Origin of the sequence: Thiomonas arsenitoxydans (assembly GCF_000253115.1) — a bacterium.
GTDB classification, from domain to species: domain Bacteria; phylum Pseudomonadota; class Gammaproteobacteria; order Burkholderiales; family Burkholderiaceae_C; genus Thiomonas; species Thiomonas arsenitoxydans.
The window spans coordinates 3243285-3347500 of sequence record NC_014145.1; the positions used below are offsets into that span (position 1 = coordinate 3243285).

105 protein-coding genes, 1 pseudogene and 1 riboswitch (1 of these 107 only partly in view) are annotated in these 104216 nt (G+C 64.4%); of the genes and pseudogenes, 50 read left to right on the forward strand and 56 right to left on the reverse strand.

The genetic code is table 11. The features are described from left to right. The 3 genes in view from aspS to THI_RS15375 are tightly spaced (at most 6 nt apart) and all read left to right on the forward strand, a layout consistent with a single transcriptional unit that may run on beyond the window. Positions 1 to 414, forward strand: partial view of an aspartate--tRNA ligase gene (gene aspS / locus THI_RS15365; RefSeq protein ID WP_013107179.1) — the end only. 1386 nt of this gene lie to the left of the window's left edge; the window shows 414 of its 1800 coding nt (coding positions 1387–1800); its start codon lies beyond the left edge, outside the window; the stop codon is at positions 412 to 414. A 6-nt stretch (positions 415 to 420) separates the two neighbouring features. Continuing rightward, positions 421 to 1344, forward strand: a complete 924-nt coding sequence (locus THI_RS15370) for a restriction endonuclease (protein ID WP_013107180.1) — start codon at positions 421 to 423, stop codon at positions 1342 to 1344. A 3-nt stretch (positions 1345 to 1347) separates the two neighbouring features. Further along, positions 1348 to 2463 carry a 3-deoxy-7-phosphoheptulonate synthase gene (locus THI_RS15375; RefSeq protein WP_013107181.1) on the forward strand — a complete coding sequence of 372 codons (1116 nt, stop codon included), beginning with the start codon at positions 1348 to 1350 and terminating at the stop codon, positions 2461 to 2463. A 3-nt stretch (positions 2464 to 2466) separates the two neighbouring features. On the opposite strand, the gene THI_RS15380 is transcribed toward THI_RS15375, so the two are convergent. From THI_RS15380 to THI_RS15395, 4 genes are all read right to left on the reverse strand, one after another. After that, the gene (locus tag THI_RS15380) at positions 2467 to 3309 is read right to left on the reverse strand and encodes an ABC transporter substrate-binding protein (RefSeq protein WP_013107182.1); all 843 of its coding nucleotides are present in this window, start codon (positions 3307 to 3309) and stop codon (positions 2467 to 2469) included. Further along, positions 3273 to 4031, reverse strand: coding sequence for an ATP-binding cassette domain-containing protein (locus THI_RS15385; protein WP_013107183.1), 759 nt, complete (start codon positions 4029 to 4031; stop codon positions 3273 to 3275). Before THI_RS15385 ends, THI_RS15380 begins: the two co-directional genes overlap by 37 nt. Beyond that, positions 4028 to 4723 (reverse strand): ABC transporter permease, encoded by a 696-nt coding sequence (locus THI_RS15390; RefSeq protein ID WP_013107184.1) that lies wholly within the window; start codon positions 4721 to 4723, stop codon positions 4028 to 4030. The genes THI_RS15385 and THI_RS15390 overlap by 4 nt, the downstream gene beginning before the upstream one ends. Before the next feature lie 102 nt (positions 4724 to 4825). Next, a complete protein-coding gene (locus THI_RS15395; RefSeq protein ID WP_013107185.1) occupies positions 4826 to 6295 on the reverse strand; it encodes an aminotransferase-like domain-containing protein in 1470 nt (489 codons plus the stop codon). Between the two features lie 67 nt (positions 6296 to 6362). Between THI_RS15395 and THI_RS15400 the strand changes: the two genes are divergently transcribed. Next, positions 6363 to 7349, forward strand: coding sequence for a DMT family transporter (locus tag THI_RS15400; protein WP_013107186.1), 987 nt, complete (start codon positions 6363 to 6365; stop codon positions 7347 to 7349). Positions 7350 to 7352: 3 nt separating this feature from the next. Then, positions 7353 to 8564, forward strand: a complete 1212-nt coding sequence (locus THI_RS15405; RefSeq protein WP_013107187.1) for an aminotransferase-like domain-containing protein — start codon at positions 7353 to 7355, stop codon at positions 8562 to 8564. A gap of 129 nt (positions 8565 to 8693) precedes the next feature. On the opposite strand, the gene THI_RS15410 is transcribed toward THI_RS15405, so the two are convergent. Further along, on the reverse strand, positions 8694 to 9167 hold the full coding sequence (locus tag THI_RS15410) for a c-type cytochrome (protein ID WP_013107188.1): 474 nt from the start codon (positions 9165 to 9167) through the stop codon (positions 8694 to 8696). Positions 9168 to 9756: 589 nt separating this feature from the next. Between THI_RS15410 and THI_RS15415 the strand changes: the two genes are divergently transcribed. The 3 genes from THI_RS15415 to THI_RS15425 all read left to right on the forward strand — a co-directional run bounded on the left by THI_RS15415 (position 9757) and on the right by THI_RS15425 (position 11365). Beyond that, entirely contained in the window at positions 9757 to 10056 is a 300-nt protein-coding gene (locus THI_RS15415; RefSeq protein WP_013107189.1) for an SWIB/MDM2 domain-containing protein, read from the forward strand. A 74-nt stretch (positions 10057 to 10130) separates the two neighbouring features. After that, entirely contained in the window at positions 10131 to 10727 is a 597-nt protein-coding gene (locus tag THI_RS15420) for a phospholipase D family nuclease (protein ID WP_013107190.1), read from the forward strand. Between the two features lie 122 nt (positions 10728 to 10849). Next, on the forward strand, positions 10850 to 11365 hold the full coding sequence (locus THI_RS15425) for a peroxiredoxin family protein (RefSeq protein ID WP_013107191.1): 516 nt from the start codon (positions 10850 to 10852) through the stop codon (positions 11363 to 11365). A gap of 9 nt (positions 11366 to 11374) precedes the next feature. Here the strand turns inward: THI_RS15425 and THI_RS15430 are convergent, their stop codons facing one another. Beyond that, positions 11375 to 12280 (reverse strand): LysR family transcriptional regulator, encoded by a 906-nt coding sequence (locus THI_RS15430; RefSeq protein WP_013107192.1) that lies wholly within the window; start codon positions 12278 to 12280, stop codon positions 11375 to 11377. Positions 12281 to 12468: 188 nt separating this feature from the next. Between THI_RS15430 and aceB the strand changes: the two genes are divergently transcribed. The 5 genes from aceB (at position 12469) to THI_RS15455 (ending at position 17539) form a co-directional block, all read left to right on the forward strand. Beyond that, a complete protein-coding gene (aceB, locus tag THI_RS15435) occupies positions 12469 to 14055 on the forward strand; it encodes a malate synthase A (RefSeq protein ID WP_013107193.1) in 1587 nt (528 codons plus the stop codon). Positions 14056 to 14281: 226 nt separating this feature from the next. Next, a complete protein-coding gene (locus tag THI_RS15440; protein ID WP_050986059.1) occupies positions 14282 to 15484 on the forward strand; it encodes a GGDEF domain-containing protein in 1203 nt (400 codons plus the stop codon). Between the two features lie 128 nt (positions 15485 to 15612). Further along, positions 15613 to 16347, forward strand: a complete 735-nt coding sequence (locus tag THI_RS15445) for an SDR family oxidoreductase (RefSeq protein ID WP_013107195.1) — start codon at positions 15613 to 15615, stop codon at positions 16345 to 16347. Continuing rightward, complete coding sequence (locus tag THI_RS15450) at positions 16344 to 17036, forward strand: cupin domain-containing protein (protein WP_013107196.1); 693 nt, start codon at positions 16344 to 16346, stop codon at positions 17034 to 17036. The genes THI_RS15445 and THI_RS15450 overlap by 4 nt, the downstream gene beginning before the upstream one ends. A 38-nt stretch (positions 17037 to 17074) precedes the next feature. Continuing rightward, complete coding sequence (locus tag THI_RS15455; RefSeq protein ID WP_013107197.1) at positions 17075 to 17539, forward strand: transcriptional repressor; 465 nt, start codon at positions 17075 to 17077, stop codon at positions 17537 to 17539. Between the two features lie 7 nt (positions 17540 to 17546). Here THI_RS15455 and THI_RS15460 read toward each other — a convergent pair whose 3' ends face one another. From THI_RS15460 to lipB, 3 genes are all read right to left on the reverse strand, one after another. Beyond that, positions 17547 to 18002: a DUF3429 domain-containing protein gene (locus THI_RS15460; protein ID WP_013107198.1), complete on the reverse strand. Its 456-nt coding sequence runs from the start codon at positions 18000 to 18002 to the stop codon at positions 17547 to 17549. 87 nt (positions 18003 to 18089) lie between these two features. Next, positions 18090 to 19055, reverse strand: a complete 966-nt coding sequence (lipA, locus tag THI_RS15465) for a lipoyl synthase (protein ID WP_013107199.1) — start codon at positions 19053 to 19055, stop codon at positions 18090 to 18092. Between the two features lie 28 nt (positions 19056 to 19083). Then, positions 19084 to 19755, reverse strand: coding sequence for a lipoyl(octanoyl) transferase LipB (lipB, locus tag THI_RS15470; RefSeq protein WP_041609040.1), 672 nt, complete (start codon positions 19753 to 19755; stop codon positions 19084 to 19086). A 181-nt stretch (positions 19756 to 19936) separates the two neighbouring features. Between lipB and THI_RS15475 the strand changes: the two genes are divergently transcribed. Both THI_RS15475 and THI_RS19165 read left to right on the forward strand, forming a co-directional pair. Next, entirely contained in the window at positions 19937 to 20611 is a 675-nt protein-coding gene (locus THI_RS15475; protein WP_013107201.1) for a class I SAM-dependent methyltransferase, read from the forward strand. A 27-nt stretch (positions 20612 to 20638) separates the two neighbouring features. Then, complete coding sequence (locus THI_RS19165) at positions 20639 to 20803, forward strand: hypothetical protein (protein WP_013107202.1); 165 nt, start codon at positions 20639 to 20641, stop codon at positions 20801 to 20803. 1 nt (position 20804) lies between these two features. Here the strand turns inward: THI_RS19165 and THI_RS15480 are convergent, their stop codons facing one another. Further along, entirely contained in the window at positions 20805 to 21404 is a 600-nt protein-coding gene (locus THI_RS15480) for a Crp/Fnr family transcriptional regulator (protein WP_013107203.1), read from the reverse strand. A gap of 70 nt (positions 21405 to 21474) precedes the next feature. Next, positions 21475 to 21554, forward strand: a riboswitch (S-adenosyl-L-homocysteine riboswitch). A gap of 44 nt (positions 21555 to 21598) precedes the next feature. Here THI_RS15480 and metH point away from each other — a divergent pair. Beyond that, positions 21599 to 24337, forward strand: coding sequence for a methionine synthase (metH, locus tag THI_RS15485; protein WP_013107204.1), 2739 nt, complete (start codon positions 21599 to 21601; stop codon positions 24335 to 24337). A 272-nt stretch (positions 24338 to 24609) separates the two neighbouring features. On the opposite strand, the gene THI_RS15490 is transcribed toward metH, so the two are convergent. From THI_RS15490 to THI_RS15500, 3 genes are all read right to left on the reverse strand, one after another. Further along, on the reverse strand, positions 24610 to 27738 hold the full coding sequence (locus THI_RS15490) for an efflux RND transporter permease subunit (RefSeq protein WP_013107205.1): 3129 nt from the start codon (positions 27736 to 27738) through the stop codon (positions 24610 to 24612). 15 nt (positions 27739 to 27753) lie between these two features. Beyond that, on the reverse strand, positions 27754 to 28938 hold the full coding sequence (locus THI_RS15495; protein ID WP_013107206.1) for an efflux RND transporter periplasmic adaptor subunit: 1185 nt from the start codon (positions 28936 to 28938) through the stop codon (positions 27754 to 27756). Between the two features lie 66 nt (positions 28939 to 29004). Further along, complete coding sequence (locus tag THI_RS15500; RefSeq protein ID WP_013107207.1) at positions 29005 to 30507, reverse strand: efflux transporter outer membrane subunit; 1503 nt, start codon at positions 30505 to 30507, stop codon at positions 29005 to 29007. Positions 30508 to 30744: 237 nt separating this feature from the next. Between THI_RS15500 and THI_RS15505 the strand changes: the two genes are divergently transcribed. The 3 genes from THI_RS15505 (at position 30745) to THI_RS15515 (ending at position 33862) form a co-directional block, all read left to right on the forward strand. Further along, positions 30745 to 31629 carry a helix-turn-helix domain-containing protein gene (locus THI_RS15505; protein WP_013107208.1) on the forward strand — a complete coding sequence of 295 codons (885 nt, stop codon included), beginning with the start codon at positions 30745 to 30747 and terminating at the stop codon, positions 31627 to 31629. Between the two features lie 93 nt (positions 31630 to 31722). After that, entirely contained in the window at positions 31723 to 33000 is a 1278-nt protein-coding gene (locus THI_RS15510) for an O-acetylhomoserine aminocarboxypropyltransferase/cysteine synthase family protein (RefSeq protein ID WP_013107209.1), read from the forward strand. A gap of 100 nt (positions 33001 to 33100) precedes the next feature. Further along, positions 33101 to 33862, forward strand: a complete 762-nt coding sequence (locus THI_RS15515) for a glycine zipper 2TM domain-containing protein (RefSeq protein ID WP_013107210.1) — start codon at positions 33101 to 33103, stop codon at positions 33860 to 33862. Between the two features lie 274 nt (positions 33863 to 34136). Here the strand turns inward: THI_RS15515 and THI_RS15520 are convergent, their stop codons facing one another. Continuing rightward, positions 34137 to 35663: a YifB family Mg chelatase-like AAA ATPase gene (locus THI_RS15520; RefSeq protein WP_013107211.1), complete on the reverse strand. Its 1527-nt coding sequence runs from the start codon at positions 35661 to 35663 to the stop codon at positions 34137 to 34139. Between the two features lie 9 nt (positions 35664 to 35672). Then, a complete protein-coding gene (locus THI_RS15525; protein WP_013107212.1) occupies positions 35673 to 35960 on the reverse strand; it encodes an accessory factor UbiK family protein in 288 nt (95 codons plus the stop codon). A 295-nt stretch (positions 35961 to 36255) separates the two neighbouring features. On the opposite strand from THI_RS15525, the gene THI_RS15530 reads away from it, so the two are divergent. The 14 genes from THI_RS15530 to clsB all read left to right on the forward strand — a co-directional run bounded on the left by THI_RS15530 (position 36256) and on the right by clsB (position 50559). Beyond that, positions 36256 to 37371, forward strand: coding sequence for an outer membrane beta-barrel protein (locus tag THI_RS15530; protein WP_013107213.1), 1116 nt, complete (start codon positions 36256 to 36258; stop codon positions 37369 to 37371). A 36-nt stretch (positions 37372 to 37407) separates the two neighbouring features. Next, the gene (locus THI_RS15535; RefSeq protein ID WP_013107214.1) at positions 37408 to 37746 is read left to right on the forward strand and encodes a P-II family nitrogen regulator; all 339 of its coding nucleotides are present in this window, start codon (positions 37408 to 37410) and stop codon (positions 37744 to 37746) included. After that, positions 37670 to 39100 carry an ammonium transporter gene (locus tag THI_RS15540; protein ID WP_407830061.1) on the forward strand — a complete coding sequence of 477 codons (1431 nt, stop codon included), beginning with the start codon at positions 37670 to 37672 and terminating at the stop codon, positions 39098 to 39100. The genes THI_RS15535 and THI_RS15540 overlap by 77 nt, the downstream gene beginning before the upstream one ends. Before the next feature lie 178 nt (positions 39101 to 39278). Next, entirely contained in the window at positions 39279 to 39737 is a 459-nt protein-coding gene (locus THI_RS15545; protein ID WP_041609342.1) for a nuclear transport factor 2 family protein, read from the forward strand. A 39-nt stretch (positions 39738 to 39776) separates the two neighbouring features. Then, on the forward strand, positions 39777 to 40316 hold the full coding sequence (locus THI_RS15550) for an RNA polymerase sigma factor (protein ID WP_013107217.1): 540 nt from the start codon (positions 39777 to 39779) through the stop codon (positions 40314 to 40316). After that, entirely contained in the window at positions 40313 to 41179 is an 867-nt protein-coding gene (locus THI_RS15555; protein WP_013107218.1) for an anti-sigma factor family protein, read from the forward strand. Before THI_RS15550 ends, THI_RS15555 begins: the two co-directional genes overlap by 4 nt. A gap of 157 nt (positions 41180 to 41336) precedes the next feature. Further along, positions 41337 to 42107 (forward strand): extracellular solute-binding protein, encoded by a 771-nt coding sequence (locus THI_RS15560; RefSeq protein ID WP_013107219.1) that lies wholly within the window; start codon positions 41337 to 41339, stop codon positions 42105 to 42107. A gap of 81 nt (positions 42108 to 42188) precedes the next feature. After that, positions 42189 to 43481 (forward strand): glutamate--cysteine ligase, encoded by a 1293-nt coding sequence (gene gshA / locus THI_RS15565; protein WP_013107220.1) that lies wholly within the window; start codon positions 42189 to 42191, stop codon positions 43479 to 43481. Between the two features lie 19 nt (positions 43482 to 43500). After that, complete coding sequence (gene gshB, locus THI_RS15570; RefSeq protein WP_013107221.1) at positions 43501 to 44529, forward strand: glutathione synthase; 1029 nt, start codon at positions 43501 to 43503, stop codon at positions 44527 to 44529. A gap of 36 nt (positions 44530 to 44565) precedes the next feature. Beyond that, positions 44566 to 46821, forward strand: coding sequence for a sensor histidine kinase (locus THI_RS15575; RefSeq protein ID WP_050986062.1), 2256 nt, complete (start codon positions 44566 to 44568; stop codon positions 46819 to 46821). A 196-nt stretch (positions 46822 to 47017) separates the two neighbouring features. Further along, the gene (locus tag THI_RS15580; RefSeq protein WP_013107223.1) at positions 47018 to 47677 is read left to right on the forward strand and encodes a peroxiredoxin; all 660 of its coding nucleotides are present in this window, start codon (positions 47018 to 47020) and stop codon (positions 47675 to 47677) included. A gap of 141 nt (positions 47678 to 47818) precedes the next feature. Continuing rightward, positions 47819 to 48322 carry a dihydroneopterin triphosphate diphosphatase gene (gene nudB, locus THI_RS15585; protein ID WP_050985981.1) on the forward strand — a complete coding sequence of 168 codons (504 nt, stop codon included), beginning with the start codon at positions 47819 to 47821 and terminating at the stop codon, positions 48320 to 48322. Positions 48323 to 48334: 12 nt separating this feature from the next. Then, positions 48335 to 49171, forward strand: coding sequence for an endonuclease/exonuclease/phosphatase family protein (locus THI_RS15590; RefSeq protein WP_013107225.1), 837 nt, complete (start codon positions 48335 to 48337; stop codon positions 49169 to 49171). Between the two features lie 23 nt (positions 49172 to 49194). Continuing rightward, the gene (clsB, locus tag THI_RS15595) at positions 49195 to 50559 is read left to right on the forward strand and encodes a cardiolipin synthase ClsB (protein ID WP_013107226.1); all 1365 of its coding nucleotides are present in this window, start codon (positions 49195 to 49197) and stop codon (positions 50557 to 50559) included. 78 nt (positions 50560 to 50637) lie between these two features. On the opposite strand, the gene THI_RS15600 is transcribed toward clsB, so the two are convergent. Then, entirely contained in the window at positions 50638 to 51900 is a 1263-nt protein-coding gene (locus tag THI_RS15600; RefSeq protein WP_013107227.1) for a sensor domain-containing diguanylate cyclase, read from the reverse strand. A 206-nt stretch (positions 51901 to 52106) separates the two neighbouring features. Between THI_RS15600 and THI_RS15605 the strand changes: the two genes are divergently transcribed. The 3 genes from THI_RS15605 to THI_RS15615 are packed head-to-tail and all read left to right on the forward strand — an operon-like array spanning position 52107 to position 54477. After that, a complete protein-coding gene (locus THI_RS15605; protein WP_013107228.1) occupies positions 52107 to 53138 on the forward strand; it encodes a sulfurtransferase in 1032 nt (343 codons plus the stop codon). After that, on the forward strand, positions 53123 to 54277 hold the full coding sequence (locus THI_RS15610; RefSeq protein WP_013107229.1) for a YeeE/YedE family protein: 1155 nt from the start codon (positions 53123 to 53125) through the stop codon (positions 54275 to 54277). Before THI_RS15605 ends, THI_RS15610 begins: the two co-directional genes overlap by 16 nt. A gap of 2 nt (positions 54278 to 54279) precedes the next feature. Continuing rightward, positions 54280 to 54477, forward strand: a complete 198-nt coding sequence (locus tag THI_RS15615; RefSeq protein WP_231836237.1) for a hypothetical protein — start codon at positions 54280 to 54282, stop codon at positions 54475 to 54477. Here THI_RS15615 and rapZ read toward each other — a convergent pair. From rapZ to THI_RS15630, 3 genes are read right to left on the reverse strand one after another with little or no spacing between them, the layout of a single operon-like run. Then, positions 54438 to 55397, reverse strand: coding sequence for an RNase adapter RapZ (gene rapZ / locus THI_RS15620; RefSeq protein ID WP_050985985.1), 960 nt, complete (start codon positions 55395 to 55397; stop codon positions 54438 to 54440). The genes THI_RS15615 and rapZ overlap by 40 nt on opposite strands. Continuing rightward, entirely contained in the window at positions 55394 to 57070 is a 1677-nt protein-coding gene (gene recN / locus THI_RS15625; RefSeq protein WP_013107232.1) for a DNA repair protein RecN, read from the reverse strand. Before recN ends, rapZ begins: the two co-directional genes overlap by 4 nt. A 13-nt stretch (positions 57071 to 57083) precedes the next feature. Beyond that, a complete protein-coding gene (locus tag THI_RS15630) occupies positions 57084 to 57974 on the reverse strand; it encodes an NAD kinase (protein WP_013107233.1) in 891 nt (296 codons plus the stop codon). 116 nt (positions 57975 to 58090) lie between these two features. On the opposite strand from THI_RS15630, the gene hrcA reads away from it, so the two are divergent. Further along, positions 58091 to 59110 carry a heat-inducible transcriptional repressor HrcA gene (gene hrcA, locus THI_RS15635; RefSeq protein ID WP_013107234.1) on the forward strand — a complete coding sequence of 340 codons (1020 nt, stop codon included), beginning with the start codon at positions 58091 to 58093 and terminating at the stop codon, positions 59108 to 59110. 27 nt (positions 59111 to 59137) lie between these two features. On the opposite strand, the gene THI_RS15640 is transcribed toward hrcA, so the two are convergent. The 5 genes from THI_RS15640 to THI_RS15660 form a co-directional block, all read right to left on the reverse strand. After that, positions 59138 to 59563: a universal stress protein gene (locus tag THI_RS15640; protein ID WP_013107235.1), complete on the reverse strand. Its 426-nt coding sequence runs from the start codon at positions 59561 to 59563 to the stop codon at positions 59138 to 59140. Between the two features lie 133 nt (positions 59564 to 59696). After that, on the reverse strand, positions 59697 to 60863 hold the full coding sequence (locus THI_RS15645; protein ID WP_013107236.1) for a porin: 1167 nt from the start codon (positions 60861 to 60863) through the stop codon (positions 59697 to 59699). 270 nt (positions 60864 to 61133) lie between these two features. After that, positions 61134 to 62315, reverse strand: a complete 1182-nt coding sequence (locus THI_RS15650; RefSeq protein WP_013107237.1) for a porin — start codon at positions 62313 to 62315, stop codon at positions 61134 to 61136. A gap of 209 nt (positions 62316 to 62524) precedes the next feature. Continuing rightward, on the reverse strand, positions 62525 to 63844 hold the full coding sequence (locus tag THI_RS15655) for an IS1182-like element ISThsp1 family transposase (protein WP_013104216.1): 1320 nt from the start codon (positions 63842 to 63844) through the stop codon (positions 62525 to 62527). Between the two features lie 202 nt (positions 63845 to 64046). After that, positions 64047 to 64493 (reverse strand): OsmC family protein, encoded by a 447-nt coding sequence (locus tag THI_RS15660; protein ID WP_013107238.1) that lies wholly within the window; start codon positions 64491 to 64493, stop codon positions 64047 to 64049. Positions 64494 to 64567: 74 nt separating this feature from the next. On the opposite strand from THI_RS15660, the gene THI_RS15665 reads away from it, so the two are divergent. Then, positions 64568 to 64798: a CCDC90 family protein gene (locus THI_RS15665; RefSeq protein WP_013107239.1), complete on the forward strand. Its 231-nt coding sequence runs from the start codon at positions 64568 to 64570 to the stop codon at positions 64796 to 64798. A 300-nt stretch (positions 64799 to 65098) separates the two neighbouring features. Here THI_RS15665 and THI_RS15670 read toward each other — a convergent pair whose 3' ends face one another. Continuing rightward, positions 65099 to 65578, reverse strand: coding sequence for a YqaA family protein (locus tag THI_RS15670; RefSeq protein ID WP_013107240.1), 480 nt, complete (start codon positions 65576 to 65578; stop codon positions 65099 to 65101). A 61-nt stretch (positions 65579 to 65639) separates the two neighbouring features. Between THI_RS15670 and ilvA the strand changes: the two genes are divergently transcribed. Beyond that, the gene (gene ilvA, locus THI_RS15675) at positions 65640 to 67190 is read left to right on the forward strand and encodes a threonine ammonia-lyase, biosynthetic (protein WP_013107241.1); all 1551 of its coding nucleotides are present in this window, start codon (positions 65640 to 65642) and stop codon (positions 67188 to 67190) included. 54 nt (positions 67191 to 67244) lie between these two features. Here ilvA and THI_RS15680 read toward each other — a convergent pair whose 3' ends face one another. From THI_RS15680 to THI_RS15700, 5 genes are all read right to left on the reverse strand, one after another. Continuing rightward, a complete protein-coding gene (locus THI_RS15680) occupies positions 67245 to 69287 on the reverse strand; it encodes an esterase-like activity of phytase family protein (RefSeq protein ID WP_013107242.1) in 2043 nt (680 codons plus the stop codon). 81 nt (positions 69288 to 69368) lie between these two features. After that, positions 69369 to 69995: a DUF4136 domain-containing protein gene (locus THI_RS15685; protein ID WP_013107243.1), complete on the reverse strand. Its 627-nt coding sequence runs from the start codon at positions 69993 to 69995 to the stop codon at positions 69369 to 69371. Between the two features lie 18 nt (positions 69996 to 70013). Next, positions 70014 to 71018, reverse strand: a complete 1005-nt coding sequence (gene ttcA / locus THI_RS15690) for a tRNA 2-thiocytidine(32) synthetase TtcA (RefSeq protein WP_013107244.1) — start codon at positions 71016 to 71018, stop codon at positions 70014 to 70016. Beyond that, positions 71015 to 71416, reverse strand: a complete 402-nt coding sequence (locus tag THI_RS15695) for a dihydroneopterin aldolase (protein ID WP_013107245.1) — start codon at positions 71414 to 71416, stop codon at positions 71015 to 71017. Before THI_RS15695 ends, ttcA begins: the two co-directional genes overlap by 4 nt. Positions 71417 to 71432: 16 nt before the next feature. Beyond that, positions 71433 to 72236: an SDR family oxidoreductase gene (locus THI_RS15700; protein ID WP_013107246.1), complete on the reverse strand. Its 804-nt coding sequence runs from the start codon at positions 72234 to 72236 to the stop codon at positions 71433 to 71435. 18 nt (positions 72237 to 72254) lie between these two features. Between THI_RS15700 and THI_RS15705 the strand changes: the two genes are divergently transcribed. The 4 genes from THI_RS15705 (at position 72255) to THI_RS15720 (ending at position 74656) form a co-directional block, all read left to right on the forward strand. Continuing rightward, positions 72255 to 73487 carry a class I SAM-dependent methyltransferase gene (locus THI_RS15705; protein WP_041609042.1) on the forward strand — a complete coding sequence of 411 codons (1233 nt, stop codon included), beginning with the start codon at positions 72255 to 72257 and terminating at the stop codon, positions 73485 to 73487. Between the two features lie 8 nt (positions 73488 to 73495). After that, positions 73496 to 73687 carry a DUF2905 domain-containing protein gene (locus tag THI_RS15710; protein WP_013107248.1) on the forward strand — a complete coding sequence of 64 codons (192 nt, stop codon included), beginning with the start codon at positions 73496 to 73498 and terminating at the stop codon, positions 73685 to 73687. A 123-nt stretch (positions 73688 to 73810) separates the two neighbouring features. Further along, positions 73811 to 74206, forward strand: coding sequence for a DUF2000 domain-containing protein (locus THI_RS15715; protein WP_050985987.1), 396 nt, complete (start codon positions 73811 to 73813; stop codon positions 74204 to 74206). A gap of 3 nt (positions 74207 to 74209) precedes the next feature. Next, a complete protein-coding gene (locus tag THI_RS15720; RefSeq protein ID WP_013107251.1) occupies positions 74210 to 74656 on the forward strand; it encodes a LysE family translocator in 447 nt (148 codons plus the stop codon). Between the two features lie 102 nt (positions 74657 to 74758). Here the strand turns inward: THI_RS15720 and THI_RS18185 are convergent, their stop codons facing one another. Together THI_RS18185 and THI_RS15725 are read right to left on the reverse strand one after the other, a co-directional pair. Beyond that, complete coding sequence (locus tag THI_RS18185; RefSeq protein ID WP_013107252.1) at positions 74759 to 75628, reverse strand: AraC family transcriptional regulator; 870 nt, start codon at positions 75626 to 75628, stop codon at positions 74759 to 74761. Positions 75629 to 75713: 85 nt separating this feature from the next. Beyond that, positions 75714 to 76931 carry an MFS transporter gene (locus tag THI_RS15725; protein WP_013107253.1) on the reverse strand — a complete coding sequence of 406 codons (1218 nt, stop codon included), beginning with the start codon at positions 76929 to 76931 and terminating at the stop codon, positions 75714 to 75716. Positions 76932 to 77048: 117 nt separating this feature from the next. Between THI_RS15725 and THI_RS15730 the strand changes: the two genes are divergently transcribed. Beyond that, positions 77049 to 77990, forward strand: coding sequence for a LysR substrate-binding domain-containing protein (locus tag THI_RS15730; protein WP_013107254.1), 942 nt, complete (start codon positions 77049 to 77051; stop codon positions 77988 to 77990). On the opposite strand, the gene THI_RS15735 is transcribed toward THI_RS15730, so the two are convergent. The 8 genes and pseudogenes from THI_RS15735 to THI_RS15770 all read right to left on the reverse strand — a co-directional run bounded on the left by THI_RS15735 (position 77908) and on the right by THI_RS15770 (position 85738). After that, a complete protein-coding gene (locus THI_RS15735; RefSeq protein WP_013107255.1) occupies positions 77908 to 78822 on the reverse strand; it encodes a DUF3014 domain-containing protein in 915 nt (304 codons plus the stop codon). The genes THI_RS15730 and THI_RS15735 overlap by 83 nt on opposite strands. A gap of 82 nt (positions 78823 to 78904) precedes the next feature. Next, positions 78905 to 80290, reverse strand: coding sequence for a glycerate kinase type-2 family protein (locus THI_RS15740; RefSeq protein WP_013107256.1), 1386 nt, complete (start codon positions 80288 to 80290; stop codon positions 78905 to 78907). A gap of 21 nt (positions 80291 to 80311) precedes the next feature. After that, positions 80312 to 81211: pseudogene (locus THI_RS15745) on the reverse strand (2-hydroxy-3-oxopropionate reductase); the annotation flags it as partial. 27 nt (positions 81212 to 81238) lie between these two features. After that, a complete protein-coding gene (hyi, locus tag THI_RS15750) occupies positions 81239 to 82012 on the reverse strand; it encodes a hydroxypyruvate isomerase (protein ID WP_013107258.1) in 774 nt (257 codons plus the stop codon). A 10-nt stretch (positions 82013 to 82022) separates the two neighbouring features. Further along, complete coding sequence (gcl, locus tag THI_RS15755; protein ID WP_013107259.1) at positions 82023 to 83777, reverse strand: glyoxylate carboligase; 1755 nt, start codon at positions 83775 to 83777, stop codon at positions 82023 to 82025. Between the two features lie 127 nt (positions 83778 to 83904). Beyond that, complete coding sequence (locus tag THI_RS15760) at positions 83905 to 84354, reverse strand: phosphate-starvation-inducible PsiE family protein (protein WP_013107260.1); 450 nt, start codon at positions 84352 to 84354, stop codon at positions 83905 to 83907. Between the two features lie 27 nt (positions 84355 to 84381). After that, positions 84382 to 84573: a 4-oxalocrotonate tautomerase gene (locus THI_RS15765; protein WP_013107261.1), complete on the reverse strand. Its 192-nt coding sequence runs from the start codon at positions 84571 to 84573 to the stop codon at positions 84382 to 84384. A gap of 34 nt (positions 84574 to 84607) precedes the next feature. Further along, the gene (locus THI_RS15770) at positions 84608 to 85738 is read right to left on the reverse strand and encodes a 3-deoxy-7-phosphoheptulonate synthase (RefSeq protein WP_041609044.1); all 1131 of its coding nucleotides are present in this window, start codon (positions 85736 to 85738) and stop codon (positions 84608 to 84610) included. A 485-nt stretch (positions 85739 to 86223) separates the two neighbouring features. On the opposite strand from THI_RS15770, the gene THI_RS15775 reads away from it, so the two are divergent. From THI_RS15775 to rarD, 6 genes are all read left to right on the forward strand, one after another. Further along, the gene (locus THI_RS15775; RefSeq protein WP_013107263.1) at positions 86224 to 87462 is read left to right on the forward strand and encodes an efflux RND transporter periplasmic adaptor subunit; all 1239 of its coding nucleotides are present in this window, start codon (positions 86224 to 86226) and stop codon (positions 87460 to 87462) included. 20 nt (positions 87463 to 87482) lie between these two features. Beyond that, complete coding sequence (locus tag THI_RS15780; protein WP_013107264.1) at positions 87483 to 88685, forward strand: ABC transporter permease; 1203 nt, start codon at positions 87483 to 87485, stop codon at positions 88683 to 88685. A gap of 8 nt (positions 88686 to 88693) precedes the next feature. Then, a complete protein-coding gene (locus THI_RS15785; protein ID WP_013107265.1) occupies positions 88694 to 89422 on the forward strand; it encodes an ABC transporter ATP-binding protein in 729 nt (242 codons plus the stop codon). 38 nt (positions 89423 to 89460) lie between these two features. Beyond that, a complete protein-coding gene (locus THI_RS15790; RefSeq protein WP_013107266.1) occupies positions 89461 to 90600 on the forward strand; it encodes a carbohydrate porin in 1140 nt (379 codons plus the stop codon). A gap of 59 nt (positions 90601 to 90659) precedes the next feature. Beyond that, on the forward strand, positions 90660 to 91751 hold the full coding sequence (ychF, locus tag THI_RS15795; RefSeq protein ID WP_013107267.1) for a redox-regulated ATPase YchF: 1092 nt from the start codon (positions 90660 to 90662) through the stop codon (positions 91749 to 91751). A 116-nt stretch (positions 91752 to 91867) separates the two neighbouring features. Then, positions 91868 to 92791: an EamA family transporter RarD gene (gene rarD / locus THI_RS15800; RefSeq protein ID WP_013107268.1), complete on the forward strand. Its 924-nt coding sequence runs from the start codon at positions 91868 to 91870 to the stop codon at positions 92789 to 92791. Positions 92792 to 92821: 30 nt separating this feature from the next. Here rarD and THI_RS15805 read toward each other — a convergent pair whose 3' ends face one another. From THI_RS15805 to rpsL, 16 genes are all read right to left on the reverse strand, one after another. Beyond that, on the reverse strand, positions 92822 to 94135 hold the full coding sequence (locus THI_RS15805; protein ID WP_013107269.1) for a Glu/Leu/Phe/Val family dehydrogenase: 1314 nt from the start codon (positions 94133 to 94135) through the stop codon (positions 92822 to 92824). A gap of 333 nt (positions 94136 to 94468) precedes the next feature. Then, positions 94469 to 94735: a 30S ribosomal protein S17 gene (gene rpsQ / locus THI_RS15810; RefSeq protein WP_013107270.1), complete on the reverse strand. Its 267-nt coding sequence runs from the start codon at positions 94733 to 94735 to the stop codon at positions 94469 to 94471. A gap of 3 nt (positions 94736 to 94738) precedes the next feature. Then, positions 94739 to 94945 carry a 50S ribosomal protein L29 gene (gene rpmC, locus THI_RS15815; protein WP_013107271.1) on the reverse strand — a complete coding sequence of 69 codons (207 nt, stop codon included), beginning with the start codon at positions 94943 to 94945 and terminating at the stop codon, positions 94739 to 94741. A 10-nt stretch (positions 94946 to 94955) separates the two neighbouring features. Next, on the reverse strand, positions 94956 to 95372 hold the full coding sequence (rplP, locus tag THI_RS15820) for a 50S ribosomal protein L16 (RefSeq protein ID WP_013107272.1): 417 nt from the start codon (positions 95370 to 95372) through the stop codon (positions 94956 to 94958). Between the two features lie 24 nt (positions 95373 to 95396). Further along, positions 95397 to 96221 (reverse strand): 30S ribosomal protein S3, encoded by an 825-nt coding sequence (rpsC, locus tag THI_RS15825; RefSeq protein ID WP_013107273.1) that lies wholly within the window; start codon positions 96219 to 96221, stop codon positions 95397 to 95399. A gap of 9 nt (positions 96222 to 96230) precedes the next feature. After that, positions 96231 to 96560 carry a 50S ribosomal protein L22 gene (gene rplV, locus THI_RS15830; RefSeq protein ID WP_013107274.1) on the reverse strand — a complete coding sequence of 110 codons (330 nt, stop codon included), beginning with the start codon at positions 96558 to 96560 and terminating at the stop codon, positions 96231 to 96233. Positions 96561 to 96569: 9 nt separating this feature from the next. After that, positions 96570 to 96845: a 30S ribosomal protein S19 gene (gene rpsS / locus THI_RS15835; protein ID WP_013107275.1), complete on the reverse strand. Its 276-nt coding sequence runs from the start codon at positions 96843 to 96845 to the stop codon at positions 96570 to 96572. Between the two features lie 10 nt (positions 96846 to 96855). After that, a complete protein-coding gene (rplB, locus tag THI_RS15840) occupies positions 96856 to 97680 on the reverse strand; it encodes a 50S ribosomal protein L2 (protein WP_013107276.1) in 825 nt (274 codons plus the stop codon). Continuing rightward, positions 97681 to 97995, reverse strand: a complete 315-nt coding sequence (gene rplW / locus THI_RS15845; protein WP_013107277.1) for a 50S ribosomal protein L23 — start codon at positions 97993 to 97995, stop codon at positions 97681 to 97683. It lies immediately after the preceding gene. Then, on the reverse strand, positions 97992 to 98612 hold the full coding sequence (gene rplD / locus THI_RS15850) for a 50S ribosomal protein L4 (RefSeq protein ID WP_013107278.1): 621 nt from the start codon (positions 98610 to 98612) through the stop codon (positions 97992 to 97994). Before rplD ends, rplW begins: the two co-directional genes overlap by 4 nt. Then, on the reverse strand, positions 98612 to 99274 hold the full coding sequence (rplC, locus tag THI_RS15855) for a 50S ribosomal protein L3 (protein WP_041609045.1): 663 nt from the start codon (positions 99272 to 99274) through the stop codon (positions 98612 to 98614). Before rplC ends, rplD begins: the two co-directional genes overlap by 1 nt. Positions 99275 to 99435: 161 nt before the next feature. Continuing rightward, positions 99436 to 99747 carry a 30S ribosomal protein S10 gene (gene rpsJ, locus THI_RS15860; protein WP_013107280.1) on the reverse strand — a complete coding sequence of 104 codons (312 nt, stop codon included), beginning with the start codon at positions 99745 to 99747 and terminating at the stop codon, positions 99436 to 99438. A gap of 68 nt (positions 99748 to 99815) precedes the next feature. Continuing rightward, complete coding sequence (gene tuf, locus THI_RS15865) at positions 99816 to 101006, reverse strand: elongation factor Tu (RefSeq protein WP_013107281.1); 1191 nt, start codon at positions 101004 to 101006, stop codon at positions 99816 to 99818. A 52-nt stretch (positions 101007 to 101058) separates the two neighbouring features. After that, complete coding sequence (gene fusA / locus THI_RS15870; protein ID WP_013107282.1) at positions 101059 to 103164, reverse strand: elongation factor G; 2106 nt, start codon at positions 103162 to 103164, stop codon at positions 101059 to 101061. Positions 103165 to 103184: 20 nt separating this feature from the next. Continuing rightward, entirely contained in the window at positions 103185 to 103655 is a 471-nt protein-coding gene (rpsG, locus tag THI_RS15875; RefSeq protein WP_013107283.1) for a 30S ribosomal protein S7, read from the reverse strand. A gap of 96 nt (positions 103656 to 103751) precedes the next feature. Then, positions 103752 to 104126, reverse strand: a complete 375-nt coding sequence (gene rpsL / locus THI_RS15880) for a 30S ribosomal protein S12 (RefSeq protein ID WP_013107284.1) — start codon at positions 104124 to 104126, stop codon at positions 103752 to 103754. Positions 104127 to 104216 lie beyond the last annotated feature (90 nt).

The following is a 104216-nucleotide window of genomic DNA, read 5'->3' on the forward strand; positions in this document are numbered from 1 at the left end:
CCGAAGGACGGCCATGAAGAACTGATGGACACGGCCCCCGAGAAGTGCATCGCCAAGGCCTACGACATGGTGCTCAACGGCTGGGAAATCGGCGGCGGCTCGGTGCGCATCCACCGCGCCGAAGTGCAGAGCAAGGTGTTCTCCGCGCTCAAGATCGGCCCCGACGAGGCCCGCGCCAAGTTCGGCTTCCTGCTCGACGCGCTGCAATACGGCGCCCCGCCGCACGGCGGCATCGCCTTCGGCCTGGACCGCATCGTCACCATGATGACCGGCGCCCAGAGCATCCGCGACGTCATCGCCTTCCCCAAAACCCAGCGCGCCCAGTGCCTGCTGACCAACGCGCCCAGCCCGGTGGATGAGAAGCAGTTGAAGGAGTTGCACATCCGCCTGCGCAATCCGCAGCCGGTAGCGTAAGGCTGCATGAGCAAGCTCTTTTCCCGCTCTGAAGCGCTTGGCTCGCGGGTCATGTTCGCCGCCATGCAGGCGCTGCAGCAAGCTGATGGAAAGCTGCGTAGCCGGGACGTGGCCGCCCGAGTTGCTCAACAGCTTGAGTTTGACGACTGGGCGCAAGAGATTATCGAGAGCAACGGCCTGCCGCGCTGGCGCATGTATCTCCATTTCTTTTCGGTGGATTCGGTCAAGGCGGGATTCCTCTTGAAAGAAAAAGGCGTCTGGCAGATCACAGAACCTGGAGCCGCTGCCTTGCGCGGTGGCGCCGAGGCTTATTTCCGCGCGGCGCAAACAGGCTATCGAGCATGGCGCAAAGAGCAAGTGCCCGCTAGCGCTGAATCGGCAGTGGATTTTGTCGAAACAGAGCCCACACTTCCGCCCGAAGAACGCTTTAAGCTCATCTCAAACGAAACCAATGCAGCGCTGAGCGCCGAGTTGCTGGAACGATTGAAAAGTTGCGATCCCGGCTTCTTCGAGGGCGTGGTGATTAAGCTGTTATTGAAGATGGGTTACGGCGGCAGCCATGCCGAAGCGGGTCAGGCGGTCGGACGCTCGGGCGATGGCGGCATCGATGGCGTGATCGCCGAAGACCGGCTTGGCCTTGATTCCATCTACGTTCAGGCCAAACGCTGGCAGGGCTCAGTGGGTGAGCCGCCACTGCGCGACTTTCTGGGCGCCCTGGTCAGCCGTGGCGCCAACAAGGGCGTGTTCATCACCACGGGGCTGTTCACCGACAACGCGCAACAGTTCGCCCGCCGCAGCCCGCAGCACAAAGTCGTGCTGATCGATGGCCCACGGCTGGCCGAGCTGATGATCGAACATGATCTCGGCGTCTCGGTGGCGGCGACCTATCAACTCAAACGTATCGACTCCGACTTTTTCGCGGAAGATTGACCCATGCCCCGAATCGACGATCCCACCCATGACCACGAGGCCGGCGCGCTGGACGGCACGCTCGACACTACTCGCATCGACGACACCCGCATCAAGGCGGTGCGGGCTTTGATCTCGCCGGCGGTGCTGCTGGAAGAAATGCCGGTCACGCCGCAGATCGAGGCCGTGGTCGAGCAAGGCCGCGCCGCAGTCGCGAATGTGCTGCACGGCCGCGATGACCGGCTGGTGGTTGTGGTCGGGCCATGCTCCATACACGATCACGATCAGGCCCTCGACTATGCGCGCCGCCTGCAAGCCACGGCGGCCGAGCTGAGCGACGCGCTCATTGTGGTGATGCGGGTGTATTTCGAGAAGCCGCGCACCACCGTAGGCTGGAAGGGTTATATCAACGACCCGCGGCTGGATGGCAGCTTCCGCATCAACGAGGGTCTGCAGCGCGCGCGCCAGTTGCTGCTGGAGATCAATTCGCTGGGTTTACCGGCGGGCACCGAGTTTCTCGATCTGCTGTCGCCGCAGTATTTCAGCGACCTGATCGCCTGGGGCGCCATCGGCGCGCGCACCACCGAAAGCCAGAGCCACCGCCAGCTTGCTTCGGGGCTGAGTTGTCCCGTGGGCTTCAAGAACGGCACCGACGGCGGGGTGCAGGTGGCGGCCGATGCCATGGTGTCGGCCGCCAGCGGCCATGCCTTCATGGGCATGACCAAGATGGGCGTGGCGGCGATTTTCGAAACCCGCGGAAATGCGGATTGCCACGTCATCCTGCGCGGCGGCAAGGCGCCGAACTTCGACGCCGCATCAGTCAACGCCGCCTGCGCCGTGCTGGCCAAAGCCGGGCAGCGCGAACAGGTGATGATCGACTGCTCGCACGCCAATTCGGCCAAGCAGCCGCGCAAGCAGATGGAGGTGGCCGCCAGCATCGCCGAGCGCATCGCCTCGGGCGAGCGACGCATCCTGGGCGTGATGGTCGAGAGCCACCTGCGCGAAGGCCGGCAGGATCTCAAGCCGGGTCAGCCGCTGACGCCGGGCATATCCATCACCGACGCCTGCCTGGGCTGGGACGACACCGTGCCGTTGTTGCGCGGCCTGGCCGATGCGGTGCGCAAGCGGCGCGAACTCTGAGATTTACTGGCTTTTTGCGTCGGGAAAGAACAGCGGCTCGCCGCCGATTTTGTAGCCGGCGATCGCCTGCTGGCCTGCCGGGCCGGTGATCCAGTCGATGAAGGCGCGGCCCTGCGCCGCCTTGACTTGCGGATGCTTGGCCGGATTGACCAGCATCACGCCGTAAGGATTGAACAGTGCCTTGTCGCCTTGCAACACGATGGTCAGGTCACCGCGGTTCTTGAACGCCAGCCAGGTGCCGCGGTCGCTCAGGGTGTAGGCGTTCAGCGCCGCTGCGGTGTTGAGCGCCTGTCCCATTCCCGCGCCGATTTCGCGGTACCACTTGCCGCGGCCTGCAGCGACCGGGTCGATTCCGGCCTGCTTCCACGCGCGCAGCTCCGCGGCATGCGTGCCGCTCTTGTCCCCGCGCGAAATGAACAGGGCTTGGCTCGAAGCGATCCGGCGCAAGGCCTCCGACAAGGTCTTGACTTGCATGACCCCGGCCGGATCGGACTTGGGCCCGACGAGCACGAAATCGTTGTACATCACGTCACGCCGGTCCACGCCCCAGCCTTCGGCGACGAAGCGGTCTTCCGCGGCGCGATCGTGCACGAACACCACGTCGGCATCGCCGCGCCGGCCGATGTCCAGCGCCTGTCCCGTCCCCACCGCCACCACCTTCACCGCGATGCCCGTGTCGCGGGTGAATAGCGGCAGGATGTGGCCGAACAGACCCGATTGCTCGGTGGAGGTCGTCGAGGCGACGACGATGCTGGGCGGCATCTGCGCCCCGGCGGCGAGCGACGCGAGTCCGAGCGCCGCAGCGGCGATCAGACGGATGAATGGCAAATGCAATCGCGTGAACATGCGTAGTCTCCTGGGGGAATGGCGCCGAGGCGCTGTGGGTTGAGTGATTGCGGTGCGCAAAAGGTCTGCAACTGGCCGTGATCCAGCCGCAGCACGCGCTGCGCCAGCGCGATTTCCTCTGGGCGGTGGGTGCTGAGCACCACGGTGATGCCTAGCGCGGCGAGTTCCTGCACGTCTTGCAGGATGGCTACGCTGGCTTGCGGGTCGAGATGGCTGCACGGCTCGTCGAGCAGCAGCAGCGCGGGTTGCATCATCCAGGCGCGTGCCAGCGCCAGCCGCTGACGCTGGCCGGAAGACAGGCTGGCGGCGCTTTGCCGCCCCCGGCTGTGCAGCCCGGCGCGGATCAGCGCGGCCTCGATCAAACCGGGGTCTGATCCGCGCCCGGTCAAGGCCAGGCGCAGGTTGTCCGTCACCGTGCCGCGCAGCATGGGCGTGTGTGCAAACACCATGGCCTGCCCCGGATAGGCCATGCCCTCCAACGGCGGCTCCTGTCCGGCAAAGAGCAAGCGACCGCAGGTGGGCCGCTCCAGGCCGTGGATGAGGCGCAACAGGCTGGTCTTGCCCGATCCATTGGGCCCGACCACCGCGGTGATGCCGCCGCGCGCGATTTGCAGATCGAGACCCCGCAGCACCCAGTTCGTCCCGCGGCGCAAACCCACGCCCTGCAGGCTGATGGGAAACAGCGCCGCGCAAGCCACGTCAGCGCCGCAAGAGCCGTTCATGCGCCCTCCCCATAGCGCGCCGCCGCATACTGGCGCAACAGGGCCGCAGCCGCATTGACCCCCAGCACCAGCGTCATCAGCACCGCGCCCAGCGCCAGCGCCAACGGCAGGTCGCCCTTGCTGGTTTCCAGCGCGATGGCCGTGGTCATGGTGCGGGTGTAGCCCTCGATATTGCCGCCTGCAATCATCACTGCGCCCACCTCGGACACGGCGCGGCCAAACCCGGCCAGGGCGGCCACCACTAAGGCATGGCGACAGTCCCACAGCAACCAACGCACGCGCTGCAGCGCTCCCAGGCGCAAGGAACGCAGCGTGTCGCCGTGCAGGCGCCAGGATTCAGCAACGATCTGCCGCGTGACGGCGGCGATCAGCGGCGTGGTGAGTATGGTCTGCGCCAGCACCATGGCCGGCACGGAAAACAACAGCCCCAGTTCACCCAGCGGCCCGCTGCGCGACAACAGCAGATACACCAGCAGACCGACGATGACCGAAGGCAGCCCGAGCAGGCTGTTGAGCAGCGCCACCACCACGCCGCGCCCGGTAAACGCATGCACCGCCAGCCACGCACCCAGCGGCAAGCCCAGCAGCAGACCGAGCAGCACGCTGGCGCCGCTGACGCGCAGCGACACGCCGACGATGTGCCAAGTGGCCGCATCGCCCGCGGCCAGCAAGTGCCAGACCTGGGAGAACATGGGTGGAAGGAATGAGCGAAAGAGCGATGTACATTTGGATACTATCGCAACGCGCCGTTTCTTTCATCGCGCTGTCCGCCGTGTCGGCCACCGCATACGGCTTTAGCGCCGCGCGGCGGCAAAGGCACGCCAGAACGCCTCGTCCTGCGTCTGGGTGAAGTTGATGCGCATGCGGGTGGAAGGCTGCTGCTGCGGGTCGAACAGGTGGCCGGGCGCGAGCAGATAACCGGCGTCGAGCAGGCGCTGCGACAGCGTGGCCGTGTCCACACCGGTGTCCACCCAACCCAGCAGGCCGCGTGGCGGGGTGACGAAGCGACAGCCCGCTTTCTCGGCCAGCCGCACCGCGCGTGCACGCGCCGCGTCCAGCCGGTCGCGTACCTGTTGCGTGGTGCGCCGTAACTGTCCCTGCCCCAGCACATGGGCGAGCACCCGTTCGGTGAGCGTGGGCGTGGTGAGCACGGCGAGCAACTTCTGATCGATCAGACGGTCGATGACGGCGGGCGCCGCGGCCACAAAGCCCACACGCCAGCCGGGCGCGAGGATTTTCGAGAACCCGCTGAGATAAATGGTGTGCTCCAGTTGATCGAGCACGCTCATGCGCGGGCTGCTGGGCTCGGCGAGCGCGGCATAGACATCGTCTTCGACCACCTGAAAGCCGTGGCGCCGCGCGAGCTGCAGCACGCGGTGCGCGCTGGCCGCGCTGAGGCTCTGCCCGGTGGGGTTGTGCAGCACGCTCACGCAGATGAACAGGCGCGGCGCATGGGCGCGGGCCAATTGATCGAGGAGGTCGAGATCGGGGCCATCGGCCCCGCGGGGGACGGGCAGCAGCTTGAGCCCGTGGTGCGCCATCTGCGCGAACTGCATCGCCCAGCCGGGGCTCTCGACCAGCACCGCGTCGCCGGGGCGGGTGAGGGCGCGCAACACGAGATCAAGCGCCTGCGATGCGCCATTGGTGGTCAGAATCTGCTGCGGCGGCACTTGCAGAGACAAGCCGGCCAATTGCCGCGACAAGGCTTCGCGCAAGGCCAGATCGCCCAGCGGATGCCCGTAGTGCAGCGAAGCCTGCTCCAGTTCGTTCGCGCGGGCGATGCGCCGCAAGGCCGCGCCCAGCGCCGCACTCTCCAGCCACGGCGCGGGCAACACGCCGGAACCGGGCGCGCCGCGCAGCGCCACCGCAGCGCCCGCCCCCATCTGATGAAACATGCCGCGCACCAGCGCGGTAGCGTGCGTCGGCGCCAACATGGGCGCAGCGGCATCGGTCTGCGTGGCGCTACGCCGCGCCAGCGCGGGCGTGTCACCGGGTACCCGCACGAAATACCCACGCTGCGCGCGCGCCTCCACCAGCCCGAGGGCCTGCAGCCGGTCATACGCCGCGACCACGGTTTGCGTGCTCAGCCCGTACCGCTTGGCGCATTCGCGCACCGACGGCAGGCGGCTGCCCGGGGGCAGCAAGCGGTTGCGGATGCGGGCGGAAAACTGGGCGCTGAGCTGCTCTGCCAAGGTGGTCGCCGCATGGCGCTGCAGCGTCCCCGCCTCGGGACCCAAGTTCACTGTATTGGCGATCTCATCCATACAGATGCTGTTTTGTACTCATCAAGTGTATTGGTGGTGTATCGCATTGAACCCTAAGCTGCGTTCCATGTCCACACCACCCACTCCCGCCGCCCGAAAGCAGCCACCGATCTCCGCGCAGGGCGAAGCGCTGGCTCTGGGTCTGCTGGGCGTGGGTCTGTTTGCGCTCTCGCTGCCGATGACGCGCCTGGCCGTCGGCTCGACGCAGGCGCCGCAACTCTCGCCCGAGTTCGTGGCGCTCGGTCGCGCCGCCGTTGCGGGCGTGCTCGCAGCCGTCTGGCTGTTGTGGCAGCGTGCGCCCTTGCCCGGCCGCCGCGACTGGGCTCTGCTGGCCGCGATGGCTGGCGGCGTGGTGTTCGGTTTTCCGCTGCTGACTTCCATCGCCCTGCGCGAAGTCGATGCGGTGCATGCCTCGCTCATTCTGGCGCTGCTGCCCTTGTTTACCGCAGCGCTCGGCGCGCTGCTGGCGGGTCAGCGGCCGTCTGCCGGGTTCTGGCTCTGCGCCTTTCTGGGCGCGGCCCTGGTGATGGCCTACACCCTGCTGCACGGCACCGGACGCTTCGCCTTGAATCTGCACTGGGCCGATGGCCTGCTGGTGGGTGCCATGCTGTCGGCTGCGGTGGGCTATGCCCTGGGCGGCCACCTCACGCGGTCTCGCCCTGCTGGGCAGGTCATCGGCTGGGCGCTGGTGCTCAGCCTTCCCATCACCGTGCCTGCGGCGTGGTGGCTGCGGCCCGCAGCCCCGGTGCAGCTCTCGGCCTGGGGCGGCTTCGCCTATGTGGCCGTGGTGTCGATGTGGCTGGGTTTTCTGGCGTGGTATCGGGCTCTTGCGCTGGGTGGCACCGTGCGCATCTCGCAGTTGCAACTGCTGCAGCCTTTCTTGTCGATGCTGGCCGCGGCAGCCTTGCTGCATGAAGTGCTCGATGCCACCACCCTGTTGTTCGCCGGCGCGGTGCTGGCCGTCGTTTTTGTCGCGCGGCGCATGCCAGTGCATGATGCGTCGCGTCCTGTTCCTCGTCCCGTTCCTAGTCCTATCCCTGACTCCCGGAGTTGACGCATGACCCTCACCTTGTCGCAGCGCAGCGCGCACTACACCCCTTCGCCTATCCGCGAGCTGCTCAATCTCACCGAGCAGCCCGGCATGATCTCGCTGGCCGGCGGTCTGCCCGCCCCGGAGAGCTTTCCGGTGCAGGCCTTGCGCGCGGCCTGTGTGGACGTCCTCGACACGCAGGCCCAGGGGGCACTGCAGTATGGCCCGAGCGAAGGCATTGCTCCTTTGCGCGAGTGGGTGGCCGCGCACTTGCGCGCACAGGGCATCGAGGCCCAGGCCGACGAAGTGCTCATCACCAGCGGTTCGCAGCAAGGCCTCGATCTGGTGGGACGTGTGCTCATCGATCCGGGCAGCACCGTGCTGGTGGAACGCCCGACTTACCTCGGCGCGCTGCAGGCCTTCGCGCCTTACGGCCCACGCTTTGTCGATCTCGACGAAGACGCCGAGGGCGCGCTGCCGACGCTGGACGACCCGGCGCATGGCAGCGCGCGCATGGTCTATCTGCAGCCCAACTTCCGCAACCCCACCGGACAGACCATGACGGCTGCGCGGCGCACACAATGGGCGCGGGCCTTGCGGGGCCGCCCCATCGCCCTGGTGGAAGACAACCCCTACAGCGAACTGTGGTTCGACGGCCCGCCGCCCGCGCCAGTGGCGGCGCAGCTTCCCGGCCAGAGCCTTGTGCTGGGCACCTTCTCCAAAGTGCTGTCTCCCGGGCTGCGTCTGGGTTATGTGCATGGGCCGCACGAGGTGATTGCCAAGATGGCACTGGCGCGCCAGGCCGCCGATCTGCAGACCTCCAGTCTGACGCAGCGCCTGGTACTCAAGGTGCTCGAAGGCGGGCTGCTGGATGTGCAACTGCCGCACATCCGCGCTCTGTACCGCGCGCAGCGCGACGCCATGCTCGCCGCCCTGTCCCGCCACATGCCCGGCAGCGTGCATTGGGAAACGCCGCAAGGCGGCATGTTCATCTGGCTGTCTCTGCCGCAAGGCGCCGACGCCACCGCGCTGCTGCCGCTGGCGCTGCAACGCAAAGTGGCCTATGTGCCCGGCACGGCGTTCTACGCCGCGGGCGCCGCGCCGCGCCATACGCTGCGGCTGTCTTACGCCACCGCCACGCCCCCGCAGATCGAGACCGCCATTGCCCGCCTGGGTGAAGTCTTCTACGCGGCACACCCGCCAGAACCCCGCCATGCCCCATCCGTTCTTGCAGCTTGATGTCTTCGCCTCCGGGCAGGTCTGGGTCGGTAGCGCGGTTCAGCCACTCTTCACGGGCACGCTCACGCGCTGAAAAAACAAACCCGCCAGCGGCGGGTTTGTGCGGGACTGGACAACCCCAGAAAACGCTCAGAGTTCTTCGCGGAACGCGTCGTGGCAAGCCTTGCAGGTCTTGGCGGTTTCGCCGAACACCACCTTGATCTCGTCGAGCTTGCCGGTCTTGGCGGCGGCCACCAGCTTGGGCGTCATTTCCTGCAGCTTGTTGGCATCGGCCTTGAACTTGTCCATCTCTTTCCAGATTTCAGGCTTGGCGTGCGAATCAGGCAAGTCGGTGCCGGGGCCGAAAGCCTGCCACGGCAGATGCGACATGAAGGCCACGACTTCGGCGTTTTGCAGCGCGGCCTTGGCATCGAACGGTGCCTTGCCCTGCACCATGGCGCCGATGCGGCCAAAACTCGCCGCCATCACGATGAAGGCGGACTGACGGTACTTCACCGCGTCTTGCGGTTTGGCGAACTGCGCCTGCGCCGGCACACTGGCCAACAGACCACAGGCAAGCACGGCGGCGAACAGCTTTTTGGGATGCAACGAGGCTGGGTTCATGAAACAGACTCCTGGCTGAGTAAAACGGATGGGCGGAAAAACGGAGGGCCAATTGGCGCAGCGAGTGTAAGCAAAAGTGACCCTCGCTGCAGAGCACAGTCGCGGTTCCCCGGTGCGCTCTGAACAAACTCGCCGGGCCGCCCCAAGAGCGCCCCCAGACCTGCCGCGTTCGCGTCAGGCCCCCCGAGGGGGATGAGAAAACTTGGGGCGGCCCTGCGTTTTCTCATGAGTTTCTTGCCCCTCGAGGGGAGAGCCCAGCGAAGCGACGGGTTTCGGGGGGGGGGTCGCTTCAGGCGCCAACAAGACAACAAAACAACGCGCAAAACGCTAAAAACGCACATGCTGCGTCGGACGCCTGCGCGCTCGGCTTAATATGCGGCTGGTTGAGCACGATCCTCCGGCACGTTGGCGCCGATCGGGGCGCAGTCATGCAGATCCGGAAGGCATGGATCGGCTCAACTTTTTAGCGGGCCGGACTGTCCAGCCCGCAATCCATGACAACGGTGAATCTGCACGGCGCGCAGCGATCCCCAACGGGCCGCTGACACGCCAGTGGATAACAAGCTCAACTTCTCGGAGTGCACTCAATATGACCACTGCAAAACCCGCGGCAAAAAAGGCGGCCGCCGCTAAAACAACCCGTCAGCCCAGCGCGGCGTTCATGAAACCGCTCACCCCTTCGGCGCATCTGGCCGCCGTCGTGGGCACCACGCCGCTGCCGCGCACCGAAGTGGTGAAAAAACTGTGGGAATACATCAAGAAGCACAATCTGCAAGACGCAGCGAACAAGCGCATGATCAACGCAGATGCCAAGCTCAAGCCGATTTTCGGCAAGGATCAGGTCAGCATGTTCGAAATGACCAAACTGGTCAGCGCGCATCTGAAATGAGTTGACCACACCACGGGCCGAAAACGCCCGCGGTCCAGGCCCGGCGCAGCCGGGCTTTTTCATGCGCATTCATCATGTCGTTCAAAGCTCTTGCCACCCGTTCTCTCTGTGCCCGCTTGCTGGTCTGCGCCCTGCTCGCTGCCGCCTGCGCGCTGCCAGCGCAGGCCCGCTCGCCTCAAGCCCTCGCCCTGCCGACACAGGCCGCTGTCTCCAGCGCCTTCTCGCCCTCGGGCGGCGCGCTGGCGCTGGTGCTGCAGGCCATCGATCAGGCGCATAGCAGCATTCAGATGGCCGCTTATCTGTTCACCTCGTCCGACGTGGCCCGCGCGCTGGTCCAGGCGAAAAAACGCGGCGTACAAGTGCAGGTGCTGGTGGACTGGAAAGGCAATTTCGATGAAGACGCCCGCTACGCGCGGCACGCGCTGGGCATTCTGCGCAACGCGGGCATTGCCGTGCGCTCGGTCGACGTCTATCCCATCTTTCACGACAAATACATGGTGATCGACCGGCGCACCGTGCAGACCGGCAGTTTCAACTACACCTACTCCGCGGCGCATCGCAATGCCGAGAACGTCTTGGTGGTGTGGAATGCGCCCGAGCTGGCTGCGCAGTATCTGGCCGACTGGCAACGCAACTGGGCGCTGAGCCAGCCGGTTGTGTTGCCATATTGAACCCGGATTGTTTGCGAATACCCGGAATTGCCGTGAGGCGCGCGGGGTTGCATGCCGCAGGGCTTGAGCGGCCTAAAATCGATTTTCTGTATTTGTTTTGAATTTCTTTTGTAGGCGCCTTCATGAAACCCCTGTCCAAATCGCTTATCGCCGTCATCGTGCTGGCCGTTCTGGCCGTGGGCGGCTATCTCGGCTGGTCGGCGCTGGATCAAAAACCCGAGGCGCCCAACGCGAGCTTCAGCCTGCTCGACGGCAAAACGGTCGATCTTTCGGCTTATCGCGGCAAGGTGGTGCTGGTGAATTTCTGGGCAACGAGCTGCACCACTTGCGTGGGGGAAATGCCCGAGCTGGTGAAGACCTACGACCAGCTCAACCCCAAAGGCTTCGACCTCGTGGCCGTGGCCATGAGCTACGACAACCCTGAGTTTGTGCGCAACTTTGTGCAGCAGCGCCAGCTGCCGTTCACCGTGGCCTTCGATGCCAGCGGGCAGGCGGCCAAGGCCTTCAAGGATGTGCGCTTGACGCCGACGAGCTTTCTGATCGACAAATCGGGCCACATCGTCAAGCAGTACGTCGGCACGCCCAACTTCGCCGAGCTGCACCAACTCATCGACAACCTGCTGGCGCGGCAGGCTTGATCCTCGGTTTCACACCGGCGCCCGCTGCGGCTGGGTGAAATGGTGTTTTAAATAGTCCAGCCAAAGGCGCAGCCGCAGGGGCTGATGCTTGCGCTGGGTGAAGACCGCGAAGATGCCGTTGGGCGGCGCGGCAAAGTCTTCTAGAAGCGCCACGAGCTTGCCTTGCTCCAGACTGGCGCCCACTTCCCACAGCGAACGCCAGGCGATGCCCCGGCCTTCGAGACACCACTGGTGCAGCACGGCGCCATCGGTGCAGTCCATGCGACCCGCCACGCGCACATGCAGGATCTCGCCCTCGGCCTGGAACATCCAGCCGCGCGGCTGGCTGCTCACGGATGAATACGCCAGACATTGGTGACGGGCGAGATCGGACGGTGTGGCCGGAGTGCCGTGACGTTGCAGATAGCTGGGCGCGGCCACGCACACGCGCCGGTTGTCGGCCAGCCGCAGGCTGACCAGCGAAGAATCGGCCAGATCGCCCACGCGCACGGCGCAGTCGTAGCCCTCGTTGACCAGATCGACCAGACGATCGGTCAGGTCGAGCGACAGACTCACCTCGGGATGCTGGTCGAGAAACCCGGGAATCAGCGGCGCGATGTGGCGGCGGCCAAAACCCGCCGGCGCGGTGATGCGCAGATGGCCGCTGGCCTTCACTCCGCCCGCGCTCACGCTGGCCTCGGCGTTCTGCAGCTCGGCCAGCAGGCGCTGGCAATCTTCGAGAAAGGCGCTGCCCTCGTCGGTCAGGCTGATGCGCCGGGTGGTGCGCAACAGCAGCTTGACGCCCAAGCGCGCTTCCAGCGCATCGATGCGACGGCCAATGATGGCTGGCGCCACGCCTTCGGCATGCGCCGCAGCGGTCAGACTTCCTTTGGTCGCCACCGCGACAAAGGTCTCCAACTGTTTGAGTTTGTCCATGCTCGCCGGAAATTGGGTCGGTAAAAGTCATCAATCTAGCGCATGTTCGGCGCCAGCCGGATAGATTTATGCCGCGGTGCAGCATAAACTCTGAGCATCCCAAAAAGATGGGCGGCTGCCGACGCGCTGCGCAATCCGTTGCGACGCGGCAGCCGCAAACCTTCACCCAAACTCACGGAGATCGCCAAATGACAACCCCTTCCGCCCCTCAGGGCGTCACCTTGAACGCCCCGCTGCAGCCGGGCTTCGACCGCATCCTCACTCCCGACGCGCTGGCCTTCGTCGCCCAGTTGCACCGCGCTTTCGAGCCGCGTCGTCAGGCCCTGCTGGCGGCCCGTGCGGCCCGCACTGCCCGCCTCGACGCCGGTGAAAAACCCGATTTCCTCGCCGAGACTCGGGCGGTGCGCGAGGGCGACTGGAAAATCGCCCCGCTGCCCCAGGCGCTGCAGCGTCGCCGCGTGGAGATCACCGGCCCGGTGGATCGCAAGATGATCATCAACGCCTTCAATTCGGGCGCCGACAGCTATATGGCCGACTTCGAGGATGCCAACACGCCAAACTGGGCCAACCAGATCGAAGGGCAGATCAATCTGTTCGACGCCATTCGCCGCACCATCCATCTGGCGCAGAACGGCAAGACTTACGCGCTGGGCGACACCATCGCCACCCTGCAGGTTCGCCCGCGCGGCTGGCATCTGGACGAAAAACATCTGCTGGTGGACGGCCAGCGGGTGAGCGGCAGCCTGTTCGATTTCGGGCTGTTCTTTTTCCACAACGCCCGCGAGCTGATCGCGCGCGGCGCTGGCCCCTACTTTTACCTGCCCAAGATGGAAAGCCATCTGGAAGCGCGGTTGTGGAACGAGGTTTTCGTGCTGGCGCAAAACACCCTGGGCCTGCCGCAGGGCTCCATCAAAGCCACCGTGCTGGTGGAAACCATCCTCGCCGCGTTCGAGATGGACGAGATTCTGTTTGAGTTGCGCGAGCACAGCGCCGGGCTGAACGCGGGCCGGTGGGATTACATTTTCAGCGCCATCAAGAAGTTCAAAGTGGATCACGACTTCTGCCTGGCCGACCGTTCGCAGATCACCATGACGGTGCCGTTCATGCGCGCCTACGCCCTGCTGCTGCTCAAGACCTGCCACAAGCGCGGCGCGCCGGCCATTGGCGGCATGAGCGCGCTCATCCCCATCAAGAACGACGCGGAGAAAAACGCCAAGGCCATGGAGGGCATCCGCATGGACAAGCGTCGTGACGCCACCGACGGCTACGACGGTGGCTGGGTGGCGCATCCGGGACTGGTGTCGGTGGCGATGGAAGAGTTCGTCGCCGTGCTCGGCGACGCGCCCAACCAGATCGGCAAAACCCGCGACGATGTCAATGTGGGCGCTGCCGACTTGCTGGACTTCCGCCCGGAAGCCCCCATCACCGAAGCCGGGCTACGCAACAACATCAACGTCGGCGTCCACTACCTCGGCGCGTGGCTGGCGGGCAGCGGCGCCGTGCCCATCCACAATCTGATGGAAGACGCGGCCACCGCCGAAATCTCGCGCAGCCAGGTGTGGCAATGGATTCAGAGCCCCAAGGGCGTGCTGAGCGACGGCCGCAAAGTCACTGCCGATCTGGTGCGCGCGATCATCCCGGAGGAACTCGCCAAGGTCAAAGCCACCGGCGCGACGGGCCAGTTCGACAAGGCCGCGCAGATCTTCGAGCAGATGGCCACTAGCGCGCAGTTCACCGACTTCCTCACCCTGCCGCTGTATGAGGAACTGAGCTGAACGCGCGACCAGGCCAGCAATAGCCCCCTGCACAGCCGCCCACCCTGGCGGCTGTTTTACATTTTGGCCTGTACGGCGCAGACGATCCTGCGGAAAGTAGCGTTGGAAAAATACATCGCTAGGAAATCCGGGGGATCTCCGACACCAAGGCAGCGCAAAATGCGATCTCACGTTCGATGCTGAAGAAGGGTTGACCCTCCGCAGCGCGTTCACTCACGGCCCCTTCATGCCCCACACCCTCACCATCGTCCAGTGGCTGCTGCTGGCAGTGGCTGTGCAGCAGGTCGTGTTCTCCACGGCCTGGCTGGCGGTGGCCCGGCTGGCGGGGCTGGCGCGCCAGAGCGCCTACTACTGGGCCGCGTTCTGCGGGCTCGGCGCGCTGTCCATCTTGCTGCTGGCTTTGCGCGGCAATGTGCCGCAAGTGCTGGGCTATCAGCTGGCGGATGTGCTGCTCGTCATCTCGGCCACGGCGGCGCGACGGGCCAGCGAACTGTTTTTCGACCGGCCGGGCCGGTTGCGGGAGCACGCGCTGATCATCGGTCTGGCGATTCTGGGCATCGGGCTGACGGGCACGTCCGTGGCGATGGAAGAGTGGCGCATTGCCATCGTCTGTCTGCTCATCGCCTGGATCGCGGCCCGCGGCGTCTGGGGCGTGCACGCCAGCATGGCGCAGGAATTCGGCCGCCCCGTCACCTTGCTGCTGCATGGCCCCACCCTGTTCATTGCGGCCACGCTGCTGTGGCGCGCCTTTGCCGTGTTCACTGGCAACGGCCAGGCGCTGGACTACCGCGAGGATGGCCTGCTCAACGAATTGCTCACTCTCACGCTGCTGCTCGTCGCCTCGTTTCTCAGCCTGATCTACGGCGGTATGCTGATGGCCCGGTTGGTACGCAGACTGCACGATCTGGCGCTGAAAGACCCGCTCACCGGGCTGCTCAACCGGCGGGCCGCGCAACAGTTGCTGGAGCGCGAATGGGCGTCCTACCGCCACAAAGACCTGCCGTTTTGCGTGCTGATGATCGACATTGATCATTTCAAGCGCATCAACGACGAATACGGCCACGCCGTGGGCGACCGGGTGCTGACCGGCCTGGCCACGCTGCTGCGCGAAGGCACGCGGCCAACCGATCATGTGGCGCGCATGGGCGGCGAGGAGTTTCTGGTGTTTCTGCCGCAAACCGAACTGCCCTCGGCGCAAGCCGCCGCCGAGCGGCTGCGCCAGCACACGGCGGCGTGGGTTCTGCAGCCTGAAGAGCTGTCGATCACCATCAGCATCGGCGTGGCGCAAGCCGCGGCAGAAGACAGCGCTTTCGACGATCTGCTGATTCGCGCCGACCGCGCGCTGTACGCAGCCAAGTCGGCCGGGCGCAACCGGGTGCATCTGGCCGACCCCTTCGTGGACGAAGTCACCAGCCTCGCGACGGCTTAAAACCCGATCACGCCATTTGTGCACGACCCAGCGGACATGCCCGCACAGCGCGCGCGTGGATTTGGCGCCGCGCTGCAATGCGCCAGTGCGCAGATCTAGCATCTGGCTTCGACAAAAAAGAGATCCCCATGCATATCCGTTCCCTGAAAGATCAAGTCGCCGTCATCACCGGCGCCTCTAGCGGTATTGGCGCAGCCGCCGCGCGCGCTTTGGTGGCCGAAGGAATGTCCGTCGTGCTCGCGGCGCGCTCTGCCGACAAGCTCGAGGCCCTCGCCGATGAACTGGGCAGCCGCGCCCTGGTCGTCGCCACCGATGTGGGCGACGAAAGTCAGGTGCAGCAGTTGTTCGAAACGGTCAAAACCCGGTTCGGCGGCCTGGACCTGTTGTTCAACAACGCGGGCGTGGGTTATCACGGCGCCTTCGAGCACGGCCGCACCGAGGAGTGGAAGGCCACCATCGACGCCAATCTCTGGGGGGTGCTGTTTTGCACGCGCGCCGCCATACCGCTGTTGCGTGGCCGCCCCGGCGCGATGATCAACACGGTTTCCAGCGTGGGCGGGCGGCGCGGCATTGAAGGTTGGGCCGTCTACAACGCAACCAAGTTCGCCGTCGTGGGCCTACACGACGCGCTGCGCAAGGAGCTGGGGCCAGAGGGCATCCGGGTTTCACTGATCGAGCCCGGGGCGGTGTACACCGACTGGGGCCACAACGTTCCGGAAGATCAAATGAAGGCCCGGCGTGATGCCATCGAAGCCCTGCATGCCGACGATATTGCCCGAGCGCTGCTTTACGCCTTCGCCCAACCGCCGCATGTCAACCCGCAGGAACTGCTGATCCTGCCGACCAAACAGGTTTCGCCATGAGTGCCGTGCTCGACCCCGCTGCCCCCGCATTGCTGCGCGCCGACTTTTCCCGTGCTGAAGTGGTCGACACGACCGCCCTGCCCTGGGTGGATTCGCCCGCAGTCGGCGTGCAACGCAAGCTGATCGAGCGTGACGGCGGCGAAGCCGCGCGTGCCACCTCGCTGGTGCGCTACGCGCCGGGCGCGCGTTTTGCCGCACACCTGCACCCGCTGGGCGAAGAAATTCTGGTGCTGCAAGGCACATTCGCCGATGAGCACGGCGTCTACCCGGTGGGCACTTATCTGAAAAACCCTCCCGGCTCGCGCCACGCGCCGTTCACCGAACAGGGCTGCACCCTGCTGGTGAAATTGCGTCACATGCAGCCCGACGATGGTGAGCGTGTGGTGATCGATACGCATCGCGCGCCGTGGCTGCCCGGCCTGGTGCAAGGGCTGAGCGTCAAACCGCTGTCCGACTTTGCGGGCGAGCATGCCGCGCTGGTGCGGTGGGCACCCGGCACCGTGTTCACCGCGCATCGGCACTGGGGCGGGGAAGAAATCTATGTGATCGAAGGCGTGTTCGAAGACGAGCACGGCCGGTATCCGGCAGGCACCTGGATGCGCAGTCCGCACCTGAGCCAGCATGCCCCGTTCAGCCGGTCAGGCTGCACCATTTTCGTGAAAGTGGGCCATCTGCCGGAACAGGGCTGATACCGCCCGGTCGCGCGGCTTGTTGCATACTTGCAGGCATGACCGCTCATCACCATCACCATCAGGAAGCCTTGTTGCATGCCGAAGCCCTGTGCACCGCCCGGGGCGTGCGTCTCACCCCGCTGCGGCGTCGGGTGCTGGAGCTGGTGCAATCGCGCACCGAGGCGGTCAAGGCCTATGACCTGCTCGCGCAGTTGTCCACCGAGGATCACGCGGCCAAGCCGCCCACGGTGTATCGCGCCCTCGATTTCCTGCTGGAGCAGGGGCTGATTCACCGCGTCGATAGTCTGAACGCCTTTGTCGGCTGCAACCACCCTGACACGCCGCACGCCGCGCACCTGCTGCTGTGCGCCCGCTGCGGCCGGGTGGAAGAACTGCAAAGCGACGCGGTGGATGCCACCATTGCCAAGGCCGTAGCGGCCACCGGTTTTGTCGCCCGGCACGCGCGGCTGGAAGTGCAAGGGCTGTGCGCGGCCTGCGCCGCCGCAATCCAGGACGATTAGCGCTTGTTCAGCCCGCAGGCTTGAGGGTATATAGCCGGGCCAGCGTCAAACCGAGACCGAGCAGCGCGCCCAGCGTGAGCCACAGGCGCAGTTGCAAAAACCACGACGGCCACGGAAGCTGCTTGCGCAACATCACATCGGCCGCATAAGCAATGGCCAGGCCGATGAACAGCCCGGTCATGCCGTACACCCAGTTCGACGCCCAGGTCATGCGCCAGGCCCACAGCGGCAGCACCACGCCCCAGCCCAGCAGCAGCCAAGGACGTTGCACCTGACCTTCGGGCAGCACCAGCGCTGCGCCCCAATACAGCGCGCCGAGAAACGCCAGAATGGCCGCAGCGTATTGCGCCTGAATCACCACCACAGCGGTCAGCGAGGTCTCGGGTGCAATCCACGCGGCAAGGCCCAGAGCGATAAAGGGAATGAGCCCGGCCAGGCCCAGCGCATAGGCGGGAAACTTCATCAGGCGATCTCCAGAACGAATGAATTTTGAACCCGGATTGTCGCTGCCGCGAACTCGCAGCGCGGTGCGCTGGCGCAAGAAATCGGTTCAGATACCAGCCGCATGCGCCTGCTGATCGGCGTGATAGCTGCTGCGCACCAACGCGCCGACGGCGGCGTGGGTGAACCCCATCGCCAGCGCTTCGCGCTCGAACATCGCGAAGGTGTCGGGGTGCACATAGCGCGCCACCGGCAGATGGTGCCCGGTGGGCGCGAGGTACTGGCCGATGGTGAGCATGTCGATGCCATGCGCGCGCATGTCGCGCATCACGTCGAGAATTTCATCGTCGGTTTCGCCCAGACCCACCATCAGCCCGCTCTTGGTGGGAATGCCGGGATAGCGCGCCTTGAAATCGGCCAGCAGCTTGAGCGAGTGGGCGTAATCGGCGCCGGGACGGGCCTGTTTGTAGAGGCGCGGCACGGTCTCGAGGTTGTGATTCATCACATCGGGAAGCCCGGCGGCGAACAGATCGAGCGCCTTGTCGAGACGGCCGCGGAAATCGGGCACGAGCACTTCGATCTGCGTGGTGGGCGATAGCGCGCGGGTCGTCTGGATGCAGTCCACGAAGTGTTGCGCGCCGCCGTCGCGCAGATCGTCGCGGTCCACGCTGGTGATGACCACATAGCGCAGCCGCATGGCCGCGATGGCCCGCGCCAGATTGCCGGGCTCTTCAGGGTCGAGCGGATCGGGGCGGCCGTGGCCGACGTCGCAGAAGGGGCAGCGGCGGGTGCATTTGTCACCCATGATCATGAAGGTGGCCGTGCCCTTGCCGAAACATTCGCCGATGTTGGGGCAACTGGCCTCTTCGCACACGGTCACCAGCTTGTGCTCGCGCAGCAGCCCTTTGATGGCGTAGAACTGCGACGAAGGCGCCGCCGCTTTGACGCGAATCCAGTCGGGCTTGCGCAGCGGTGCATCGCCAGCGGGCACGATTTTGATGGGAATACGGGCGGTCTTGGCCTGCCCTTTTTGTTTGATCGTGGGATCGGCAAGCGGTGGGGTCGGCGAGGTCATGTAAAAGGGCGCGGTAGGCGAAAAACGCTCAAGGCTTCATGGTAGGCCCGCCGCCTTGCGTCTGCCAGAGCGCGGCGAATTCCTCGGCAAAGGTTGCAGCGACTTGCTCCACGGCAGCATTCGCGCCCTGACTGGCCATGTCGAGGGTGCGCAGCCCGGCGTAGCCGCAGGGGTTGATCCAGGTGAACGGTTGCAGGTCCATCGCCACATTGATGGCCACGCCGTGGTAAGTGCAGCCGTTGCGCACCTTGAGCCCGAGGGCCGAGATCTTCTCGCTAGATGCGAGGTAGATGCCCGGCGCACCGGGGTGGCGCACCCCTTCGATGCTCCAATGCGCCAGGGTGCGGATCACCGCCTCCTCGATGCGCTGCACGGTTTCGCGCACCATCCAGCGGCGGCGACGAAGGTCGAGCAGCAGATAGATCACCGCCTGACCGGGGCCGTGATAGGTGATCTGCCCGCCGCGGTCGGTCTGCACCACGGGAACGCCGTGCGCATCGAGCAGATGCTCGGGCCGACCGGCCTGGCCCTGAGTGAACACCGGCGGATGCTCCACGCCCCAGATCTGGTCGGGCGTCGCCGCGTCGCGCGCATCGGTCAGCGCACGCATGGCTTGCCAGGTCGGCAGATAGTCCTGTCGGCCCAGCCATTGCCAATTCAAAACGTGCACGGCGGTGGGTTCTGCGTGGTTGGAGTTCATGCTAAGGTTGCGCTCAGTTGCGGCATTCACACTATAAAAACAACAGGGAGACAGCCCCCAAGACCGGCACTGAACCGGCATCAAATCCTTCGTTCGTCTTGGCTATTTGCTCGGCGCCGCGTGCGTCGGGGTTCTGGACGGCACGATTTGGATCCACTCTCAGGAATTGTCCTGCATCCGCATGAGTATCACTCCCCCCAGCCCTGTAAGCCCTGTGCGCGCCGGGCAGCAAATTCGTACTTTCCTGCGCGCCTGGGCACGCGACCCCATGGGTGTGGCCGCCGTGCTGCCCTCAGGGCGGCAGCTCAGCCAGAAAATGCTCAAGCCGCTTTCGCTGCTGCCCGAAAGTGATCCGGCCCAGCAGCGGGTGATCGAGCTCGGCGCGGGCACGGGCGCCTTCACCCGCGCGCTCATCGAGCACGGTTTGCACTGCGCCAATCTGCTGGTCGTCGAGCGCGACGCCTCGCTGCACGGTCTGCTGCGGCAGCGATTTCCTGATCTGCAGCTGATCCAGGCCGATGCCTGCGCGCTGCGAACCGCGGCACAGGCTTCGGGCTACCTGCTGGGCGGCCCGGCGGATGCGGTGATCAGCGGGCTGGGCCTGCTTTCCATGCCGCGCGCCACACAACGCTCCATTCTGAACGAGGCGTTTTCCGTACTCCGGCCCGGTGGTTGCTTCGTGCAGTTCACCTACGGTCATGCCAGCCCGGTTTCGCGCGCCTTGCGCGAAGAACTCGGTCTGCAGGTGCGACGCGCCGGGCTGGCCTGGCGCAACGCGCCGCCGGCCTCGGTTTTCGTTTATCAACGCGCTTTTACAGCCGCACACACCTTCAGCCCGCCGGACGCGACACAATAAATTCCCCGCGATTTCAGGACGTTTGCCGTGGCCGGATTTTTTGTCTCCGTCATCATTTATCCCTTTGCCGTTTATGGCCTGCGCCGGTTTTTCACCGAGCGCCTGGGGATGGAAAACAACATCGGATTTCTGGTGTTTTTGCTCGCCAGCGTGGTGAGCTGGCTGGCTGCGGAAGCCGTGGGGCGGCTTTGATTCAGTCCGGCGCCGCAGGGTCGTCGAGCTGGCTGGGCGAAAAACCCGACTTCGGCCCCAGCATCTGCGCGCGGATGGCCGGGTGCATGGCGCTGACCAGGCGCGACATCGAAGTGAGTTTGTTCGAGGTGTCGCGCAGATGCTCGGCCAGACGGCTGGCGATGCCCAGAGCGAGTCGCGCCGCCGTTGCGGGATGCTCGACCAGCAGCCGCTCCAGCGCATCGCGGCTGAGTTCGGCCAGGGCCACATCGGAATAGGCCACGCAACTCGCGCTGCGCGGCGCATCGAGCAAGACGCCCATTTCCCCGAACATCTGCCCGGCCTTGGCGATGGAAACCACCAGACTGTCGCCTTGGTGCTGCGGCGCTTTCTCCACACTCACCTCGCCATACAGCAGCATCAGAATGGTGCCGTCGTGCGTGTCGTCATCCTGCTGAATGAAGCGCGTGCCCGCCTGCATCCAGCGCACCTGCATCTGGTTGGCGATGAGTACGGCATCTTCCGCGGTCAGCCGGTGGCCGGGCTGACGCAGCAGCAACTGCGCAATGCGCGGCGCCCAGGTGGCGTGTACGGACTGCTGGGAAGGTCGGCGATCGGGCATGGCGATGGATGGGGTTACGAATGCATGGTAGGCCCGGTGCACCTCATTCCTATTGATATTTACAATAGGTCACTCCAAGGAGCGTTGCAGCGCCTGCCGCGAAGTGTGCGGCAGGGGTCAGGCTTGGGGTCTCAACGGCGCTCATCCCTTCTTCCCCTGCGCGGTGACGAAGGCTGACAACTGATCGAGATCCCATGTCCCAAGACGCAACCGCCCCCGCTCTGCCCCCGCTGCAACTCTCCGGCCTCGAGCCGCTCATCGTCGGCCCCGGCTCGCTGTTCGTCAACATCGGCGAGCGCACCAATGTGACGGGTTCCAAAGCCTTCGCCCGCATGATCCTCGCCGGGGAGTACGACAAGGCGCTGGCCGTGGCACGGCAGCAGGTGGAAAACGGCGCGCAGATCATCGATGTCAATATGGACGAAGCCATGCTCGACAGCAAGGCGGCGATGGTGCGCTTTCTCAACCTCATGGCCTCCGAGCCCGACATCGCCCGTGTGCCGGTGATGATCGACAGTTCCAAGTGGAGCGTGATCGAGGCGGGGCTGCGCTGCGTGCAGGGCAAGGCGGTGGTGAACTCCATCTCCATGAAAGAGGGCGAGGCCGAGTTCATTCGCCAGGCGCGGCTACTGCGCCGCTATGGCGCGGCCACCGTGGTCATGGCGTTCGACGAGCAGGGGCAGGCCGATACCTTCGAGCGCAAGACGCAGATCTGCGAGCGCGCCTATCGCCTGTTGGTCGATCAGGTGGGGTTTCCGGCGGAAGACATCATTTTCGATCCCAACATTTTCGCCATCGCCACCGGCATCGAGGAGCACAACAACTACGCGGTCGATTTCATCAACGCCACGCGCTGGATCAAGCAGAACCTGCCCGGTGCCAAGGTGTCGGGCGGCGTGTCCAACGTGAGTTTCAGCTTCCGCGGCAACGAGCCGGTGCGCGAGGCCATCCACACCGTGTTCCTGTATCACGCCATTGCCGCCGGGATGGACATGGGCATCGTCAACGCCGGGCAAATGGGCGTTTACGACGACCTCGACCCCGAGTTGCGCGAGCGCGTGGAAGACGTGGTGCTCAACCGCCGCCCCGACGCCACCGAGCGCCTGCTCGAAGTGGCCGAAGCGGTGAAGGGCGCGGCCAAAGACGATAGCGTCCGGCTGGCCTGGCGCGAGCTGCCGGTGCGCCAGCGTCTGAGCCACGCGCTGGTGCACGGCATTACCGACTTCATCGTCGACGACACCGAAGAAGTCTGGCAGACCATCCGTGCCGAAGGCGGGCGGCCGCTGCACGTCATCGAAGGCCCGCTGATGGACGGCATGAACGTGGTCGGCGACTTGTTCGGCGCGGGCAAGATGTTTCTGCCGCAAGTGGTGAAAAGCGCACGGGTGATGAAGCAAGCCGTGGCCCATCTGCTGCCCTACATCGAGGCCGAGAAAATGGAAATGCAGGCCGCGGGTTGCGATGTGCGCGCCAAGGGCAAGATCGTCATCGCCACGGTGAAGGGCGACGTGCACGACATCGGCAAGAACATCGTCACCGTGGTGCTCCAGTGCAACAACTTCGAAGTGGTGAACATGGGCGTGATGGTGCCCGCCAAGGACATCCTCGCCAAGGCGCGCGAGGAAGGCGCGGACATCATCGGGCTGTCCGGCCTGATCACCCCGAGCCTCGAAGAAATGCAGCATGTGGCCGCCGAGATGCAACGCGACGACTACTTCCGCAGCCGCAAGATGCCACTGCTCATCGGCGGTGCCACCACCAGCCGGGTGCACACCGCGGTGAAAATTTCCCCGCATTACGAAGGGCCGGTGGTGTATGTGCCCGACGCCTCGCGCAGTGTGGGCGTGGCGCAGAGCCTGCTGTCCGATCAGGCAGCGGCCTATATCGCCGAGATCGAGGCCGACTACGAAAAGGTGCGCATTCTGCACGCCAACAAGCGCGTGACGCCCTTGGTCCCGCTGGCTGCCGCCCGCGCCAACAAAAGCAAAATCGACTGGTCAGGCTACACGCCGCCGGTGCCCAAGTTCATCGGGCGGCGCGTGTTCCGCAACTACGACCTGTCCGAGATCGCGGCCTGCATCGACTGGGCGCCCTTCTTCCAGACCTGGGATCTGGCGGGCAAGTTTCCCGACATCCTCACCGACGACATCGTGGGCGAATCCGCTCGCCGCGTGTACAGCGACGCGCAGCGCATGCTCAAGCGTCTGATCGAAGGCCGCTGGCTCACCGCCAATGCCGTCATCGGGTTATGGCCGGCCAATAGTGTGAATGATGACGACATCGCACTCTATACCGACGAGAGCCGCAGCAGCGAGCTGATGGTGTGGCATGGCCTGCGCCAGCAGACCGAGCGCCCGGTGGTGGACGGCGTACCCCGCCCCAACCGCGCGCTGGCCGACTTCATCGCGCCCAAGGGCGTCGCGGCGGACTACATCGGCATGTTCGCCGTGACCGCCGGACTGGGGGTGGAAGCAAAGGAAAAAGCCTTCCTCGCCGACCTCGACGACTATTCCGCCATCATGCTCAAGTCGCTGGCGGACCGCTTGGCCGAGGCATTGGCCGAGCGCATGCACCAGCGCGTGCGCACCGAGTTCTGGGCCTATGCGCCCGAAGAATCGCTGAGCAACGCCGAGTTGATCGCCGAGAAGTACCGGGGCATCCGCCCGGCGCCGGGTTATCCCGCCTGCCCTGAACACTCGGTGAAAGGGGAGATGTTCGCCGCGCTGCAGGCGCAGGACATCGGCATGTCGCTGACCGAGAGCTGGGCCATGATGCCCGCAGCCAGCGTGAGCGGCTTTTATTTCGCCCACCCGCAGGCGCAATACTTCAATGTCGGCGCGGTGGGTGAAGACCAGAAGGCCGATTGGGAACGCAGAGCCGGTCGGCCGTTGGAGTCGGTGGCGATACAGGCGCTGGAGCCCGCCAAGGTCTGAGTCGCGTTGCTGCACCGTGTTGTTGCACCGAGTTGCCACGGCTGAGTCCAGCAACGCTTTTGGCACTGTGCCGCCGTTCTCGGCCCGCTTTAGCCGCACGGTCTTGCGCGTCAGTCACACAGATCGATGCGCGAGATGACAGGCGGCAGCAGGAGAACGTGACACGAGCTCCTCTGCATCATGGTCGCCCCCCCAAAAAGACTTTTCTGGCAGAGCGAGACCATTGGGAATGCAAGAAAAAACCGGCGAAAAGCCGGTTTTTTCAATAATGCTCAGTGCGCCGTAGAGGCGCCGCCGCCGGGCGGATGCGCCAGCGGGTCATTCGCCTCCGCTTCACGCAACGCCTGGGCGCGGGCCTCGTGGCTGTGGTCGGCGCCGAGCAGCATGTACATCGCAGGCACGACGAACAGCGTGAACAGGGTGCCGATGGACAGGCCGGTGGCGATGACCAGGCCCATGTTGAAACGGCTGACCGCGCCCGCTCCGCTGGCGAAAATCAGCGGCATGACGCCCAGCACCATGGCGGCAGTGGTCATCAGAATCGGACGCAGACGCATGCCTGCGGCGTGTTCGATGGCTTCGCGTTTACTTCGCCCTTCACGCTGCAGATTGTTGGCGAACTCGACGATGAGAATGCCATGCTTGGAGATCAAGCCGATCAGCGTCACCAGCCCGACCTCGGTGTAGATGTTGAGGGTGGCGTGGCCGATGCCCAGGTTGATGAACAGCAGCGCGCCCGAGATCGCCATGGGCACCGACACCAGAATGATGACCGGATCGCGGAAGCTCTCGAACTGTGCCGACAGCGCCAGGAAAATGATGATCATGGCGAAGCCGAAGGTCAGCACCAGCCCACCTGTCTCTTGCTCGAACTGGCGCGACGGCCCGGCGAAGTCGTAGCTATAGCCGACCGGCAGGGTGCGCTTGGCGAGGGTCACCAGATCGTCCAGCGCCTGCCCCTGGGCGATGGTGGGCAGGGAAACGCCCTGAATGGTGGCCGAGTTGAGCTGCTGGAAGTGGTTGATGGTTTCGGGCTGCACGCTCGAGGTCAGGTGCACCACGGTGGACAGCGGCACCATCGCCCCGCTGGCCGTGCGGATGTAGTAGTGCTGCAGCTGGCTGGCATTGAGGCGGTACTTTTGCGCGACCTGCGGAATGACCTTGTAGGAGCGGCCGTCGAGCTCGAAAAAGTTGACGTAACCGCCGCCGAGCATGGCCGACATCGCCGAGCCGATGTCCTGCATGGTCAGGCCGAGTTGCGCGGCCATATTGCGGTCGATGTGCAGGCGGGTCTGCGGCAGGTCGATGCGCAGGTCAGACTGCAGGAAGATGAACTTGCCGGATTTCAGCGCGTCTTGCAGGAATTTCTGCGACACGTCATAGAGCTTGTCCGCCGGTTCGGTGGTGGTGATGACGAACTGGATGGGCAGCCCGCGCGAGCCCGGCAGCGGCGGCGGCTGGAACACGGCGATCTGGCTGCCGGCGATGTGATTGAGCTTTTGCTGTAGCTCGGGCTGCATCTGCGTGGCCGTGCGGGTGCGCTCGTTCCAGGGTTTGAGCACCATGCCGCCGATCACCTGACTGGGGGTGTTGAGCTGGAACACATGGTCGGTTTCGGGGAAGGTCTTGAACACGTCATAGACCTGCTTGGCATAGAGCGCGCGCTGATCGAGCGTGGCCGTCGGGCTGTTGAACGATATGGCGATGAGCACGCCCTGATCTTCCTGCGGCGCCAGCTCCGACATCGAGGTGGAGTAGAGGAAGTAGATGGAGCCCAGAATGATGACCGCCATCACCGCCGTCACCGGCAGAAAGTTGAGCGAGCCGTGCAGGGTGCGCTCGTAGCGGTTGTGCAGCCGATCGAAGCTGTGATCGAGGAACAGCACCAACCTGTCTTGCCAACTATGGCTCTGCGGATCGGGCGCCTTGAGCAGCTTGGAGCACATCATGGGCGACAGCGTCAGCGCGATGATGGCCGAGATCACCACGGTGCCCACCAGGGTGAAGGCGAACTCGGTGAACAGCGCACCGGTGAGGCCGCCCATGAAGCCGATGGGCACATACACCGCCACGAGCACGATGGTCATGGCGATGATGGGGTTGGCCAGTTCACGCGCGGCCCGCACGGCGGCGTCATGCCGCGACATGCCTTCTTCGAGGTGGCGGCTGATGTTCTCGACCACGATGATGGCGTCGTCCACCACCAGTCCGATGGCCAGCACGATGGATAGCAGGGTGAGCAGGTTGATCGAGTAGCCCAGCGCCAGCATGATGGTGAAGGTGCCCACGATCGACAGCGGGATGGCCACCAGCGGAATGATGACCGAGCGCAGCGAACCGAGGAAGATGAACACCACGGCGGTGACAATGAGCACGGCTTCGACCAGCGTCTTGATCACCTCGTCGATGGAGGAGGTGACGAACTTGGTCGAGTCGTACACGATCTGCCCCTTCAATCCGGCGGGCAACTGCTGCTGAATATCGGGGAAGACCTTGCGCACGCGGGCCACGACGTCGAGCAGATTGGCGCCGGGCGCCACCTGAATGCCGACAAACACCGAGGACTTGCCATCGAAGGCCACCGAGCTGTCGTAGTCGTCCGAGCCGAGGGTGACGTTGGCCACCTGATCGAGCCGCACCACCTGGCCGTCAACCGTCTTCACCACCATATTGCGGAAGCCGCTGAGCGACTTCAGATCGGTGTTGGCCGACACATTGATCTGCACCATCTGGCCCTTGGTATTGCCCGTGGCCGAGAGATAGTTGTTGGCGGCCAGGGCCGAATACACATCGGCGGCAGTCAGGCCGTAGGCCGCGAGTTTGTTGGGGTCGAGCCAGGCGCGCAGGGCGAAATTCTTGGCGCCCAGAATCTCCGCCGTCTGCACGCCGTCGACCGACTGCAGCCTGGGCTGCACCGAACGGGTGATGTAGTCGGTGATCTGATTGGGTTTGAGCACATCGCTGTAAAAGCCGATGTACATGGCGTCAATGGTCTGCCCGATGGAGACGGTGAGCACCGGCTTCTGCGCCGCGGCGGGCAGCTGGTTGAGCACCGAGTTCACCTTGGTATTGATCTCGGTAAGCGCCTTGTCGGGGTCGTAGTTCAGCCGCAGGTTGGCGGTGATGGTGCTGCTGCTCTGCACGCTGCTCGACGTCATGTAGTCGATGCCGTTGGCCTGCGCGATGGCGTTTTCCAGCGGCGTGGTGATGAAACTGGCCACCAGATTGGCGTCGGCGCCGGGGTAGGTGGTGGTGACGGTGACCACGGCGTTCTGCGTGTACGGATATTGCAGCACCGGCAGCAAGCCCGCCGAGCGCAGGCCGAGCACCAGAATCACCAGGCTGACCACCATGGCCAGTACCGGACGATCAATGAAGATGTCTGTGAATTTCTTGTTCATCGCGCTCTAGCCGGTTCAGGAATTGGGCACTTGCGGGTTGGGGTTGTCCGACGGCTGCACGCTGTTGTTGATCAGCACCGGCACGCCATTGCGCAGCTTGAGCTGCCCGGCGGTCACCACGGTGTCACCGGCCTTCAGCCCGCTGAGCACGGCCACCTGGTCTCCGCGCGTCAACCCGGTGGTGATGAAGCGCTGCTCGGCCACCAGCTTGGGTTTGCCGTCGGCGCCCTTGCCTTCGTCCTTGACCAGAAAGACCGTCGCGCCATACGGGTTGTAGGCCACGGCCGCGTTAGGCAGGGTGATGTAGTTGCGCGGCTCGCCGTCGGTCAGTCGTATCGTGGCGAACACGCCGGGCAGCAACTCGCCCTTGGGGTTGGGAATGCGGGCGCGCACCGTGAGGTTGCGCGTGGCCGTGTTGATCTGCGGCTCGACCGCGATGACCTTGGCTTCGAAGGTTTTGCCGGGCGCCGCGTTGGTAGTGAGCTCCGCCTTCATGCCCACATGCACCAGATCGATCTGGTTCTGCGGCACGGTGAAGTCGATGTCCATCGGATCGAGCGCCTGCAGCGTGACCACCGCCGTGCCCGGCGCCAGATATTGGCCGAGGTTGACCTGCCGAATGCCCAGCACGCCCGTGAACGGCGCGGTGACAGTGGCCTGCGCCAGCACCGCCTTTTGTGCGTTGATCTGCTCGGCCAGCGCCTTGAGTTGGGCCTGCACGCTGGTCACATTGGCACGATCGGTGTCAACCACGGCCTGGCTGATGGCCTGCACCTTGAGCTGCGCTTCGTCTCGCGCCAGAGTGATTTGCGCCAGATTGAGCTGCGCCTGCAACTGTCCGACCTGCGCCTGCAGCTGCGCGAGTTGGGCGCGCTGCGGGGCGTCGTTGATCTGCGCCAGCACTTGGCCTGCGCGCACTTTCTCGCCAGAGCGGAAATGAATGGCGGTGACCACTCCTGCGATCTGCGGACTGAGCGAGGCCTGCTGGCTGGCGCGCAAATTACCGAGCGCCTCGACCGTGGGCTGCCAGGATGACTCCTGCGCCACGATGGTCGAAACCGTCTGCGGCGGGTTGGACATGCCCTTGATCGCCTTGGCAATCATGGTGCTCTTGAAGTGCTGGAACCACACCATCCCCCCAATCAGGACGGCGGCGATGATGAGCATGATGATCATGCGCTTGGTGGTGCCTTTGGTCATCTGTGAACTCCGTGTACTGGCTTTTGTAGGGGGGCTGATCGGGAATGCCGAGGGAATATTGAGGGCTTACTTGCTGGCCGACGCAGCGGCGACTGGGGCGCTCTGCTCATCCAGCACACCGCCGCCCATGGCCTGATAGAGCGCCGCGCTGTCGGCCAGACGCTGCGCCTGGGCCGAGATCAGGCCGATGCGGGTTTGCTGCGCCTGCTGCTGCGCGGTGAGCAACTGCAGATAGCTGGCGGCGCCCAGCAGGTATTGCTGATCGACGAGCTTGAGCGACTCTTGCGCTGCCGTATCGGCTGCGGCCTGCGCCTGCAGCGTCTGCGCGTCGTTGTCGAGCGCGCGCAGGGCATCGGCCACATTGCGCAGGGCTTGCAGCACGGTCTGTTGATAGTTGGCTCCGGCCGCTTGCAGGCTGGCTTCAGCCGCGTTTGCACCGGCCTTCAAACCGGCATTGAATAGGGGCTGAGCCAGACTGCCGGCCAGCGACCAAACCGCCGAGCCCGGGCCGAACAAGGCGCCCATCGTGAGCGCCTGCGTGCCCAGACTGGCGCTGAGATTGATCTGCGGATAAAGGTTGGAGACTGCCACGCCGTACTGCGCCGTGGCCGCGTGCAACAGCGCCTGGCTGGCCTGGACGTCCGGACGCTGCTGCACCAGCGCGGACGGCACGACGACGGGCAGCGTTTGCGGCAAGGTGAAGTCGGCCAGGGTGAACCGAGGAATATCGGCCGCGCCCGGCGCCTGGCCGAGCAACACGGCCAGCAGATGATCGGTCTGCTCGAGCTTGTTGCGCAGCGGCGGCACGCTGGCGCGCGTCTGCTCCACCTGAGTTTCTAGCGTCAGCACATCGGTGCGGGCCGCCGCGCCGAGGGCGAAGCGTTTGCGGGCGATATCGAGCTGGTTTTGCTGCGCCTTGAGGATGGTCTCGGTGGCGTCGATCTGCGCCCCAAGCTGAGCCTGGGTGAACGCCGCCGTGACCACATTGGCCGCCAGGGTCAGCTTGGCCCCCTGGAGCTGGTACTGCTGATAGTCGGCCTGCGCGGCCAGGGCTTCGAGCGCGCGGCGGTTGCCGCCGAACAGGTCGAAGTTGTAGTTGACCGCAATGCTGGCGTTGTAGAGGTTGAAAATGTTTGTGGCGCTGCTGCTCTGTCCGACAGACGCCGCATTGGTCTGATTGCGGTTGGCGCCGAGCTTGCCATTGACCGTGGGATAGAGCGTGGAACCGGCCTGCGCCTGGTAAGTCTGCTGCGCCTGGCGCAGGGTGGCTTCGGCGGCGGCCAGCGTCGGGCTGCTGCGCTGCGCCGCGTCCACCAAGCTATCGAGGCGGGAAGAGCCATACACCCGCCACCAGTCAGGTGCGATGCGCTCGACCGTCTGAAAACGCTGCGCCCCACCCAGCGTGCCAGGGGCCGATGCGGTCTGCGCGGGCAAGGCCTCGCGGGTGTACTGCTGAACCGAGGGCGCCCTGGGCGTATGGAAATCGGGGCCGACCGTCGTGCAGCCGCCAAGCAGGGCGGCGCCAAGGGCAATCCATAAAACGCGAGGGGTCGCGGGCAAATTCTGCATAAGGCGGTCCGGAGAGGCGGAAGGCAATGGGGGAGAAAAACCTGACGATTTTCACCGCGCGATGCGCCCGGGAGCAGGGCGCTGCGGATCAAAAGCCGACTGATTCTAGGATGCGCTTGCGATTCCTGCCGGGCGCGCTCCCCCGATTGCATGGGACGAACGAGGCGGATGCTAGGGGAGGACGATATGGCCGGGTTGCTTTAGTATGCCAATGAATATCCCAAACACGCCACACAAATGCGCCACACAAACGCCACGATGCCCCGCACCGCGCCGACGTCCACTGATGGTGAATGCAGCAAGGCCGAGTTGCTCGACCGCATCAATCACCTGGGCGGCGCCGAGCTGATCGCGGTGAATGTGCGCAATCAGCTCGCCATGGACCCGCAGACCCATTGCCACGCCCGCGGCACACTGTTTCTGCTCACCGAGGGTCTGGTCATTGTGGAAACCGCGCAGGGTCGCCAGCTTTCCCCCTCGCAGACCATCGGCTGGATGCCGCCCGGCGTGGGGCACGCGGTGCAGTCTTACGGGCCGACCGCGGGTTTCGGCGCCTTTCTCACGCCGCAGTTCTGCGGCGATCTGCCGGCCGAACCGACGAGCTACCCGGTGAACCCGCTGGTGGCGCTGGTGCTGCAAAAGGCGCTGAGCTGGCCGCACGACGCCCCGCTCGATCTCACCCGCATGCGTCTGCTGCTGGTGCTGCTCGATGAATTACGCCAGTCGCCCGCCCGCCCGCTGCAACTACCCTGGCCGCAGGACGCCCGGTTGCTGAGCATCGCCCGCGCCCTGCTGGGCAATATCGCCAGCCCGCGCACCCTGGAGCAATGGGCGCGCTGGGCCGACATCAGCGCCCGCTCGCTGAGCCGGAAATTCGTGCTGGAAACCGGCATGAGCTTCGCCCAATGGCGGCAATGGGCGCGGCTGACCCAGGCGCTGGAATGGCTGGCCACGGGCCGGGCGGTGAAGGATGTGGCGCTGTCTCTGGGGTATGACAGTGTGAGCGCCTTCATCAAGACCTTCCGCCAGGCGCTGGGCACCACGCCATCGGCCTACTTCCAGACGCAGCAGCGCAAGCAGGCGGCCTTGAGTCCTCGCGTCGCTGCAGATCAAGAGGCATAAGCTTCAAACGATTCGATCCTTGGATTTGCGTCAAATGCCCATTAGGCTTTGACCCACATTGGGCTTTGACCCATATCGACCGGAGACCTCCCCATGAAATTCGAAACCCTGGCCGTCCACGCCGGCTACAGCCCCGATCCCGTGACCCGCTCTGTGGCCGTACCCATTTACCAGACGGTGTCGTACGCCTTCGACGACACCCAGCACGGCGCCGATCTGTTCGACCTGAAGGTCGCGGGCAATATCTACACCCGTATGATGAATCCGACCAACGACGTGCTGGAAAAGCGCGTCGCAGCGCTCGAAGGCGGCATGGCGGCGCTGACGGTGGCCTCGGGCATGGCCGCCATCACCGCGGCGATTCAAACCCTGGCCGAGGCGGGCGACAACATCGTCTCCAGCAGCCGTTTGTATGGCGGCACCTACAACCTGTTCGCCCACACCTTCCCGCGGCAAGGGCTGGAGGTGCGCTTCGCCGACCCGCGCGACCCAGATGCCTTCGCCCGGCTGATCGACGCCCGCACCCGCGCGGTGTTTTGCGAAACCATCGGCAATCCGCTGGGCAACGTCACCGACATCGGCGCGCTCGCCGCGGTGGCGCACGCCCATGGCGTGCCGCTGATCGTGGACAACACCGTGCCCTCGCCCTACCTCTGCCGTCCGTTCGAGCACGGCGCCGACATCGTGGTGCACGCGCTGACCAAATACCTCGGCGGCCACGGCAACAGCATGGGCGGAGCCATCGTCGACTCCGGCAAGTTCGACTGGGCCGCGCACGCCGACCGCTTCAAGCTGCTGGTCGAGCCCGATGTGAGCTATCACGGCGTGAGCTACACAGCGCAGTTCGGCGCCGCCGCGTTCATCGCCCGCGCCCGCGTGGTGCCGCTGCGCAATATGGGGGCGGCGCTGTCTCCGCTCAACGCCTTTCTCATTCTGCAGGGCATCGAAACGCTGCCGCTGCGCATGGACCGCATCTGCGCCAACGCACTGCACATCGCTACGCACCTGCAAAAGCATCCGCGCGTGGCCTGGGTGCGCTACGCCGGGCTGGTCGACCATCCCGATCACGACGTCGCCCAGCGCTTGATGCAGGGCCGTGCCTCGGGCATCCTGAGCTTCGGGCTCAAAGGCGGTCGCGAGGCTGGGGCGCGCTTTCAGGATGCGCTCAAGCTGTTCATTCGGCTGGTCAACATCGGCGACTGCAAGTCGCTGGCCTGCCATCCGGCCACGACCACGCATCGCCAGCTCAACGCGCAGGAACTGGCTGCTGCCGGGGTGAGCGAGGACATGGTGCGGCTGTCCATCGGCATCGAGAATCAGCAAGACCTGATCGCCGACCTAGATCAGGCGCTGGAGGCCAGCGGCCACTGATGTGCAGCGCTGCGGGCGGCTGTCGTTGGCGGCTGTCGTCAAATAGGCGGTCTGTTGCGTTAACCACGCATACATTTCATCGGAATCACGGGAGAGCAATATGTCATCCATTCCTCCGCAAGGGCCAGCCACGGCGGGAAAAGGCGTCTGGATCGCGGTTTTCGTCATGGGCGCCGTCATCGTGGCCTTGCTGGCCGCGGTGCTTTACAAGCTCAGCGATGGCTCGGGCAGCAAGCCCGAAGTCGCCGCAGCCTCAGCGGTAGCCGCACCTATCAAGTCACCGACCGCTGCGTCGCAACCGGCCAGCGCGCCGGTCGTGGCAACAGGCCTCGCCCCAAGGTCCGCCGCCGAATCGGCCCAGGCGCCCGCGCCCCAGCCTGTGGTCAAACAGCCCATAGTCGCCCCGCAACCCTCCCGCGTGGCACAACAGACGGCCGCGCCGCAGACCTTCGCGCCGCAACAGTTCGCTCCTCAACAAGTTGCACCGCAAACCGCGCCCGTTCCGGCCGCACCGCAACAGCCCGTCTGCAATAACTGCGGCACGGTGACAGCGGTCACGCCGGTGCAGGTGCAGTCGCAGCAGACCAACCCGGTGGGCGTGATCGCCGGGGGACTCATCGGCGGCATCCTGGGCAATCAGGTCGGCGGCGGTGACGGACGCAAGCTAGCCACCGTGGCTGGCGCGATCGGCGGCGGCCTCGCGGGCAACGAAATCGCCAAACGGGTGGATGCGCAGACCGTCTACAACGTGCAAGTCCGCCTGGACAACGGTCAGGTACAGACGATGCAGCTCAAGGTCGCCCCGCCCGTGGGGCAGCGTGTGCAGATTGGCGCCGACGGCGGACTCAACCCGATTCAATAGGGTCTTGCCCACGCTATTTCTTAACGGCCAAACACCGCCTGTTTACGGGGGGCCGCCACACTGTTCGCGGATGATTGACGGGAAAGATAGAGCGTTACAAAATGGGCTGAACTTTTTGCTTTTTTCCTGAACAGAACTGGTGCTACGTGGCTTGAGTTCATGCTCGATCCTGTGGCCCTCCAAGTTGCCCGGTAGTCTGCTCTACAGACTCTCCCCCCGATCCGGGCATTTCCAGCCAGGTGCGCAAAGCACCTGGCTTTTTTTTGTGCTCAGATCACTCCGATGCCAAGGCGCGGCGCAACTGCATGGCCTCGGCCAGATGGGGCAAACCGATGCGCTGCGAACCGGCCAGATCGGCGATGGTGCGCGCCAGCCGCAGTACCCGATGCGCCGCACGCGAAGACCACCCCAGCCGGGTGATGGCCTGGCTCAGAAACGCGCTGCCGGCGGTGTCGAGGGCGCAGTGCTCATCGAGTTCAGCGCCCTGTAACTGGGCATTGAGTGCCCCTTGCCGCGACTGCTGCCGATCAGCGGCTATGGCCACACGAGCGGCGATCTGTGCGCTGGTTTCGCCTTGCGGCAACTGCAGCAGCGCGTCAGGCGCAATGGCGCCGACTTCGACCTGAATGTCGATGCGGTCGAGCAAGGGGCCGGAGATACGCCCCTGATACCGCGACACCTGGTCGGGCGTACAGCGGCAGGCCCTGGTGGCATGCCCCAAATAGCCGCAGGGACAGGGATTCATCGCCGCGATGAGCTGAAACCGCGCCGGAAACTCGGCCTGCCGCGCCGCGCGGGAAATATGAATACGCCCGGTCTCCAGTGGTTCGCGCAGGCTCTCCAGCACGGCGCGGTCAAATTCGGGGAGTTCGTCGAGGAAAAGAACATTCTGCGTGGCCAGACTGATTTCGCCGGGCCGGATGGCTCCCGCGCCGCCGCCCACCAGCGCCACCGCCGACGCGGTGTGGTGCGGGCTGCGCACAAAACGGCGCCCCCATTGCGTCGGATCGAAGCGTCCCACCAGACTGAGCACCGTCGCGCTCTCCAGCGCCTGCGCGCGGGTCAAGGGCGGCAGCAAGCTGGCAAAACGTTGCGCCAGCATGGACTTGCCGCTGCCCGGCGGCCCCACCATCAGCACATGATGTCCCCCGGCTGCGGCGATTTCCAGCGCGCGTTTCGCCGCGCTGTGGCCGCGCACTTCGGCCATGTCGGGCGCGTCGGCAGGTGCAACCTCAACCTTGGCAGATGTGACCGGCTGCGCGGCGCCGTCCTGTTCGAGCAGGTAGGCCACCACCTCCTGCAGATCACGCGCACCAAAAACAGCCGCGGCTTGCGCCAAAGCCGCCTCTTCAGCACTGGTTTGAGGCAAAACCAGCCGAGGCTCAGCCGCCTCGTCGTCCCCTTGCGCCCCAAGCGCACATGCCATGGCCAGCGCTCCCCGCGTAGGGCGCAACGCCCCGGTGAGCGACAACTCTCCTGCGAAAGTATGCCCTTGCAGACGCTGCGCCGGGATGAGCCCCTGCGCTGCCAGCAGCCCGATGGCAATGGGCAGATCGAAGCGGCCGGACTCCTTGGGCAGATCGGCCGGTGCCAGGTTGACGACGATGCGCTTGTTCGACGGAAAACCCAGCCCGCTATTGATGAGCGCGCTGCGCACGCGGTCGCGTGCCTCGCGCACCTCGGCCTCGGGCAGCCCGACGATGGTGAAGCCGGGCAAGCCGGGCGAAAGATGCACCTCCACCGTGACCGGCGGCGCCTCCATGCCCAGCAGCGCCCGGCTGGCGACTTGCGCCAGCGACATGGGCGCGGGTCAGCGCCAGGCGTCTTCGGGCGACGCGGGCGCGCTCTGCGACCCGTTGTCCAGCCGGGCTTGCAGTTCGCGCACCTGAGCTTCGAGGGTATCGATCTGCTGGCGCGCGGCCAGCAGCATGCGCTGGGTGGCGTCGAACTCGTCGCGCGTCACCAAGTCGAGCCGCCCCGCGGCGGAATGCGCCAGTGCGCGCAAATTGCGCTGCGCATCGTGCAGCGGCGACTGTTCGATCAAGCGGCCGATCTGGTCGAAAAACGCGGTATTGCGTTGGCGAAAGCTGTCGTTCATGGCAAAACTCCTGAAATGACTCCTGGTGCGCATTGTGACCGATTTCCCCCGCCCGGCATGCGGCAGGCTATTGCGTTCTTGCGTCTCGCCAAGGATTGACCGGCCACCGAATGCACCAATGCGGCGCCAATTCTCCCGGCCGCACTGAACCGGTGCATGAATTCCGTTCTCCGTGGACGCCAAACAAGTAACAACGATGTGACATCGCCTCACAGACCTGGCACGAAAGCTGCAGATGCTCCCTGGCATTTGATGGTGGGCGTCTTGCCCGGCAGCACGCACAGGAGAAACTTGGATGAACAAAATCGCAATCGCCGCGGCCGTCGCCGCAGTTCTGGCCAGCTACGCGGGCGCAGCATCGGCACAAACCACCCCCGCCCCCGCAGCGCCTGCCGCTCCCAGCTTGGGTGCGGTGCTCGCCGCAACCCCTGGCCTGAGCATTACCGGCTATGTCTACGGTACTTACGACTACTTCGACACCTCGTCGACCCTGCTGCGCGCCTATGACACCAAGCCCAATGGCTTCAATGCCAACGGCGCCGCCGCAACTGTGGCTTACCTGCCCAGCTCAGGTTTCGGTGGCCAAGTCACCGTGCTCGGCGGCAACGACGCCAAGGCACTGAACGGCAGCAACTCGTTTTACCTGAACAACGCCTTCGTGCAATATGCCACCGGCGGACTCACCCTGATGGGCGGCAAGTTCGGCTCGCTGGCCGGCTTTGAAGTCACCAACCCAATGGGCAACGCCACGGTGTCGCGCAGCATTCTGTTCTGGGACATGGAACCCGGCTCGCTCACCGGCGTGCGCGCCAGCTACGCCGTGTCGCCTGCGCTGACCCTGATTGGCGGCGTGAACAACGGCTGGGTCAGCCCTCAGCCGAGCAACACGTCCAAGACGATTGAACTGGGCGCAAGTGGCAGCCCGAACTCCATGTTCTCCTACATGGCGGACTACTACCGCGGCCAGTCGCCGCTGTTCGGCGGCTCGACCAATGGCGTGCTGCAACTGCTCGACCTCGTTGGCACCTTCAACGTCAACAGCGCGCTGACCCTGGGCGCCAACGTCGATCTGCTTTCCAAGGACGACGTGCCTCTGGCCAGCGGCGGCACCGGTACCGGCAAGTCCAACGGCCTGGCGCTGTATGCCACCTACGCGTTGACGAGCGAATGGGGCGTGGCAACGCGCGGCGAATACGTCGATGACAAGGACGGCATGGTCTCCGGAACCAACGGCACCGCCAACAAGCTCAAGGAGCTGACTCTGGCGGTGAACTACACGCCGATGAAAAACGTCAAGCTGTCCGCCGAAGTGCGCCAAGACAAGTCCGACACCGCGATCTTCACCAAAAAAGACGGCTCCCCCACGACCAAGCAAAGCTCGCTTGAGTTGATGGCCGTTTACTCGTTCTGATCCCACGGGCCTACGGGCCCTCTGAAGGAGCCACACATGAAAATGATCACGGCCATCATCAAGCCGTTCAAGCTCGACGAGGTGCGCGAGTCCTTGTCGGGCATCGGGGTGACGGGCATCACCGTCACCGAAGTCAAGGGTTTCGGTCGGCAGAAGGGCCACACCGAGCTGTACCGCGGCGCGGAATACGTGGTCGATTTTCTGCCCAAGGTGAAGATCGAGGCGGCCGTGCCGGAAGCCCTGGTCGAACGCACCATCGAAGCGATTGAAACCGCAGCCCGCACGGGCAAGATCGGCGATGGCAAGATCTTCGTCTCTGCGCTCGAACAGGTCGTTCGCATCCGCACCGGTGAGACCGGTGGCGACGCCCTTTGACCCTGCCTGTGACTCCCTCCACGAGGAATCTGACATGAAAAAAAGTCTCGCAATTCCCGCAGCGCTCGGCGCGATGCTGCTCGGCATGGGCAGCGCCTGGGCGCAGACCGCCCCGGCCGCTGCAGCCTCCAATCCGGCCGCCTTCATTAACTCCGGCGACAACGCCTGGATGCTGACCTCCACCGCGCTGGTGCTGATGATGACCATTCCCGGTCTGGCGCTGTTCTATGGCGGCATGGTGCGCAAGAAAAACGTGCTCGCCACGCTGATGCAGAGCTTCGCCATCACCTGTCTGGTGACCGTGCTGTGGATGATCATCGGCTACAGCCTGGCTTTCACGCCGGGCAACGGGTTCATCGGCGGATTGAGCCGGTTCTTCCTGGGCGGCATGGGCCTGGATTCGGCCAACCCGTTGGCGCCGACCATTCCTGAGTCGACCTATATGACCTTCCAGATGACCTTCGCCATCATCACCCCGGCGCTGATCGTTGGATCGTTTGCAGACCGCATGAAGTTCTCGGCCCTGCTGTGGTTCATGGGCATCTGGCTGCTGGCCGTGTACGCCCCGATCGCTCACATGGTGTGGGGTGGCGGCTTCCTCGGCGGCGACGGCGTGCTTGACTACGCTGGCGGCACCGTGGTGCACATCAACGCCGGTATCGCCGGTCTGGTGGCTGCGCTGGTGATGGGCAAGCGCGTGGGCTACGGCAAGGAAGCCATGCCGCCGCACAACCTGATCCTGACCATGATTGGCGCCTCGCTGCTGTGGGTGGGCTGGTTCGGCTTCAACGCTGGTTCCGCAGTAGCTGCCAGCGACCGTGCCGGCATGGCCATGGCTGCCACGCAGATCGCTACCGCTGCTGCCGCACTGGGTTGGATGTTCGCTGAGTGGATTGCCCGCGGCAAACCCACCATCCTGGGCATCACCTCCGGCGCGGTTGCCGGCCTGGTGGCCATCACCCCGGCGTCCGGCTTTGTCGGCCCTGGCGGCGCGCTGGCCATCGGCCTGATCGCTGGCGTGGTGTGCTTCTGGACTGCGGTCTACATGAAGGAAATGATCGGCTATGACGACTCGCTCGACGCCTTCGGCGTGCATGCCATCGGCGGCATCGTCGGCGCCATGCTCACCGGCGTGTTCGCGGTCAAGGCCATCGGCGGCACCGCCGGCGCCCTGGAAGGCAATATGGCCCAGATCCTGATCCAGGCCAAGGGCGTGGGCTTCACCATCGTCTACGACGCCATCGTCACCTTCATCATCCTCAAAGTCATCGACATGGTCATCGGCCTGCGCGTCACCGAAGAGCAGGAACGCGAAGGTCTGGACATCAGTCTTCACGGCGAGCAAGTGCTGTAACGGGGTTTTTTCCTCCGGACGGTTTGGCAGCAGGAGTGCTGCCAGATCGGAAGGCGTCTCCTCATCCCCTCCCCGGGATGTTCCAACCGCCCCCAAACCGGGGCGGTTTTTTTCGTCCAGGGAATAATCGTTGCTCCGGGCCGTCTATGCAGCATCCCTACCCCAAACGGAGCTGATGATGAAAACCGCCACTCGACTGACCCCCACCCTCGCCGCCGCGGCACTGGCCCTCTCGGCGCTCTGGATCGCGCCGTCGGCCTACGCCGACACCCCCGTCGAGGCCGCCCGCGCGCACATCGAGGCAATTGCCGCAGGCAACGTGGACGCCATCACCGCCAGCTACGGCCCGGACGCCGTGCTCGAATGGGTCGGCGGCCCGCTGGATGGCCGCTACGCCTCAGCCGACACCATCAAGACCACCTGGACCAAGTTCACCAAGGCCAACGGCCCGCTCACCGCGACAATCGACCATCTGCAGGAGGCCGCCAATCCCAACGGCGCCACGGTGACTGCCGATGTCGTGTTCAAGGGCAAGACCGCCATTCCCGTGCGCTATGTGCTCACCTATCGCAGCGGCAAGCTGGTCGATGAAATCTGGCAGATCGACCCCAAGCTCGCCAGCAAAGGCGGATACTGATTCCACCCACGGTCCGCCCGCCCTCAAACCCGCCCCGCCATGGCCGACCGCCACCAGCTGCTGACCGAGCAGATCCCGCACCTGCGGCGCTATGCCCGCGTGCTCCACGCCGGACGCATGGCCGACGCCGACGATCTGGTGCAGGACACGCTGGAGCGCGCCGTCAACAAATGGGGGCTCTGGCGCGGGGTGGGCAGTGTGCGGCCCTGGCTGTTCTCCATCATGCACAACCTGTTCGTCGATCACTGCGCCGTGCGCAATGCGCAGGCCACGGAGTCCCTGGACGATCTGCCAGACGCCGCCCATCCAGTGCAAGCCGCAACACAGGAGCTTCACTTCGAAGCCCTCGAACTGCTGGCCGCCCTCCAGCGCCTGAGCGTGCCCTTGCGCGAGGTGTTGCTGCTGGTGGCCGTGGAAGGGCTCAGCTATACGGAGGCGGCCAAAGCGCTCGGCGTGCCCACCGGCACGGTGATGTCGCGCCTGTCGCGCGCCCGCAGCCAGCTCTGGCAACTCACCAACGGTGAAGGAGCGCAGCGCCCTGCCCTGCGCGTCATCGATGGGCAAAGGAGTGTGGGATGAATCCGCAACGCCCCGACCGCGACACCCTCATGGCCTACGCCGACGGCCAGCTCGACGCAGCCCGCAGCGCCGAGGTCGAGCGCTACCTGGAATACGAAGCCCGGCTGGCCCTGAATGGCGATGCGCCACCGCACGGCGCGCGAAGCTCCGTGAGCGCGGAAATCGCCGCCCTGCAGGCGCAGAACCTGGCGCTGCGCGAGGCACTCGCTCCCATGCTTGACGAACCGGTGCCTGCGCGCCTGTTGCAGCCTCTCGCGCCGCCTGCGCGCCCCTGGGCACGCGCGGCAGTCGTGGCGTTGTGGATCGGCGTGGGAGCGGCGGCCGGCAGCCTCGCCACCCGGGAGGCGCTGCAGCAAAACGGCCCCGTGGTCACCGCGCAGAACGAAGGCATGCAGCACTTCGTGCATCAGGCCGAACTCGCCTACGCCGTCTACACCCCGGACGCGCGCCGCCCGGTGGAAGTACGCGAAGGCAGCGATCTGACCACCTGGCTGTCGCGCCGCTTGCAGCGTCCCATCGTGGCCCCCGACACCCTGCCCGGCGGCCTAGTGCTCATGGGCGGCCGCCTGCTGCCCGGCATGCCGGGCAAACCCGCCGCACAGCTCATGTACCAGGACGCGCAAGGCCACCGCGTCACGGTCTATCTGCGCGGCATGGCCAAACCCACCGCCGAGATTTCATTTCGCATCGTGCCCGGAAAACCGGCGTCTACCTTCTATTGGGTGGATCGCCAATGGGGCTACGCGCTGACCGGCGATCTGCCCCGCGCCCAATTGCTCGACGCGGCGCGCGTGCTTTATCAGCGCTACACCGCCGACGATCCATCCGCCCTGCCGGGCTCCACAGCCGCGCCGCAAGCCTGACATCGCGACGCAGCTTTCAATTCCCCTCGCCCTGCAGACCGACGCTCTGGCGTCGATCGACCGGATTTTTTTTCAACGTTCAGGAGTGCTCATGACCCAACCCACCTCACCCAACCCGTCCGCTACCCAAGCCCCCGACGCCGGACGCCGCGCCCTGCTGCGCACCAGCCTGCTGGGCGCTGGTCTGCTGCTGGCCTCGGCCACGCCGCTGGCCCTGGCGGACAACGCCCCGTCGCTCAAGGTGTACGGCCCGGGCGGCCCGGCGCCCGCCATGAAGGAAGCGGCCACGGCCTTCGAGAAAGCCACGGGCATCAAGGTCGAAGTCACCGCCGGCCCCACCCCGAAGTGGATCGACGCCGCCCGGGCCAACGCCGACCTGATCTATTCCGGATCGGAAACCATGATGAGCGACTTCGTCACCGCCATGAACGGCCAGCTCGACAGTGCCGACGTCACTGCGCTCTACCTGCGGCCGCTCTCCATTCTGGTGCGCCCGGGCAACCCCAAGCACATCACCGGCTTCACCGATCTGCTCAAGCCCGGCATCAAGGTGCTCGTGGTCAACGGCGCCGGACAGAACGGGGTCTGGGAAGACGCCGCCGGTCGCCTGGGCGACATCCGCACCGTGCGCGCGCTGCGCAAGAACATCGTCGCCTATCCAGCCAACAGCGCGCTGGCCCGCCAGGCCTGGATCGACCAGCCCGATATCGACGCCTGGCTGATCTGGAATATCTGGCAGGTCTCCAACCCCAAGCTGGCCGAACAGGTGGCGGTGGAAGAGCCTTACCGCATCTACCGCGACACCGGCATCGCCCCGACCACACGCGGCAAACAGCTGCCCGCCTCGCAGCAGTTCATCGCCTTTTTGCAGAGCCCGCAAGGCGCGGCGATTTTTCAGCGCTGGGGCTGGATGACGAACGGCGCCTGAACCGGGGCAGATGCGGGAGCTCAGCGCGTTTGCGCTGCGTCTGCAAGAATCGGGGCTGTCCCCGCTTTTGCAAACAGAACAATGATCCCGCATCTCATCACCTCCTCGGGCGATCCCGTCCTCGAACTCGAACAGCGCATCCTGGAGGCGCAGCCCTCCATCGAGCGCTGGTTCCGCCTCGAATGGATGGAGCACACCCCGCCGTTCTACAGCTCGGTCGATCTGCGCAACGCCGGCTTCAAGCTCGCGCCGGTCGACACCAATCTCTATCCCGGCGGCTTCAACAATCTCTCCCCGGAGATGATGCCGCTGGCGGTGCAGGCCGCCATGGCCGCCATCGAGAAAATCTGCCCGGAGGCCAAGAACCTGCTGGTGATTCCCGAGAACCACACCCGCAACACCTTCTACCTCGAAAACGTCCACACCCTGATGCGCATCTTCCGCCAGGCCGGGCTGAATGTGCGTCTCGGGTCGCTCGACGAGACGGTCACCGAACCCATGCACCTCAAGCTGCCGTCGGGCGGCGAGCTGGTGGTGGAGCCGCTGATCCGCAACAAACTGCGCCTCGGGCTGAAAGACTTCGACCCCTGCACCATCCTGCTCAACAACGATCTGTCGGGCGGCATCCCGCCCATCCTGCAGGGTCTGCATGAGCAATACCTGCTGCCACCGCTGCATGCCGGCTGGGCCGTGCGGCGCAAGTCCAAGCACTTCCACGCGTATGACGATGTGGCGAAAAAATTCGCCAAGCTCATCGGCGTCGATCCGTGGATGCTCAACCCCTACTTCGCCCAGTGCGGCAAGGTCAACTTCCACGAGCGCCACGGCGAAGACTGTCTGGCCGAAGCGGTCGACAGCGTGCTGGCCAAGGTGCGCAAGAAGTACAAGGAATACGGCATTCAGGAGAAGCCCTTTGTCATCGTCAAGGCCGACGCGGGCACCTACGGCATGGGCGTGATGACCGTGCGCGACCCCAGCGAGGTGAAAGACCTCAACCGCAAGACCCGCAACAAAATGAGCGTGGTCAAGGAAGGGATGGAAGTCAGCGAAGTGCTGATTCAGGAAGGCGTGCCCAGCGTCGAGCGGCTTCAAGAGGCCGTGTGCGAGCCGGTGGTCTATATGATGGATCGCTATGTGGTGGGCGGGTTCTACCGCGTGCACGCCGACCGCGGGCCGGATGAGAACCTCAACGCCCCCGGCATGCACTTCGTGCCGCTGGCATTCGAGGAACAGTTCAACGTCACCCACCCGGAAGCCGCCCCCGGCACCAACGGGCCGAACCGCTTCTATATGTACGGCGTGATCGCCCGGCTGGCCATGGTGGCCGCCAGCTACGAGCTGGAGCGCACCGACCCCGAGACCGAGCTGGGCTGAGCCTCGGCCCGACAACATCATGCAACTGCTGTTCATCGCCGACCCGATCGCGTCCTTCAAGATTTACAAGGACACCACCTTCGCCATGATGCGCGAGGCGCAGGCGCGCGGCCATGTGCTCTGGGTATGCGAAGCCGCCGATCTGCACTGGAGGGGAGGGAACTCCTCCACACCCACCCTTGCGACGGGTGGGGAGGAGGCGATTGCAGCGCCGGTGACGGCCGTCTGCCGCCGCATCGAACTCACCGGGGCCACGTCGGGGCACGACTGGTACCGCGTGCTCGACCAGCGCCCGCTGGCCTTGCGCGAGGTGGATGCGGTACTCATGCGCAAAGACCCTCCCTTCGACAGCGAATATTTCTACGCCACCCATCTGCTGCAGCAAGCCGAGCGCGAAGGTGCGGCCGTGTTCAACAGCCCCCGGGCGCTGCGCGACCACCCGGAAAAGCTCGCCATTCTGGAGTTTCCACAGTTCATCACCCCCACCCTGGTCAGCCGCCGTGCGGCCGAAATCAAGGCGTTCTACGGCGAGCATGGCGACGTGATTCTCAAGCCGCTCGACGGCATGGGCGGCACGGGCATCTTTCGCCTGCGGCAGCAGGCCGATGGCAGCCCCGATCCCAACCTCAACGTGGTGATCGAAACCCTCACCGCCTTTGGTGCCACCACCGTGATGGCGCAGCGCTTCGTGCCCGCCATTGCGCAGGGCGACAAGCGGGTGCTGATCATCGACGGCGAGCCCGTGCCCTATTGCCTGGCGCGCATTCCGCAAGGCGGCGAGACACGCGGCAATCTGGCCGCTGGCGGATTGGGCGTGGCGCAGCCGCTCTCAGAGACCGACTGGGCCATCGCCCGCGCGCTGGGGCCGGTGCTGGCCGCGCGCGGTCTGCTGCTGGTGGGCATCGACATCATTGGCGACAAGCTCACCGAGATCAACGTCACCAGCCCGACCTGCTTTCAGGAAATCACCCAGCAATCCGGCTGCGATGTGGCCGCGCGCTTCATCTCCGCGCTCGAAGCCGCCGTCACACGATCCCGCCCCGATTGACGCCGCGGGCGCGCGGTGGGCGACAATCCGCCCATCATGCAGATGCCGCAAACCCGTTCCGCCCGCATTTTGATGGCGGCCTTGCTGCTGACCCTCGCGGGGGTCACCATGGCGCTGTACATCGCCCTCAATCAACCCTGGCTGGGGCTCACCCTGTCATCCCGCGCCGATGCGTACAGCCCGGGCATCGAGGTGCTGCATGTCGCTCGCAACGGCCCCGCCGCCGCCATCGCTCAAGGCTCGCGCTTGCTGTCGATCAGCGCGGGCGGGCAGCGCGTGGCCTTGCAGCCCAGCGACCTGATCGAAGAGCCCGACTATTTCGACACTTACGCCGAAGTCGAGCGCTTTTTTCAGCGTCAAACGCAGATCGCCGCGCTGCAGGCCCGTCCCCTGTTGCTGAGCTGGCAAGACCCTGCCGGACAGGTCTTCGAGCAGACCGTCGCGCCCCTGCCCAGCCGCCCGCTCGCCAGTCTGCCTTTGGTGTTCTGGTTCCAGTTGCTCTGCGGCGGCGTGGCCCTGCTCGTCGGCGCCTGGGTCTATGCGCTCAAACCCAAGGGCTGGCCGGGGCGGCTGCTGGCGCTCTCGGGGCTGCTGTTTCTGCCCAACACATACTCGGCCGCGATCTACAGCACCCGCGAACTGGCGCTGCCCGGCGGTCTGTTCGAGTTGCTCTCGGCCATCAATCATCTGGGCGCGCTGGGGTTCGGCGGCGCGTTGGCCGCGCTCTTTCTGGTGTACCCAGCGCGACTGGCGGCGGCGAAGTGGCTCTGGCCCGTGCCCATCATCGTGGTGGGCTGGTGGGCGATGGATGCCGCGCGGCTGGCGCCCAACGTGAGCTGGGGGGTGCGCATTCCGCTGCTGCTCGAAATCCTGCTGGCCGTGGCGCTGGCCGTGGTGCAGTGGCGGCGCAGCGCCATGCGCGCGGCCGACCGCGCCGCGCTGCGCTGGTTCATGCTCTCGGCCATGCTGGGCGCGTTCACCTTTGTCGTCTTCACCTTCGGTTCGAGAATGATCGGGGTGTTCACGCCGATGCAGCAGGGCTATGCCTTCGGTTTTTTTCTCGCCATGTACCTCGGCCTGGCGCTGGGGGTCGGGCGCTATCACCTGTTCGACCTCGACCGCTGGGCCTACCGGCTGCTGCTGTGGGTGCTGGGGCTGGGGCTGATCGTCGTGCTCGACATGCTGCTGGTGCTGCTGCTGAACTGGCGCCACGACCTGTCACTCATCCTCACCCTGCTGCTGGTCGGGCTGCTGTATTTGCCGATGCGGCAATGGCTGTGGGGACGCATGATGCAGGGCGAGTTGCCGCCCATCGACAAGCTGCTGCCCGAGATCATTTCGGTGGCCTTCACCGCGCAGACGCTGGAGCGCGAGCGCCGCTGGCTCGGCCTGCTCGACCGGCTGTACCAGCCGCTGCACAACCTGCCGATGCCGCCAAGCGAGGCCGACACCGCCCCCGGTCTGGCGCAGGACGGCATGGAGCTGCGCATCGCCCCGGCAGGCGGTCTGGCCGCGCGCCGTCTGCAAGGGCGCAGCGCCGGCCAGCGCCTGTTCACCGTGACCGACGCCGACCTGGCCGCCTCGCTCGTGACCCTGTTCAACCAGGCCGCGGCGGGTCGCGACGCGCTGGAGATCGGCGTGCAGCAAGAGCGCGACCGCATCGCCAGCGATCTTCACGACGACATCGGCGCCAAGCTGCTCACCCTGCGCCATCTGGTGCACGGCGAGCGCGAGCAGGCCATGCTGATGACCACCATCGATCAGTTACGCGCCATCGTGCGCGGGCTGCGGCAGGCGGTGCAACCGTGGGAAGAGTTCGCCGCCGACATCCGCTCGGAAACCGCGCAACGCCTGGCCGCAGCCGGTATGGCGCTCGACTGGCCGCCGCCGCTCATCGGCGGGCTGAGCGCCGCTCGGCTGCCCCCTCAAGACGCCGCGCAGCAATACCACCTGCGCGCCCTGCTGCAAGAGGCGGTGAGCAACGCCATACGCCACGCCCGCGCCAGCCGCGTTTCCGTGCGACTGAGCATCGTCGATGCAACCCGCATGCGGCTGGACGTTTTCGACGACGGCATCGGCATCGACCCGCAACATGCCACCTCCGGACATGGCCTGACCAGCATGCAGATCCGCGCCCGCGCCCTGGGCGGCCAGATCGCCTGGCGCCGCAACATCGACCGCGTACCGTCCAGCGCGCCCACCGACGAAGCCGCGGAAAGCGCCGCGCCGTCTTCGGGCCACGGCACCTGGGTGGAATTGGTGTTTCCCCTTGGGCCTGTTCACCCTATTTAGTCGCCTGTCACAACAAAGTCGATCCGGCCGCGCACAATGCGCCTCATTCAGTTTTTCAGAGCGCCGGTTTCGTTATATGTTTTTCCTAACCGTTCGATTGTGACAATCGATTGGATCAATTTTCGGGTTTTCCCTAGACTTCTTTCTCAACGGCACACCCGCCGCATGTTTTCTTCCCACCACAAGGAGCTCAACCATGGAACAAACCACTGAAAATTTCGGCCTGCCCCGCCTCAACGAGCCCGCGCCCAACTTCAACGCCGTCACCACCCACGGCCCCCGTACCCTGGCCGACTACAAGGGCAAGTGGCTGATCCTGTTCTCGCACCCGGCCGACTTCACCCCGGTGTGCACCACCGAGTTCATGGGCTTCGCGCGTGAGGCCGAGACCTTCAAGTCGATGAACTGCGAGTTGCTCGGCCTGTCGATCGACTCCATCTTCGCCCACCTGGCCTGGGTGCGTTCGATCAAGCAACACTTCGGCGTGGACATTCCCTTCCCCATCATCGAAGACCTGAAGATGGAAGTGGCCCGCGCCTACGGCATGATCCACCCCGGCGCCGCCGACACTCAGGCCGTGCGCGCCACCTTCTTCATCGACCCCAACGGCATCCTGCGCGCCATGGTCTATTACCCGATGAGCAATGGCCGCTCGATCAACGAGTTCGTGCGTCTGCTGCAAGCCCTGCAGACCAGCGACAAGCACGGCGTGGCCACGCCGGAAGCTTGGTGCCCGGGCGACAAGGTCATCGTGCCCCCGCCCAAGACCTCCGCCGCCGCTGAAGAACGCGTGGCCAAGGGCGCGGCGCAAGGCATGGAAGTGACTGACTGGTACTTCTCCAAGAAGACGCTGTAATTCATCAACGGGAACTCCCCGTTGCCTGAAGACCCAAGCCCCGGCCCGCCGGGGCTTAGGTTTTTGTCTTGCGCAAAGGCCGCAAGAAACGAGGGCGCGGCAAGCAAGCGTTTGCAGCCTGACTTCCTTAAGATGCGGGTCATGGATGCAACGACTCAGTCCCCCCTCGCCCCGTCCGAGACCGGACGCAAGATTCCGGTCTCGGTGCTGGTGGTGATTCACACTCCCGCACTCGATGTGCTGCTGATCGAGCGCGCGCTGCAGCCCGGCTTCTGGCAAAGCGTGACGGGCAGCATCGACGCCCCTGGCGAACCCCTGATGGACACCGCCCTGCGCGAAGTGGCCGAAGAAACCGGCATCCAGGTGGGCGGCAGCGCCGTGCCCCTATCCGCGCTGCGCGATTGGCGGCTGGCCAATGTGTACGAAATCTATCCGCTGTGGCGGCATCGCTACCCGGCGGGCATCTGGAAAAACACCGAGCATGTGTTCAGCCTCGAAGTGCCCGCAGGCACTCCCGTCACCCTGGCCGCACGCGAACACCGCGCATGGGTCTGGCTGCCGTGGCAGGAGGCGGCCAAGCGCTGCTTTTCGGCCTCGAACGCCGACGCGATCCGCCAGTTGCCGCGGCGCTTTCCTTCGCGCTGAACAGGCCCGGTCATGGAACTGCGCGTCGCCTCCTACAACATCCACAAAGGCGTGCTCGGCCACGGCCCGGCCAAGCGCGCCAGCATTCTGGAGTTGCAGACGGCGCTGCAGGGGCTTGAGCCCGATCTGGTTTTTCTGCAGGAGGTGCAGTTTTTGCATCAGCGCAACGCGCGCCGACTGAGCGGCTGGCCCGCGCTGCCGCAGCACGACTTTCTGGCGCAGGCGCTGAACATGCACGCGGCCTACCGCACCAATGCCTGTACCCGGCATGGTGAGCATGGCAATGCGCTGCTGTCGCGCTATCCCATCATCGACATCGCCCACTGCGATGTATCGGACCACCGCTTCGAGCAACGCGGCCTGCTTCATGTGCAGGTGGCGCTGCCCAAGGGCGGGCCGCTGCACTGCATCGTGGTGCATTTCGGACTGTTTGCCGCCAGTCGACAGCGCCAGACCGATCGCCTGCTCGACTACATCGCGGCGCAGGTGCCCGCACAGGCGGCGCTCATCGTCGCGGGCGATTTCAACGACTGGCACGGCCGCATCGGCCCGCAACTGCTGCAGCAAGGCCTGGTCGATGTGAGCGAGCCGCCGCTCAAGACCAATGGCAAGACCTCGTGGCGCAAGCGCGTGCGCACCTATCCCGCGCGGCTGCCGCTGATGCCGCTCGACCGCATCTACGCCCGGGCCTTCAGTGCCAGCGAAATCGGTCTGGGCTGGGGACGCGCCTGGGCGCGGCTGTCCGACCACGCGCCGCTGCTGGCCTGGCTGCGCTGCGACCAGCCAGACTGCCCCGAGTCGCCCCTGCCCGACCCGGCCGCCGCTGCGTCCGCGCCCATCGCCGCGTGAGCGCGTAGCCCGAGCGCCGCCCCTTGCCTGCCCCGTCCTTGCAAGCCGACTTGCTGCCCCACCCTCTCGATGAACCGCTGCGCTGGACCGGCGGCGGCGCCCCGCGGCTGCTGCCCTACGGCAGCGCGCTATTCCCGGCCATGCAACAGGCCATCGAGCAAGCCCGCGAAAGCATCTGGCTGCAGACCTACATTTTTCATACCGACGAGGCCGCGATGACTCTGGCCAGCGCGCTGTGCGACGCCGCGCGGCGCGGGGTGCAGGTGCGGGTGCTGGTGGACGGGCTGGGTTCGAGCCGCAGTGTCGAGGCGCTCTCCGGCCGCTTCACCGAAGCCGGGGTGGAGTTCATGGTGTTTCGTCCCTGGCGCAAATGGCTCGATGTCGTGCAGCGGGGTCGCTGGCGGCGGCTGCACCGCAAGCTGTGCGTGGTGGACGCGCACACCGCCTTCATCGGCGGCATCAACCTCATCGACGACCGACTCGATATTCACCACGGCTGGAGCGCGCAGCCCCGGCTCGACTATGCGGTGCAATACCACGGCCATCTCGCGCGCCAGACGCAGTGGGTGATGCAGCGACTATGGCTGCGCACGGTGCTCACCGGCAGCCTGCAGCGCCGCCTGCGCAAACTGCCCGGCCCCGGCGTGTTCGACACCTCACCCAACCGCCGCGCCTACTGGCAGGAACTGCTGGACTGGGGCAGCGACATGCCCGTAGCCGACGAAGACGGCGCGCCACTGCCGCCCAGCAGCGCCACAGCGACCGCGCCCCGCACACCCGCACCCCGCCCCACCCCGCAGACCCTCGCGCAAAGCCTGGCCGCGTTGGTGGTGCGCGACAACTTCTCGCAACGCCGCGCCATCGAGCACAGCTACATCCGCGCCATCAACCGCGCGCGCGAGCGCGTGCTCATCGTCAGCCCCTACTTCTATCCGGGGCTGGAGTTTCGCCAGGCGCTGAAAAATGCAGCGGCACGCGGCGTGCGCGTCGAGCTGCTGTTGCAAGGCCGTATCGATTACCGCATGGCGGCGTGGGCGGCGCGCGCGCTCTACGGCGAAATGCTGCGCGCCGGGGTGCACATCTATGAATACACCCCCGCCTACCTGCACGCCAAGGTGGCGGTGGTCGATGCGGACTGGGCCACGGTCGGCAGCTCCAACATCGACCCGCTATCGCTGCTGGTCAATCTCGAAGCCAATCTCGCCGTGCTCGACCGCGCCTTCGCGCTGGAACTGGGCGCGCATATCGAAAGCCAGATCGCGCAGTCGCTGCCGATCAACACGCCCGAACGTCTGCGCACGCGGGCGCCGTGGTGGCTGCGGCCGTTCGTGGCCGTCGCCGCGCGGGCCTTTGTCGCCCTGGCCGGCGGGGTGAAAAACGAATATTAGCCCCCCCGAAAGCCGCGCTTCACGCGGCTCTCCCCCCACAGGGGGCAACGAAACACTTGGGGCGGCCCGGCGTGTTTCTTAGGCTCCCCCTTGGGACGATTCGCCGCACACGCAGTTGCGCCCCATCTGCTTGGCGCGGTAGAGCGCCCGGTCGGCGCGCACCAGCACGTCGGCGGTACGCGTATCGCCTGAGCGCGACTGGGTCATGCCGAAGCTGATGGTGAGCGCCACCGCTTCGCCCTCGGCCAAGGCGATGGCCTCGGCGCTGACCGCAGCGCGCAGGCGCTCGGCGATCTGCCCCGCCTCGGCCTCGTCCGCGCCATCGAGAATCAACAGAAACTCCTCGCCGCCCAGCCGGCCGAAAAAATCGCGGCTGCGTTTTTCGCCCTCGATGATCTGGACGAAGCGACACAGCACCCGGTCACCCGCGGCGTGGCCGAATCCATCGTTGATGCGCTTGAAATAGTCGAGATCGAGCAACAGCACCGACAGCGGCGGCCTGCGCTGCAACAACCGCTCGAGAATGCCCAGAATGCTGGAGCGGTTGTGGATGCCGGTCAGGCTGTCGAAGGTCGCCAGATGTTTGAGCCGACGCTCCAGCGCCTTGCGCTCGCTGATGTCGCGCCAGATGCCTTCGACCCCGGCGTATTGGCCCTGCTCGTCGCGCAAGGCCTGGGTGCTGATGGAGATGTCGATGATCACCCCGTCCTTGCGCCGCATGCGGCCCGGAAAATCGTGCACCGCACCGTACTTGCGAATCTCGGCCACCAGGGCGTCGCGCTCCGACAGATCGGGATAGAAGGCCGCAGCGGGCAGGCCGATGATTTCCTCGGCGGTGTAGCCCAGCACGTTCTTCACCGCCGGGCAGACGTAGCGGGTAATGCCCTGCGCATCGGTGCGGTAGAACACATCCTGCATGGTGTTCATCATGCGCTGGAAATCTTCGTCGGTCTGGCGCAGGCGCTGCTCCATCGCGGCGCGCTCGGTCATGTCGAGAAAGCTCGCCAGCACCGCGCGTTCATCGTCCACCACCACGATGGCGCTGCTCATGGCCAGCATCAGCGGCTGGCCGTCGCAGGAGTAGGCGCGAATTTCAGTGACCGGGTTGATGCCGCCGCCCTCGGCGTGACGCAGCCGCGCCAGCGCGCGGTGCAGATCGAGCGGGTGAATGAAAACATCGACCTCATGCCCGATGACGTCGGACGGCTGGCGCGCCCGCAACAGCCGCAGCGCCGCGGGGTTGGCGTAACGCACGGTATCGCCCACCAGCATCGCTACACAGGCCGGCAACTGGTCGATCCATTCTGCGCTGGGGCGACCCGCCTGGTCGGGGTCAGCCATGACGAACTTCAGGCGCCGGATGCGTAACCCGGTCTGGATGGCTTGGGGCGTGCATGATGGGTTCCACTCTGCGATGGGTATGAGAAAACAGGTTAGCACTGCGCAGAGCGCATGGTCCGGCGGGCTCATCTCATATGCCTTGTGGTTGGATGCGCATGACAACTCTGTATTTCCGTTTTCGCCGCCGGACTTCCAGAATGCGGTGCATGAACACGCCGCCCCCCGCCCCTTCTTCTCTTCACCCCCCTCGCCGTTCCGCCTGGTCACGTCTGTGCCGCATCTGCGCCCTGGGCTGGCTGCTCGCCGCCTGTGCCTTGCAACAAGGCGTCAGCGCAGCGCCATCCGCGTCATCCGTGCCGGGCACGGCGCAGACTTTCGGCCCGCTGATCTCGGCGCAAGCCCTGGCCACTCTACCTACGCAGGTGCGCATCATCGACCTCCGCGACGATGCGGCAGCGGCCAACGTGGCGCACATTCCCGGAGCACTTGCCGCGCCCTATGCCGACTGGCGCGGCCCCTCCAGCAATCCGGGCCAGCTCTTGCCGCTGCCTCGGTTCACCGCTCTCGTGCGGCGACTGGGCCTGAACACGGAAACCCCCGTGGTGCTCGTCGCCAGCGGGGATGATCCCAGCGATTTCGGCGCACCCGCCCGCGTGTACTGGACGCTCAAATGGCTGGGACTGAAGCATCTCGCCATTCTCAACGGCGGCATGACCGCCTGGCAGGCCGCCGCACTGCCGCTCACCCGCCAGCCCACGCCCGCACCGACGCCCAGCGCGTTCACCCCGCAACTCGACGACGCCCTGCTCGCCACCCGGTCCGAGGTGGCGCGCGATCTCGGCCACCCAAGCACGCTGCTGCTGGACGCCCGCCCCAAGGCTTTCTACCTGGGCCGCGAAAAAGCCCCCGCCGCAAGTCGCCCCGGCACCCTGCCCGGCGCGCTGGACTTCGACAATCTGCATTGGTTTGAGCCGGGCAGCGGCGCCCTGCCCGCTGTGTCCACGCTGCAGCGAATCGCTGCTCAGTTGCCACAGCAGCCCGGCGCCGTGCAGATCGTCTCGTTCTGCAATACCGGCCACTGGGCCGCAACCAACTGGTTCGTGCTGTCCGAAGTTCTGCACCGCCCGCATGTGGCGCTCTACCCCGGCTCGATGGTGGACTGGTCGCGCGCCGACGCCCCCATGGCGCATGTCCCCACCCGCTGGCAACAACTGGAACAGACATGGCAAGCACTCTGAGCTCAACGCTTCACACCACAGCGGCGCAAACGACACGCCCAGCACACCGCCGCCTTGGCCGCAGCCTGTTGATGCTCGGCGGCCTGGCCGGGTTTGCCGCCATTACCTGGCTGGTCGGCTGGCGGCAGGGCCTGCTCTGGTTGATCGGTCTGGGCTATGGCGTGCTGCTTTCGGCGGCCGCCTTCGGCTTCACCACCGGCTGGAGGGTATGGATCACTCGGCGCGACCCCATAGGGCTTTGGGCGCAATTTGTCGGCATCGCGGTGGCCATGCTCATCAGCGTGCCTCTGCTAGCCGCGCAGCCCGCGCTGCAGGGCGCCGACGGGCCGCTTTCCATCAGTCTGCTGATAGGCGCCTTCGTGTTCGGCGCCGCCATGCAGATCGCCGATGGCTGCGGCTCGGGCACTTTGTACAAGGCCGGGCTCGGTCATCCGGTGAGTCTTGCCGTGCTGCCCGCCTTCGTGTTCGGCAGCTTTCTCGGCGCGGCTCAGCTTCCAGCCTGGCTAACGCTGGGCGCACTGCCGCCGGTCAATCTGGTGCACCGCCTCGGGGCCGCCGAAACGCTGATCGTCCAGCTTGCGGCCCTCGCCCTGTTGGCCGCGCTGTTGTGGAGGTTTCGCGGCACGCAACCTTCGCGCTGGCGCGGGCCTGCGGTGTGGTGGGCCGCCATCGGCCTAGGGCTGCTGGCGGCCGCCAATCTGGTGGTTGCCGGGCAGCCCTGGGGCATTGTGTACGGCCTGGGGCTGTGGGGCGCCAAGATTGTGCAGGCGTTGGGCTTCGATCTCCGCCACAACGCCTTCTGGGGTCTACCGGCCCAGCAGGCGCAATTGCACGCCACGGTATTGGCCGACAACACCAGCGTCACCGATCTGGGTTTGTTGCTGGGCGCGCTCATCGCTGCCAGTTGGCGCGGAAAAGCCAGCCCAGCGGTGAGCCTGCCCGCACGGCAATGGCTGGCTTCCGTTGTTGCCGGCTTGCTGCTGGGCTATAGCTCGCGGCTGGCCTTCGGCTGCAATGTCGGCGCGTATTTCTCGGGCATCGCCACTGGCAGCCTGCACGGCTGGGTATGGTTCGCCTGCGCGTTCGCGGGCAGCCTGGTGGGCGTGCGCGTGCGCCATCGTCTGGGGATGGCGGATTGAAAATGCGAACGATGCACCGAAAATTTCCCTGGCTGATCGCCCTGTTCTGGGCCGCTGTGGTCTTGCTGCTGGTGCTGGACTGGCGCGTGAGCACGCCGCACGACCGGTTTGCCGAACCGCCTCCTCTCGCGCTGGGCAACGGCCCGGCGGCGGACGCGGGTCACTGCTCGCTCGACCCCGTCAAGCCCAACTCGCGGTGACGCAGCAGTACGGTGTACTGGCTGGCGAAAGCACGGCTGAGTTGTTCGCTCAGAAACACCGAACGATGCTGCCCACCGGTACAGCCGATGGCCACGCCGACATAGCTGCGGTGATCGGCGGCCAGCTTGGGTAGCCAGCGCTGCAAAAACCCGCTGATGTCGGCCTGCATCTGCAGCACCTCGGGCTGGCGCAGCAGAAATTCGGCCACGGGGGCGTCGCGCCCGGTGAGGGGCCGCAGCACCGGGTCGTAGTGCGGGTTAGGCAGCATGCGCACGTCGAACACATAGTCGGCGTCGAGCGGCACGCCGCGCTTGAACGCGAACGACTCGAACAGCACCACCATCTGGCTGGCCTGCACCCGCACGGTCTGCTTGATCCAGTCGCGCAACTGGGCGGACTTCATCTGGCTGGTGTCGATGTGCAGGCCGATCTCGGCCACCGGGCGCAGCAGTTCGCGTTCGAGCTCGATGGATTCGATCAGCGCGTTGGCGTAGCCCTCGCCGCGGGCGGCAGCAGGGTTGCCGATCTGCTGCGCGGTCACGCGGCTGGTGAGCGGGTGGCGGCGGCGGGTTTCCGAAAACCGTTGCACCAGCGTGTCGGTGGCGCAGTCGAGATAGATCGCATGCACCTCGCAACAATCGCGCAGGTTTTCGAGTAGGCCCGGCACGTCGGCCAGCGACTCGGCGCTGCGCGCGTCCACCGCGACGGCCACGCGCTTTTGCCCCGAAGCGCGGGTCTGCTCGACCAGCGGGGTGATGAGTTGCGGCGGCAGGTTGTCCACGCAGTAATAGCCGGAGTCTTCCAGCGCGGTCAGCGCCACCGATTTGCCCGAGCCGGACAGCCCGGAAATCAGCACGAGCTGGTGGGTCGATCGCGCATCGGCAGGCGTTGGGACAGCAGCGGTTTCAGACGGGCTCATCGGGTTTCCACGGACGGGGTTTCGCAAGCCGAGAGCAGCTCGCTGGCATGCTCCAGCGCGGCGCTCGATTGCGCGTTGCCGCCCAGCATACGGGCGATTTCGCTACGCCGTTGTGACAGGTCGAGCGCGTCGAGCAGGCTGGCGGTCTGCCCGTCCGTGCTGTGCTTGCGCACTGCGAAATGCTGCTGCGCGCAAGCGGCCACCTGCGCCAGATGGGTGACGGCCAGCACCTGCCGGTCGCCCCCCAGGCGGCGCAGCAGCCGTCCCACAGTTTGCGCCACGGCGCCGCCGATGCCGGCGTCCACCTCGTCGAAGATCAGGGTTTCGGTGTCTTGCAGGGCGCTGGTGGTCACGGCGACGGCCAGGGCGATGCGCGACAGCTCGCCGCCGCTGGCCACCTTGCCCAGCGCCCTCAGCTCCGCGCCGGGGTGCGCCGCCACCTGCAGTTCCACCGCCTCCGCCCCGCGCGCGCCCACGGCGTCGAGCGGGGTGAGCGCCACGTCGAAGCGCCCGCCGGGCATGCCCAGTTCCTGCATGGCCGCCTGCACCGCCTTGGCCAGTTGCTGCGCGGCCTTGCGGCGCTTGGCGCTGAGCTTGGCCGCCGCCTTCTGCAGCGCGGCCTGCGCGGCCTGTTCGGCGCTTTCCAGCGCGGGCAGGTCGATACTGCGGTCGAGCTGCTGGATTTTGTCTCGCAGGGCGTGATGGGTTTGCGGCAGGTCGGCCGCCGCCACGCGATGCTTGCGTGCGAGATTCATCCAGCCCGAAAGCCGGGCGTCGAGTTCGGCCAGGCGCTGCGGGTCCGCCTCGGTGCGTTCGGCCAGACGGCGCAGTTCGTGACTGAGGTCGCTCAGGCTGGTTTGCGCCGCGTCGATCTGCTGCACCAGCGGCTGCAGACCGGCATCGACCTGCGCCGCCCGCTCCAGCGCCTGCTGCGCCTGCGCCAGCAAAGACAGCGCACTCACGTCCTCGCCGTCAAGCCCCCCCTGCGCCAGAGCGAAGTCTTCGAGCAGACTGCTGACATGCGCCAGTCGTTTGTGTTCGCCCTCCAGCGTGGCCCACTCGCCCTCGGCAGGACGCAGGCGATCGAGTTCCTCGCACTGCCACTGCAGGCGCTCACGCTCCTCGGCCAACGCACCGACGTCGCCCCTGGCCTGCTGCAAGGCCGCGTCGGCATCGCGCCACTGGGCCCAGGCGAGCGCGACGGCCCGGGCTTCGTCTTGCGCCCCGGCGTAGCCATCGAGCAGGTGGGTGACGACTTCGCGCCGCACCAACCCCTGATAGGCGTGCTGCCCATGAATGTCCACCAGCCATTCCCCCGCTGCCTTGAGTTGCGCGGCGGTAGCCGGGCTGCCGTTGAGAAAGCCGCGCGACTTGCCCTGCGCGTCGATCACGCGGCGCAGCAGCAGCGTGTCGGCCTCGGCGGCGAATCCCTGCTCGTCCAGCCAGGCGGCCAGCGGCGGGCTCAGGCTGAACTCGGCGCTGATCTCTGCGCGCAGCGCCCCCGCGCGCACCACACTGCTGTCGGCGCGCTCGCCCAGCGCCAGCTTGAGCGCGTCGATCAGGATGGATTTGCCCGCGCCGGTTTCTCCGGTGAGCACGGTGAAGCCCCCCGCCAGATCGATATCGAGCTCGGGAACGATGACAAAGTCGCGCAAATGCAGATGCAGCAGCATGGCTCAGTGGGGTTCAGTCATCAGGCACTTCATGCCAATGAAGTTTTCGGCGCAGGGTGGAGAAATAGCTCCAACCCGGCGGGTGGAGAAACACGCAGCGATACGGCGCCTGCGCGATGCGGATGCGGTCGCCGCCGATCAGCTCGGCATAGCTCTGCATGTCGAAGTTCACGCTCACGTCGCGCGGCGTGACCACCTCGATCACGATATCGGCGCCGCCCGGCAGCACGATGGGGCGGTTCGACAGGGTATGCGGCGCAATCGGCACCAGCACCACACCGTCCACGCTGGGGTACAGAATGGGCCCGTAGGCCGACAGCGCATAGGCCGTGGAGCCCGTCGGCGTGGCGACGATCAGGCCGTCTGCCCGCTGCACGTACATGAAGCGCCCGTCCACCTCCACCTTCAGCTCCACCAGCCCCGACGCGCCGTTGCGATTGACCACCACATCATTCACCGCAATGGCGCTGAAAATGGTCTGCCCCGCACGCTCCACCGCGCCGCTGAGCATGGCGCGCTCCTCGCGCTCGAAGTCGCCGGCCATCAGACCGTCGATCGCGGGCTCCCACTCGCTGTCGGCGATATCGGTCATGAAGCCCAGCCGCCCGGCGTTGATGCCCACCAGCGGCACATTCAGCGGAGCGAGCCTGCGCGCCGCGCCCAGCATGGTGCCGTCGCCGCCCAGCACCACCGCCACCCAACCGCCCTGCGCGGTGCGCTCGGCCAGTTCGCTGCTGCGCAGCACCGGGTAAGGCAGCTCGGTGTGCTGCGCGGTAAGCTCGCCCACCCAGACCTCCACTCCGGCCCGGCTCAGCCGCGCGGCAATCTCGCCAAGTTTGCGCTGCGCCTGCGGCGCCTGATACTTGCCGATCAGCAAGACCTGCTGGAACACGGTACGGGGCATGGGGTTCAAAGTGGAGGCACGGCGGAGAACACCGCCCTGGCGGCAAATTACAGCACAGGCGCAAGTCCAGCGTAGCGTGTCGTGCCCGCGCGCCGTCTGCGGCCTAAAATTTGCGCATGGACGAACGCGCCCGACTGCTGCTCAAAACCCTGATCGAACACTACATCGCCGACGGTCAGCCGGTGGGTTCGCGCACGTTGTCGCGCGCTTCGGGGCTGGAGTTGTCCGCGGCCACCATCCGCAACGTCATGGCCGATCTCGAAGACATGGGCCTGATCGCTAGCCCGCACACCTCGGCCGGGCGCATTCCCACCCCGCGCGGCTACCGGGTGTTTGTCGACGCCATGCTCACCGCCCAGCCGCAGATGCCAACCGACCTGCTGCCGCAGACGCTGCAACAGCACATCGACACCGCCCCGCCGCAGCAGGTCATGATGCGGGCGGCGCAGCTCATGTCCAGCCTGTCGCAATTCGTCGGCGTGGTGCTGGCGCCGCAACGCAGCGCCGCGTTTCGCCACATCGAATTTCTGCGCTTGAGCGAGCATCGCATTCTGCTCATCATCGTCAGCCCCGAGGGCGATGTGCAAAACCGCATGCTGCACTGGCCGCACGCCCTCAGCCAGAACGAGCTCAATACCGCCACCAACTACCTCAACGCCCATTTTTCGGGCCTGAGTTTCGAGCAGGTCACGCAAAAGCTCGGCAGCGAGGTGGAGCACCTGCGCAGCGAACTCGTCGCCCTCATGCAGGCCGGCGTGCAGGCCGGCAGTCAGGCGCTGCAGCAACCGCAAGATCAAGTCGTCATCTCCGGGCAACAACAATTGCTCGGCATCGGCGACTTTGGGGGCAATCTGGGTAAGCTGCGCCAGCTCTTCGATCTGTTCGAACAAAAAGCCCAGTTGCTCAAACTGATGGATGCCTCCGCCCGTGCCGATGGCGTGCGCATCTACATCGGCGGCGAAAGCGAGGCCGTGCCCTTCGAAGAACTCTCCGTCATCACCGCACCCTATGCGGCCGACGGTAAAGTGGTCGGCACCCTCGGCGTCATCGGCCCCACCCGCATGGCCTACGACCGCATGATCCAGATCGTGGACATCACCTCCAAGCTGGTGGGCAATGCGCTGAGCCAGCGGTAGGGCCTGTTAACGCGCCGTCGCGGCGGCTCACCGCACCAGCAGCACCGGCACCGTGGTGGACGCCACCACCTTGCTCGCCACAGACCCCATAACGAAGCCCTTGAGCGCCGAGTGGCCGTGCGTGCCCATGATGAGCAGGTCGGGCTGCAGACGCGTCACCTCGGCGGCGATCTGCTCGGCCGGGTCGCCCACCACAAAACGAGACTCAAACGCCAGCCCGGCCTGTTTCAGCACGCCTTCAGCGGGCGCCAGCGCCTGCGCGCTGACGTCGCAGTAATACTCGTCCAGCGTGGCCTTGCTGAGCTGCGCGCGCGCCAGCGGCGTGCCGATGGGCAGCGCCACCGTGAGCAGAGTGATGCGCGGCGGCTCCTTGTACTGTCGGACCTGCTGCACCAGAACCTGCGCAGCCCGCGCGGTGTAAGTCGATCCGTCGACCGGTAGAACAATGTGCATTGAACAACCCTCCCTGTGCGGGCATTATGCCTGCCGCAACTTGACAGCTCTTCGGCCTTTTTGCGATCCATACAGTCGAAAAAAAGCCGCCCGAAGGCGGCTTTCAAAGAAGTTGCTAAACAGCTTGCGCTGATCAGAACTTGTGACGGATGCCCAGGGCGAAGCCGCTGGACGATTGGCCACCCATCAATCCAGAACCAGCAATCGTTGCATCGCCGACGTACTGGTCGACATTGCTCTGGTTGGTGATGTGCGCGTAGGAGGTGTACAGGTTGGTGCGCTTGGACAAAGCGTAGGTGTAACCAATGGCCACCTGTTTGACCGTCGAGTTGTTCAGGTTGCTGTCTTTACGCTGGCCGTAGCTGGCCAGAACGGCACCTGCGCCAACCGGCACCGTCAGACCCAGACTCCAGATCTTCAGGTTGGGGTTTTGTCCGCCCAAGGTCATCGCCGCACCATCACCAAATTTCTCTTGGGCGTAATAAGCACCGAGCTTAGCCACACCGAAGTCATAGGCACCATAGATGTTCCACAGCTTGCTCTTGAAATAGCCGTCGGTGGGGATGATGCTGTTGCCGGTTGAATTCAACATCAATGCCTGGGTGGCAACTGCGGTGGTCCCTGCGGTGAAATTATGCTGCAGGTACGTCACGCCACCAGAGATCGGGCCGTTGGCATAGGTCAATGCCAAGTTATAAGCGCGACCATTGGAGTTGTTGCCCGGCTGGCCACCAAAACCATAAGCTACGGTACCCTGGAAACCTGCAAAGGTCGGGGTCATGTAGGCCATGGTTTGCGACACACGGACGTAGTCAAGCGAGCCCGGATCCAGGTTGGTGATGGAGCCCGTCAGGCCGGCACCGAAGGGATCGTAGGTTGCTGCCGCATTGAAGAACGGGCTGTACATACGGCCCAGTGCCACGGTACCGAAGCCACCGGTCAGGCCAACCATGCTGGTGCGGCCCATGAAGGTCGAGCCGCTGGTGCAATAACTGCCACCTGCCTGATTTTGAGCGCCTTGGCCAGCGCCAGTGTAGGCAGAAGTATTGTTGCCGTTAGCGCAAAAGCCGGTTTCGAGCTGGAACATAGCAGCCAAACCGCCGCCCAGATCTTCCGTGCCCTTCAGGCCAATACGCGAGCCGGACTGAATGCCGGAGCCCAGACGGTTCACGGTGGTGTTGTCGTAAGAAAGATGCTGCACGCCAAGGTCGACGATGCCATAAAGCTGGACATTGTCAGCAGCCATGGCCGCACCGCTGAATGCGCCGAACAATGCCAGCGAGAGGAGGGTTTTTTTCATGAGTACATCTCCAGAGATTTGTTGAACAACCTGCCCGGGAGCCGGGCCTGCCTGACACAAAAACCTTGTGCTTAAGCCGACTCCTGTTGAGGAGCTGACGCTATTTCAGCAAAGATCGCCGTGCAGTGCAAAGTTGTGGGCTTATAACGGCGCGAATGGCTTGGTTCTGTTGGTCCTGCGCAACAACTTGGTCACATCAAGGTAAACCCGGAGGCCATTTGGCCAAAAAAAGCCGCCCGAAGGCGGCCTTGATGCCTGCTGAAACTCGGTTCAGAACGAGTGACGAATGCCGATGCCAAAACCGCTGGAGCTCTGGCCACCAAGCGTGCCGGCAGCATTGATGCCGTTATCGCCTACGTACTGATCCACATTGGCGCCGTTTGTGATGTGAGCATAAGAGGTATAGACATTGGTCCGCTTGGACAGCGGATAGGTGTAGCCGATGGCGTACATCTTCACTTTGGTGTCGCCAGTGCTGTTGTTGTCCTTACGCTGAGCGTAGGAAGCCAACACGCTGCCAGGCCCCACAGGCACCTTGGCGCCAAGCATCCACACACGCAGGTCGGGAGCTTGGTTGGCGCCGGCATAGGTCAGGCCGTCGCCGTATTTCTGCTGGGAATACATGGCACTGAGCTTCGCCACACCGAGGTCGTAGCTGCCGTAGATTTCGGAGATTTTGTTGGTGAAGTAGCCATCTGCGGGCACAGTTGCCGCGGGGCCAATTTCCTTGGCCAGGCTGGTGTAGGGATTGAACGAGCCTGCAGCCGTGGCGGTGTAGTTGTGACGAAGGTAGTCGGCACCGACCATCAATGGGCCGTTTTTGTAGTTCAGGTTCAGCTCATAGGCTTGACCATTCGAGGTGCTGCTGGGCTGAGCGCCGAATGCATAAGCCAAACCAGCCGTGAAGCCGGCAAAGTTCGGGGTGATGTAGGCCATCCCTTGAGAGACGCGGGTGTAGTTGTTCGAGGCCGGATCGATGTTCTTGATCGTGCCGGTCATGCCGGTGCCGAATGGGTCGATCTGCGTAGCTGCAATGTAGTTGAACGAGTAGAAACGACCCATCTGGAAGGTTCCAAAGCCGCCCTTGAGGCCAATGATGCTCAAGCGGCCCATGAAGTTTCCGCCAGAACAATAGCTGCCGCCAGCCTGATATTGCGCGCCTTGGCTGGTGCCTTTGTAAACAGAGTTGCCGCCTGAATCATTGCCATTGGCGCAGAATCCAGTTTCAGCTGTGAAGAAGGCGCTGAGGCCACCGCCCAGATCTTCCGTACCCTTGACGCCGATGCGAGAAGTGGACTGCCCACCAGAACCGAGACGGTTTACGCTGGTGTTGTCATAGCTCAGATGCTCGACACCAAGGTCGATGATTCCGTAAAGCTGCACTTTGTCAGCTGCCATGGCGGCACTGCTGAATGTTCCGAGTAGGGCTATCGCCAATAGGGTTTTTTTCATTGCCATCTCCAGATTGCGGTTTGAAATTGATTGATTAGAAATGGGCGTCTAGGAGTCTGGGCGGCAGAATTCCGTGAACCTGTGCCGGAGCGCCGATGCTGGGCGAGCGGACTGTTTTTCGGGCACGGTCGGCATGGCCGGTCGTCTCACGCCCCCGAGAGGGCAGCAGCGGGCGTGTTGTGCGGGGCGGCCTGTGCCCCCATTTCTGTTCAGGCGGGAACCAACGAGGCCATCCGCCGGAGGTTCAGTGCTGCGCAGACGAGTTTCCACTCGGCGCGTACACGCTCAAGGCCGCGCAGGCTGAACTGGCGGAACCCCAGCACGCTCTTGATCCAGCCGTTGGGCGGCTCGGCGATCCACTTGCGCTTGCGATAGGCGGCGCGTCCCGCGGCGGTCTGCATCTTCGCGGCCATGGCCGCGGTGTGCGGCAGCCGCGCGGCATCGATGGCCGCGTGCTGCTTGCCTTCGCGCCCCAAGGCCACAACCAGATCGATCGGCGCATCGCGCAGGTTGTCCTCGCTGCGATAGCCCGCGTCGGCCAGACCCAGCGCGGGCAGCGCGCCCAGGTTCTCCTGGATCGCATCGATCATCGGCAGCAGCCAGTTGGCATCGGGTGCCGTGTTGTCCAGTTCCGCAGCCACGATGATGTGCGCAGCCTCGTCCACCGCCGTCTGCGCGTTGTAGCTGGGGTCGAAGCCGCCGCCGGCGCGCTTCATGATGCGGCTGTCCGGGTCGGTGAAGTTCTCCTGCGCCTTGTCTTCGGGCACGCCGAAGTCGCGCTTGAACCGCGCACCGCGCCGCGGCTTCCCATCCGGCCCCCGGGGACGGCGATCATCATCGTCACTGCGACCACGCTGCGCGTCGGCTTCACGCTGACGCTGTTCCAGCCGCTGGCGCGCCTGCCGGATCGCATCGAGTCGCGCCTCGCGCCGCTCGATCTCGGCCGGGATGTCGAGTTCGGGCTCCTGCGCCTCGGCCTCGTCGGTGGCCTTGGCGCGCGCCAGCAGCGCGTCGATCTGCTTTTTCAGTTCGACCTCGGTGTGCTGCATGCGCGCATAGCTCATGGCCTTGTGGCGGCTCGCGTTGGCCTTGACCTTGGTGCCGTCGATGGCCACCGTGCCCAGCTTGACCAGACCCATCTCGCGCGCCAGGCGCACGACCTGCACGAACAGGTCCGAGAATTCCTGGAGGTGCAGCGCACGGAAATCCCGGATCGTGCGGTGCTTGGGGAAGTTCCCTGCTGCCAGCATCCGGAACGCCAGGTCCTCGTGCAGCCGGCGCTCGATCTTGCGCGAGCTGAACACCCCGGTGGCGTAGCCGTACACCAGAACCTTGACCATCATCGCCGGATGGAAGGGCTGGTTGCGCGCTCCGCCACCCTCATAGCGCGCGTAGAACGCGCTCAGGTCCAGCGTGTCAATCGTGTCGTGGATGAAGTAAGCCAGGTGGCCCGGCGGCAGCCAGTCCTGCGGCGCCGCCGGCAGCAGCATCACCTGGTCCGGCTCATAGGGGCGGTAACTAGTGGGCATGCCGTATTAACGCACGCCCACCGTCCTACGTCGACCTCAACAACCTTCTGCCGCCCACACTCCTAGCGCGCCTCAATTCAAATTTACCGTGTGTGATCCGCGCGTCTGATGAATTAATACTGGCGCATGTATGTTTGAGGTATCGATTTGTATCTTCCGCACAACATACCTGACGCTGACGATGGCCAATACCCTACGTGGACTATCTGATTTCAACGCTGAACGTCATCGTCGCCGTCTTTTCCAGCATGGCGCTGGCCGAGCAGTATTTGGTATGCGAGAGTTCGACTGCCCGGCGCACCATGTCTTCGCGCAGATTCACCCCTGTCACGACAAAGTGCAGATGAATGCGGGTGAACACCTTGGGGTCGGTCGCGGCGCGCTCAGCCTCGAGCCGCACGGTGCAGCCACGCACATCCTGCCGCCCCTTCTTGAGGATGTAAACCACGTCGTAAGCGGTACAGCCGCCGGTGCCGGCGAGCACGACTTCCATCGGCCGCGGCGCGAGGTTGTGGCCGCCGGGCTCGCCAGGTGCGCTGGCCGGGGCGCCGTCCATGCGTAGCGTGTGGCCGGTTTCGGTGTGGGCGGTGAAGGCCATGCCGTCGTTGCCTTGCGCGTCTTTTCCTTCCCATTGCACGGTGCATTGCATCGCTCTTTCTCCTGTTTCCTATTGAGAGGTGTTGCAATTGTCGGCGGTTCTGCAGGGGGCCTACAATTGTTTGCATGGCTACCGTGACCTTCGATACGCACAAATTCATTCGCAAATTGCGCGAATCGGGCATGCCCGACGCTCAGGCCGAAGCGGTGGCTGATGCTTTTCGCGAAGCGCAAGGTGAGGCGGATCTGGCCACCAAACCGGATTTACGCGAGCTCGAACTGCGGCTGACGATCAAAATTGGCGGCATGCTGGTGATCGCAGTCGGCGTGCTGGCTGCAGTGCTGAAATTGCCTTAAACCCGAATTTCGTTGACTCGCGTCAATTTCGATGTGGGTGACAAAGACGGGCAAAGGCAGATTCCCGCCATAATCCAGAAAAATTTAATTATTTTTCAATGACTTACGCATAAAATAAGTGAATGCTTATTTAACAATACCATGATGCACGGATGGGCTATGCAAGATACATAAGCATCCTCTAATATTGCATCACGCGTTGAGTTTGACGCACCCCTTGTCTCCTCCACCTCCTCCTTTGGTGGATTCTTACCCGGGCCGATGTTCATCATCCGCCCGGGTAGTTTTTTGGCCGGTTTTTCATAGCGCCCAAGCCAGACCTGCGACGGCGATGTAGCGCAGGCTGCGGCCGAGCAGCATCCACGCGGCGCAGGCCCAGGCGTTGATGCGCAGCCAGCCGGCCACGACCACGAGGGCATCCCCGATGCCAGGCACCCAGGCCAGCACGGTGATGGGCGCGCCCCAGTGGCGCACTTGCGGCGCCCAGCGCCAAGCGTCGGGGGTCTGCCAATGGCGCACCCAGCGGCCGAGCGCGTAGGTCGTCATGCCGCCGAGGGTATTGGAGGCGGTGGCGACGAGCACAGCCAGCAGGGTGTGTTGCGGCTGGGCGGCAATCACCACCAGCAGCACGGCTTCGGAACTGAAGGGGATGAGGGTGGCCGCCGCAAAGCTGAGCGCCGCCAACACGTAAAGCCCTCCTGGCCCGGAGGCGGACTGCAGCAATTCATGCCACATACCGAGGGCGGCGCCAGCCCAATCGGGCGGCATCAGCACGGCCATGTCTGCAAGGTGCGATCAGCGGGGTTCATAGAATCGGTTCTTTTGCTATGGGAAGATCCAAATGGCCGCGAAGCATACCGACTATCTGCAGCGTATTTTGAACGCACGGGTGTATGACGTGGCGATTGAATCGGCGCTGGAGCCTGCGCGCAATCTGTCGCGCCGCCTGCATAACAAGGTGCTGCTCAAGCGCGAGGACACGCAGCCGGTGTTCAGCTTCAAGCTGCGCGGGGCGTACAACAAGATGTCGCGACTGACCGAGGCCGAGCGCAAGCGCGGCGTGATTTGCGCGTCGGCGGGCAATCACGCGCAGGGCGTGGCGCTGTCGGCGCACCGGCTGGGTTGCCGCGCGGTGATCGTGATGCCCGCCACCACGCCGAAGGTGAAAATCGACGCGGTGCGCGCTTTTGGCGGCGCCAGCGTGGACGTGGTGCTGCAGGGCGACAGCTATAGCGACGCTTACGCCCACGCGCTCACGCTGCAAAACCAACAAGGGCTGACTTTCGTCCACCCCTTCGACGACCCGGACGTGATCGCGGGCCAGGGCACCATCGGCATGGAAATTCTGCGCCAGCACCAGGCGCCGATTCATGCGGTGTTTTGCGCCATCGGCGGCGGCGGGCTGATCTCGGGGGTGGCCGCTTACATCAAGGCGGTGCGGCCGGAGATCAAGGTGATCGGGGTGCAGACGGTCGATTCCGACGCCATGCTGCGCAGCGTGCAGGCGGGCCGTCGGGTCACGCTGTCTGAAGTGGGGCTGTTTTGCGACGGCACTGCGGTGAAGCAGGTCGGGCGCGAGACCTTCCGCCTGGTGCGCGATCTGGTGGACGACTTCGTGGTGGTCGATACCGACGCGGTGAGCGCCGCAATCAAGGACGTGTTCGAAGACACTCGCAGCGTGCTGGAACCCTCTGGCGCGATGTCGGTCGCGGCCGTCAAGGCCTATTGCGCGCGGCACCAGCTCAAGGGCGAGACCCTCGTGGCCGTGACCTGCGGGGCGAACATGAATTTCGACCGCTTGCGCTTTGTCGCCGAGCGCGCTGAAGTGGGCGAGGCGCGCGAGGCGCTGTTTGCCGTGACCATTCCCGAAAAGCCGGGCAGCTTTCGCCGCCTGTGCCGACTGGTGGGCGCGCGCAATGTGACCGAATTCACCTATCGCATCAAGCGGCCGGAAGAAGCGCATGTGTTCGTCGGCCTGACGGTCAACGGCCGCGAGGATGCGCAGAAAATGGCGCAGGCTTTCGAGCGCGCAGGCTACGGCGTGCTCGACCTGACCGACAACGAACTGGCCAAAGTGCATGTGCGCCACCTCGTCGGCGGCCCCGCGCCGCGTGGCGCGCAGGGGCAGAGCATGGCGGAAAACGAGCGCCTGCTGCGCTTCGACTTTCCTGAGCGACCCGGCGCGCTGCTGCGCTTTCTCGACGCGCTCAGCCCGGACTGGAACATCAGCCTGTTCCACTACCGCAACCAGGGCGGCGACAGCGGCCATGTGCTGGTGGGCATTCAGGTGCCGCCTGCAGATAAAAAGGCGTTCAGCCAGTTTTTGCAGCAACTCGGCTATCACTACACCGAGGAAACCGACAACCCGGTGACGCGGTTGTTTTTGAATTGAAAAATTCCCGCCTGTGCAAATCGCTCAGGCGGGAGTTTCATGGTTTAGCCGCGCTCAAGAGGCGTAGTCGAGCACCGGCTTGGGCAGTTTGATGAGGAACAGGCGCGAAGGCGTCTCCCACGGTTTGCCGCGGATGATGCGATAGGTGTAAGCGCCCGGAGCGGTGCACTTGCCCGTACCCGCCAGGATCTGGCCGCTGGCGTCCATTTCGCAATCGTCACCTTTGAGGATTTCGCCATTCGGGCCGACGATTTCCGCCGCAAGGCCGAAGTCGTTGTCGTTGGCCACAGCAATCGTCTGCGCGTCCACCAGGGCCATGCCCTCGGTCTTGCCGGACACCCAGCCAAAGCCGCTGCCTTCGACCATATCGAACAGCAGGGTCTTTTTCACCGGGATGATGCCGCCGTCGGTCAGCGCCTTGAGCGAGGGCTGATACTCGGGCTCCTGGCCGTTGATGGTCTTGCCGGTGAGGTCGGTCGCGCCGCTGAGGTCGATGAGGAAGATCATGTTGTGATCTTTGCCATCGGCTTGCGTGCCGCGCTCGATGATGAGGTAACGGTTGTCGTCGAGCGCCACGAGGTCGCCGATCTTGGCGTCCTTGTTTTTGCTGTAGGGAACGGCCCCGCTGGCATCGGTGAGGGGATACGCAAACATGCGGGTGCCGCCGCCCGGCTGAATTTGCACCAGGCGAGTGAACACCGCTTTGGTGGTTTTCTGCGTTTTGCCTTTGCTGTCTTTGGCGTCATCCATCTTGAGAATGCTCTGCACGCCGGCCAGCAGATTGCCGTTGGGTGCAAGGGCAATGGCTTCGATGCCGCGGTTGGGCTGGCGATACTTGACGATGTCGGGCAGGCCGCTGCCGGGCGCCAGTTTGGTCTCGATCCGGCCGCTGGCGGCGTTCACCTTGAACACGAAGGGGCCGTACTCGTCGGTCATCCACAGCGACTTGCCATCGGGCGTGGCCACCACGGCTTCGGGATCGATGCCGTGCACGTCAAATGCGATGCCGCCCTGCGCGTTTTTGAGAATCTGCAGGGTGTCGCTGACCGGCGTTTCACCCGTCGATCCGACCGTGCCCGGAGGAATGGGGCGGCCGCTCATCGCAGCGCCGTCGAGGTCCTTGAGCGGGGTGGTGCTTTCCAGCGTGGCGCGACGGTTGCCCTTGCCGGTGCCCACAGTCACCACGCCAAACTCGGGATTGAATGCGGGCGCGGGAAACGACTTGGTCGCGGTGGTGCTGCCGTCGGCGTTTCGCAGGTCTGGCGAATCTCCGTTAGGGCCGCGATCCGTCATCGCCCAGAACTGCACATTGCCCTGCTTGTCCACGCCCTTGAGAGCCAAACCCGAGCCCAGGCTGATGGGGAAGCCTTTGGGGAACTCGGCCTTGATGTAGTTCTGATTGCCGGGATAGGGCACGTTGAACCGGCTCTGGCTGCCGATGGCGTACTTGCTCACGCTGAGCTGGGCGCCCTGCGCCGCGCCCGCGCCCTGGTAGGTGAAGGTGCTGGTGACGGTGCGGCCAATCAGCGAGAGCGAGTCTTCGAGGTGCGCCTTGGCGTAGCGCGGATCGGTGAGGTTGAGCTTGAGATCGGCGAGCTGCTGCTGGAACAGAGCGACCAGTTGGGTGCGGTCGGACAGATCGCACTTGATGTTGGCAAAACGCTGGCGCACCACATCGCGAATGACGATGCCGTTGTTCGGGTCGCCGTCGTCATCGAGCGCCTGCAGCAGTTGCGCGGTGTTCTGGGTGCGGGGGGCGTCTTCGCCCTGTCCATCGAGATCGGCCAGCGCCACCACATCGGCGCCCTTGGCGCGACCCAGCAAGACGCCGCCGAGCTTGAAGGTGACGGTCTCGCCGGATTTGTAGAGGAACTGCCCCGCCGCGTTGGTCTGGCGCGGGGTGGCATCGCTATCGGTGGTGTAGTCCACCCCGGCCACGGCGGAGTCGAGAAAGACCCCGGTTTGGACTGCAGCCTGGTGCACTGCAGCCAGCTGGTCAGGCGGGTTGGACGCGGTGGTGGTGCCCCCGCCGCCGCAGGCTGACAAAGTGAGTGCCGCAGCAACCGCCAGGGCTAAAGCAGATTTGGGAAATTGCATTGCTCGACTCGCTCAAAAGAGAAAGTCGAGACCATAAGTTGCAAATGTGACATTCTGTTTAATGTGCGATCCGTTCCGCCCTCAGCGCGGGAACAGCACCTTGTGCTCGCCGTACTCCGAAGGAAATCCACGCAGCACGGCCTGCGCCAGCGGCAGGGCCACCGAGGCCAGACCGCGTTCGTAACCGCCGGTGCTGGCGTGCGACTGCCAGATGAGAGCGCCGGTGGCGGTATCGCGGATTTCGAGCGAGAAACTGCGTTCGTAATAGTTGGGAGGCGGCATCCAGCCGAACATACCGCCTCCCCAGCCCCCCCAGCCTCCGGGAAAATACACCGCGCCGTTGGGCAGCAACACGGGCGGGGGCCAGACCGAGGGGCCGTAGGTGGCTTCGAGATCGAGACGCACGGTGTAGGCGTAGCGCGCGGTATAGGGCGCCGGTGTGCCCAGCAAGGGCACCATGCCGGCCTGGGTCATGGCGTCGAGCACGGCGGTCTGCAGGGTGTAGGCATCGGCGCTGTCGGCATTGCCGGGCGCGGCCTGCACCTGCACCTTGGCGCCCACCAGCGCTTGCGGCGCGGGGTTGGGGGTGACAACGGTGGCGCGCAAATCTGTCAGGCTAGCGCAGCCGCCAAGCAGCAGCGCGGGCACCAGCAACAGGCCGATGCGGGCGGAATGCCAAAGGCGGGTTAGGCTGTTAGGTGAGCGCATGGCCTGTTCTCCTCTACTTCAAAACCATTGGACGGATTGTGCGCGCGGGAGTTCGCCTGCGCCGCTGCAAGGTTCCGCATCAAAGGCGATGTCGCCCATCGGGTCGGGCAGCCCGGTGGCGCGCAAGCTCGCGAAGTCGAACAGGCTGCGGTCGGCCAGATGCGAAGGCACTACCTGTGTGAGCGCGTTGAACATGGTCTGCGCGCGGCCCGGCGTCTCGCGCTCCCATTGACGCAGCATCGCCTTGACCTGTTTGCGCTGCGCATTCTCCTGGCTGCCGCACAGAGTGCAGGGAATGAGCGGAAAGGCGCGCAACTCGGCCCAGCGCTCCAGGTCGGTTTCCTCCACATAGGCCAGCGGGCGGATGACCACGTGTTTGCCGTCGTCACTCACCAGCTTGGGCGGCATGCCCTTGAGCTTGCCGCCGAAGAACAGATTGAGGAAAAAGGTTTCGAGAATGTCGTCCCGGTGGTGGCCGAGCGCGATCTTGGTCGCCCCCAGCTCGCCCGCCACGCGGTAGAGAATGCCGCGCCGCAGCCGCGAGCACAGTCCGCAGGTGGTCTTGCCCTCGGGGATGATGGACTTGACGATGGAATAGGTGTCCTGCTCCTCGATGTGAAAGGGCACGCCGCGGCTCTTGAGATAGTCGGGCAGCACCTCTTGCGGGAAGCCGGGCTGCTTCTGGTCGAGGTTGACGGCCACCAGATCGAAGTCGATCGGCGCGCGTTCGCGCAGGCTCAGCAGAATGTCGAGCAGGGCATAGCTGTCTTTGCCGCCGGACATGCAGACCATCACCTTGTCGCCCTGCTCGATCATGTTGAAGTCCACCACCGCCTGGCCGATGAGGCGGTGCAGGCGCTTGGAGAGCTTGTTGTTCTCGAACAAGGCCTTGTGGGCGGCACGATAAGTGGCAGCGGCCTGCGGCGACTCGGCTGAGGTGTCAGACGAGACTCCCCTCCTCGCTTCGCTCGACTCCCGGTGGGAGTTGAACGCTCCTTCGGAACGGCCGTGCGGCGCGCTCATGGCTGCAAATCCTTCACATGGAACACTTCCACGCCCACGCTCTCGCAATCGGGATAGACGTCGGGCTTTTCGGTGGACACCCGCACGGCCTTCACCCGCGGATGTTCGAGCATGATGCGCGCCACGTCGTCGCACAGGGTTTCCTGCAGATGGATGTGGCCGCGCGCGATACGCGCCGCGATCACGCTGCGCATGAAGTCGTAATCGACCACTTCGTCGAGCTTGTCCTGCTGCGGGGTGGACATGGCCAGCGGAATGAACAGATCGACATTGATGAGCACACGCTGCTCGCCCCGCTTTTCGAACTCGTGCACACCGATATTGATGTTGACTTCGTAGTTCTGCAAAAACAAGCGGCGGCAAGCGCGCAGGGCGGGATGCGACAGGGCACTGAACATGGTGAGATTCCTTGAATTAACGGGGCGCCTGATCGCGCGCGGCAAACAGCACGTCGCGCCCGGTGCCCGCGAGATGCTGGCCGCCATCGACCAGCAGGGTGGCGCCGGTCATGGCGCGGGCCTGCAGCGCGAAATGCACAGCCTGCGCCACGTCTTGCGGCGTGCTGCCGCGCTGCAGCGGGGTGCGGCTGTGCACGCGGGTGAATTCGTCATCGGTCATCGGGCCGGAAGGCAGCATCAGGCCAGGCGCCACGCCCACCACCCGCAGCACGGGCGCCAGCGCTTGCGCCAGCGCCACGGTGGCCGCCTGCAGCGCCGCTTTCGACAAGGTGTAGGAGAGATAGTCCGGATCGGGATTGGCGAGCTTCTGATCGAGCAAATTGACCACGCAGCCCTGCGCGCCGCGCGCGCTCAACTGCGCGTGCAACGCCTGCGCCAGCAGCACCGGGGCGATGGTGTTGACTTGGTAGTGACGCTGCGCCGCTTCCACGCTGAAGTGCTGCGCGTCGTCGAACTCAAACAGCGCGGCATTGTTCACCACCGCGTCCACCCGGCCCAAGGCTGCGACAGCCTGCGGCAACAGGTCTCGCGCGGCGGCGGGGTCGAACAGGTCGGCGCCGACGGCTGCGGCTTGCGCCCCCAGCGCCCGCGCCTCGGTGCAAACTGCGTCGGCCGCCGGTTTTGAGCGGTGATAGTGCACCGCCACATCCCAGCCTTGCGCGGCCAGATGCAAGGCGATTTCCCGCCCGAGCCGGTGCGCGCCGCCGGTCACCAGCACCTTGGGGCGGGTAACGGGAAGGGTTGTGGCGTCGGGCGGCATGCTTTCTAGAATGTCTTGATGAACGAACAGTCGGCAAGTCTACCGGCGCCCGCCCCGATGGCGCTGGAGCGCAGCGCGCAACTCCTGGCGCAAATCAGGGCTGCTCTGCATGCGGGCGGGGGCTGGTTGCCGTTCGATGCCTATATGCAACAGGCGCTCTACGCACCCGGCCTGGGGTACTACACCGGGCAGGCCGGGCAGTTTGGCGACTTCGGCAGCGACAGCGACTTTGTCACCGCGCCCGAACTGTCCCCGCTGTTCGGCCGCACCCTGGCCGCTCAGGTGGCGCAGGTGCTGCAGCAGGGCGATCTGCACACCGTGGTGGAATTCGGCGCGGGCTCGGGCCGGCTCGCCGCGCAGATACTGGGCGAACTCGATCATCTGGGCTGCGCGCCGCGGCACTACGCCATTGTCGAAGTCTCCGGCGCGCTCAAGCACCGGCAGATGCAAACGCTGCGCAGCGCCGTGCCCCATCTGTTCGACCGCGTGCAGTGGTGGACGGCCTTGCCCGAGACGTTCGAGGCCGTGGCCATCAGCAACGAAGTGCTCGATGCCATGCCCGTGAAACTACTGCACAGACACGAAGGCGGCTGGATGGAACGCGGCGTGGCGCAAGAGGGCGACGATCTGGTCTTTGCCGACCGCGCCACCGCCCTGCTGCCCCCCGCCCCCGAAGCGCACGCCCTGCCCATCGGCACCGTGACCGAAATCCACCCGCAGGCCCTGGCCTTCGTGCGTACCCTGGCCGACCGGCTTGCGCGCGGCGCGGCGCTGTTCATCGACTACGGCTTTCCGCAGCGCGAGTACTACCACCCGCAGCGCCACATGGGCACGCTGCAGGCGCACTACCGCCACCGCGTGCTCGACGATGTGCTGCTGTGGCCGGGGCTGGCCGACATCACCGCGCATGTGGATTTCACCGCCATCGCGCTGGCCGCACAAGACGCCGGGCTCGATGTTCTGGGCTACACCAGCCAGGCCAGTTTTTTGATGAACTGCGGCCTGCTCGATCTCGTCGCCGCCGAACTGGCCGCCGGGCCGCCGCCGGTCGCTCCGAGCAGCGCCGCCGCCCTATGCGCGGCCACAACCGCGCCCGGCGGCTCGCACTACCTGCGGCAGACCGCCGCCGTCAACAAACTGTTGAACGAGAGCGAAATGGGCGAACTGTTCAAAGTCATCGCCCTGGGCCGCGGGGTGGACGCGCACGCCCTGCGCGGCTTCGCGCGCGGCGACCGCACCCATACGCTGTAGAGCCGACCATGCGCTGGCTGATCGTTTTCATTCTCGCGTCCATCGTGTTTTCGGCGCTGCTGCCGCATCTGCGCCGCTTTGGCATCGGCCGCATGCCGCTGGACTTCACCGTCAAACTGTTCGGCCGGGAATGGCTATTTCCCTTCGGCTCAAGCATCCTGCTGTCTTTCCTCGCCTACGTCATCGCGCGACTGGTGTAGAGGCAGCGAAAAGCGCAACTGCATTCAAGACGCCTTGTGCGTGATTGAGTACGGTTTCCCACTGACGGAAGCTGCAAGCCTTGCAGCCCGATTCGTGCGGAGACTCTTTTGAAAAAATGCGTGTTGATCATCGACGGCAGCTTGCCCGTCGGTTTGGTGGCGAACACCGCCGCCGTTCTTGCCATGAGCCTCGGTCGGCTCCACCCCGAGCTGATCGGTGCGGACTTGCCCGATCAAGACGGTCAGATTCATCCGGGCATCACCACCATCGTCCTGCCCGTTCTCAAAAGCCAACCGGAGCAAATGGCGAACATTGCCCGACGCGCACGAGAACTGCCCAGTGGCGAGGTTCTGGTGATCGACTTCACCTCCTTGGCCCAGCAGGCGAAAACCTACGGCGATTACCAATCAGCCTTATCCGCAACGCAGGCAACCGCGTTGCGCTACATGGGCCTGTGCCTGTTTGGCGAAGCAGCACACATCAAGTCGTTGACCGGCAGTCTGCCCCTTCTGCGGTGAGCCATGTTGAACACGCCTGATCTGATTGCTCTGGTTCGAGAACTCGCGTTGCCTTTGGCGGGTTTCGCCGTGGTGACTTCGGCATCTCCCGGCCCGGTCAATGTCATTGCCGCCACATCCGGAGCGAATTTCGGCTGGCTGCGCACCTTGCCGCATGTTTTCGGAGCCACGTCGGGCTTCACTTCTCTGATTCTTGCGATGGGGTTTGGCTTGGACTCCGTCCTGCGTCACACCGCTTGGCTGCACATGGCGTTGAAAGTGCTCTGGGCGACCTTTCTCACCTACATCGCCATCAAGCTATTTATGGCACGGGCAGACGCTACGGCCAGCGCACGATTACGAAAAGCCCCTTCGGCAAGACAGGGACTGCTGGCGCAATGGACAAACCCGAAAGCCTGGATTGTTGCGGCCACTGGCATCGCAACCTATACACGCACAGGCGATGCCTAAATCCCAAGCGTCCTGCTGCAGGGCATCATCTTCACGTTGATCTGCTTTCCATCCATCGGCGCATGGGCGCTCTTCGGGCACGCAGCGAAACACCTGCTTGCCTCACCCAAGGCGATTCATCATTTCAACGTCGGCATGGCTGTCTTGCTGCTGATCTCCATCGTTGGCGTGTTCTTTTGAGAAACGCTCCGCAGAAGGGGCCTGTCGGCTCAGGCTCTGGAACCGTCCTGGCGTCACACCAAACACCTGTTTAAACGTGCGGGTGTAGTGAGGTTGATCTGAAAAATGCAGGGCATGCGCCGTCTGCGCAATAGTCAGGCCGGAACGCAAGAGGTGACGGCTTTTAATCGCACGGAGTTGCCGCAAATAGGCTCCTGGCGTCAGACCAACCTGTTGCCGGAATGTGCGAATCGCATGCCAGCGTGTGTGTTGGGTTGCGCTTTCAATTTCCGCAAGAACCAGAGGCTCACTCCACTGTTGATCCAGCGACTGACGCAGCACATTGGAGGGTGGACGGGCCACGCCAGGGGATGCCGTACGCAACCTGGCGGCGAATGCCCGCAGCCACTCGCCCAGAGACACGTCAGGCGACATCAACGTGCGAGCGTCAGAGCCGATGGCAAAGGCCCCTTCACCGTCCACCCAGACCCGCTTTCGACCGGCGTGAATCAATCCGGGCAATTCGGGTGCATGGGCCTCCAACACGTGCGCCGCAACGTAAACCACTCGGTATTCAACTGCCTCGGCTGTTGGAAGACTTTCATGCACCTCGAAAGGCGGGATGGCGAACACGGCCCCAACCGGTGCAAGCTGCATTTCGCCGCGAGACTTGAAGGTGCAGTTCCCTTTGACCACAATGCCGAACGACCAGGAATCGTGAAAGTGCGGCTCCAAACCCCGTCCGTCCATGCGGGCCTGGATCTTTTCCACCTCGTTACATGGATCCGCGTGCCAGTGGGAGATCTGTTTCATTGCGTGCTCGCTGTCTTTCCAAGAGCGGCGAGAACCGCCCCAAGACGTTGCCGCCAAAAAATCGTACTGGAAGCAAGGATAACGATCAAACGGTTGCTGTGATGGGTGTTGGTTTCCACAACCGCCAAGCCGCCACGCCGATAGCCAGTTGAGCAATCAGCACCAGCGCCACACACCCGGCCCAGCCCGCGTGCGCCCAGACCCAGGCCGGGCCGAAAGCGCCCACGCTGCCGCCCACGTAGTAGCACAGCACATACAGCCCAACGGCGGCTGACCGCGCCTGACCCGCGAGCGCGGGCACCTGCGCCGTGGCCATCGACTGCGCGATGAACACGCCGCCGGAACTCAGCGTCAGCCCCAGCACGATGGCCCAGACCGGACTGAGCAGGGTCAGCAACATGCCCCCGCTGCCCAGCACCACCGCGGCGACGAACACCCGCCGCTTGCCAAATTTCCACGCCAGCTTGCCCGCCAGCGGCGTGGCCACCATGCCCACCAGATACACGGTGAACAGCAGGCTCAGATCCTTGAGGTCAAAGCCATACGGCGGCGCAGCCAGATGAAAACTCACATAAGTGAAAGTGCAGACCTGCGAGAACAGAATGCCAAAGCCGATGGCGTAGGTACCGAGCAGTTTGGGGTTGCGCAGGTGCAAGGCAAAGCCGGACAGCGCAGCGCGCACCCCGCCGCGGCTTGCCGCAAACCGGCGCGAGGCCGGCAAGCCGCGCGCAATCAACAGCAGAAACAGCAGATTGATCGCCCCCAGCACCACGAAGGCTGCCTGCCAGCCCGCATGCGCCGTGACCATGCCCGCGATGAAGCGTCCGCTGAAGCCCCCGGCCACTGAGCCCGAGATGTAGAGCGCGGTCACCGCCGGAATTTCGGAGGGCGGCCATTCCTCGCTGATATAAGCCACCGTCGCGGTGAACACGCCGGGAATGCACAAGCCCTCGATGGCCCGCCACACCAGCAGGCCGTGCAGCGAGGTGGCCGTAGCCGCCAGCAGGGTGGACAGCCCCAGCCCCGCAAGCGAGACCAGCAGCACCCGCTTGCGGCCGAAGCGGTCTGCCGCGATGCCTGAAAACGGCGCCGCCACCGCGACCGCCAGTGTGGTGAAGGTGATGGTCAGACTGAGCTCGGCCACGCTGGCGTGGAACACCGACTGCAGGCTGGGCAGCAGCCCCTGCGTGAGGTACATGGTGAAAAACGCACACATGCCCGCCGCCGTCACCGCAGCGCGGCGCAGCCACTCGGGCGGGCCTGCGGCATCCTGAAGCGATGGGGACAAGGCGGTGGTGGACATGGGCGGGATGATTCGGGGGCGATACGGCGAGGCCAGCTCGCCCCGCCTCATCACAGCTTAAGTCCACCTGTTTGATAGGTGAAATATCATTTTCTAAAACTCTGATCTGTTTTCGATATGGACTTACGCCATCTGCGCTACTTCGTCGCCGTGGCCGAAGAGCGCCACTTCACCCGAGCCGCGCAGCGCCTGCACGTGTCGCAACCGCCGCTGAGCCAGCAGATTCAGGCGCTGGAAGCCGAGCTCGGCGTGCCCTTGTTCACCCGCGGGCGCGGCGGAGTGCAGCGCACGGCCGCTGGCGACGCCCTGCTGCCGCTGGCGCGGAGCATTCTCGACGCGGTGGAACACGCCGTTGCGCAGACCCGGCAGGTCGGCCGCGGCGAGACCGGCAGGCTGGCCGTGGGCTTTGCCGGCTCGATGCCCTTCACCGATGTGATGCCCCGGCTGCTGCGCGACTTTCGCGCCGCCTGGCCGCAGGTCGCGCTCGATCTGCGCGAGCAGCCTTCGCAATCGCAGATCGACGACCTGCTCGCGCACCGCCTCGATCTGGGTTTCATCCGCACCACGCAACTGATGCACGACCCCCGCCTGTCCACCCTGGTGGTGCAGCGCGAGTCCTTGTTGGCCGCCTTCCATGCCGACCACCCCCTGGCCGCGCGGGCCAGTTTGCGCTTGAACGATCTGCGCGATCAACCCTTTGTAATTTACAGCGCCAGCCTGGGCGCAGGTCTGCGCGAACAGACACTGGCGCTGTGCGCCCAGGCGGGTTTTAGCCCGCACATCGCGCAGGAAGTGCACGAAATGCCCACCCTCATCGGCCTGATCTCGGCCGGATTGGGCGTGGGCATCGTCGCTGCGTCGATGCAGCGCGCCCAGTTGCCCTGGGTCGCCTACCGGCCGCTGGCCGATGTGCAGGCCAGCACCGAGGTCCTCTTGGTGTGGCGGCGCGATGACCCGCAGCCGCCGCTGCGCAACTTCATTGCGCAGGCGAAGGCGCTGTTGCCGCAGGCTGCATCTGCGCCCGCAAATCCTGACGGAACTGACGCAGCCAGTCCTTGACCGCGCGCTCGTTTTCCAGCCCCATGCGCATGAGGATTTTCTGCCCCGCAGGGGCGGCTTCGAGCGCCGGGTCGGCATAGATGTAGAGCACCTTGGGCTGGCGCAACAGCACCGCCCCCTGCGGCTCGGGTGCCTGCAGCAGATTGGTAATCACCGCCAGCAGGCGGTCGTTGAAAGCGCTTTTGGGATGCCCCAGCTCGCGCCACGCCTGCTCGCACAGCGGGTAGAGCTGCACATAAAGCTGCGCGGCGCGCTGCGGTGAGATGGCGGTGAGCATCTGCACATAAGGCGCATAGCGGCGGGCATTGTCCGGCGCGATGGCCAGATCGGCCCCCTGCCCCGTGGTGCGCAGCGCGCCGGGAACGGGATGCACCGGCCAGACCTGCTGCGGCACGGTCTGCCGCGTCAGGTTGTCCACCGTGGCGACAAAGTGCAGGATGAGTTGGCGCGGCACCAGCCAGGACAGCCCAGGCTTGCCGAGCAAGGCGCCGAGCTCTTGCAGCACCGTCGCATCGCTGTGGTGCAAGGCGGGCAGCGAGGCCGTGCTGGCGGGCAGTTGCAGCGGCGCCGATGCCACCGATGCCACCGAGGCCGCAGGCTGGGGCGCACTGCTGAGCGCGGCGGGTGCGCTGCCAGTCTTAGCCGGGGCGGAGGCTGCCGTGGGCACAGCGGCGGTATGACCCATCCAGGCCTGCGTCCACTGCTGCAAACGCTCGCGGTTGGCATAGCCCAGCACGACCAGCGCCACAATCAACAACACCGCCACCAACCAGCCCACGCGGCGCGGTGGCGGTGGACGCAAGGGATCGTTGGACGGGGCAGACTGCGGCATGGCGACCTCCGGAGAACATGTCGCCTCAGTATGCCAGCATGCACTGTAAACAGGTTTTACCGCGGGGGTTTTACTGCCGGAATCAAAGCACCAGCACGGCGCGGAAGTCGTTGACGTTGGTGTAGGTCGGTCCAGGCGTCAGCAGATCGCCGGTAGTGGCGAACAGGGTATAGGCGTCGTGGCCGTCGAGCACAGTGCGGGGGTTCAGCCCGGCGGCGCGGGCGCGGGTGAGGGTGTCGGGCGTGATCCAGGCGCCGGCGTTGTCTTCGCTGCCGTCGATGCCGTCGGTGTCTCCGGCGAGCGCCCAGACGCCCGCCTCGCCGTCGAGGGCCAAGGCCAGGGCGAGCAGAAACTCGGTGCCGCGCCCGCCCTTGCCGGGCGTGCTGCCTTTGGCCACGGTCACGGTCGTTTCGCCGCCGGAGAGGATGACGCAGGGCTTGGCGAAAGGCGTGCCGTGACGCGCCACGCTGCGGGCCAGCGCCGCGTGCGCCAGCGCGATGTCGCGCGATTCGCCTTCCATATCGTCGGCCAGGACATGCGCGGCGATGCCCGCTTGAGCGCAGGCGTCAGCCACGGCTTGCAACATCTGCCTGGGGGTGGCGATAAGTTCGACGCGGTTGCCGTTGAACACGGCATCGCCCGGTTTGGGCGTTTCGAGCGCGCCGCTCTGCAGCCCGGCGCGGATAGTCTGGGGAATGCCGATCCCGTATCGATCGATGATGGCCAGCGCCTGCGCACAGGTGCTCGGGTCAGGCACGGTGGGGCCGCTGGCGATGGTGGCGGGATCATCGCCCGGCACGTCGGAAATCAACAGCGTGAGCACCTGTGCGGGGGCGCAGGCGGCGGCGAGCCGTCCGCCCTTGATGGCCGAGAGGTGCTTGCGCACGCAGTTCATTTCGCCAATGGTGGCACCGCTCATCAGCAGTTCGCGGTTGATGCGCTGTTTGTCGGCCAGTCTCAGCCCCTCGGCGGGCAGAGGCAGCAGCGCCGAGCCGCCGCCGGAGATGAGGCAGACGACGAGATCATCGGCGGTGAGAACGCCCCCCACGCTCGCTTGCGCTCGCTGCCCCCCGAGGGGGCTCTCCCCGCCTTGAGGCGGCTCGGCGGCGGTGAGACCCTGGGTGAGCGCCAGCATGCGCCGCGCCGCCGCTTCCCCTGCAGCGTCGGGCACGGGGTGCGCTGCTTCCACCAGTTCGATGCGGCCCGGTTTGCCGCGCAGCGCCGGCGGCACATACCCGTAGCGCGTCGCGACGAGCCCGGAAATCGGCGCGTCCTGCGGCCACAGCGCATCCAGCGCCTCGACCATGGCGCCGCTGGCCTTGCCCGCACCGATCACCAGGGTACGGCCCTTGGGCGGCGGCGGCAGAAACGGCGCCATCACCTCCCGCGGCTGCGCGCGAGCCACGGCCACGTCGAACAGGGCGCGCAGAAACGCGATGGGCTGGTCAGTGGCGCTAGGCAGGGTCATGGGGCAGTCGCGGCAGTCGTCTCAGGCGTCCGGCGCAATGGTGTGGTGGCTCATCAGCTCGACGGCGCGGCACAGCGCGGAGTGATCGAGCCCGTCCATGCCGTTGGCGGCGCAGGCCGACATGAGTTGCTGCGCCACGGCCGTATTGGGCAGTGCGACGCCGAGTTGTTTCGCGCCCGACAGCGCCAGGTTCAGGTCTTTCTGGTGCAGGTTGATGCGGAAGCCCGGCTGGAAGGTGCGCTTGACCATGCGCTCGCCGTGCACTTCGAGAATGCGTGACGCCGCGAAGCCGCCCATCAGCGCCTGGCGCACCTTGGCCGGATCGGCCCCGGCCTTGCTGGCGAACAGCAGCGCCTCGGCCACGGCCTGGATGTTGAGCGCGACGATGATCTGGTTGGCCACCTTGCAGGTCTGGCCGTCGCCATTGCCGCCGACCCGGGTGATGTTCTTGCCCATGAGTTTGAACAGGGGCTCGACCTTGTCGAACACCTCCTGCTTGCCGCCGACCATGATGGTCAGGCTCGCCGCCTTGGCGCCGACCTCGCCGCCGGAAACCGGCGCATCGAGATACTCGCAACCCAGCGCGTTGATCTGCTGGGCGAAAGCCTTGGTTTCCATCGGCCCGATGGAGCTCATATCCACCACGATCTTGCCCGGCGTCAGCCCCTGGGCCAGGCCATCGTCAGCGAACAGCACCTTCTGCACATCGGGCGTGTCGGGCACCATGGTGAAAATGATGTCGGCCTTTTGCGCCACTTCGGCATTGCTGGCGCAAGGTTTGGCGCCTGCGTCGAGCAGGGCTTGCGGCACTTTGCTGCGGGTGTGGACGTACAGCGTATGCCCGCCCGCCAGCAAATGGCCCGCCATAGGCGTGCCCATGATGCCCAGTCCGATGAATCCCAGTGTTGCCATGTCGATCTCCGTTTTGTTGTGAACGTGTGGTTGGGTTTACAGCCCGGCCAGCCAGCCCAGCCCAGCGGTCGTGGTGGTCTTGGGTTTGTATTCGCAGCCGATGTGGCCGGTGTAGCCGATGCGGTCGAGATGCTGGAACAGGAAGGCGTAGTTGATCTCGCCAGTGCCCGGCTCGTTACGCCCGGGGTTGTCGGCCAGTTGGATGTGGGCGATGCGCGGCAGGTGCTTTTGCATCGTCGCGGCCAGCTCGCCTTCCATGCGCTGCATGTGATAGATGTCGTACTGCAGGAACAGGTTGTCGCTGCCCACCTCGTCCATAAGGGCCAGCGCCTGCGCCGTGCCGTGCAGGTAAAAGCCGGGAATGTCGAAGGTGTTGATCGGCTCGATCAGCAGACGGATGCCGTGGGCGCCAAGTTGCCCGGCGGCGTAACGCAGGTTGCCGACCAAGGCGGCGCGCAGCACGGCGGGGTCGGCGCCTGCCGGGGCCTTGCCCGCCAGACAGTTGACTTGGGTGACGCCCAGCGCAGTGGCGTATTCGATGGCGCGGGCCACGCCCTCGCGGAATTCATTCACCCGGTCGGGCAGGCAGGCGATGCCGCGCTCGCCCGCATCCCAGTCGCCCGCGGGCAGGTTGTGCAGCACGATCTGCACACCGGCCTCCAGCGCGGCGTTGCGCACCTGCTGCGCGGTGTGGGCGTAGGGAAAGAGGAATTCCACCGCCTTGAAACCGGCTTTGGCGGCAGCTTCAAAACGGTCGATGAAAGGCTCTTCGGTGAAGAGCATGGTGAGGTTGGCGGCAAATTGCGGCATGTCGGAGTCCTCAGGCTTCAGCGGGTTGCAGGTCGATGACCGGATCGAATTCGGTGATGGCGTCGATTTCACCACCCATGGAGATATTGGTCACGCGCTCCAGAATGATCTCGACCACCACGGGCACGGCAAACTCCTTCATCAACTGCCGCGCCTGCGCCAGCGCGGGCTGAATCTGGTTGGGGTCGAACACGCGTATGGCCTTGCAGCCCAGCCCTTCGGTCACCTTGACGAAGTCGATACCGTAACCGCTGACTTCGGGCGAGTTGACGTTGTCGAACGAGAGTTGCACGCAGAAGTCCATATCGAACTGGCGCTGGCCCTGGCGGATGAGACCGAGGTAGGAGTTGTTGACCACGATGTGGATGTAGGGCAGCTTGAACTGCGCGCCCACTGCCAGCTCCTCGATGAGAAACTGGAAGTCGTAGTCGCCGGAAATGGCCACCACGTCCGCGGTCGGATCGGCCACGCGCACGCCGAGCGCAGCGGGCATGGTCCAGCCCAGCGGGCCCGCCTGGCCGGCGTTGATCCAGTGGCGCGGCTTTTCCACCTTGAGCAACTGCGCCGCCGCGATTTGCGACAGGCCGATGGTGGTGACGTAGCGCGTGTTGGCGTCGAAAAACTCGACCATCTCCTTGTAAACGCGGTGGGGCTTGATGGGAATCTGGTCGTAGTCCCACTTGCGCAGCAGGGTCTGCACGCGCTCGCGGCAGGCGCTCGCCCAGGCGCTGCGGTCTTTGAGCTTGCCCGCCGCCTTGCGATCGCGCGCCACGGCAATGAACAGTTCGAGCGCCGCCTTGGCGTCGGAGGTGATGCCGAAATCGGGCATGAACACCCGGCCGATCTGCGTGGGCTCGATGTCCACATGCAGAATCTTGCGGCCCTTGGCATACACCTCGGGCGAGCCGGTGTGGCGGTTGGCCCAGCGGTTGCCGATGCCCAGCACCAGGTCGGAAGCCAGCAAGTTGGCGTTGCCGCCACGGTGCGAGGTTTGCAGACCGACCATGCCCGCCATCAGCGGATGGCTGTCGCCAATCGCGCCCCAGCCCATCAGCGTGGGAATCACCGGCACGCCGGTCAGCTCGGCGAACTGCACCAGCAGATCGGTGGCATCGGCATTGATCACGCCGCCGCCGGCGACGATCAGCGGGCGCTCGGACGCTTCGAGCATGTCCAGCGCCTTTTCAATCTGCGCCTTGGTCGCCGTGGGCTTGTACACCGCCAGCGGCGCGTAGGTGTCGGGATCGAATTCGATTTCGGCGAGCTGAACGTCCAGCGGCAGATCGATCAGCACCGGCCCGGGACGGCCCGAGCGCATCACATGGAACGCCTGCTGAAACACTTGCGGCACCAGCGCGGGCTCGCGCACGGTGACCGCCCACTTGCACACCGGCTTGGCAATGGACTCGATATCCACCGCCTGAAAGTCTTCCTTGTACAGCCGCGCGCGCGGGGCCTGGCCGGTGATGCACAGAATGGGAATGGAGTCGGCAATGGCCGAATACAGCCCGGTGATCATGTCGGTACCCGCCGGGCCGGAAGTGCCGATGCACACGCCGATATGGCCCGGCGCGGTGCGGGTGTAGCCCTCAGCCATATGCGACGCCGCCTCGACGTGGCGCGCCAGCACATGCGCGATGTGGCCGTTCTTGCGCAGCGCGGAATACAGCGGGTTGATCGCCGCACCCGGCACACCGAAGGCCTGATGCACGCCTTCTTTTTCGAGCACTAAAACCGCGGCATCCACCGCACGCATCCTGGCCATGATTCCCTCTCCTCGTTGGGGTGCCCAGCGAACTATGCGGGGCATTTCAGGCCATGAGTCTATTGATGAGATGACAGGAAGTGAATGGAAGGATAAAGCGAAAGATTCAGTACTTTTCGGTAGTCAATCAACTTCCGGAGTCTGCCCCCTGCTCGCCCGGCATCACCCGGCGCACCAGAAAGTAAGTGATGCCCACCGCCACGACCGCCGCGGTGATCAGGCCGTAAGTCCAGGCCCAGTTCTGCAACTGCCCCTGGCTCTCGACCGGAATGATGATGAGCTGACGCAACAGGGTGATGAGTGCGGCCTCGATGAACACCAGCACCGAAAAATTGCCGGTGCGCATGTAGCGGATTTCGGCGGAAATCAGCGAAGACAGCACCCAGAGGATGAACAGATTGCCCAGCGCATGCAAAAACCCCTGCGCCACCGCGCCGGAACGCACGGTCTGCACCACGTCCTGCCCGAACTGCCAGATCAGCAGCAGGCTGGCCACGAGCAGCACGACGGCCATGAACACATGAAGCAGCTTGTTGGCCTCCTCCATCAGCGATTCAAACCCCTTATAGCCCACCATGTGGCGCTCCCGTCTGAAACTGGACGTTCACTCGCGCGGCTCGCTCCACAGCTTGCCGCCGGTGGCCCAGTGCGCCTTGGGCACCTCGTTGAGAATGATGTCCACCGCGTCGGGCGAACACTTGAGCGTGTCCACCACGGCCTGCGTGATGGCTTCAATCAGCTGTTTTTTCACCTCGGGGCTGCGGCCCTCGAAAAGGTCGATACGGATGGCGGGCATGGGGTCTCCTAGGGTTGCATGACAAAGCAAAAGCTTACTTCGCCGACTTGTGTTTGCGCCGTGCTTTGACGCCGTCGGCCAGCACCTGCATCAGCTCGACCGAATCGTCCCAGGGCAGGCAGGCGTCGGTGATGCTCTGGCCGTACTGCAGCTTGGACGGGTCGTCCTTGCCTGCGGTGAACTTTTGCGCCCCGCCGTGCAGATGGCTCTCGGCCATGACGCCGAAAATGCAGCGCTCTCCAGCAGCCAGTTGCGCGGCGATGTCGCGCGCTACGTCGAGCTGACGCATGTGCTGCTTGGCGCTGTTGGCGTGCGAACAGTCGATCATCAAGCGGCAGTCGAGCTTGGCCTCTTCGAGTGCGGCGCAGGCCTCGCGCACGCTGGTGGCGTCGTAGTTCGGCGTCTTGCCGCCGCGCAGAATGACGTGGGTGTCTTTATTGCCACGGGTCTGCACGATGGCCACCTGACCGTTCTTGTGCACTGACAAAAAGGAGTGCGGCCGACGCGCAGCATGAATCGCGTCGATGGCGATGCGCAGACTGCCATCAGTACCGTTCTTGAAGCCGATCGGCGCCGACAGCCCCGAAGCCAGCTCGCGGTGCACCTGGCTTTCGGTGGTGCGCGCGCCGATGGCACCCCACGAGATGAGATCGGCGATGTATTGCGGCGAAATCACGTCGAGGAATTCGCTGCCCGCAGGCACGCCCAGACGATTGATGTCGATCAGCACCTCGCGGGCAATGCGCAGCCCTTCATCGATGCGGAAACTCTCGTCCAGATACGGATCGTTGATCAGCCCCTTCCAGCCCACCGTGGTGCGCGGTTTTTCGAAATACACCCGCATGACGATTTCCAACTCGCCCGCATGTTGTTTGCGCAACACCGCCAGCCTCTGGGCGTAGTCGAGCGCGGCCTTGGGGTCGTGGATCGAGCACGGGCCGATGACGAGCAACAGCCGGTCGTCCTCGCCGTGGATGATGCGATGCAACGCATGGCGGGTATCGGCCACCAGCGTTTCCACCGGGGTATCGGCGATGGGAAAGAAGCGGATCAGATGCTCGGGCGGCGGCAGGGGCACGATGTGCTTGATGCGGGCGTTGTCGGTGCGGGAGGTCTTGTCCTCCTGCGGTTTGTGCAAGGTTTCTGCGGCGGATTTGGACGGCATCGGAATTTCTCCAGCAAGCATTGAGGACAGGGAGGCCGCCGCCGAGGCAACGGCAAGATCACTTGGGGTATGGGCTTCGTACATGGGGGGTTGCATCGCGTGGTTTTCGCCACACCAGCCCGAAAAAAAACCGCCGGGCTGGGCCGGCGGTTTTTGAGGATTTGTGAGCTGCGTTTGTGGGTCGCGCTTCAGCCTCTCCCTCCGCCGGTGCGGTGCGAGAAATACCAAAAACCAAAAAACAAGCAGTTTGCGGTCATGGTGAGGTGATAGCGTTCTGTGTCTAAAGGCTTTGATTGAAGCAGAACGGGCACTTGCTGGCAAGCGTGGGCGTTTTCTGACCTCAAAATGGTTGCGCACTTTGTCGCAGCGCAACAGCGCCTGCGGCAGCGAGCAAACCCCGCAGCGCAGCACTTATCTCCTCTCTATGATGTTCAACTTTCGCCCGGACGCCACTCCGGGCGTCGAAAATCTCCGCCGTTCAACTCATGCCCGCCCCGTCCAAAACCTCCCGATTTCCCTGGCAGCGCCTGCTTTGGGTGCTGCTCGCACTGGCCATTGCGGCCGCCGTGCTGTGGTGGCGCAGCCGTCCGCCCGTCGTGCCCGGCTACAAAATCGAAACCCGCAATCTGGTGCAAAACGTGGTGGCCACCGGCTATGTGATCACCCCGTCCAGGGTGCAGGTGGCGAGCGAAATCACCGGCACCGTGGTGAAACGGCTGGTCGATCGCGGCGCGCATGTCAAGGCCGGACAAGTGTTGCTGGAACTGCGAGCCGACCAGACCTCGGCCCAGCTCGACCAGGCGCGGGCGGCGCTGCGCCAGCTGGTTGAACAATCACGTCCGCAGGCCGCCGCCGCGCTGGCGCAGGCCAAAGTGCAGGTCGAGCAGGCTGAGCGCGACCTGAAACGCGCTCAGGGGGTGTTCGACGCGGGAGGCGGCTCGGCGCAGCAACTCGAACAGGCGCAGACCGCCCTGCGAAACGCCCGTCAGCAGCGCGACAGCGCCCAGGCGGCTTACAACGCCGTGGCGCCCGGCGGCGCACAACAGCGCGTGCTCGAAGCCGCGCTCAATGCCGCCAGCGCGGTGAATGCGCGCAATGTGGTGCGCGCCGGGGTGTCGGGCGTGGTGCTGGCGCGCAATGTGGAAGTGGGCGATACGGTCACGCCCGGGCAGACGCTTTTCACTCTGGCGATGGACGGGGCGACGGAAATCCTGCTGCCGGTCAACGAACAAAGCATTGGCAATCTGCAGATCGGGCAGCAGGCGCAGTGTGTGGCGGATGCTTACCCCGACCGCAGCTTCGCCGCGCAGGTGAGTTTTCTCGCGCCGCAGGTCGACCGCACCACGGGCACTCTGGAAGTGCGCCTGCGCGTGCCCTCCCCGCCTGCCTGGCTCAAGCAGGACATGACGGTGTCGGCGGACATCGTCACCGCGCAGCGGCGCAATACCCTGGTCGTGCCCAACGACGCACTGCGCAGCGTGAACGGCGATCAGGCCACGGTGCTGGTGCTGCGGGGCGGCCGGGCGCAGGCGCAGCAGGTCAAGCTGGGGCTGCAAGGGCTGACGCTGACGCAGGTGGTCTCCGGCCTGTCCTCTGGCGAGTCGGTCCTGGCGGGCAATAGTGTGGCGCCGGGAGAGCGCGTGCGGTTGAAAACGCTGCCGCTGCCCAGCGCCGCTGCCAGTGCGGCGGCTTCGGGCAACGATCTGCCCATGCCGGGCCGCTGAGACCGCGAGCCGCTTCGCCCATGCGCCTGTCCTGGAATATCGCCCTGCAGTTTTTGCGCGATGGCCGCGCGCAGTCGCTGCTCATTCTCATCGGCATTGCCGTGGGCTCGGCGGTGATCGTGTTCATCACCGCCCTGGTCACCGGGCTGCAAGGCAATATCGTCAACCGCACCCTGGGCAGTCAGCCGCAGATCGTGGTGAAGGCGCCCGATCTGGTGCCGCTGACCCCGCCGCCCGCGCCCGACACCACCTATTTGTCGCGCATCGACCCGCGACCGCAGCGCCTTCGCGGCATCGACAATGCCGCCGCGGTGCTGCATGCCATACGCACCATGCCCGACGTGAAGGCGGCCACCCCCGTGGTATCGGGCCCGGCATTTGCCCAGCGCGGCAATGCGGTGCGCGCAGTGGCCATCCTCGGCATCGAGCCATCGAGCTATGTGCACATCATTCCCATCAATACCGACATCGTTGCCGGACAGTTTGCCGTGGGCGCGGAAAAAATCCTCATCGGCTCGCGTCTGGCCTCCGATCTCGGCCTGAGCATCGGCGACACGCTGCGCCTGACCGGCCCCTCGGGCCAGGCGCAGGCGTTCCGCGTGGCAGGCATTTTCACCATTGGCGTGCGGGACGTGGACGAGCGCCAGGTTTATCTCGGCTTGCAGCAGGCGCAAACGCTGTTGGGCCTGCCCGGCTCGACCACTGAAATCGACCTAAGCGTGCACGATCTGTTCAGCGCGCAGGCGATTGCCGCACGCATCGCCCGTACCTTCGACGTCAAGGCCGAGAGCTGGATGACGACCAACAGCCAGTTGCTCAACGCGCTGCGCTCACAGTCGCTGTCCACCAACATCATCCGCCTGTCCATCGCCCTGTCGGTGGCGCTGGGCATCGCCAGCGTGCTGGCGGTCAGCGTGGTGCAGCGCACACGCGAAATCGGCATCCTGCGCGCCATGGGCGCCACCCGGCTGCGCATGATGTCGGTGTTTCTCATCCAGGGCGGCGTGCTCGGGCTGATCGGCTCCACCATCGGCGCGCTGCTCGGGGTCAGCCTAGTCTATGTGTTCAACACTTCGGGGCCGCGGCTGTTTCCGGTCACCATCAGCCCCTGGCTGGTGCCGCAGGCCATGCTGATCGCCACGCTGGCGGGCATCGTCGCCGCATTCGCACCGGCGCGGAGGGCGTCGCACCTCGATCCGGTCGAGGCCATTCGCACCGTCTGACCCCTGCGATGAACAGCGCCGTCACCCCATCCCCGCCCCCTGTGCTGCGCCTTGACGGCCTGCGCAAGGCCTATGGCGTGGGCACGCCGCTCGAAGTCGAAGTGCTGCACGGCATCGACCTCACGCTGCAGGGCGGAGAATTTGCCGCGCTCATCGGCCCGTCGGGTTCGGGCAAGAGCACCCTGCTCAACCTCATCGGCCTGCTCGACACGCCCACCCGCGGCGAAATTCATGTGCAGGGCCGTCCCACCGTGGATTTGAACGATACCGAACGTACCGCCCTGCGCGGCCGCTCGCTGGGCTTCGTGTTCCAGTTCCACCACCTCATCAACGCCTTCAGCGTGATCGACAACGTGATGATGCCCGCGCTGCTCGGCGGTGCAAAGCCCGATGCCGCCACGCGCGAGCGCGCCCTCGAACTGCTCGACGCCGTCGGACTGGCGATGCACGCCCACAAACGCCCGACCGAACTCTCCGGCGGCCAGCAACAGCGGGTAGCCATCGCCCGGGCGCTGATGATCCGCCCGCCCATCCTGCTGGCCGACGAGCCCACCGGCAACCTCGACTCACGCGCCGCCGACGAGGTGTTCGCGCTGTTCCGCCGCTTCAACCAGTCTTTCGGCTGCGCGGTGCTGCTGGTGACGCACGACCCGCGCATCGCCGCACGCTGCGACCGAGTGCTGGAAATGCTCGATGGCCGATTGGTGGCGGATCGCGCCCAAACGGCTCAGGCATAATCGCAAATAAGAGTTGTTCTTATTTGTAAATTTTGCCGATGAACTGTTTGCGCTTTTTTCCAGTTGCCGGGGTCGTCGCCGCCGCTGCACTCGCTCCCGTTTGGGCGCAGACCACCGACAGTGGTCTGCAGCTTGCGCCCTATACCGCCCCTATCACGCCCCCGAGCCAAACCTGGAACCAGGGTTTGAGCACGTCTTTGCACCTCGACGCGGAAACGCTGGGGGTCATCGGCGGCAAGGGCGCGCGCCAGGCTGTCTCGGTGGCCGCCTTTCAAGCTGCACTCACTCTCGACACAGCGCAGGCCGCCTGGTGGCAGGGCGGCCAGTTCGACCTTATGCTCATGGGCCTGCGCAGCCATGGCAATCTGCAAACGGTGACCAACACGGTGCAGTTGCCGAGCAACCTCTGGGCGCCCAATTTTCTTCGTGTCTATCAGCTCAGCTACCGCCAGCAGTTCGGCCCGGGCTTTGTGCAGGGCGGCATCATGGACGTGAACAACACGTTCGACACCACGGGCGTGGCCGGTCATTTGCACAATGCCTCATTCGGCATTGCCCCGACGCTGACCTCCAATGCCAATATCGCCACCTACCCCAATCCCGGCCTGGGGCTGATGGGCGGGCTCGATGTGGGCAACGGCTGGTCGGCGCAGGCGGGCGTGTGGCAGGGCGACCCTCCGGGCATGACGGGCGCACTCCATCGCGGCGCGCTGTGGATCGCCGAGGCTGATCGCTCCTGGGGCGAGGCCGAACACGCGCAGGGCACGCTGAAACTGGGCGCCTGGCATCTGCAGCAAAGCACTTCAGCCTACGGCCCCGATAGCAGCGGCTTGTATGCGGTGAATGAATGGCGCTGGAAAGACGCCGACCGACGCGATTGGGCCGCTTTCCTGCAAGGCGGCTGGAGCCCGGCTGCGTCCAACCCAGTACAAGGCTATCTCGGTGCGGGCGTGCGGATTCAGGGGCTGAACGCCGCCCGCCCTGCCGACGTACTCACCTTGGGCATCGCACAGGCGCGTTTGCAGGCGCGGCCCAGCGAAACCGTGGTCGAGGCGGTGTACTCGCTGCAACTCGCCCGCCATCTCTACCTGCAGCCCGACATCCAGCACATTCAGAACCCCGGTGGCGAATCCGGTCATCAGTGGGTTGCGGGGCTGCGGGTGCACATCGAACATTAGGCGGCCCCCTACAATCCTTGGCTTCGCGCGCGACCTGCGCGCTCATCCATCCCCACACCATGAGCCTGAAATGCGGCATCGTGGGCTTGCCCAACGTGGGCAAGTCCACCCTCTTCAATGCGCTGACCCAAAGCGCCATACCGGCGGAAAACTATCCCTTCTGCACCATCGAGCCCAACACCGGCATCGTCGAATTGCCCGATCCGCGGCTCGATCAACTCGCCGCTATCGTCAAGCCGCAGCGCGTCCTGCCTGCGGTGGTCGAGTTCGTCGATATCGCCGGACTCGTGGCTGGCGCGAGCCAGGGCGAGGGGCTGGGCAACCAGTTTTTGGCGCACATCCGCGAGACCGACGCCATCATCAATGTGGTGCGCTGCTTTGAAGACCCGAATGTGATTCACGTCGCTGGCCGGGTGGACCCGATCTCGGACATCGCCGTGATCCAGACCGAACTCTGCCTGGCCGATCTGGGCACGGCCGAGAAAAGTCTGCACCGCATGAACAAACAGGGGCGCTCCGGCGACAAAGATGCCAAGCGCGTTGCCGATCTGCTCGAGCGCATCATCCCCGCGCTCAACGAAGCCCGCCCGGTGCGCGCCCTGGGGCTCAGCGCCGAAGAGCTGGCCCTGATCGCTCCGCTATGCCTCATCACCGCCAAGCCGGCCATGTTCGTCGGCAACGTGATGGAGGATGGCTTCGACAACAACCCCCACCTAGACCGGCTGCGCGAGTATGCGGCCCAGGAAAACGCCCCAGTCGTGGCCATCTGCGCCAAGCTGGAGAGCGAACTCGCCGGGCTTGACGCCGAAGAAAAACAAGCGTTTCTCGCCGACCTCGGACAGGAAGAACCTGGACTGAACCGCCTCATTCGCTCTGCCTACAAACTTCTTGGGTTGCAGACTTATTTCACCGCCGGTGTGAAGGAAGTGCGGGCTTGGACCGTGCATGTCGGCGCGACCGCGCCGCAGGCCGCTGCAGTGATTCACACCGATTTCGAGCGGGGCTTCATCCGCGCCCAGACCATCGCGTTTGACGACTTCATCCGGTACGGCGGCGAGCAGGGCGCCAAAGACGCGGGCAAGATGCGAGCCGAAGGCAAGGACTACATCGTCAAGGACGGCGACGTGCTGCATTTTCTGTTCAACGTCTGAGCCTTCCTTTGCTGCCGCGCCGCGCGCGCTGCAAATCCTCACGGCTGCAGCTACAGTGTGTAGCCCGGCATGCCGATGTCTGTGATCGGCAAGCCCAAAATAAACCATCCGTTCACATGAATTCCGGCGTTGTTTACGCCCTGGCGGCGTACGTCATCTGGGGCCTGTTTCCGCTTTACTTCAAGGCGCTCGAACAGGTTCCCTCCCTGCAGATCCTCGCGCATCGCATGGCGTGGTCGCTGCTTTTTGTCGCGTTGCTGCTGGCGGTTCTCAAGCGCTGGTCGTGGATGCGGCTGCTGCGTGAACAGCCCGCCCTGCTCGCCCGTTTTGCGCTCAGTGCCGTACTCCTTTCGAGCAATTGGGGCATCTATATCTGGGCGGTGAACAGCAACCACGTGGTGGACGCAAGTCTGGGCTACTACATCAATCCCTTGGTCAACGTGGCGCTCGGATCGGTTCTTCTGCATGAGCGTCTGCGCGGTCTACAGTGGGTTGCTCTGGCCATTGCTGCGGCGGGCGTGACGGTCATGGCGATCGAGGTCGGCCATGTGCCTTGGATCAGTCTCAGCCTGGCGCTCACCTTCGGCAGTTACGCGCTGCTCAGAAAGACCGCGCCGCTGGGAGCGCTCGAAGGCCTCGCCGTGGAGACCGCGGTGCTATTCCCGCTGGCCGTGGCCTATCTGTTCTGGCTGAGTACCCAGGGCATGAACGCGTTCGCCTCCGCCGACCTCTCCACGCGCTGGCTGCTGGTGGCCGCAGGCCCGATCACCACCATCCCCCTGCTGCTGTTCGCTGCGGGCGCTCGCCGCATGTCGATGACCTTGCTGGGGGTTTTGCAGTACATCACCCCCACTCTGCAGCTGGCACTAGGCGTCTGGCTTTATCACGAACCCTTTGCCGCCGCCAAAATGGTCGGATTCGGCCTAGTCTGGGTGGGCCTTGCCGTGTTTCTGCTGGACGGCTTACGCGCAGCCTGGGGCCGCCCGGCCACGACGCTGCCGTCATTGGATGACGGCGTCGCGGCGCCCCCCAAGCTCTGAGCGCCCAGGGCCGGGCGCTGACAGCCGACTTCAGGGATAAAGGCCGCGTTCTTCGCGCGCTTGCAGCACTCGCTCGCAAGCCACCACGAATGCGGCCGTTCTCAGGCTGATTTTCAGTTGGTCTGCGGTATCCCAGATCCGGGCCAAGGCATTGCCCAGAATTTTGTCGAGGCGGGCGTTGATGTCGTCTTCGTCCCAGAAGAAGCTCGAAAAATCTTGCACCCATTCGAAGTACGAAACCGTCACGCCACCCGCATTGCAAATCACATCGGGGACGACAAGAATGCCCCGGCTTGCACAGACATCGTCTGCAGCGGGCAAGGTCGGGCCGTTCGCGCCTTCGAGTATGAGCTTGGCAGTGGTTTTGCGGGCGCGCTCGGCCGTCACCTGCCCTTCGAGGGCTGCGGGAATCAACACATCACAGCGCACACCCCAGAACGCTTCATCGTCGGCTTTTTGTGCGCCCGAGAATCCGGCGACGCCGCCATGACTGCTGACATGACGCAGCAACGCGGCAACATCCAATCCTTGTTCATGAATGATCGTGCCGGTGTGATCCTGCACCGCCACGATCTTCGCGCCCGCTTGCGCGAACAACTCCGCCGCTGTACCGCCCACGTTGCCGAAGCCCTGTACAGCGATCCTCAAACTTTTCACGTCAAGGCCCAGGCGCCTGATGGCCTCACTGCCGGTCACGAACACGCCGCGCCCCGTGGCCTTGACCCGACCGAGAGAACCTCCGAGCGGAATTGGCTTGCCCGTCACCACCCCGGTGGCGGTGGCGCCCACGTTCATGGAATAGGTGTCCATCATCCAGGCCATGATCTGACCGTTGGTGTTGACGTCGGGCGCGGGAATATCCTGCTGCGGCCCGATGATGATGCCGATTTCGCTGGTATAGCGGCGGGTCAGCCGCTCAAGCTCCTTGCGCGATAGCTCTGAAGGGGTCACCCGAATGCCCCCTTTCGCCCCGCCGTAAGGCAGGCCAACGGCGGCGTTCTTGATGGTCATCCACGCCGACAACGCCATCACCTCCTCCAGCGTGACATTGGGGTGATAGCGCACGCCGCCTTTGCCCGGTCCGCGCGACAGGTTGTGCTGCACGCGGTAGCCCTCGAAGTGGCGCACCGAACCATCGTCCATCTCGATCGGCACATCGACGATGAGCGCGCGTTTCGGACGCTTCAAGGTTTCTCCCCAACGGGCCAGGTGACCCAGATGAGGCAGTACCCGATCGACCTGGGCCAAATAGGTCAGCCAGGGGCTGTCCGGCTCGGGATGGATGTACGACAGCGTGCAAACCGGCGGTGCGGTTACCTGTTCTTTGGACTTGGGTGTTTTCATTGCGTCTCCTGTGCTGTGTTGTTGTTCAGCCGAGACCGCCTTGTCCTTGTGAGCCTTGGCGGCATCAGCCGGGGCCGTCAGGGCCCTCAACACACTGTAGTCCGTCGCGCCCACGCCGTACATCCTGTGCGGGTATGCAGAGGCAAGACGTGCAAGCAATTCTGACTGCGTGAGACGATCGGAAAAAAGAACAGTGCAAAAAGCCCGTCGCCCGCCTGCTCCGCATCTGGCGAAACAAACGGGCGACGGGCCCTGATCTATTTATACAGCCACCCTCTGCGCAACAAACGCAAAAGGGGCTGAAAAACGCAAATCAGCAGAAGAGAACTGCGATCAGATCACCTGACCTTTGGTGATCAGACGACTGACCACCCACGCCTTGGTCTTGGAGATCGGACGCGATTCCGCGATCTCGACCACATCGTTCAGGTGGTACTGGCCCGACTCGTCGTGCGCGCTGTACTTCTTGGAGCGCGCAATCAGCTTGCCATAGATCGGGTGCTGGATACGGCGCTCGACCAAAACGGTGACCGTCTTCTGCCGCTTGTCGCTGACCACACGGCCGACCAGCGTGCGCTGCACTTTCTTTTGTTCAGTCATGGCTTAACCCTTGGCCTTCTTTTCTTGAATCAGGGTACGGACCCGCGCAATGGCGCGCTTGGTGTTACCCAGTTGGCACGTATTCTGAAGCTGCTGCGTGCCCTTCTGCATACGCAGATTGAAGTGGGCCTTGAGCAGACTGTCGAGTTCGGTCTGCAGCGCCGGAATATCCTTGGCGCGCAGTTCGGTGAGTTGAGCGGAAGTTTTCAAATCGCTCTCCTTAGGCGCCGATCTGGCGCGTGACAAAAATGGTGCGGAACGGCAGCTTGGCGGCAGCCAGCTCGAACGCTTCGCGCGCGATGGCCTCGGGCACACCTTCGATTTCGTACAGCACGCGACCGGGCTGGACTTCCGATACGTAGTACTCCGGGTTGCCCTTGCCGTTACCCATCCGCACCTCGGCGGGCTTGATGGAAATCGGTTTGTCCGGGAACACACGGATCCAGATCCGGCCGCCACGCTTGACGTGACGGGAAATCGCGCGACGAGCTGATTCGATCTGGCGAGCGGTGATGCGGCCGCGGGTGGTCGCCTTCAGGCCGAACTCACCAAAGGCCACCGTGGCGCCGCGTGTGGCCAGGCCCGTGTTGCGGCCTTTTTGCTCTTTGCGGTATTTGCGACGAGCGGGTTGTAGCATGAAATTTCTCCTTAAGCGCTGTCTTTATGCGCCAGTTGCGCCACCGGATGTACCACCCGACTGAGCCGGTTTGCGCACGCGCTTGACAGCAACGGATTTTTCGCCATCGGCAGCCGGGGCGGCACGGCGTGCGCCGGACGGACGGGCTGCGCCGGGACGGCGATTGCGACGATCTTCCTCGGGGGCAGCAGGCTCGGCCTTGGCCGGGACGATAGCGCCCTTGGCCGGCGTATCGCCCTTGTAAACCCACACCTTCACGCCGATGACACCGTAGGTCGTCTTGGCCTCAGAGGTTGCGTAGTCGATATTCGCACGCAGGGTCTGCAGAGGCACGCGGCCTTCACGATACCACTCACGCCGGGCGATCTCGATGCCATTCAGTCGGCCAGACGACATGATCTTGATACCCTGAGCGCCCATACGCATGGCATTCTGCATGGCACGTTTCATGGCGCGGCGGAACTGAATGCGCTTTTCGAGCTGCTGGGTGATGGAGTCGGCAATCAGTTGGGCATCAATTTCGGGCTTGCGCACCTCTTCAATGTCCACAGCGACCGGCACGCCCAAGCGCTTGGCCAGTTCGGCCTTCAGGTTTTCAATGTCTTCGCCTTTTTTGCCGATCACCACACCCGGTCGGGCGCTGTAAATGGTGATGCGGGCGTTCTTGGCCGGACGCTCGATGAGCACGCGCGACACCGAAGCATTTTTCAAACGCTTCGCCAGGTACTCGCGCACCATGATGTCTTCGCTGAGCATCTTGGCGTACTGGGTGCTCGGCGCATACCAGCGCGAAGCCCAACCGCGGGTGACGGCCAGACGGAAACCGGTCGGATGAATTTTCTGTCCCATATGACGTCCTCAGTTCCCGACTTGAATGTAGATATGGCAGGTGGGCTTGCTGATGCGATTGCCACGACCTTTGGCGCGCGCACTGAAGCGCTTGAGGGTTGCCCCCTCTTCCACCATGATCTGAGTCACTTTCAGTTCGTCCACATCGGCGCCATCGTTGTGCTCGGCGTTGGCGATGGCCGACTCCAGCACTTTCTTGATGATGCCCGAGGCCTTCTTGGGCGAGAACTCCAGGATGTTCAAAGCGGAGTCCACTTTTTTACCGCGAATCAGATCCGCCACCAGTCGGCCTTTTTGGGCCGAGAGGCGAACGCCGCGTAGGGTTGCACGAGTTTCCATGTGTCTGCCTTACTTCTTCGCCTTTTTATCGGCGGGATGTCCTTTGAATGTCCGCGTCAGCGCGAATTCGCCAAGCTTGTGGCCCACCATCTGGTCGGACACATAGACCGGAACATGCTGCTTGCCGTTGTGCACGGCAATCGTCACGCCGATGAATTCGGGCAGGATGGTGGAACGACGCGACCAGGTCTTCACCGGGCGCTTGTCTTTGGTGCTGACAGCAGCTTCAACCTTTTTCAGCAGATGCTGGTCGCAGAACGGACCTTTTTTGAGTGAGCGAGCCATGTGCTATCCCTTACTTCTTACGACGCGACACGATCATGCTCTGCGTGCGCTTGTTGTTGCGGGTGCGATAACCCTTGGTCGGCGTACCCCACGGGCTGACCGCCACGCGACCCTCGCCTGTCTTGCCTTCACCACCGCCATGCGGGTGGTCGACCGGGTTCATGGCCACGCCACGCACCGTCGGGCGAATACCTTGCCAACGCTTTGCACCCGCCTTGCCGTACTGGCGCAGGTTGTGCTCTTCGTTGCTCACCTCACCCAGCGTGGCGCGACACTCGATGTGAATGCGGCGAACCTCGCCAGAACGCATGCGCACTTGAGCGTGAATGCCTTCGCGCGCCAGCAGCACCGCAGAAGCGCCGGCGGAACGCGCGATCTGGGCACCCTTGCCAGGCTGCATTTCGATGCAATGAATGGTTGAACCCACCGGAATATTGCGGATAGGCAGCGTGTTGCCCGCACGAATCGGCGCCTCGGAGCCGCTCATCAACGTAGCGCCCACTTCGAGGTTGCGCGGCGCAATGATGTAGCGGCGCTCACCGTCGGCGTAGCACACCAGCGCGATGTGCGCGGTACGGTTCGGGTCGTATTCGATACGTTCGACCTTGGCCGGAATGCCGTCCTTGTCGCGACGGAAATCGACCACACGGTAATGGTGCTTGTGACCACCGCCGCGATGGCGCGTGGTGATATGACCATTGTTGTTGCGGCCAGCCTTCTGGAACTGGGGCTCGAGCAGCGAACGCTCGGGCTCGCCCTTGTACAGATGCGGGTGCGAGACCTTGACGACGGCGCGGCGGCCAGCCGAGGTCGGTTTGACTTTGACGACGGGCATTTAGATACCCTCCTGCGCGAAATTCAGCTCTTGGCCCGCCTTCAGGCAGACATAGGCTTTCTTGACATGATTGCGACGGCCCGTGCCACGCGCAGTGCGCTTGACCTTGCCCTTGATGTTGGCGACCTGGACCGACTCGACATCGACCTTGAACAGCAGTTCGACAGCAGCCTTGATCTCAGGCTTGGTCGCGTCACGCAGGACGAGAAACACGACTTGATTGCGCTTTTCAGCGACCATCGTCGCCTTTTCCGAAATGACCGGCGCGCTGAGCACCTGCATCAGACGCTGCGGATTGAGAACGGCCTGCGTCATGACAGCATCTCCTGAAGTTGGCTGACTGCACCCTTGGTCATCATGACCTTCTTGTAGAACAAAAGGGACAGCGGATCGGCGTAACGCGGCTCGACGACCAGAACATTCGGCAGATTGCGCGCAGCGAGGAACAGATTTTCGTCCGCGCCGTCAGCAATGATCATCACCGAGTCGAAGCCCATCGCCTTGCACTTCTCGGCAACTAGCTTGGTCTTCGGCGCCTCCACGGTGAAAGTGTCGACCACCACTAGGCGGCCTTCGCGCGCCAGTTGCGAAAACAGCGAACGCATCCCCGCGCGATAAGCCTTTTTGTTGACCTTGTGCGTGAAGTTCTCGTCCGGAGAATTCGGGAAAATCTTGCCGCCCCCACGCCAAAGCGGCGACGACGTCATACCCGCACGAGCGCGGCCCGTACCCTTTTGCTTCCAGGGCTTGCGCGTCGAGTGCTTGACCACCGCACGGTCTTTCTGGGCACGGTTGCCCAGGCGCGCATTGGCCTGATAAGCGATCACGATCTGGTGAACCAGATCTTCGTTGAAGTCGCGGCCGAACACCTCGGGGCTGACCTCAAACTTCTCAGCAGGCTGGCCCTGCGCATTGATGAAATCGAGCTGCATCACTGACCTCCTGTCGCAGACTTGACCGCGGGACGCAGAAACACAAAGCCCGAACGCGAGCCCGGCACCGCACCCTTGACGAGGATGAGCTGGCGCGCTTCGTCGATGCGAACCACCTCCAGGTTCTGCACCGTCACGGTTTCATTGCCCATCTGACCCGCCATGCGCTTGCCAGGAAACACACGCCCGGGATCCTGCGCCATGCCGATGGAACCTGGCGCACGCGTGGTGACCGAGTTACCGTGAGAGGCGCGATTGGACGAAAAATTGTGGCGCTTGATGGAGCCAGCAAAGCCCTTGCCGATCGACACGCCCTGCGCATCGACCATCTGGCCGACCTGAAACAGCGAAGCGGGAACCGTCGCACCCGGCGCGTAATCCGCCGCTTTTTCAGCGGGCAGATCAAACTCCTTGAGGATTTCTGCCGGCTCGACCCCTGCTTTCGCCAAGTGACCCGCCTGACCCTTGGTAAGGCGTGACGGCTTGCGAGAGCCGTAAGCCACCTGGACGGCACTATAGCCATCCACATCTTGCGTGCGCACCTGCGACACCCGGTTGCCAGACGCATCCAGCACGGTGACGGCGATGGATGCCCCATCGTCGGTGAACACACGCGTCATTCCGACCTTGCGCGTGACAAGGCCCATTGAATGTGAGCTCATTGTTTTCTCCTACCCGGCTACGATTGGCCAGGCCCGTAAGTTATTCAAACGATTCAAGCCACGCGGCTTGAGTCAATTACTGCCAGCTTTCTTTCGGGCCTCGCCAGAAAGAAAGCCTTAAATCATACATCAACCGCCCTGCGATCTGCAAGGCAGTGTGCTCACTGCAGTTTGATTTCCACATCGACGCCCGCAGGCAGGTCGAGCTTCATCAAAGCATCTACCGTCTTGTCCGTCGGATCAACGATGTCCATCAGACGCAAATGGGTGCGGATTTCCAACTGATCGCGTGAAGTCTTGTTGACGTGGGGCGAGCGCAGGATGTCAAACCGCTGCAGGCGAGTCGGCAACGGCACGGGGCCTTTAACAATGGCGCCTGTACGCTTTGCGGTATCGACGATCTCCATCGCGGACTGATCGATCAGCTTGTAATCAAACGCCTTCAGGCGAATACGGATTTTCTGATTTTGCATGATGTTCTCTTCAAAGAGCGAAGGCCGACGCCGAAAGTAAGCGGCGCCGGCCGATTCCGTTGAACGATTTACTCGATGATCTTGGCCACGACCCCGGCGCCGACGGTACGACCGCCTTCCCGGATGGCGAAGCGCAGACCTTCTTCCATCGCGATCGGGGCGATGAGCTTGACGGTGATGCTGACGTTGTCGCCGGGCATGACCATTTCCTTGTCCTTGGGCAGTTCCACCGCACCGGTGACGTCGGTGGTGCGGAAGTAGAACTGGGGACGGTAGTTGTTGAAGAAGGGGGTGTGACGGCCGCCTTCGTCTTTGCTGAGCACGTAGATCTCGGCGGTGAAGTGGGTGTGGGGCTTGACGCTGCCGGGTTTGCACAGCACTTGGCCGCGCTCGACGTCTTCGCGCTTGGTGCCGCGCAGCAGAATGCCGACGTTGTCACCGGCTTGGCCTTGGTCGAGGAGTTTGCGGAACATTTCGACGCCGGTGCAGGTGGTTTTCTGCGTGGCGCGAATGCCGACGATTTCGATTTCTTCACCGACTTTGATGATGCCGCGCTCGATCCGGCCGGTCACGACGGTGCCGCGCCCGGAGATGGAGAACACGTCTTCGACGGGCATGAGGAAGGCGCCGTCCACAGCGCGCTCGGGCGTGGGGATGTAGCTGTCGAGGGCGTCGGCGAGGTTGAAGATGGCTTTCTCGCCGAGTTCGCCTTTGTCGCCTTCGAGGGCGAGTTTGGCGGAGCCTTTGATGATGGGGGTGTCGTCGCCGGGGAAGTCGTACTTGGACAGCAGCTCGCGCACTTCCATCTCGACGAGTTCGAGCAGTTCGGCGTCGTCGACCATGTCGCATTTGTTGAGGAACACGACGATGTAGGGCACGCCGACCTGGCGGGCGAGCAGGATGTGCTCGCGGGTCTGGGGCATGGGGCCATCAGCGGCGGAGACGACGAGGATGGCGCCGTCCATCTGGGCGGCACCGGTGATCATGTTCTTGACGTAGTCGGCGTGACCGGGGCAGTCGACGTGGGCGTAGTGGCGGTTGGCCGTCTCGTATTCCACGTGCGCGGTGTTGATGGTGATGCCGCGAGCCTTCTCTTCGGGCGCTGCGTCGATCTGGTCGTAGGCCTTGGCCGATCCGCCAAACTTGGCCGCCAGCACGGTGGTGATGGCCGCCGTCAGCGTGGTCTTGCCGTGGTCCACGTGACCAATCGTGCCCACGTTGACGTGCGGCTTGGTCCGCTCAAACTTTTCCTTCGCCATGATGTTGTTCCTTATCTGAATACGTTTGAAAGGGGTCGATTATTGGGGTCAATTACTTGCTGGCGCGAGCGCTGACAATGGCATCGGCCACGTTCTTCGGCGCCTCGGAGTAATGCTTGAACTCCATCGTGTAAGTAGCACGACCTTGCGACATGGAACGCAGCGTGGTGGAGTAGCCAAACATCTCCGACAGCGGCACTTCGGCCTTGATCGCCTTGCCGCCGCCGACCATGTCTTCCATGCCCTGCACCATACCGCGGCGTGACGACAGATCGCCCATCACGTTGCCGGCGTAGTCTTCAGGCGTTTCCACCTCAACGGCCATCATCGGCTCGAGGATCACGGGGTTCGCCTTACGGCAGCCTTCCTTGAATCCCATGGAAGCGGCGATCTTGAACGCCTGCTCCGAGGAGTCGACATCGTGGTAAGAACCGAAATGCAGCGTCACCTTGACGTCCACCACGGGATAGCCTGCGAGCACGCCGGAATTCAACGACTCTTCAACACCCTTTTGCACCGCAGGGATGTATTCACGCGGCACCACGCCGCCCTTGATCGCATCGACGAACTCAAAGCCCTTGCCGACTTCGTTGGGCTCTACCTTGAGCACAACGTGGCCGTACTGTCCCTTACCACCGGACTGGCGCACGAACTTGCCTTCGGCATTGTCCACCGTCTTGCGGATGGTTTCGCGGTAGGCCACCTGCGGCTTGCCGACATTGGCCTCGACGCCGAATTCGCGTTTCATGCGATCCACGATGATTTCGAGGTGCAGCTCGCCCATGCCCGAGATGATGGTCTGGCCTGACTCTTCGTCCGTTTTCACGCGGAACGAGGGGTCTTCCTGCGCCAGACGCTGGAGCGCCAGGCCCATCTTTTCCTGGTCGGCCTTGGTCTTGGGCTCGACGGCTTGTGCAATCACCGGCTCGGGGAACACCATCTTTTCCAAGGTGATGATGGCATCAGGACTGCACAGGGTCTCGCCCGTGGTCACTTCCTTCAGGCCCACGGCTGCAGCGATGTCGCCTGCGCGCACTTCTTTGATTTCTTCACGGTTATTGGCATGCATCTGCAACAGGCGGCCGATACGCTCCTTCTTGCCCTTGATCGGGTTGTAGACCGTATCGCCCGACGACAGCACGCCGGAGTACACGCGAATGAAGGTGAGCTGGCCCACATACGGGTCAGTCATCAGCTTGAACGCGAGCGCGGAGAACTTTTCGTCGTCAGCCGCCCTACGAACGGCCTCTTTCTCGTCATCGTCATGTCCGGCCACAGGCGGAATATCGATCGGGGACGGCATAAAGTCGATCACCGCGTCCAGCATGCGCTGCACACCCTTGTTCTTGAACGCGGTACCGCAAAGCATCGGCTGGATTTCGCTCGCGATGGTGCGCGCACGCAGACCCTGCTTGATCTCGGCCTCGCTCAACTCGCCGGTTTCGAGGTACTGGTTCATCAGCTCCTCGCTCGACTCTGCGGCAGCCTCAACCATTTTCTCGCGCCATTCCTTGCAGGTCTCCACCAGCTCCGCAGGAATTTCTTCATAGTTGAACTTCATGCCTTGGGATGCTTCATCCCAAATGATGGCCTTCATCTTAAGCAGATCGACGACACCTTTGAAGTTCTCTTCGGCGCCAATGGGCACGACGATAGGTACGGGGTTCGCCTTGAGGCGGGTGCGCATCTGATCGTAGACCTTAAAGAAGTTGGCGCCGGTGCGGTCCATCTTGTTGACAAAGGCCAAGCGCGGCACTTTGTACTTATTGGCCTGACGCCAGACGGTTTCCGACTGGGGCTGCACGCCGCCCACGGCGCAATACACCATACACGCGCCGTCCAGCACGCGCATGGAGCGCTCCACCTCAATGGTGAAGTCCACGTGGCCAGGGGTATCGATGATGTTGATGCGGTGGTCAGGCAGGGAACGATCCATCCCCTTCCAGAAGCAGGTCGTCGCGGCCGAGGTGATGGTGATTCCGCGCTCCTGCTCTTGCTCCATCCAGTCCATCGTGGCAGCGCCGTCATGCACCTCGCCAATTTTGTGATTGACGCCGGTATAGAACAAAATGCGCTCAGTCGTCGTAGTTTTGCCAGCGTCGATGTGCGCAGAGATACCGATATTTCGGTAACGCTCGATCGGGGTAATTCGTGCCATGATGAAATCCAGATAAATGTTTAGAAGCGGAAATGCGAGAAGGCTTTGTTGGCTTCAGCCATACGGTGCACTTCGTCACGCTTCTTCATTGCAGAGCCGCGACCTTCAGCGGCCTCAAGCAGTTCATTGGCCAAGCGCTGCTGCATCGACTTTTCATTGCGCTTCTTCGCAGCCTCACGAATCCAGCGCATCGCGAGGGCCATACGGCGCGAAGGCCGTACCTCGACAGGAACTTGATAGTTGGCACCGCCAACACGGCGGGACTTGACCTCAACCATGGGGCGGACATTGCCCATGGCAGCCGAAAACACTTCGAGGGGATCTTTGCCAGATTTTTCTTGAATCGTGTCAAAGGCACCATAGACGATGCGCTCTGCAACGGCTTTCTTGCCGGAGAGCATGACAACGTTCATAAATTTGGCAACATCTACGCTACCGAACTTCGGGTCCGGCAGAATTTCTCGCTTCTCTACTTCGCGACGACGAGGCATGATTTCTCCAATTCAGTTGGGCTGAGCCCAAGCCCTATTTGGGCTGCTTACTCCGCAGATGCGGACGGAAATCGATTTGCAATCAAGTAAATCGAATTATTTCTTCGGGCGCTTGGCGCCATATTTCGAGCGTGACTGCTTGCGGTCTTTCACCGCCTGCAGATCCAGTGCCCCGCGCACAATGTGATAACGCACACCAGGTAAGTCCTTGACACGGCCGCCACGCACCAGCACGACCGAATGCTCTTGCAAGTTGTGCCCCTCACCGCCGATGTAGGAAATCACCTCGAAGCCATTGGTCAAACGAATCTTCGCGACCTTACGCAGCGCGGAGTTAGGCTTCTTCGGTGTCGTTGTGTAGACACGGGTGCACACACCACGACGCTGCGGGCTGTTCTCCATCGCAGGGCTTTTGGATTTGATACGCTCGCTCACACGAGGAGAGCGAACCAATTGATTGATCGTCGGCATAGATCTTCCTCACTCCTGCTGGAGTACGGTAACTGGAACAAAACAACATGACAAAAGCCCGGCCATCAGGGGATGGCCGGGCTCGTTAGG

Bases quoted from the DNA above. Each gene is read 5' to 3' on its own strand.
- THI_RS15370 (WP_013107180.1), top strand. From the start codon at position 421: ATGAGCAAGCTCTTTTCCCGCTCTGAAGCGCTTGGCTCGCGGGTCATG.
- THI_RS15375 (WP_013107181.1), top strand. From the start codon at position 1,348: ATGCCCCGAATCGACGATCCCACCCATGACCACGAGGCCGGCGCGCTG.
- THI_RS15380 (WP_013107182.1), bottom strand. From the start codon at position 3,309: ATGTTCACGCGATTGCATTTGCCATTCATCCGTCTGATCGCCGCTGCG.
- THI_RS15385 (WP_013107183.1), bottom strand. From the start codon at position 4,031: ATGAACGGCTCTTGCGGCGCTGACGTGGCTTGCGCGGCGCTGTTTCCC.
- THI_RS15390 (WP_013107184.1), bottom strand. From the start codon at position 4,723: ATGTTCTCCCAGGTCTGGCACTTGCTGGCCGCGGGCGATGCGGCCACT.
- THI_RS15395 (WP_013107185.1), bottom strand. From the start codon at position 6,295: ATGGATGAGATCGCCAATACAGTGAACTTGGGTCCCGAGGCGGGGACG.
- THI_RS15400 (WP_013107186.1), top strand. From the start codon at position 6,363: ATGTCCACACCACCCACTCCCGCCGCCCGAAAGCAGCCACCGATCTCC.
- THI_RS15405 (WP_013107187.1), top strand. From the start codon at position 7,353: ATGACCCTCACCTTGTCGCAGCGCAGCGCGCACTACACCCCTTCGCCT.
- THI_RS15410 (WP_013107188.1), bottom strand. From the start codon at position 9,167: ATGAACCCAGCCTCGTTGCATCCCAAAAAGCTGTTCGCCGCCGTGCTT.
- THI_RS15415 (WP_013107189.1), top strand. From the start codon at position 9,757: ATGACCACTGCAAAACCCGCGGCAAAAAAGGCGGCCGCCGCTAAAACA.
- THI_RS15420 (WP_013107190.1), top strand. From the start codon at position 10,131: ATGTCGTTCAAAGCTCTTGCCACCCGTTCTCTCTGTGCCCGCTTGCTG.
- THI_RS15425 (WP_013107191.1), top strand. From the start codon at position 10,850: ATGAAACCCCTGTCCAAATCGCTTATCGCCGTCATCGTGCTGGCCGTT.
- THI_RS15430 (WP_013107192.1), bottom strand. From the start codon at position 12,280: ATGGACAAACTCAAACAGTTGGAGACCTTTGTCGCGGTGGCGACCAAA.
- aceB (WP_013107193.1), top strand. From the start codon at position 12,469: ATGACAACCCCTTCCGCCCCTCAGGGCGTCACCTTGAACGCCCCGCTG.
- THI_RS15440 (WP_050986059.1), top strand. From the start codon at position 14,282: ATGCCCCACACCCTCACCATCGTCCAGTGGCTGCTGCTGGCAGTGGCT.
- THI_RS15445 (WP_013107195.1), top strand. From the start codon at position 15,613: ATGCATATCCGTTCCCTGAAAGATCAAGTCGCCGTCATCACCGGCGCC.
- THI_RS15450 (WP_013107196.1), top strand. From the start codon at position 16,344: ATGAGTGCCGTGCTCGACCCCGCTGCCCCCGCATTGCTGCGCGCCGAC.
- THI_RS15455 (WP_013107197.1), top strand. From the start codon at position 17,075: ATGACCGCTCATCACCATCACCATCAGGAAGCCTTGTTGCATGCCGAA.
- THI_RS15460 (WP_013107198.1), bottom strand. From the start codon at position 18,002: ATGAAGTTTCCCGCCTATGCGCTGGGCCTGGCCGGGCTCATTCCCTTT.
- lipA (WP_013107199.1), bottom strand. From the start codon at position 19,055: ATGACCTCGCCGACCCCACCGCTTGCCGATCCCACGATCAAACAAAAA.
- lipB (WP_041609040.1), bottom strand. From the start codon at position 19,755: ATGAACTCCAACCACGCAGAACCCACCGCCGTGCACGTTTTGAATTGG.
- THI_RS15475 (WP_013107201.1), top strand. From the start codon at position 19,937: ATGAGTATCACTCCCCCCAGCCCTGTAAGCCCTGTGCGCGCCGGGCAG.
- THI_RS15480 (WP_013107203.1), bottom strand. From the start codon at position 21,404: ATGCCCGATCGCCGACCTTCCCAGCAGTCCGTACACGCCACCTGGGCG.
- metH (WP_013107204.1), top strand. From the start codon at position 21,599: ATGTCCCAAGACGCAACCGCCCCCGCTCTGCCCCCGCTGCAACTCTCC.
- THI_RS15490 (WP_013107205.1), bottom strand. From the start codon at position 27,738: ATGAACAAGAAATTCACAGACATCTTCATTGATCGTCCGGTACTGGCC.
- THI_RS15495 (WP_013107206.1), bottom strand. From the start codon at position 28,938: ATGACCAAAGGCACCACCAAGCGCATGATCATCATGCTCATCATCGCC.
- THI_RS15500 (WP_013107207.1), bottom strand. From the start codon at position 30,507: ATGCAGAATTTGCCCGCGACCCCTCGCGTTTTATGGATTGCCCTTGGC.
- THI_RS15505 (WP_013107208.1), top strand. From the start codon at position 30,745: ATGCGCCACACAAACGCCACGATGCCCCGCACCGCGCCGACGTCCACT.
- THI_RS15510 (WP_013107209.1), top strand. From the start codon at position 31,723: ATGAAATTCGAAACCCTGGCCGTCCACGCCGGCTACAGCCCCGATCCC.
- THI_RS15515 (WP_013107210.1), top strand. From the start codon at position 33,101: ATGTCATCCATTCCTCCGCAAGGGCCAGCCACGGCGGGAAAAGGCGTC.
- THI_RS15520 (WP_013107211.1), bottom strand. From the start codon at position 35,663: ATGTCGCTGGCGCAAGTCGCCAGCCGGGCGCTGCTGGGCATGGAGGCG.
- THI_RS15525 (WP_013107212.1), bottom strand. From the start codon at position 35,960: ATGAACGACAGCTTTCGCCAACGCAATACCGCGTTTTTCGACCAGATC.
- THI_RS15530 (WP_013107213.1), top strand. From the start codon at position 36,256: ATGAACAAAATCGCAATCGCCGCGGCCGTCGCCGCAGTTCTGGCCAGC.
- THI_RS15535 (WP_013107214.1), top strand. From the start codon at position 37,408: ATGAAAATGATCACGGCCATCATCAAGCCGTTCAAGCTCGACGAGGTG.
- THI_RS15540 (WP_407830061.1), top strand. From the start codon at position 37,670: ATGGCAAGATCTTCGTCTCTGCGCTCGAACAGGTCGTTCGCATCCGCA.
- THI_RS15545 (WP_041609342.1), top strand. From the start codon at position 39,279: ATGAAAACCGCCACTCGACTGACCCCCACCCTCGCCGCCGCGGCACTG.
- THI_RS15550 (WP_013107217.1), top strand. From the start codon at position 39,777: ATGGCCGACCGCCACCAGCTGCTGACCGAGCAGATCCCGCACCTGCGG.
- THI_RS15555 (WP_013107218.1), top strand. From the start codon at position 40,313: ATGAATCCGCAACGCCCCGACCGCGACACCCTCATGGCCTACGCCGAC.
- gshA (WP_013107220.1), top strand. From the start codon at position 42,189: ATGATCCCGCATCTCATCACCTCCTCGGGCGATCCCGTCCTCGAACTC.
- gshB (WP_013107221.1), top strand. From the start codon at position 43,501: ATGCAACTGCTGTTCATCGCCGACCCGATCGCGTCCTTCAAGATTTAC.
- THI_RS15575 (WP_050986062.1), top strand. From the start codon at position 44,566: ATGCAGATGCCGCAAACCCGTTCCGCCCGCATTTTGATGGCGGCCTTG.
- THI_RS15580 (WP_013107223.1), top strand. From the start codon at position 47,018: ATGGAACAAACCACTGAAAATTTCGGCCTGCCCCGCCTCAACGAGCCC.
- nudB (WP_050985981.1), top strand. From the start codon at position 47,819: ATGGATGCAACGACTCAGTCCCCCCTCGCCCCGTCCGAGACCGGACGC.
- THI_RS15590 (WP_013107225.1), top strand. From the start codon at position 48,335: ATGGAACTGCGCGTCGCCTCCTACAACATCCACAAAGGCGTGCTCGGC.
- THI_RS15600 (WP_013107227.1), bottom strand. From the start codon at position 51,900: ATGGCTGACCCCGACCAGGCGGGTCGCCCCAGCGCAGAATGGATCGAC.
- THI_RS15605 (WP_013107228.1), top strand. From the start codon at position 52,107: ATGAACACGCCGCCCCCCGCCCCTTCTTCTCTTCACCCCCCTCGCCGT.
- THI_RS15610 (WP_013107229.1), top strand. From the start codon at position 53,123: ATGGCAAGCACTCTGAGCTCAACGCTTCACACCACAGCGGCGCAAACG.
- THI_RS15615 (WP_231836237.1), top strand. From the start codon at position 54,280: ATGCGAACGATGCACCGAAAATTTCCCTGGCTGATCGCCCTGTTCTGG.
- rapZ (WP_050985985.1), bottom strand. From the start codon at position 55,397: ATGAGCCCGTCTGAAACCGCTGCTGTCCCAACGCCTGCCGATGCGCGA.
- recN (WP_013107232.1), bottom strand. From the start codon at position 57,070: ATGCTGCTGCATCTGCATTTGCGCGACTTTGTCATCGTTCCCGAGCTC.
- THI_RS15630 (WP_013107233.1), bottom strand. From the start codon at position 57,974: ATGCCCCGTACCGTGTTCCAGCAGGTCTTGCTGATCGGCAAGTATCAG.
- hrcA (WP_013107234.1), top strand. From the start codon at position 58,091: ATGGACGAACGCGCCCGACTGCTGCTCAAAACCCTGATCGAACACTAC.
- THI_RS15640 (WP_013107235.1), bottom strand. From the start codon at position 59,563: ATGCACATTGTTCTACCGGTCGACGGATCGACTTACACCGCGCGGGCT.
- THI_RS15645 (WP_013107236.1), bottom strand. From the start codon at position 60,863: ATGAAAAAAACCCTCCTCTCGCTGGCATTGTTCGGCGCATTCAGCGGT.
- THI_RS15650 (WP_013107237.1), bottom strand. From the start codon at position 62,315: ATGAAAAAAACCCTATTGGCGATAGCCCTACTCGGAACATTCAGCAGT.
- THI_RS15655 (WP_013104216.1), bottom strand. From the start codon at position 63,844: ATGCCCACTAGTTACCGCCCCTATGAGCCGGACCAGGTGATGCTGCTG.
- THI_RS15660 (WP_013107238.1), bottom strand. From the start codon at position 64,493: ATGCAATGCACCGTGCAATGGGAAGGAAAAGACGCGCAAGGCAACGAC.
- THI_RS15665 (WP_013107239.1), top strand. From the start codon at position 64,568: ATGGCTACCGTGACCTTCGATACGCACAAATTCATTCGCAAATTGCGC.
- THI_RS15670 (WP_013107240.1), bottom strand. From the start codon at position 65,578: ATGGCCGTGCTGATGCCGCCCGATTGGGCTGGCGCCGCCCTCGGTATG.
- ilvA (WP_013107241.1), top strand. From the start codon at position 65,640: ATGGCCGCGAAGCATACCGACTATCTGCAGCGTATTTTGAACGCACGG.
- THI_RS15680 (WP_013107242.1), bottom strand. From the start codon at position 69,287: ATGCAATTTCCCAAATCTGCTTTAGCCCTGGCGGTTGCTGCGGCACTC.
- THI_RS15685 (WP_013107243.1), bottom strand. From the start codon at position 69,995: ATGCGCTCACCTAACAGCCTAACCCGCCTTTGGCATTCCGCCCGCATC.
- ttcA (WP_013107244.1), bottom strand. From the start codon at position 71,018: ATGAGCGCGCCGCACGGCCGTTCCGAAGGAGCGTTCAACTCCCACCGG.
- THI_RS15695 (WP_013107245.1), bottom strand. From the start codon at position 71,416: ATGTTCAGTGCCCTGTCGCATCCCGCCCTGCGCGCTTGCCGCCGCTTG.
- THI_RS15700 (WP_013107246.1), bottom strand. From the start codon at position 72,236: ATGCCGCCCGACGCCACAACCCTTCCCGTTACCCGCCCCAAGGTGCTG.
- THI_RS15705 (WP_041609042.1), top strand. From the start codon at position 72,255: ATGAACGAACAGTCGGCAAGTCTACCGGCGCCCGCCCCGATGGCGCTG.
- THI_RS15710 (WP_013107248.1), top strand. From the start codon at position 73,496: ATGCGCTGGCTGATCGTTTTCATTCTCGCGTCCATCGTGTTTTCGGCG.
- THI_RS15720 (WP_013107251.1), top strand. From the start codon at position 74,210: ATGTTGAACACGCCTGATCTGATTGCTCTGGTTCGAGAACTCGCGTTG.
- THI_RS18185 (WP_013107252.1), bottom strand. From the start codon at position 75,628: ATGAAACAGATCTCCCACTGGCACGCGGATCCATGTAACGAGGTGGAA.
- THI_RS15725 (WP_013107253.1), bottom strand. From the start codon at position 76,931: ATGTCCACCACCGCCTTGTCCCCATCGCTTCAGGATGCCGCAGGCCCG.
- THI_RS15730 (WP_013107254.1), top strand. From the start codon at position 77,049: ATGGACTTACGCCATCTGCGCTACTTCGTCGCCGTGGCCGAAGAGCGC.
- THI_RS15735 (WP_013107255.1), bottom strand. From the start codon at position 78,822: ATGCCGCAGTCTGCCCCGTCCAACGATCCCTTGCGTCCACCGCCACCG.
- THI_RS15740 (WP_013107256.1), bottom strand. From the start codon at position 80,290: ATGACCCTGCCTAGCGCCACTGACCAGCCCATCGCGTTTCTGCGCGCC.
- hyi (WP_013107258.1), bottom strand. From the start codon at position 82,012: ATGCCGCAATTTGCCGCCAACCTCACCATGCTCTTCACCGAAGAGCCT.
- gcl (WP_013107259.1), bottom strand. From the start codon at position 83,777: ATGGCCAGGATGCGTGCGGTGGATGCCGCGGTTTTAGTGCTCGAAAAA.
- THI_RS15760 (WP_013107260.1), bottom strand. From the start codon at position 84,354: ATGGTGGGCTATAAGGGGTTTGAATCGCTGATGGAGGAGGCCAACAAG.
- THI_RS15765 (WP_013107261.1), bottom strand. From the start codon at position 84,573: ATGCCCGCCATCCGTATCGACCTTTTCGAGGGCCGCAGCCCCGAGGTG.
- THI_RS15770 (WP_041609044.1), bottom strand. From the start codon at position 85,738: ATGCCGTCCAAATCCGCCGCAGAAACCTTGCACAAACCGCAGGAGGAC.
- THI_RS15775 (WP_013107263.1), top strand. From the start codon at position 86,224: ATGCCCGCCCCGTCCAAAACCTCCCGATTTCCCTGGCAGCGCCTGCTT.
- THI_RS15780 (WP_013107264.1), top strand. From the start codon at position 87,483: ATGCGCCTGTCCTGGAATATCGCCCTGCAGTTTTTGCGCGATGGCCGC.
- THI_RS15785 (WP_013107265.1), top strand. From the start codon at position 88,694: ATGAACAGCGCCGTCACCCCATCCCCGCCCCCTGTGCTGCGCCTTGAC.
- THI_RS15790 (WP_013107266.1), top strand. From the start codon at position 89,461: ATGAACTGTTTGCGCTTTTTTCCAGTTGCCGGGGTCGTCGCCGCCGCT.
- ychF (WP_013107267.1), top strand. From the start codon at position 90,660: ATGAGCCTGAAATGCGGCATCGTGGGCTTGCCCAACGTGGGCAAGTCC.
- rarD (WP_013107268.1), top strand. From the start codon at position 91,868: ATGAATTCCGGCGTTGTTTACGCCCTGGCGGCGTACGTCATCTGGGGC.
- THI_RS15805 (WP_013107269.1), bottom strand. From the start codon at position 94,135: ATGAAAACACCCAAGTCCAAAGAACAGGTAACCGCACCGCCGGTTTGC.
- rpsQ (WP_013107270.1), bottom strand. From the start codon at position 94,735: ATGACTGAACAAAAGAAAGTGCAGCGCACGCTGGTCGGCCGTGTGGTC.
- rplP (WP_013107272.1), bottom strand. From the start codon at position 95,372: ATGCTACAACCCGCTCGTCGCAAATACCGCAAAGAGCAAAAAGGCCGC.
- rpsC (WP_013107273.1), bottom strand. From the start codon at position 96,221: ATGGGACAGAAAATTCATCCGACCGGTTTCCGTCTGGCCGTCACCCGC.
- rplV (WP_013107274.1), bottom strand. From the start codon at position 96,560: ATGGAAACTCGTGCAACCCTACGCGGCGTTCGCCTCTCGGCCCAAAAA.
- rpsS (WP_013107275.1), bottom strand. From the start codon at position 96,845: ATGGCTCGCTCACTCAAAAAAGGTCCGTTCTGCGACCAGCATCTGCTG.
- rplB (WP_013107276.1), bottom strand. From the start codon at position 97,680: ATGCCCGTCGTCAAAGTCAAACCGACCTCGGCTGGCCGCCGCGCCGTC.
- rplW (WP_013107277.1), bottom strand. From the start codon at position 97,995: ATGACGCAGGCCGTTCTCAATCCGCAGCGTCTGATGCAGGTGCTCAGC.
- rplD (WP_013107278.1), bottom strand. From the start codon at position 98,612: ATGCAGCTCGATTTCATCAATGCGCAGGGCCAGCCTGCTGAGAAGTTT.
- rplC (WP_041609045.1), bottom strand. From the start codon at position 99,274: ATGAGCTCACATTCAATGGGCCTTGTCACGCGCAAGGTCGGAATGACG.
- rpsJ (WP_013107280.1), bottom strand. From the start codon at position 99,747: ATGCAAAATCAGAAAATCCGTATTCGCCTGAAGGCGTTTGATTACAAG.
- tuf (WP_013107281.1), bottom strand. From the start codon at position 101,006: ATGGCGAAGGAAAAGTTTGAGCGGACCAAGCCGCACGTCAACGTGGGC.
- fusA (WP_013107282.1), bottom strand. From the start codon at position 103,164: ATGGCACGAATTACCCCGATCGAGCGTTACCGAAATATCGGTATCTCT.
- rpsG (WP_013107283.1), bottom strand. From the start codon at position 103,655: ATGCCTCGTCGTCGCGAAGTAGAGAAGCGAGAAATTCTGCCGGACCCG.
- rpsL (WP_013107284.1), bottom strand. From the start codon at position 104,126: ATGCCGACGATCAATCAATTGGTTCGCTCTCCTCGTGTGAGCGAGCGT.